This is a genomic window from Dermacoccus barathri (assembly GCF_015070805.1).
In the GTDB taxonomy this organism is placed as follows: domain Bacteria; phylum Actinomycetota; class Actinomycetes; order Actinomycetales; family Dermatophilaceae; genus Dermacoccus; species Dermacoccus abyssi.
The window spans coordinates 115,344-230,686 of record NZ_JADCTK010000002.1 but is presented as its reverse complement, the minus strand read 5'-3'; the positions used below and the strand labels follow the sequence as shown (position 1 = coordinate 230,686).

The 115,343-nt window shown below is 67.8% G+C and carries 105 protein-coding genes (2 of these 105 cut by a window edge); 42 read left to right on the top strand and 63 right to left on the bottom strand.

What is annotated here, in order from left to right:
* The 3 genes in view from IM689_RS04120 to IM689_RS04110 are tightly spaced (at most 13 nt apart) and all read right to left on the bottom strand, a layout consistent with a single transcriptional unit that may run on beyond the window.
* On the bottom strand, positions 1-62 hold the beginning of the coding sequence (locus IM689_RS04120) for a DUF5719 family protein (protein WP_193643021.1). 1,339 nt of this gene lie to the left of the window's left edge; the window shows 62 of its 1,401 coding nt (coding positions 1-62); its start codon is at positions 60-62; the stop codon falls past the left edge of the window.
* Between the two features lie 13 nt (positions 63-75).
* On the bottom strand, positions 76-3,348 hold the full coding sequence (locus tag IM689_RS04115; RefSeq protein WP_193643020.1) for a glycosyltransferase: 3,273 nt from the start codon (positions 3,346-3,348) through the stop codon (positions 76-78).
* Positions 3,349-3,352: 4 nt separating this feature from the next.
* The gene (locus IM689_RS04110) at positions 3,353-3,613 is read right to left on the bottom strand and encodes a WhiB family transcriptional regulator (protein WP_182434746.1); all 261 of its coding nucleotides are present in this window, start codon (positions 3,611-3,613) and stop codon (positions 3,353-3,355) included.
* 328 nt (positions 3,614-3,941) lie between these two features.
* On the opposite strand from IM689_RS04110, the gene IM689_RS04105 reads away from it, so the two are divergent.
* On the top strand, positions 3,942-4,784 hold the full coding sequence (locus IM689_RS04105) for a 2-phospho-L-lactate transferase CofD family protein (RefSeq protein ID WP_193643019.1): 843 nt from the start codon (positions 3,942-3,944) through the stop codon (positions 4,782-4,784).
* 61 nt (positions 4,785-4,845) lie between these two features.
* Here IM689_RS04105 and IM689_RS04100 read toward each other — a convergent pair whose 3' ends face one another.
* From IM689_RS04100 to IM689_RS04070, 7 genes are all read right to left on the bottom strand, one after another.
* On the bottom strand, positions 4,846-5,826 hold the full coding sequence (locus IM689_RS04100) for a DNA-3-methyladenine glycosylase family protein (protein ID WP_193643018.1): 981 nt from the start codon (positions 5,824-5,826) through the stop codon (positions 4,846-4,848).
* The gene (locus IM689_RS04095; RefSeq protein WP_193643017.1) at positions 5,823-6,827 is read right to left on the bottom strand and encodes a polysialyltransferase family glycosyltransferase; all 1,005 of its coding nucleotides are present in this window, start codon (positions 6,825-6,827) and stop codon (positions 5,823-5,825) included. The genes IM689_RS04100 and IM689_RS04095 overlap by 4 nt, the downstream gene beginning before the upstream one ends.
* A 1-nt stretch (position 6,828) precedes the next feature.
* Complete coding sequence (locus tag IM689_RS04090; protein ID WP_129664522.1) at positions 6,829-7,731, bottom strand: glycosyltransferase family 2 protein; 903 nt, start codon at positions 7,729-7,731, stop codon at positions 6,829-6,831.
* Positions 7,732-7,800: 69 nt separating this feature from the next.
* Positions 7,801-8,283 (bottom strand): hypothetical protein, encoded by a 483-nt coding sequence (locus IM689_RS04085; protein WP_193643016.1) that lies wholly within the window; start codon positions 8,281-8,283, stop codon positions 7,801-7,803.
* Between the two features lie 424 nt (positions 8,284-8,707).
* Positions 8,708-9,460 (bottom strand): SDR family NAD(P)-dependent oxidoreductase, encoded by a 753-nt coding sequence (locus IM689_RS04080; RefSeq protein WP_193643015.1) that lies wholly within the window; start codon positions 9,458-9,460, stop codon positions 8,708-8,710.
* The gene (locus tag IM689_RS04075; RefSeq protein WP_187034388.1) at positions 9,453-10,739 is read right to left on the bottom strand and encodes an AMP-binding protein; all 1,287 of its coding nucleotides are present in this window, start codon (positions 10,737-10,739) and stop codon (positions 9,453-9,455) included. The genes IM689_RS04080 and IM689_RS04075 overlap by 8 nt, the downstream gene beginning before the upstream one ends.
* Before the next feature lie 2 nt (positions 10,740-10,741).
* Positions 10,742-10,996, bottom strand: coding sequence for a phosphopantetheine-binding protein (locus IM689_RS04070; protein ID WP_047311887.1), 255 nt, complete (start codon positions 10,994-10,996; stop codon positions 10,742-10,744).
* A 266-nt stretch (positions 10,997-11,262) separates the two neighbouring features.
* Here IM689_RS04070 and IM689_RS04065 point away from each other — a divergent pair, with 266 nt between their 5' ends.
* The 5 genes from IM689_RS04065 to IM689_RS04045 all read left to right on the top strand — a co-directional run bounded on the left by IM689_RS04065 (position 11,263) and on the right by IM689_RS04045 (position 17,510).
* Entirely contained in the window at positions 11,263-11,757 is a 495-nt protein-coding gene (locus IM689_RS04065) for a GNAT family N-acetyltransferase (protein WP_193643014.1), read from the top strand.
* Between the two features lie 47 nt (positions 11,758-11,804).
* Positions 11,805-12,869, top strand: coding sequence for a pseudaminic acid synthase (pseI, locus tag IM689_RS04060; RefSeq protein ID WP_193643013.1), 1,065 nt, complete (start codon positions 11,805-11,807; stop codon positions 12,867-12,869).
* 2 nt (positions 12,870-12,871) lie between these two features.
* Entirely contained in the window at positions 12,872-14,668 is a 1,797-nt protein-coding gene (locus tag IM689_RS04055) for a hypothetical protein (protein WP_193643012.1), read from the top strand.
* A 104-nt stretch (positions 14,669-14,772) separates the two neighbouring features.
* On the top strand, positions 14,773-16,488 hold the full coding sequence (locus IM689_RS04050; protein WP_052947028.1) for a hypothetical protein: 1,716 nt from the start codon (positions 14,773-14,775) through the stop codon (positions 16,486-16,488).
* Complete coding sequence (locus tag IM689_RS04045; protein WP_193643011.1) at positions 16,488-17,510, top strand: hypothetical protein; 1,023 nt, start codon at positions 16,488-16,490, stop codon at positions 17,508-17,510. The genes IM689_RS04050 and IM689_RS04045 overlap by 1 nt, the downstream gene beginning before the upstream one ends.
* 103 nt (positions 17,511-17,613) lie before the next feature.
* Here the strand turns inward: IM689_RS04045 and IM689_RS04040 are convergent, their stop codons facing one another.
* From IM689_RS04040 to pseB, 3 genes are read right to left on the bottom strand one after another with little or no spacing between them, the layout of a single operon-like run.
* The gene (locus IM689_RS04040; RefSeq protein WP_047311882.1) at positions 17,614-18,504 is read right to left on the bottom strand and encodes a hypothetical protein; all 891 of its coding nucleotides are present in this window, start codon (positions 18,502-18,504) and stop codon (positions 17,614-17,616) included.
* Between the two features lies 1 nt (position 18,505).
* A complete protein-coding gene (locus tag IM689_RS04035; protein WP_187034374.1) occupies positions 18,506-19,639 on the bottom strand; it encodes a DegT/DnrJ/EryC1/StrS family aminotransferase in 1,134 nt (377 codons plus the stop codon).
* An 8-nt stretch (positions 19,640-19,647) separates the two neighbouring features.
* Entirely contained in the window at positions 19,648-20,637 is a 990-nt protein-coding gene (gene pseB / locus IM689_RS04030) for a UDP-N-acetylglucosamine 4,6-dehydratase (inverting) (protein WP_047311880.1), read from the bottom strand.
* Positions 20,638-20,809: 172 nt separating this feature from the next.
* On the opposite strand from pseB, the gene IM689_RS04025 reads away from it, so the two are divergent.
* From IM689_RS04025 to IM689_RS04015, 3 genes are read left to right on the top strand one after another with little or no spacing between them, the layout of a single operon-like run.
* Positions 20,810-21,892 carry a PseG/SpsG family protein gene (locus IM689_RS04025; protein ID WP_193643010.1) on the top strand — a complete coding sequence of 361 codons (1,083 nt, stop codon included), beginning with the start codon at positions 20,810-20,812 and terminating at the stop codon, positions 21,890-21,892.
* Positions 21,893-21,939: 47 nt separating this feature from the next.
* A complete protein-coding gene (locus IM689_RS14990; RefSeq protein WP_129664536.1) occupies positions 21,940-23,475 on the top strand; it encodes an aldo/keto reductase in 1,536 nt (511 codons plus the stop codon).
* On the top strand, positions 23,472-24,185 hold the full coding sequence (locus IM689_RS04015) for a TIGR03089 family protein (protein WP_193643009.1): 714 nt from the start codon (positions 23,472-23,474) through the stop codon (positions 24,183-24,185). Before IM689_RS14990 ends, IM689_RS04015 begins: the two co-directional genes overlap by 4 nt.
* A 78-nt stretch (positions 24,186-24,263) precedes the next feature.
* On the opposite strand, the gene IM689_RS04010 is transcribed toward IM689_RS04015, so the two are convergent.
* From IM689_RS04010 to IM689_RS04000, 3 genes are all read right to left on the bottom strand, one after another.
* The gene (locus IM689_RS04010; protein ID WP_047311878.1) at positions 24,264-25,040 is read right to left on the bottom strand and encodes an ABC transporter ATP-binding protein; all 777 of its coding nucleotides are present in this window, start codon (positions 25,038-25,040) and stop codon (positions 24,264-24,266) included.
* A gap of 1 nt (position 25,041) precedes the next feature.
* The gene (locus IM689_RS04005; protein WP_047311877.1) at positions 25,042-25,908 is read right to left on the bottom strand and encodes an ABC transporter permease; all 867 of its coding nucleotides are present in this window, start codon (positions 25,906-25,908) and stop codon (positions 25,042-25,044) included.
* A gap of 88 nt (positions 25,909-25,996) precedes the next feature.
* The gene (locus IM689_RS04000) at positions 25,997-27,037 is read right to left on the bottom strand and encodes a glycosyltransferase family 2 protein (protein ID WP_319803798.1); all 1,041 of its coding nucleotides are present in this window, start codon (positions 27,035-27,037) and stop codon (positions 25,997-25,999) included.
* 171 nt (positions 27,038-27,208) lie between these two features.
* Here IM689_RS04000 and IM689_RS14985 point away from each other — a divergent pair, with 171 nt between their 5' ends.
* Positions 27,209-28,765 (top strand): LCP family protein, encoded by a 1,557-nt coding sequence (locus IM689_RS14985; RefSeq protein ID WP_319803797.1) that lies wholly within the window; start codon positions 27,209-27,211, stop codon positions 28,763-28,765.
* Between the two features lie 146 nt (positions 28,766-28,911).
* Here the strand turns inward: IM689_RS14985 and IM689_RS03990 are convergent, their stop codons facing one another.
* From IM689_RS03990 to IM689_RS03965, 6 genes are all read right to left on the bottom strand, one after another.
* Positions 28,912-30,081 carry an acyl-CoA dehydrogenase family protein gene (locus IM689_RS03990; RefSeq protein ID WP_193643008.1) on the bottom strand — a complete coding sequence of 390 codons (1,170 nt, stop codon included), beginning with the start codon at positions 30,079-30,081 and terminating at the stop codon, positions 28,912-28,914.
* 137 nt (positions 30,082-30,218) lie between these two features.
* Complete coding sequence (gene purE, locus IM689_RS03985; RefSeq protein WP_193643007.1) at positions 30,219-30,758, bottom strand: 5-(carboxyamino)imidazole ribonucleotide mutase; 540 nt, start codon at positions 30,756-30,758, stop codon at positions 30,219-30,221.
* Positions 30,755-31,951, bottom strand: coding sequence for a 5-(carboxyamino)imidazole ribonucleotide synthase (locus IM689_RS03980; RefSeq protein WP_193643006.1), 1,197 nt, complete (start codon positions 31,949-31,951; stop codon positions 30,755-30,757). The genes purE and IM689_RS03980 overlap by 4 nt, the downstream gene beginning before the upstream one ends.
* A 38-nt stretch (positions 31,952-31,989) precedes the next feature.
* The gene (locus IM689_RS03975) at positions 31,990-32,760 is read right to left on the bottom strand and encodes a winged helix-turn-helix domain-containing protein (RefSeq protein ID WP_193643005.1); all 771 of its coding nucleotides are present in this window, start codon (positions 32,758-32,760) and stop codon (positions 31,990-31,992) included.
* 89 nt (positions 32,761-32,849) lie between these two features.
* Positions 32,850-33,851: an adenylate/guanylate cyclase domain-containing protein gene (locus IM689_RS03970; RefSeq protein ID WP_193643004.1), complete on the bottom strand. Its 1,002-nt coding sequence runs from the start codon at positions 33,849-33,851 to the stop codon at positions 32,850-32,852.
* Positions 33,851-34,663, bottom strand: coding sequence for a biotin--[acetyl-CoA-carboxylase] ligase (locus tag IM689_RS03965; protein ID WP_193643003.1), 813 nt, complete (start codon positions 34,661-34,663; stop codon positions 33,851-33,853). The genes IM689_RS03970 and IM689_RS03965 overlap by 1 nt, the downstream gene beginning before the upstream one ends.
* Positions 34,664-34,740: 77 nt before the next feature.
* On the opposite strand from IM689_RS03965, the gene IM689_RS03960 reads away from it, so the two are divergent.
* The gene (locus IM689_RS03960; RefSeq protein ID WP_227484457.1) at positions 34,741-36,369 is read left to right on the top strand and encodes an acyl-CoA carboxylase subunit beta; all 1,629 of its coding nucleotides are present in this window, start codon (positions 34,741-34,743) and stop codon (positions 36,367-36,369) included.
* Positions 36,366-36,641: an acyl-CoA carboxylase epsilon subunit gene (locus IM689_RS03955; protein WP_319803796.1), complete on the top strand. Its 276-nt coding sequence runs from the start codon at positions 36,366-36,368 to the stop codon at positions 36,639-36,641. Before IM689_RS03960 ends, IM689_RS03955 begins: the two co-directional genes overlap by 4 nt.
* An 86-nt stretch (positions 36,642-36,727) precedes the next feature.
* Here the strand turns inward: IM689_RS03955 and IM689_RS03950 are convergent, their stop codons facing one another.
* Positions 36,728-37,414 (bottom strand): MOSC domain-containing protein, encoded by a 687-nt coding sequence (locus IM689_RS03950; protein ID WP_193643002.1) that lies wholly within the window; start codon positions 37,412-37,414, stop codon positions 36,728-36,730.
* Positions 37,415-37,474: 60 nt separating this feature from the next.
* On the opposite strand from IM689_RS03950, the gene IM689_RS03945 reads away from it, so the two are divergent.
* The 5 genes from IM689_RS03945 (at position 37,475) to IM689_RS03925 (ending at position 44,712) form a co-directional block, all read left to right on the top strand.
* On the top strand, positions 37,475-39,160 hold the full coding sequence (locus IM689_RS03945) for a DUF885 domain-containing protein (protein WP_193643001.1): 1,686 nt from the start codon (positions 37,475-37,477) through the stop codon (positions 39,158-39,160).
* Between the two features lie 154 nt (positions 39,161-39,314).
* A complete protein-coding gene (locus IM689_RS03940; RefSeq protein WP_193643000.1) occupies positions 39,315-40,694 on the top strand; it encodes a carboxylate--amine ligase in 1,380 nt (459 codons plus the stop codon).
* Between the two features lie 74 nt (positions 40,695-40,768).
* Positions 40,769-42,649 carry a Na+/H+ antiporter gene (locus IM689_RS03935; protein WP_193642999.1) on the top strand — a complete coding sequence of 627 codons (1,881 nt, stop codon included), beginning with the start codon at positions 40,769-40,771 and terminating at the stop codon, positions 42,647-42,649.
* 21 nt (positions 42,650-42,670) lie between these two features.
* Positions 42,671-43,333 carry a Maf family protein gene (locus IM689_RS03930; RefSeq protein ID WP_193642998.1) on the top strand — a complete coding sequence of 221 codons (663 nt, stop codon included), beginning with the start codon at positions 42,671-42,673 and terminating at the stop codon, positions 43,331-43,333.
* A 62-nt stretch (positions 43,334-43,395) separates the two neighbouring features.
* Positions 43,396-44,712: a hypothetical protein gene (locus tag IM689_RS03925; protein ID WP_193642997.1), complete on the top strand. Its 1,317-nt coding sequence runs from the start codon at positions 43,396-43,398 to the stop codon at positions 44,710-44,712.
* 78 nt (positions 44,713-44,790) lie between these two features.
* Here the strand turns inward: IM689_RS03925 and IM689_RS03920 are convergent, their stop codons facing one another.
* From IM689_RS03920 to IM689_RS03865, 12 genes are all read right to left on the bottom strand, one after another.
* Positions 44,791-45,975, bottom strand: coding sequence for a serine/threonine-protein kinase (locus IM689_RS03920; protein WP_193642996.1), 1,185 nt, complete (start codon positions 45,973-45,975; stop codon positions 44,791-44,793).
* A 391-nt stretch (positions 45,976-46,366) separates the two neighbouring features.
* Positions 46,367-47,401, bottom strand: coding sequence for a hypothetical protein (locus tag IM689_RS03915; protein ID WP_193642995.1), 1,035 nt, complete (start codon positions 47,399-47,401; stop codon positions 46,367-46,369).
* A gap of 477 nt (positions 47,402-47,878) precedes the next feature.
* On the bottom strand, positions 47,879-48,943 hold the full coding sequence (locus IM689_RS03910; RefSeq protein WP_193642994.1) for a MinD/ParA family ATP-binding protein: 1,065 nt from the start codon (positions 48,941-48,943) through the stop codon (positions 47,879-47,881).
* 506 nt (positions 48,944-49,449) lie between these two features.
* Positions 49,450-49,941: an SMI1/KNR4 family protein gene (locus IM689_RS03905; RefSeq protein ID WP_193642993.1), complete on the bottom strand. Its 492-nt coding sequence runs from the start codon at positions 49,939-49,941 to the stop codon at positions 49,450-49,452.
* Positions 49,942-49,988: 47 nt separating this feature from the next.
* On the bottom strand, positions 49,989-50,693 hold the full coding sequence (locus tag IM689_RS03900) for a hypothetical protein (protein WP_193642992.1): 705 nt from the start codon (positions 50,691-50,693) through the stop codon (positions 49,989-49,991).
* A gap of 297 nt (positions 50,694-50,990) precedes the next feature.
* Complete coding sequence (locus tag IM689_RS03895; RefSeq protein WP_193642991.1) at positions 50,991-51,782, bottom strand: hypothetical protein; 792 nt, start codon at positions 51,780-51,782, stop codon at positions 50,991-50,993.
* Between the two features lie 62 nt (positions 51,783-51,844).
* Positions 51,845-52,084 carry a hypothetical protein gene (locus tag IM689_RS03890; RefSeq protein ID WP_193642990.1) on the bottom strand — a complete coding sequence of 80 codons (240 nt, stop codon included), beginning with the start codon at positions 52,082-52,084 and terminating at the stop codon, positions 51,845-51,847.
* A gap of 8 nt (positions 52,085-52,092) precedes the next feature.
* Positions 52,093-52,884 (bottom strand): hypothetical protein, encoded by a 792-nt coding sequence (locus IM689_RS03885; RefSeq protein WP_193642989.1) that lies wholly within the window; start codon positions 52,882-52,884, stop codon positions 52,093-52,095.
* 62 nt (positions 52,885-52,946) lie between these two features.
* The gene (locus IM689_RS03880) at positions 52,947-55,016 is read right to left on the bottom strand and encodes a hypothetical protein (protein WP_193642988.1); all 2,070 of its coding nucleotides are present in this window, start codon (positions 55,014-55,016) and stop codon (positions 52,947-52,949) included.
* Positions 55,009-55,377 (bottom strand): DUF6507 family protein, encoded by a 369-nt coding sequence (locus tag IM689_RS03875; protein ID WP_193642987.1) that lies wholly within the window; start codon positions 55,375-55,377, stop codon positions 55,009-55,011. The genes IM689_RS03880 and IM689_RS03875 overlap by 8 nt, the downstream gene beginning before the upstream one ends.
* Positions 55,378-55,473: 96 nt before the next feature.
* Positions 55,474-55,782, bottom strand: coding sequence for a pore-forming ESAT-6 family protein (locus IM689_RS03870; protein ID WP_118913403.1), 309 nt, complete (start codon positions 55,780-55,782; stop codon positions 55,474-55,476).
* A 25-nt stretch (positions 55,783-55,807) separates the two neighbouring features.
* A complete protein-coding gene (locus IM689_RS03865; protein ID WP_319803795.1) occupies positions 55,808-56,152 on the bottom strand; it encodes a hypothetical protein in 345 nt (114 codons plus the stop codon).
* A gap of 237 nt (positions 56,153-56,389) precedes the next feature.
* Between IM689_RS03865 and IM689_RS03860 the strand changes: the two genes are divergently transcribed.
* The 6 genes from IM689_RS03860 to IM689_RS03835 are packed head-to-tail and all read left to right on the top strand — an operon-like array spanning position 56,390 to position 64,445.
* Positions 56,390-56,710, top strand: a complete 321-nt coding sequence (locus tag IM689_RS03860; RefSeq protein ID WP_193642986.1) for a hypothetical protein — start codon at positions 56,390-56,392, stop codon at positions 56,708-56,710.
* Between the two features lie 2 nt (positions 56,711-56,712).
* Positions 56,713-58,050 carry an EsaB/YukD family protein gene (locus IM689_RS03855; RefSeq protein WP_193642985.1) on the top strand — a complete coding sequence of 446 codons (1,338 nt, stop codon included), beginning with the start codon at positions 56,713-56,715 and terminating at the stop codon, positions 58,048-58,050.
* A gap of 20 nt (positions 58,051-58,070) precedes the next feature.
* The gene (locus tag IM689_RS03850) at positions 58,071-58,967 is read left to right on the top strand and encodes a hypothetical protein (RefSeq protein WP_193642984.1); all 897 of its coding nucleotides are present in this window, start codon (positions 58,071-58,073) and stop codon (positions 58,965-58,967) included.
* Entirely contained in the window at positions 58,964-63,019 is a 4,056-nt protein-coding gene (gene eccCa, locus IM689_RS03845) for a type VII secretion protein EccCa (protein WP_193642983.1), read from the top strand. The genes IM689_RS03850 and eccCa overlap by 4 nt, the downstream gene beginning before the upstream one ends.
* Positions 63,012-63,440: a hypothetical protein gene (locus IM689_RS03840; RefSeq protein ID WP_193642982.1), complete on the top strand. Its 429-nt coding sequence runs from the start codon at positions 63,012-63,014 to the stop codon at positions 63,438-63,440. The genes eccCa and IM689_RS03840 overlap by 8 nt, the downstream gene beginning before the upstream one ends.
* Before the next feature lie 3 nt (positions 63,441-63,443).
* Entirely contained in the window at positions 63,444-64,445 is a 1,002-nt protein-coding gene (locus tag IM689_RS03835; RefSeq protein ID WP_227484456.1) for a DUF6177 family protein, read from the top strand.
* Between the two features lie 52 nt (positions 64,446-64,497).
* Here the strand turns inward: IM689_RS03835 and IM689_RS03830 are convergent, their stop codons facing one another.
* Entirely contained in the window at positions 64,498-65,358 is an 861-nt protein-coding gene (locus IM689_RS03830; protein ID WP_193642980.1) for an aldo/keto reductase, read from the bottom strand.
* A gap of 118 nt (positions 65,359-65,476) precedes the next feature.
* On the opposite strand from IM689_RS03830, the gene IM689_RS03825 reads away from it, so the two are divergent.
* Entirely contained in the window at positions 65,477-67,261 is a 1,785-nt protein-coding gene (locus tag IM689_RS03825) for an acetyl/propionyl/methylcrotonyl-CoA carboxylase subunit alpha (RefSeq protein ID WP_193642979.1), read from the top strand.
* A 102-nt stretch (positions 67,262-67,363) separates the two neighbouring features.
* Here IM689_RS03825 and IM689_RS03820 read toward each other — a convergent pair whose 3' ends face one another.
* Both IM689_RS03820 and IM689_RS03815 read right to left on the bottom strand, forming a co-directional pair.
* Positions 67,364-67,969: a TetR/AcrR family transcriptional regulator gene (locus tag IM689_RS03820; RefSeq protein WP_193642978.1), complete on the bottom strand. Its 606-nt coding sequence runs from the start codon at positions 67,967-67,969 to the stop codon at positions 67,364-67,366.
* Positions 67,970-67,975: 6 nt separating this feature from the next.
* A complete protein-coding gene (locus tag IM689_RS03815; RefSeq protein ID WP_193642977.1) occupies positions 67,976-69,382 on the bottom strand; it encodes an NAD(P)H-quinone dehydrogenase in 1,407 nt (468 codons plus the stop codon).
* 129 nt (positions 69,383-69,511) lie between these two features.
* Between IM689_RS03815 and IM689_RS03810 the strand changes: the two genes are divergently transcribed.
* From IM689_RS03810 to IM689_RS03775, 8 genes are all read left to right on the top strand, one after another.
* On the top strand, positions 69,512-70,369 hold the full coding sequence (locus IM689_RS03810; protein WP_193642976.1) for a purine-nucleoside phosphorylase: 858 nt from the start codon (positions 69,512-69,514) through the stop codon (positions 70,367-70,369).
* 31 nt (positions 70,370-70,400) lie between these two features.
* On the top strand, positions 70,401-72,107 hold the full coding sequence (locus IM689_RS03805) for a phospho-sugar mutase (RefSeq protein ID WP_193642975.1): 1,707 nt from the start codon (positions 70,401-70,403) through the stop codon (positions 72,105-72,107).
* Positions 72,104-72,727 carry a uridine kinase family protein gene (locus tag IM689_RS03800; RefSeq protein ID WP_193642974.1) on the top strand — a complete coding sequence of 208 codons (624 nt, stop codon included), beginning with the start codon at positions 72,104-72,106 and terminating at the stop codon, positions 72,725-72,727. Before IM689_RS03805 ends, IM689_RS03800 begins: the two co-directional genes overlap by 4 nt.
* Positions 72,728-72,799: 72 nt before the next feature.
* Positions 72,800-74,146, top strand: coding sequence for a glycerophosphoryl diester phosphodiesterase membrane domain-containing protein (locus IM689_RS14980; protein WP_193642973.1), 1,347 nt, complete (start codon positions 72,800-72,802; stop codon positions 74,144-74,146).
* A gap of 21 nt (positions 74,147-74,167) precedes the next feature.
* Complete coding sequence (locus IM689_RS03790; protein WP_193642972.1) at positions 74,168-74,818, top strand: hypothetical protein; 651 nt, start codon at positions 74,168-74,170, stop codon at positions 74,816-74,818.
* Positions 74,815-75,834, top strand: a complete 1,020-nt coding sequence (locus IM689_RS03785; RefSeq protein WP_193642971.1) for a DUF4350 domain-containing protein — start codon at positions 74,815-74,817, stop codon at positions 75,832-75,834. Before IM689_RS03790 ends, IM689_RS03785 begins: the two co-directional genes overlap by 4 nt.
* Positions 75,831-76,889, top strand: coding sequence for an AAA family ATPase (locus IM689_RS03780; protein ID WP_129664608.1), 1,059 nt, complete (start codon positions 75,831-75,833; stop codon positions 76,887-76,889). The genes IM689_RS03785 and IM689_RS03780 overlap by 4 nt, the downstream gene beginning before the upstream one ends.
* Before the next feature lie 64 nt (positions 76,890-76,953).
* Positions 76,954-78,249, top strand: a complete 1,296-nt coding sequence (locus IM689_RS03775) for a DUF58 domain-containing protein (protein WP_319803794.1) — start codon at positions 76,954-76,956, stop codon at positions 78,247-78,249.
* Between the two features lie 6 nt (positions 78,250-78,255).
* Here IM689_RS03775 and IM689_RS03770 read toward each other — a convergent pair whose 3' ends face one another.
* Complete coding sequence (locus tag IM689_RS03770; protein WP_193642970.1) at positions 78,256-79,248, bottom strand: stage II sporulation protein M; 993 nt, start codon at positions 79,246-79,248, stop codon at positions 78,256-78,258.
* A gap of 42 nt (positions 79,249-79,290) precedes the next feature.
* Here IM689_RS03770 and IM689_RS03765 point away from each other — a divergent pair, with 42 nt between their 5' ends.
* Positions 79,291-80,118, top strand: a complete 828-nt coding sequence (locus IM689_RS03765; RefSeq protein ID WP_193642969.1) for an RDD family protein — start codon at positions 79,291-79,293, stop codon at positions 80,116-80,118.
* A gap of 69 nt (positions 80,119-80,187) precedes the next feature.
* Here the strand turns inward: IM689_RS03765 and IM689_RS03760 are convergent, their stop codons facing one another.
* The 13 genes from IM689_RS03760 to IM689_RS03700 all read right to left on the bottom strand — a co-directional run bounded on the left by IM689_RS03760 (position 80,188) and on the right by IM689_RS03700 (position 93,937).
* The gene (locus IM689_RS03760) at positions 80,188-81,360 is read right to left on the bottom strand and encodes an adenosine deaminase (RefSeq protein ID WP_193642968.1); all 1,173 of its coding nucleotides are present in this window, start codon (positions 81,358-81,360) and stop codon (positions 80,188-80,190) included.
* The gene (locus IM689_RS03755) at positions 81,357-81,725 is read right to left on the bottom strand and encodes a cupin domain-containing protein (RefSeq protein ID WP_193642967.1); all 369 of its coding nucleotides are present in this window, start codon (positions 81,723-81,725) and stop codon (positions 81,357-81,359) included. The genes IM689_RS03760 and IM689_RS03755 overlap by 4 nt, the downstream gene beginning before the upstream one ends.
* A 151-nt stretch (positions 81,726-81,876) precedes the next feature.
* A complete protein-coding gene (locus IM689_RS03750; RefSeq protein ID WP_193642966.1) occupies positions 81,877-83,190 on the bottom strand; it encodes a thymidine phosphorylase in 1,314 nt (437 codons plus the stop codon).
* Positions 83,187-83,705 (bottom strand): cytidine deaminase, encoded by a 519-nt coding sequence (locus tag IM689_RS03745; protein WP_319803793.1) that lies wholly within the window; start codon positions 83,703-83,705, stop codon positions 83,187-83,189. The genes IM689_RS03750 and IM689_RS03745 overlap by 4 nt, the downstream gene beginning before the upstream one ends.
* Positions 83,702-84,949 carry an ABC transporter permease gene (locus tag IM689_RS03740; protein WP_193642965.1) on the bottom strand — a complete coding sequence of 416 codons (1,248 nt, stop codon included), beginning with the start codon at positions 84,947-84,949 and terminating at the stop codon, positions 83,702-83,704. Before IM689_RS03740 ends, IM689_RS03745 begins: the two co-directional genes overlap by 4 nt.
* Positions 84,946-86,013 (bottom strand): ABC transporter permease, encoded by a 1,068-nt coding sequence (locus IM689_RS03735; RefSeq protein ID WP_319803792.1) that lies wholly within the window; start codon positions 86,011-86,013, stop codon positions 84,946-84,948. Before IM689_RS03735 ends, IM689_RS03740 begins: the two co-directional genes overlap by 4 nt.
* 23 nt (positions 86,014-86,036) lie before the next feature.
* The gene (locus IM689_RS03730; RefSeq protein ID WP_193642963.1) at positions 86,037-87,671 is read right to left on the bottom strand and encodes an ABC transporter ATP-binding protein; all 1,635 of its coding nucleotides are present in this window, start codon (positions 87,669-87,671) and stop codon (positions 86,037-86,039) included.
* A gap of 67 nt (positions 87,672-87,738) precedes the next feature.
* Positions 87,739-88,794 (bottom strand): BMP family lipoprotein, encoded by a 1,056-nt coding sequence (locus tag IM689_RS03725; RefSeq protein ID WP_187034327.1) that lies wholly within the window; start codon positions 88,792-88,794, stop codon positions 87,739-87,741.
* A gap of 169 nt (positions 88,795-88,963) precedes the next feature.
* Positions 88,964-89,443, bottom strand: a complete 480-nt coding sequence (locus tag IM689_RS03720) for a barstar family protein (RefSeq protein WP_193642962.1) — start codon at positions 89,441-89,443, stop codon at positions 88,964-88,966.
* The gene (locus tag IM689_RS03715; protein ID WP_319803791.1) at positions 89,440-89,967 is read right to left on the bottom strand and encodes a ribonuclease domain-containing protein; all 528 of its coding nucleotides are present in this window, start codon (positions 89,965-89,967) and stop codon (positions 89,440-89,442) included. The genes IM689_RS03720 and IM689_RS03715 overlap by 4 nt, the downstream gene beginning before the upstream one ends.
* Before the next feature lie 39 nt (positions 89,968-90,006).
* Positions 90,007-91,605 carry an acyl-CoA mutase large subunit family protein gene (locus IM689_RS03710; protein WP_193642960.1) on the bottom strand — a complete coding sequence of 533 codons (1,599 nt, stop codon included), beginning with the start codon at positions 91,603-91,605 and terminating at the stop codon, positions 90,007-90,009.
* Between the two features lie 61 nt (positions 91,606-91,666).
* Complete coding sequence (locus tag IM689_RS03705) at positions 91,667-92,785, bottom strand: quinone-dependent dihydroorotate dehydrogenase (protein WP_193642959.1); 1,119 nt, start codon at positions 92,783-92,785, stop codon at positions 91,667-91,669.
* 45 nt (positions 92,786-92,830) lie between these two features.
* The gene (locus IM689_RS03700) at positions 92,831-93,937 is read right to left on the bottom strand and encodes a mannose-1-phosphate guanylyltransferase (protein WP_193642958.1); all 1,107 of its coding nucleotides are present in this window, start codon (positions 93,935-93,937) and stop codon (positions 92,831-92,833) included.
* A gap of 162 nt (positions 93,938-94,099) precedes the next feature.
* Here IM689_RS03700 and IM689_RS03695 point away from each other — a divergent pair, with 162 nt between their 5' ends.
* Entirely contained in the window at positions 94,100-95,215 is a 1,116-nt protein-coding gene (locus IM689_RS03695) for a glycosyltransferase family 4 protein (RefSeq protein ID WP_319803790.1), read from the top strand.
* On the opposite strand, the gene IM689_RS03690 is transcribed toward IM689_RS03695, so the two are convergent.
* On the bottom strand, positions 95,184-95,417 hold the full coding sequence (locus tag IM689_RS03690; RefSeq protein WP_193642956.1) for a hypothetical protein: 234 nt from the start codon (positions 95,415-95,417) through the stop codon (positions 95,184-95,186). The genes IM689_RS03695 and IM689_RS03690 overlap by 32 nt on opposite strands.
* A 209-nt stretch (positions 95,418-95,626) precedes the next feature.
* The gene (locus IM689_RS03685) at positions 95,627-96,481 is read right to left on the bottom strand and encodes an alpha-1,2-fucosyltransferase (RefSeq protein WP_193642955.1); all 855 of its coding nucleotides are present in this window, start codon (positions 96,479-96,481) and stop codon (positions 95,627-95,629) included.
* Positions 96,482-96,719: 238 nt separating this feature from the next.
* On the opposite strand from IM689_RS03685, the gene IM689_RS03680 reads away from it, so the two are divergent.
* Entirely contained in the window at positions 96,720-97,712 is a 993-nt protein-coding gene (locus tag IM689_RS03680; protein ID WP_193642954.1) for a glycosyltransferase family 4 protein, read from the top strand.
* Between the two features lie 15 nt (positions 97,713-97,727).
* Here the strand turns inward: IM689_RS03680 and IM689_RS03675 are convergent, their stop codons facing one another.
* The 6 genes from IM689_RS03675 to trpS form a co-directional block, all read right to left on the bottom strand.
* Positions 97,728-98,636 carry a glycosyltransferase family 2 protein gene (locus tag IM689_RS03675; protein ID WP_193642953.1) on the bottom strand — a complete coding sequence of 303 codons (909 nt, stop codon included), beginning with the start codon at positions 98,634-98,636 and terminating at the stop codon, positions 97,728-97,730.
* Positions 98,637-98,798: 162 nt separating this feature from the next.
* A complete protein-coding gene (locus IM689_RS03670; RefSeq protein ID WP_193642952.1) occupies positions 98,799-99,539 on the bottom strand; it encodes a succinate dehydrogenase/fumarate reductase iron-sulfur subunit in 741 nt (246 codons plus the stop codon).
* Positions 99,536-101,581, bottom strand: a complete 2,046-nt coding sequence (locus IM689_RS03665; RefSeq protein WP_193642951.1) for a fumarate reductase/succinate dehydrogenase flavoprotein subunit — start codon at positions 101,579-101,581, stop codon at positions 99,536-99,538. The genes IM689_RS03670 and IM689_RS03665 overlap by 4 nt, the downstream gene beginning before the upstream one ends.
* Positions 101,582-101,614: 33 nt before the next feature.
* On the bottom strand, positions 101,615-102,322 hold the full coding sequence (locus IM689_RS03660; RefSeq protein WP_319803789.1) for a succinate dehydrogenase cytochrome b subunit: 708 nt from the start codon (positions 102,320-102,322) through the stop codon (positions 101,615-101,617).
* A 125-nt stretch (positions 102,323-102,447) separates the two neighbouring features.
* Positions 102,448-102,969 (bottom strand): 2'-5' RNA ligase family protein, encoded by a 522-nt coding sequence (locus tag IM689_RS03655; RefSeq protein WP_193642949.1) that lies wholly within the window; start codon positions 102,967-102,969, stop codon positions 102,448-102,450.
* A gap of 12 nt (positions 102,970-102,981) precedes the next feature.
* Positions 102,982-104,025 carry a tryptophan--tRNA ligase gene (trpS, locus tag IM689_RS03650; RefSeq protein ID WP_193642948.1) on the bottom strand — a complete coding sequence of 348 codons (1,044 nt, stop codon included), beginning with the start codon at positions 104,023-104,025 and terminating at the stop codon, positions 102,982-102,984.
* A gap of 137 nt (positions 104,026-104,162) precedes the next feature.
* On the opposite strand from trpS, the gene IM689_RS03645 reads away from it, so the two are divergent.
* Positions 104,163-104,933 carry a DeoR/GlpR family DNA-binding transcription regulator gene (locus IM689_RS03645; RefSeq protein ID WP_193642947.1) on the top strand — a complete coding sequence of 257 codons (771 nt, stop codon included), beginning with the start codon at positions 104,163-104,165 and terminating at the stop codon, positions 104,931-104,933.
* 130 nt (positions 104,934-105,063) lie between these two features.
* Complete coding sequence (locus tag IM689_RS14975) at positions 105,064-106,752, top strand: polysaccharide biosynthesis tyrosine autokinase (protein WP_193642946.1); 1,689 nt, start codon at positions 105,064-105,066, stop codon at positions 106,750-106,752.
* 129 nt (positions 106,753-106,881) lie between these two features.
* Here the strand turns inward: IM689_RS14975 and IM689_RS03635 are convergent, their stop codons facing one another.
* Entirely contained in the window at positions 106,882-107,997 is a 1,116-nt protein-coding gene (locus IM689_RS03635) for a glycosyltransferase (protein WP_193642945.1), read from the bottom strand.
* On the bottom strand, positions 107,994-108,860 hold the full coding sequence (locus IM689_RS03630; RefSeq protein ID WP_193642944.1) for a prephenate dehydrogenase: 867 nt from the start codon (positions 108,858-108,860) through the stop codon (positions 107,994-107,996). Before IM689_RS03630 ends, IM689_RS03635 begins: the two co-directional genes overlap by 4 nt.
* 229 nt (positions 108,861-109,089) lie before the next feature.
* On the opposite strand from IM689_RS03630, the gene IM689_RS03625 reads away from it, so the two are divergent.
* Entirely contained in the window at positions 109,090-110,118 is a 1,029-nt protein-coding gene (locus IM689_RS03625; protein WP_193642943.1) for a hypothetical protein, read from the top strand.
* On the opposite strand, the gene IM689_RS03620 is transcribed toward IM689_RS03625, so the two are convergent.
* Positions 110,076-111,053 (bottom strand): glycosyltransferase family 2 protein, encoded by a 978-nt coding sequence (locus IM689_RS03620; protein WP_193642942.1) that lies wholly within the window; start codon positions 111,051-111,053, stop codon positions 110,076-110,078. The two genes, IM689_RS03625 and IM689_RS03620, sit on opposite strands and share 43 nt — an antisense overlap.
* A 22-nt stretch (positions 111,054-111,075) precedes the next feature.
* Here IM689_RS03620 and IM689_RS03615 point away from each other — a divergent pair, with 22 nt between their 5' ends.
* From IM689_RS03615 to IM689_RS03600, 4 genes are all read left to right on the top strand, one after another.
* Positions 111,076-111,783, top strand: a complete 708-nt coding sequence (locus IM689_RS03615) for an acylneuraminate cytidylyltransferase family protein (RefSeq protein WP_193642941.1) — start codon at positions 111,076-111,078, stop codon at positions 111,781-111,783.
* 131 nt (positions 111,784-111,914) lie between these two features.
* A complete protein-coding gene (locus IM689_RS03610; RefSeq protein ID WP_193642940.1) occupies positions 111,915-114,188 on the top strand; it encodes an N-acetylneuraminate synthase family protein in 2,274 nt (757 codons plus the stop codon).
* A 2-nt stretch (positions 114,189-114,190) separates the two neighbouring features.
* A complete protein-coding gene (locus IM689_RS03605; protein WP_193642939.1) occupies positions 114,191-115,252 on the top strand; it encodes an acyltransferase family protein in 1,062 nt (353 codons plus the stop codon).
* Positions 115,249-115,343: the 5' end (the start) of a glycosyltransferase gene (locus IM689_RS03600; protein WP_193642938.1), read on the top strand. Its footprint extends 2,014 nt past the window's final position; the window shows 95 of its 2,109 coding nt (coding positions 1-95); its start codon is at positions 115,249-115,251; its stop codon lies off the right edge, out of view. Before IM689_RS03605 ends, IM689_RS03600 begins: the two co-directional genes overlap by 4 nt.

Below are 115,343 nucleotides of genomic sequence, written 5' to 3'. Positions count from 1 at the left end.
CACACCATGCCCGCTGCTGCGGCGGCGAGCACGACCCCGCGCGCGATTCCTTGTGCGCTCATGTCCTCCCCTGCCTCACTGACGCCCGCGTGCGCGCGCGGACCCGAACGGAACGGCCAGGAACACGACGAGCCCGAGCAGCACGAGCTGGGCCACGCGCCAGGCCGGCCACGCCGTGCCGGGTTCGATGACGAGTTTGCCGCCGTCCGCGCCGACGCTGTAAGTGGGCATCTGGGTGCCGGCCACCGGCTCGAGCGCGCGTCCGTCGAGGGTCACCTCGGCCTCACGAGCGAAGTCGTTGCCGGCGCTCACGACGAGCCTGCGCTGCGCGTCACCGCCCGGCAACGTCGTCGAGACCCGCGCGTGCGGGCCGCGAACGGGGACGATGTGACGCTCTTCGCCGTCGCGCACGACGACCCGTGCGGCACGCCCGCCCCCGGCGCCGTCGATGCGGTACAGGGACGCCGTCGAGTCGGTCGCCATCGGCACGAGCCCGTCAGCGGAGTCGAGGGCAGCGAGCAGGGTGTCGGACTCCTGCGCGCGACGGTCGGCCGCGACGAAGGAGATTCCGGCGTCCCGCAGGGTCTGGGCGGCCTGGGCCCGCTCACCGGCGCCCGAGTCGACGAGCGCGGCAATGGCCTTGGTCACGGACGTCGGCGTCTGCATCGCCGGCTGGGTCGGGTCGACCGAGGGCAGGCCGGCCTCGCGGCTGCGAACGGTGAACGTCACGGCCCCCGAACGTGGCTGGAGGTCGAGCAGCATGCCGGCTCGCGCCGACTCAGCCTCGTGCATGGTGATGGCAGGAGCCGGGTTGCGCACGGCTTGGACGCCGTTCTTGCCGGCCGAGGCGTTCCACGCCGTCAGACCGATGACCCCACCCATGACGAGTGCGATCGTGACGACGCTGAGGCGCCCGAGGCGCGAGGTGGCCGAACGGGTTCCGGGTTCAGAGGAACCGTGGACGCGATCTGCGCCGATGAGCGCGAGCGCGAGCATCGACAGCGCCGCGACCTGCTCCGGGACACCCGTCCACACGTGCAGTCCGGTGGGCGCGCCAAGGGAGTGACGCGGCGCGAGCAGCGCGGCAGCGAGAGCAACGAGCGCGAGGACCACGAGTGCCCAGCGCGCGAGTTCGTGACCCCGGCCGCGCAGCGCACCCCACAGGCCGAAGAAGAGGACAGGCACCGCCAGGAGCAACGGCGTCGAGCCCGGGCCGCCCGGGTGGAACAGGAGCGCGGACAGCGGCGCGCCGCCGTCACCGTCCGTCAGGACCCCGGGGCCGCCGACGAGCTTGCTCGGGTCGGAGAAGACCTCGACGCTCCAGTGCCCGAGCAACAGCGGTACGAGCACGACCACGGCGAGCGCGCGGATCTTCGCGGCGCTCGACCCCAGCACCGCGACGACGATCAGGGCAATCGCCAGGACGGGAAGGAGGATCGGTGTGTAGGCCCCGAGCACCGTGACGGCGAGCGCAGTGGCTGCCGTGCCGGCGACGGTGGCGCCGGAGCGGCCGAGCCGCAGAATGCCCGCCAGGGCCAGCGGGAGCACGATGTGCGCGATGACGGGGCCGAGGCGCCCGCCGAGCAGCGCCGTCGTGAGCGGGGCGAGAGAGCCCCACGCGAGGGCTGCCAGAGCTCGTGGCCACGCGAGCTTCGTCGCCGCGCGCCCCGCGAGGTAGGCCGACCACCCTGCGAGTGCCGGAGCGGCCAGGAAGAGCCATGTGATGGCTGTCGCGGTCGCGGTGGAATCGGCCATACCCGGCAGGAGCGAGACGAACCAGGAACCGATGGCGATGAACGGCAGATAGGGCACCGACGAGGCGGCGTGCCCGAAACCGGGGCCCTGCCAGGCGTCGCGCCAGGCATGCCAGACACCGCCGGGCGAGGTGAAGTACGGCAGGAGTTCGCCACCCGCGAGGCCGTGACCGCCGCGAAGAGCGCCGTCACTCAAGGCGTCACGGAAGATGAACAGGCTCATGCCGAACAGCACGAGTACGGCCCATAGACCGGGGTGGCGCCCGATGCGCTTGAGCACGCCGCCGCGGGTCCGCATTTCCTCGGCCTCTTCGGACTGCGGGCCCGTCTCGGTGGAGATCGGCTGGTGCACCGGCTTCGAGCCACCAGGTGTCAGCGCGGCGACCACGGCGTCCCAGGCCGCGGCACGCCCCGCTTCGGCCGGGACGAAGAGGGACGAGAGTTGGGCGTTGCTCACGCCGGCACGTCCACGGAAGCGGCGTCGCGCGCCCATGATGCGGCCGAGTCCGAGACCTGCACTGGCCTGACCGAACTCCGACGCGGCCGAGCGCGGGCGCTTGAGCAGGAGCAGCACGACACCCAGCAGCGCAGACGAGATCGTTGCCCACGCGAGCGCGAAGGGGAAACGGAGCGTGGAGGTCCGCGCGAGGGCGACCTGACGGTGGCGGCGCAGTGTGCTGCCCGAGTGCGCGGCCGGACGATCGGGGTCACCCGAGCGGCGCGTCATGCTGCGGCGCTGGCGACGCGTCATACGCGTCCCGCGGCCCTCCATGACGCGCAGCAGGTGCGCGGAGTCGATGTCCTGGTGTGCGGTGGCCTCGGGCACGACGACGACCGCGTGGTCGGCGAGGTGGGCTCGCCAGCACAGATCGAGACCGTCACCGTCGCCGTCGAACGCGGGATCGAAGCCGCCCAGGTCGAGGTAGACGTCCTGGCGCACGAGCATGCCGGCACTCGACACGGCGAGCACGTCACGGCGCCCGTCGTGCTGGCCCTGGTCGAGTTCGCCCTCGACGGTGCGGGCGACGTGACGCCCGCTGCGCGTGACGTCGATACCGATGTTGATCAGACGGGATGGACGGTCGAGCTCGTTGATCTTGCAGCCCGCGATACCGATGCGCTCGCTTCGACCCACCGCGCGCATGAGCGCCTTCAGGGAGTCGGGCGTCGGAGCGGAGTCCTCGTGGAGCAGCCACAACCAGTGGTAGCGGTCGCTCGGGTGGGTGGGGCGTCGGCGGGCGCGGCGGCGATCGCGCAGCGCGACGACGTGGTCGCTGCCACGCGCGGGAATGGCCTGCACGGCCCGGTCGACGAGACCGGCGAAGGCTTCCTCGTGGTTCGCCTTGACGACAGTGAGGTCGACTGCGCGCAGTTCCGGGAACTCACGCGCGAGGACCTCGCGCATGTCCTGATCGGGAGTGCCGTCGACGACGACGAGGCGGTCCGCCTGTCGCGACTGGTCGAGAAATGCATCGACCGTGGCGCGAAGCCACGGTAGGTGTCCGTCCCGCGCCGCGAGGACGGCGGTGACGAAAGGATGCTCGGGTGTGCCCTCGCGGGGCTCGTGGACGCCGAGTCGAGCGCTCGCCGTCACCTGATCAGACCGCGCGCTTCTTCAGCTTGCGGCGCTCACGCTCGGAAAGGCCACCCCAGATGCCGAAGCGCTCGTCGTTCTCCAGCGCGTACTCGAGGCACTCGGAGCGAACCTCACACCCGACGCAGACACGCTTGGCCTCGCGGGTGGAGCCGCCCTTCTCGGGGAAGAACGCTTCGGGGTCGGTCTGCGCGCACAGTGCGCGCTCCTGCCACGACATTTCCTCCGTGTCGTCCAGGGCGTCGTGCAGGCTGATCAACTGCATGAATTCCTGCATGTCCGTCCTTTCGTCGTCGGTGCCATGGTCAGGCGTCGGTGCACTTCGGCCCAATACCACCCGGCGGTGACAACCCCACCGGAGCGGGACGACAACAAGGGGGACGGCGAAGCGCGACATGGCAATTACATCGATGTCATTCGAGTGAGTCAAGCCGAACGGGAATGCTCGCAACCCCCTCCCCGGGGGTGAATGGCGCCTCCACCACCTCGCCTGTCACACTGACAATATGCAACTCACGCTCCTATCTAGTGGTCCCCAGTCAGCTGCAGCACTACATGGGCTGTTCGCGCCGGGGTCGACCATCGACACGCCGATGGGTGATGTGATCTGCATCACAAATACCTCGGGGGACCTCAGTGTTGCGGGTCTGCGCTTCACCCCGGACACGGACGCCGCACTGCGCGCTTTCACGCCCTCACCCGCGCGCCCCTCCACGTCGACCGTCTCCTCCACGCTCGCAGAACTGGGCCTGGCACCCGGCGAGTGGCCGATTCTCGACGACGAGAGTGTCGCCTTCGCCGTCGCCCGCAACTACTGGCGCGCTCGAGGTGAGACCGCGGCCACGTGTGCCCAGCTCCAGAGCCCCGCAGCGGAGGCTCGCGTTATTCCCGCGACGAACGAGCCCGTCGAACTTCACGTCATCGAGGAGAACGAGGCCGGAGAGCGCAGCAGCCGCCCCGTCGCCCGTTGGCTCGGGGATGCCGACCGGGGCGAACCGCAAGCCTTCGGAGTCGCCGGGCTCGAACAGTCGACGCCCTCCCCCGGCGTGCTCGACGCGCTGCGCAGCAGCGACGTCGTCGTGCTCACCCCGATGTCACCCGTGCTCGACGGGCCGGGGCTGCTCGGGGTGCCCGGCGTGCGCGACGCCCTGCGCGGCACAGCGGCCCGCGTCGTCGTCATGAGTCCGGTCGGCCTGCCGACGAGCCGCGACGGTGACGCCGAGCGCAGCGCCTGGTCGCAGGCGGGCCTCGAGATGACGTCGGCGCAGGTGGCCAAGCTCTACGCGGACTTCGCCGACGTGCTTCTCATCGACGAGGACGAGGCTCAGGGCAGCTACCCCGGGCGTCTCAATGTGACGCGTGCGCCGCTCGCGCGAGCGCTGGTCGGCGACGTCGAAGCTGCGCGCGAGGTACGCACCACGGTTCTCGGAGCCTGATCGATCGGCGACCTGCTCCCACCCGACGCCGGGGACACCCGTGCAGGCCTCTCGCTGCGCCTCAGCGCCACGCGCGCTGGGGCAGGTGTGAGGGCAACGTCATACGGGCACCATGACGTTCGCGCCGCGGAGCGGCCGCGAGGATGAGGCGCTCGGCTCGATAGCGGTGTCCGCGGTAGGGCTCGAGAAGGCCGGCCATACCCACGTCGTCGATGTCACGCCCGAGCAGCGCGTGCCCGATCTCCTTGGCCACGTGGTAGTCGGCGAAGGTGGGGGCGTCGGGGTCGCCCCACGCGCTCTGTGCAACTTTTGCCGCCGTCCAGACACCGATTCCGGGCACGAGGCGCAGCCTTGCGTGGGCCTCCGCAATCGGCAGCTCGCTCGTCTGCTCGAGACGGTCCGCGTGCTCGAGGGCACGCATGACGGTGCGTGACTGCGGCGGCTCGACACCGGCTTGCAGCCATTCCCAGGACGGGATACGTCGCCACTGTGCAGCAGAGGGTGCGGCCATGAGGCGAGCGACGGCCGGTGTCTGAGGGCCCGCCGCCCGCAGCGCCTCCGGGTCGAACGTGACAGGGGTGCCGTACATGCGCACGAGGTGGCGGAAGCCTGCGAAGGCCTGACGACCGGTGACCTTCTGCTCGAGGATGCTCGGGACGAGCGAGGTGATGACGAGGCCCGTGCGCGGGATGCGCCAATCGGCGAGCTGACGCACGCGAAGGGCGACCTTCACGGGCTCGTGATGGGCAGCGAAGCCGTCGAGGCTGTCCGCCTCACCGAGGATGGTGGGCAAACGGCCCGCGAACCACGCCGCGCCCGCTCCGTATGCCCGCAGGATGACGCGCTCGCCCCCCTCCGCGGGCTCGACCTGCCACCAGGTGGCCGTCGGTCCTGCCGGCGTGTGCACGCCCCACCACACGGCGTTGGGACGCACGACCATCGTCGGATCGCCCGATCCCCGGCGAAGAGCGCCGAGGATCGAAGCCACCGGAACGCTGCGTCCGGGCTCCCACTGTTCGACGAGGTCGGGCCGGGTACTCACGCGAGTCGCGCTGCCACGTCGACCGGACGGACGGGTCGGCCGAGGAACGCCGCGAAGATCTGCCGTTGAGCCTCGGAGACATCGGTGTCGAGGAAGGTGAGAGAGGGTTCGCTCACCCAGACGACGTTGGCGCCGAACATCGCACTGAGGTTGATGAGGGCTGTGGTGGGGCCTCCGAGGACGGCGTCGGCGCCGACGACGAGCGGATCGAGCTCGGCGGTGCCGCGCGAGCGCATGACCTCGAACTCGTCGTAGCGGCGCACGTCCTCAGCAGGGTGCGCGCGAACCAGTGGTTCGAGTCCCGCGTCCGCGCAACTCGCGACCAGGCCGCGGACGTAGTCGACGTACCGCTTCTCGTCGATGAGCCCCAGATCGACGAAGGGCTGAGTGAGGATGACGGCGCTGCGACGCACCGATCGGGAGGCACCTTCGGTGTGGGCGCGGAACTCCGCACGCACGGCCTCGGTGACCTCCCAGCCGTGGGAGGTGCGCCGATACGCGGGCCACCGCTCGGACGTCAACGCCTTGCCCGTCGCGGCGATGAGACAGGCCTTGAGCGTGGCCGTGACAGGCGCGGCGCCCTGCCGGCGGATGGCGTCACGGCGAGTCGTCCACGAACCGTAGGTGCCGATGCCTTCGTCGGTGACGACGACGTGGATGGGGCGCACGCCGTTCGCGCGACGAAGCGCGACGAGAGCCTTCAGGCCGGGCGTTCCCACGCTGACGTAGAGGGCCCGCGCGCCCTCGGCGAAACGCCATCCCGCCATGCCTTCCTCGAGCGAGAGGCGTGGGTCGTCCGGCAGCAGAGCTCGCGCGTCCTCGACACCGACCGCGGGCGCGGTGAGGAACGCGGCTGCCGGGACGAACGAGACGCGCAGGCGGCCGGCGTCCGAAAGATCCTGCAGGACGCGGCGAAGGTAGGAGGCGATGTAGAGCACGTGCGAGCGACTCTTGGCCCCGGTGACGACGGCGTGGACGTGGTCGTTGTGGGTTTCGCTCATGTCAGATCACCGGGGGCCGGCCGAGGCGGGTGAGCTTCGCGACCGTGCGCCACGACATGACGTGCCGCTCCCCCGCGTCGGTGCGCAGGCCCTCGGCAAGGCCGGCGAACCAGACCTTGAGTGCGGCCTTGTCCTTGACGCGAAGCAGGGTGATGGCCGCCCAGTTACCGATGTACAGCGGCACGAGGGGCGCCGGTAGGTTGCGCTTGGCCACCCACACGCGGTTTCGCGCGTTCATCCGGTAATAGACGGCGTGCCGTGCCGGAGAGGTGGCCGGGTGGTTCACAGTGATGCTGGGTACGTACTGGATGACCCAGCCCGCATCGATGAGTCGCCAGGCGAGGTCGATGCCTTCGTGACCGTAGAAGAAGTGCCCCGGCCAGCCGCCGACCTGATCGAATGCGGTGCGGCGCGAGAGGTGGATGCCTTCGAGGAACCAGGTGGCCGGGCCGGGCTTTCCGTTGTTCTTGACGTTGAGGCGCGGAATCCAGCGGCGTGGCGTCGGCTTTCCCGTGGGGTCCTGCCCGAGCGGGCCGATGACGGCGTTGTCGGCCCGCTTCTCCATCTCGGCCACCATGTCGGCGAGGACGTGGTCAGTGGGGAGGATGGCGTCGTCGTCGTAGAAGAACAGGTAGTCGCCGCGGGCTGCCCGCGCACCGACGTTTCGGCCTTCGGGGATGCCGAGGTTCTCCGGCGAGTGGATGGTGCGCACGTTCGCCGGGAACGGCCACGGGTTCTCGGCCGGGTTCCAGCCGTTGCCGAGCAGCACGATGTCGAGTTCGACTCCGCGCTGCTGGTTCAGGGACGAGATGGCCCGTTCGAGATCGTCGGGGCGGTTACCCATCGTCATGAGGACGACGCCGACGCGAGGCGGGGTGGCACCCGTCTGCGGCTCCTGCGCCATGCCTTCTCCTTCGTCGTCCGTTGCCGCGCCTTCGACTGCACTGCTCGATTTTTTGGAATGCGTCCAAGGCTAGACGGTGCCACCGACAGCCGGAGAACGCTCCTCGCTCGTGTCGGCCCGCTGAGCGTGTGCGGTGACGGCAAAGGTCACGATGACGTCGCCGAACCGCTCAGTGCTCCAGTCGGTCTCGCCGACATCGCGCAGTGCGCCGACGCGTTCGGGCACGGTGAGTCCGTGGCGGCTGAGCCAGGTGATGATGGGCAGGTCGGCGAGTTTGGCGAGAGCCTCTGCGCGGGTCCAGCGTTCGGCGAAGGTGTCGGGGTCGTCGACGCCGTAGCGCCGCACGAGAGTTGAACGCACGGGCCGTGGGATTTCGGCGTCGAGGACGAAGGTGCCGTGGCTGCGCAGCGCGGAGGGAACGTGCCACGCGAGCCCGGTGCCGTCTGACAGGTAGCTGCGCGCCGCGAGGGGGTGCTCGTGAGGCGAGACCCCGGACGACCGTTCGAGCCGCCCGTCCCGCACCGCGGCGGCCAGCAGATCAGCAGCGTTCACCGTGCCGTTCCTTCCCAACAGCGAGCCTCAACACAGCGTCTCAGATGAGTACCCTCGATCGTCGAGACAGGCCGGTACCCACGACGCAGACCAACCGTGCTCGCGGCGGCTCCCCCGCCACGCGAACGAGCCGCGCCCTCTTGTCCCAACGCAACAACGCTGGAAGTGGACGCCGCGAGACCGAAACGCGGCATGTCCCCGGCTGAGCTTGCGAAGCCGTGGGACATGCCGCGTGAAGGTCGAGCGCCCGCAGCTGTGTCGCACCGAGCGACGGGCTTGACGTCGCGAGCTTGCTCGTGGCGTCAAGCCCGTCGCCGGAAGATGCAGCAAGGGAAATCGCCGTGTCGCACCGAGCGAGGGGTTTCTGGGCGCCAGCTCGCTCGCGCCCAGAAACCCCTCGCCAGAAGACGCGGCTAGGGACAGATCAGATGCTCCCGCCACCGTCGATCGTCAGCACCATGCCGTTGATGTTGGTGTCTTCGAAGAGCAGCATGCGCAGGGTGGGCGTGATGTTCTCCGGTTCGACGAGCTGGCCGGTGGGCGTGCGTCGGGTGATGGTGGAGAGCTGTTCGGTGCCGAGCACGGAGCTCATTTCGGAGGCGAAGAAGCCGGGCGCGATCGAGTTGACGAGGAAGCGTCCGTGCATTTCGCGAGCGAGGGAGCGGGTGGCGGCGTCGAGGCCGCCCTTGGTGGCGGAGTAGGCGACGAGGCCGGCGTAGCCGCGCTGGGCACAGACGCTGGTGACGTTGACGATGCGCCCCTTGCCGACCTTGGCCATGGCGTGGCGCATGAAGGCGCGCGTCACGAGCAGCGTGGAGGTGAGGTTCGTCGAGATGATGTCTTCGATGCGCTCGGGCGTCGTGTGGAGGTGGAGCGAGTCCTGTCCGATGGCGGCGTTGTTGACGAGCGCGTCGATGGGGCCGAGCACCTTGGAGGCGTCCTTGATGAACGTGGTGACGGCCTTGGGGTCGGTGATGTCGACGGAGCCGACGTAGACGCGCTCGGGCTGCTCGTCCATGAGCTTCTGCAGCTCAGGGGTGACGGTGCGCGCGAACGCGGCCACCTTGGCGCCCTGGGAGAGCACGTCTTCGACGAAGGCGAGGCCGAGGCCGCGCGAGCCGCCCGAGATGAGGACGCACGTGGCGGCCGGGATCGGCGTCTTGGTGGTTTCAGACATCGCTCTTCAAGCTCTCCTTGATCGGGATTTCACTGAGGTATCGGATGCGGCGGGGTACCGCGTATTCAGGGAGTCGTTCGCCGCACCATGCCTGCAGATCGGCTTGGGTGGGTGCGTCGTCGGAGGCCTTGTCGAGGCCGTCACGCAGGACGACGTCGGCTGCGACGACGTTGCCGACGAGGGGCGCCTTGCGGCCGCGGACGGCGGCCCAGGCGACGTCGGGGTGGGCCAGGAGCGCGGCGCGCACCTTGCCGGCGGAGGCCTTGGACCCGCCGACGTTGATCTCGTCGCTCGCGGCCCGGCCGGTGATGACGACGCGGCCGCCCGAGATATCGACGTTGTCGCCGGTGCGGATGACGGCGTCCATGCCCTCGGCGGCCTTGGGCGAGGCGATGAGCAACTCACCGTCCTCCACGGACAGGCGCGGACGACCGGGCACGTCACGTTCGAGCCAGGCTTCGGGGAAGCCGGCCAGGCCGTCGTGGACGGCGATGGCGGCGCCCGCTTCGGAGCTCGCGTAGATCCACGAGATGCGGGCGTTCGGGAACACCTCACGCAGGCGGTCGAGGATGGCCTGGTCGACGGGTTCGCCGCCGAGGGTGACCTGCTCGAGTTTCAGCTGCGCGAGCACGTCGCCGCTGCGCCACAGGGCCTGACGCCAGAACGTCGGCGTACCCGAGGCGGCGGTGACGCCGGCGGCGAGCGCCTGGTCCGGCCATTCGGCGAGCTGCGCGGGGTCGACGAAGACGATGTCCTGGCCCGGCAGCGCGATCGAGAGGGTGACGACCTGCCACCACGCGTAGGCGCCCGGCGTGTAGGGGCACAGCCAGGTGCGCGCGGGCTGGTCGCCGGCGACGGTCGTGAGGGAGGCAAGGGTGTGCGCCACCTGCTTGGGGCGCCCGGTCGAACCGGACGTCAGCAGCCAGACGCGACCGTCCTCGGCGTCGCGCTCGTTGATGGCGGGAGCGACGTCCACGCCCCCCGCGCCGTCGCGCACGAGGGACAGACCGAACTCGCGGAAGCCCTCGGCCTGCTCGTCGTCGATGCGTGCCGCGGTGGCGATGAGGGTCTCGCGGTTCGCCTCCGTGGCGGCGAGCCACGCGGCCTGCGCTGCGCCGCGGTGGCCGCTCACGAGGAACGCTGCGGCGAGAGGTGCCGAGAGCGTGTCGTTGCTCGCACCGAAGCTCGACTCGGCGAGCTCGGCCCACGTGCCGTCGAAGTCTCCGACGACGACACGGTTGTTCGCGCCCGCAGGAGCGCCGTTGGCCTGTGACGCCAAGATCAGGAGGCCTTCTGCAGTTCGTCGATGAAGTCGAGCACGTCGCCGACGGTCTCGATGGAGCGCAGGCCGGGCGCGTCGAAGTTGAGCTCGGTGTCGAGCTCGTCCTCGACCTGCAGGGCGAGTTCGGAGAAGTCGAGCGAGCGGAAGCCGATGGCGTCGAGACGAGCCGAGTCGTCGGACGGCAGCTCCTTGCCCTGCGCGGTGAGAACCTCACCCATCATCGTGCGGACCTGCTCGCGGCTGAGCGTGCTCATGGACTCTCCTTCATCGTGCGAAATGACCCGCGCCTTCGGTGGGGCGACCGCCGTCGACGCAGACACGTGTGCTGACGACAGTCTAGGGCTTCGCCTCACCTGCGAGATCGCGCGACGCACGAAGGGTGCGCTGCGGTGCGCCCACACGCTCTTCGTCGCGGTGACGCGCGGGAACGCGTCAGCGTCGCGTGGGCACACCTGCGGCCGGTATCGTGGTGAGTCGGGCCCTGACGGTCCGAGTCACCGAGTTGAGAACGGGAGTTCGCATGCTTCGCCCCGCCACGGACGCCGACCAGGAAAACGTGCGCACCTGGCGCAATCACGACGAGGTACGCGCCGTCTCTCTCGCCCAGCACGTCATCTCGCCCGACGAGCATGCGGCGTGGTGGGCGAACACGAAGGACAACCCGAGCCGACGCGTGCTCATGTACGAGCGCGGCGGAGTGCCCGCCGGTGTCGTCACGTTCTTCGACTACGACGCCGAGGCGAAGACCTCCTGGTGGGGTTACTACCTCGACAACGACGGCCTCACGGAACGAGGCGAGCTGCTGCCTGCGTGGATCCAGATCCAACGTGAGGCGGTCAAGTACGCTGACGCGCAGCTCGATATCGACACCTTGGACGCCGAGGTGCTCGAGGTGAACGAGGGCGTTCGTCGCTTCAACAAGCGCAACGGTTTCGTCGAGATGGAGACCGAGACGCGCGAGATCGGCGGCAAGCCGACGCAGGTCATCCACGTGCGCCGCGAGCGCACGTCCTGACGCAGAGCGTCACCCAGCCAATCGCAAACGAGCGAGGAGCCCCCAGCATGAGCCAGAACCCGCACGAGAACATCCGCATCGGTGACGTCGAGGTCGGCCCGAACGCCGAGCCGTACATCATCGCCGAGATGTCGGGCAACCACGACGGCAGCCTCGAGAAGGCCCTCGACATCGTGCGCATGGCCGCTGAGCAGGGCGCCCACGCCATCAAGCTGCAGACGTACACGGCCGACACGATCACGATCGACGTCAAGACCGACGACTTCAAGATCTCCTCCGGTCACGAACTGTGGGCCGACCGCTACCTGTACGACCTGTACGAGGAGGCGCACACGCCGTGGGAGTGGCACGAGCCGATCTTCGCGCTCGCCAAGGAGCTCGGCATCCATGCCTTCTCCTCCCCCTTCGACCCGACCGCGGTCGACTTCCTCGAGCAGTTCGACGTGCCCGCGTACAAGATCGCGAGCAGTGAGATCGTCGACCTCCCCCTCATCCGGCACGCGGCGAGCAAGGGCAAGCCGATCATCATCTCCACGGGTATGGCCTCGCTCGGCGAGATCAACGCCGCGGTCGAGGCGGCCCGCGGCGTCGGCAACGACAAGATCGTCGTGCTGGCGTGCACCGCGAACTACCCGGCCGACCCGAGCGAGTCCAATCTGCGTGGCATTCCCGTCATGCGGGACGCGCTCGGCACCCTCATCGGTTACTCCGACCACACGATGGGCATCGGCGCCGCCGTCGCCTCCGTCGCCCTTGGCGCGGTCCTCGTCGAGAAGCACGTGACGCTCTCGCGCGAGGGCGGCGGCGTCGACTCCGCATTCTCTTCCGAGCCGGAGGAGCTGAACCAGCTCGTGTCCCAGTCCAAGGTCGCTTGGCAGTGCCTCGGCGAACCGCGCATCGGCGCACGCGCCCAGGAGAAGGAGGGGTTGCGCTTCCGCCGCAGCCTCTACGTCGTCGAGGACGTCAGGGCCGGCGATGTCGTCACGGCCGAGAACGTCCGCTCCATCCGTCCCGCCAACGGCCTGGCGCCCGACACGTTCTCCACCCTCGAGGGCCGCACCTTCACCCGTGACGCGGCGAAGGGCACGCCCATGTCGTGGGAGCTGGTCTGAGCATGACGGACCCGCAGACCGTGCGTCAGGTCGAGCCCGTCAGCGGCTTCACGCTGACCGGCGGCGAGATGCTCGACCACAGCGATCGGGCGGCTGCCCGCGCGGACCATGCGGGGCTGGAACTCGCCCGCCGCGCGGTGGAGGCCGCCGAGGGTCCGGTGCTGCTCATCGGCCCGACCGCGAGTCTCCTCCTCGAGGACCTGTCCCCGGAGCGCGAGGTCTCGGTCCTCGTGCGCGGCACGGTCGATGCTCGCTCCCTCCAGCACTCGCGCGACCTGCACGAGGGCCTCTCGGTTCACTGCGGAAGCCTCGACAGGTTCGACACGAGCGACCATGCAGTCGTCGTCGCACTCGATCCCCTGCGCATGCTCGTCACGCCTGACTCGCGTCCGTTGAGCTGCCGGGAGAGCCTGGCGCTCATGGCCGGCTTCACCGCGGAATCCGGGGTGCTCGTCGCGGAGGTCTCCAATTCCCTCGGCATCAACGACCTGCAGACTGCTCCGTCCGTCCTCGCGCGGGACAACTTCGACCATCTGGCCGGCGAAGCCGCCGGCGGACTGTTCCGCCACGAACTCGCGGGAGCACTCGACCACGCGGACCTGAACCTGGCGCGCTGCTTCGCCGCCGTGCCCAGTGCCACCCACCCCGTCGTCCTCGTGCGCGACGACTCACTCGCAGACGAGGAACTCGTCCAGTTCGCGAAGACGTTCACCTCCGCCGTGGCGGTCGACCCGGGCCCCGGACCGCGCACACTGAGCGACCCGACGATGCTCACCGAGCGCATGTTCGATGCGCGTCTGGCGGCCGAACTGGCACCGGCGTGGATCGTCATGTGGACCCACGGCGACGCCGATGACCTGCAGGTTCCTCGCGCCGTTGCCGTGGAGCCCGAAGCCGCAGCGGGTTGGCGCGCCCGGGTGGTCGTCGACGACGACGACCGGCACGCGCTGGGCGGTCTCGTCGCCTCGGGCGTCGTCGAACGCGACCTCTCGCGCGCCTACGCCGGTGAGCGTGGCGCCCTGGTCGAGACGATGTTGACGGACGCCTGCCGTGTCCGGGATCTCACCGGTGTGCGCCACGTCGTCGCCGCATACGGCGCCTGGCTCATGAGCCTGCCCGCCCCGGAGGCGATCGTCGCAACCGTCGACAACACGGTCTGTCGCACGGACGGTGACTCGGTCACGTTCGGCCTGTTCGACCCGAGTTGGACGGTGAGCGTCGAGACCACGAGCGAGGCAGCCCTCGCCCGCAACCTCTTGCGCTTCGCGCAGCGTCTGCTCCGTCGTTCGTTCGCCCACCCCTGGGTGGCCGACGCAGGCGCGGACCAGATCACCGACTCGCTGTGCGCCATGGTGGGCGTCGACTGGACGAGCACCCGAGAATCGTCGGTCGCGCTCGAGGAACGCCTTCAGGCCTCGTTGGGATCGGCCGCCGACAACGGCTTCGCTTGCCTCACCACCCCCGGCGCGCAGGAGATGGACGCCCAGGATCCGCGCTCGGCGAGTTGGCGCGAAACCGTCCGTGCCAACGCGGAACTTCGCGAGGAACTCGCCGTCAACCGCGAGCGCATCGACTGGCTGGAGCGGCATCTCGAGTGGCGCGATCGACAGTTCGCCGGCCTCGAGAAGCGGATGAACACGGTGACTGCCACGACGGCCTACAAGGTCACCGACGCGTTGGGTGCTCCGAAGCGCAAGGCCGTCAAGAGCGCCCGCGCGCTCGTCATGGATCAGCTGCCTCCCGGATTCAAGGACAAGGCGGAGAAGGCAGTTCGACGCATGCTGAACGACGCAACCTGAGTTGTTAACCTACGTGTGCTGTGGGCCCGGTCGGGACCCTCGGCTCCGAAGCACGACCCGGCCACGCCCGAAGCACGCCCACTGATCGACGAAGGAAACTGCCCATGGCTCGCGCCAAGCCGGTGGAGAAGGTCCACCAATCGTACGGTTCGCACTTCGACGCCATGTGCGTCACGGCCGGGCGGTTTTGGCCACGGTGCGTGCTGCCCTCGGGCGAGGAAGTCATCTTCGTCGACCTGCTCATGCAGGACGTCCGTGTGGCGCTTCGTAACCTCACGCTGGCCAACGGGATCCGTCGCATGCACCCTGCGCGCATCGTCGCTCTCGTCGGGCCGGACCCGGACTGGCGCGACACGATCTGGCAGTACTACGACACCGATCAGCTGTCGAAGATGGCGACGGCCTGGGGCGCGGTCGACGTCATCGACGTCGGGCAGATGATCGCCGACACCCTGCAGGGTGTGAACACCTTCGAGGTGGCCGGGCACACGATCACCCTGCCGGAGACCACCGACATCCCGCAGCAGGAGTACGACGACATCGTCGCCGCCACGGCCGTTCGCATCATGCGTGTGCCCGAGGTCGACGAGCAGGTCGCGAGCGAACCGACGTACAAGCGACTCGTCGAGCGCTCCAAGCACTACGCGCGCATCTACGACGCCTTGTTCTCCCAGATCCCGACGGCTGCCTTCGTCACGAGCCACATCGACTACGCGCAGTGGGGGCTCGCGGTCGAGGCCGGTATGCGCCTCGACGTTCCCGTCATCCACGTCCAGAGCACCGGCTCCCTCAAGGCCTACGCCCTCTTCCCCGACCAGATCGAGGGCGAGGGCACCTACCGCATGCAGATGACCCGCCTCATCGCCGAGTACTTCGAGGAGTGCGTCTGGAAGCACCGTGACGCGCTACGACGCTCGGCAGAGCTGTCGACGTGGCGTTCCAAGGTCAACCTGGGTCGCCCCTCCTGGTGGCGTGGCGGCGGATCGGTCTCGCAGCTGGAGTTCCGTACCCGCGCAGAGCGTGACAGCGTGCGCACCTTCGCGGCTCGCCGCTTCGGTTGGGACCCGGCCAAGCCGATCATCACCGTCTTCGACCACGCCGTCAGCGACGCCGTGCGCTCGAACAAGGAGATCTTCGACAACCTCGGGCACTGGTTCCGCGAGACGGTGGAGTTCGCAGCCGAGAACCCCGACGTGAACTGGCTCTTCGTCGACCACCCGGCTCAGGCGTTCTACGACAGCACGCAGATGTTCGAGAAGCTGGCCGAGAAGTACGGCCACCTCGACCACATGGTCTTCACGCCCAGCATGGACCTGTCGAAGAACGTCATCTGGAGCCTCGTCGACTACGCCGTCACCGTGCGCGGCTCGGTCTCCAACGAGTACCCCGCCTACGGCATCCCGGCCCTCCAGGCCGGTTGGTCGGAGTGGAGCCACTGCGGTATCAGCCGTCGTGCCGACACGCAGGAGGAGTACTGGCAGTACCTTCGCGAGGCGATGGACGGTCTCAACCGCGGTGACCGCATGATCACCGAGGAGCAGATCGAGCGAGCCCGGCTGTGGCTCGTCTACTACCGCGCCCTCTCGGACGTCGCCAGCCCGCTCGTGCCCCACTGGGAGTCCAGCCAGGCGGCCCGCCTGTACATGGGCGTCAACCTCGCGATGTCGCACATCGAGGCGGACGGCGACAACGTCCTCATCGCAACCCGCCGCATGTGGGATCGCCACGAGCCGTTCCTCACGCGCGCCGAGTTGCACGCCCCGACCGAAGAGCTTCCGGCCATCCTCGGCCTGGTGTCCGATCTTGAGGAGAGCCACTGATGGCAGAGCGCAATCCCGGAATGACGACGACGTTCGACGACGTCGTCACCCCGCTGACCCTGCCGGTGGACCTCACCGGTGGCGCCGTACCCGAGGCCATGGTGATGGACGGCATCGTGCGCGGCCAGGCCATCGTCGGGCGCACGCGTTCGAACGACACGATGCTGGGCCTCAAGTTCGACAACGGCGGCCGCCCGGTGCGCGTCGACCTCGAGTTGTCCGCCGACGAGGCCACCGAGAAGTGGTGGCGCGTGCGCGTGCCCGAGGAGCACCGTGAGGCCGACCTCACGCTGCCGCGTCTCGTCAGCATCCGCGCAGGTCAGAAGGCCCGACTCGTGGGTGCCGCCCTCGTGACGCAGCTCGCCGAGGACTCCCCCGGCCTCACCCGTGTCGCCGTCTCGTTCGACCTGGACGCGGACGAGATCGACCCCGAGGGACTGCTCATGATCGAGGTGCTCGGCGTCTCGCTCGGGCGCGACGACCTGCTCGACGTGCGCCCGGCCCTCGGCCTTCGTTACGACGCCGTCCGCGTCACCGAGCGCGGCGCCGACGAGCCCCGACTTCCGGCTCAAGTCTCCGGTGGCCACACGATCAAGGCGCGCACCCGTCACGGCTGGATGAGCGTCGTGCCTGGCGAAGGCGTGACGAGCGTCGAACTCGAAGCCGTCGATGCCCCGCTCCAGTTGGCAGCACTGACCAAGAAGAACCGGTACACCCGTGTCGGCGCCAAGGCAATGCGCAAGGGCACGCGCATCGCGCGTTCGCAGGCCCGTCAGGCCGTTTCGAGCGTCGTCAACACGTCGTTCTCGGTGCCGGACGGCGCCGTGGAAGTGCTCGACCTCCAGGGCCGCCCAGTGACCGAGGGCGTCTCCGTCACGCGCGGCCTCGCAGGGCGTCTCGTCGTGACGCTCGCGGAGTCCGTCACCGAACCGGTTCTCGTGCACATCGACACCAAGCCGCAGGGTCGCCGCTCGGCCGGTTTCCTCGGCGCCACCGAGTGGGCCATCGTCGGCGTCCACTGACGCACCTGACGGCAACGCCTAAACGGGCCGGGCACCGCACACCTCGAGGGGTGACGGTGCCCGGCCCGTTTCGTCGGCCGGATCTCGCCCGGGCTATCCGGATTCAGGAGTCGACGGTGACCGCCGACTCGGGCAGCGGTGTGACGAGGCCGCCGTCGTCGCGCAACGGCTGACGCTGCCAACCGAAGGCCTCACGGACCTCGGCGGGGTTGAGCAACGCGTCCTGACCGAGTTCCTCGGCGGCGAGCTGGCGCCCCAACTCGAGAGGCACGAAGGGCTGGTAGAGCTCGGGCAGAAGACGGTGCGGTTTCTGCGACCCGCCGAGGATGGCGTGGTCGTTCATGATCTCCATCGGGTCACCGTAGATGCCGATCTGGGCACCGGCGGAGGCGCCGTAGAACAACGCGCTCGAAGCCCGATTGCTCACGACCCGGCGATGACGGCGGATCTCCGCGAGCTGCTTGCGCAGGAAGTTCACGTCGGTGTTCTTCCACATGTATCCGCGCTCACCGTGCGTGATCACGCGTGCGCCGAGGCTCTCGTAGATACGGCGCACCCGCGCGTCGCGGTACTCGTTGATGTAGAGACTCACGGTGATAGGAACGTCGCCCTCCACCTCGCGGATCTCACGCATGTACTCCTCGTGCGAGCCGACGATCTGCTGCCCCTCCCAGCCGTGGAAGGGGTAGACGATCGTTCCCTCGCGCTCGGGGTCGGTGGCCTCCCACCCGCGCTGGTCGTGCTGTTCGAGCAGGTACGCCCAAGGTGCCCCCACGACGACGTACGGGTGCAGCCCCAGAGCCCAACCACGACGCGCCACGGTGTTCGACCACACGAGCTTGGGGTAGCCGGCGACGAACGTCGTACCCACCGCGAAACCGTCGTGGATGTTCCAGCCGTGCTGCAGGAAGCCCCAGATGCGAGGCACGCCCTGCACCCCGGCGTACTCGGCCATGATGTGGGCATGGCCGTAGAAGTGGTTGGCGTGGTGCATCTCAGGCCCCGACGAAGCCCCGAATGAGCTCGATGACGCGATCGACGTCGTCGTCCGTGAGGTCGGGGAACATCGGCAGGCTGATCTCCTGCTCGTAGTAGGCCTCCGCCTTGGGGCACATGCCACGCCGGTAGCCCAGATCGGCGAAGTAGGGCTGCCAGTAGACGGGGATGTAGTTCACCTGCACACCGATACCCTGCTCGCGCAGGTGCTCGAACAGCTCACGGCGGCGTCCGTCGGTGATGCGCAGCGGGTACAGGTGCCACACCGGGTCAGCGCCCGCCCGGTGACCGGGCAGCGTGAGCTGCTCGATGCCCGCAAGGCCCTCGTTGTACCGATCGGTGATCTCCTGGCGGCGCGTCTTGAACTGTCCCAGACGCGTGAGCTGGCTCGAACCGAGCGCGGCCTGCAGGTCGTTGAGGCGGTAGTTCAGCCCCAGCTCGGGCATCTCGTACCACCAGGCGCCCTCGTCCTTGCTTCGCAGCTGCTCGGGCTCGCGGACCATGCCGATGCCCTTGAAGCGGCGAGCGCGCTCCACGACGTCGGCGTCCTTGGCCACGACGGCACCGCCCTCACCCGTGGTGAGGTTCTTCGTCGGGAAGAAGCTGAACGTCGTGATGTCCGCGAGCGAACCCACCGGCGTGCCGTCGAGCGAACCGCCGACGGAGTGCGCCGCGTCCTCGAGGAGGTAGGCACCGGCCTTCTTCGCCACGGCGGAAAGGCCCTCGGCGTCGATGGGGTGGCCGCCGTAGTCGACTCCCGCGACGACCTTGGTCGCGCCCGTGATCTCCGCAGCCACAGCGTCGGGGTCGAGGTTTCCCGTGTCCTCGCAGATGTCGGCGAAGACGATCTTGGCGCCGAGAATCGAGGCCGTCGTCGCGGTGGCGAGGAAGGTCAGCGGCGTCGTGATGACCTCGTCGCCGGGGCCCACCTGCGCGGCCGCGTAGGCGACGTGCAACGCCGCCGTGCCCGAGGTGACCGAAACGGCCTGATTCGGGCTGCCCGCGAGCTGCGCGATCTCCTCCTCGAAGCGCGTGACGTAGGGACCCGTGGTCAGCCAGTCACCGGTGAGGACCTCCTCGACGACCTTGACGTCGTCGGCGCTGATGGACTGTCGGCCGTACGGTAGAACCATCGAGCGCCTCAGATACCCGACGAGAGGATCTGCTGGAGCTCCTCGATCGTGTACCACTGGTCGTTGTCACCCGAGGAGTAGTGGAAGCCGTCCTCGACCGGAACGCCGTCGGCAGGGGCCTCGTAGCCCCACGTCGCGAAGTCGGGCTGCAGGACGAAGTACTTGCCGTCGTGAACGATGACCGCTCGGCGGCCTTCCTCCGGCGAGATCATCTCCTCGTGGAGCTTCTCACCGGGGCGCAGACCCACGTCGTGCATCTTGGCACCGGGGGCGATGGCCTGGGCCAGGTCGGTGACCTTCATCGACGGAATACGCGGCACGAGCAGTTCGCCGCCCTGCATCAGCTCGAAGGTGTCGAGCACCATCTGGCAGGCGTCGTCCAGCGTGATGAAGAAGCGGGTGCAGCGCAGGTCCGTGATCGGCAGCGATTCGCCGGCCTCGTGCATCGCCTTGAACTTTGGGATGATCGAACCGCGCGAGCCCATGACGTTGCCGTAGCGCACGACGGCGAAGCGCGTCGGGTAGGCGGCGGCGTAGTGGTTGCCGAGGATGAACAGCTTGTCGGCGGTCAGTTTCGTCGCACCGTAGAGGTTGATCGGGCTGGAGGCCTTGTCCGTCGACAGGGCGACGACCTTCTGGACGCCGGCGTCGATCGAGGCCTCGATGACGTTCTGGGAGCCGATGACGTTCGTCTTGACGAATTCGTACGGGTTGTACTCGGCCGTGTCGACCTGCTTGAGAGCGGCCGCGTGAACGACGTAGTCGATGCCGTGCATGGCACGACGCAGACGGTCGAGGTCACGGATGTCACCGATGAACCAGCGAAGACGCGGGTCGTCCTTGAAGAGAGCGCGGCACTCCCACTGCTTCAGCTCGTCACGCGAGTAGATGACGACGCGCTTCGGGTTGTGCTCGGCGAGGAGCTTCGAGATGAAGGCCTTACCGAAAGAACCGGTACCACCGGTAACGAGGATGGACGATCCTTCAAGAATGCTCACTCGGGGCTCCCATTGCGTTGTTCGTGCATCGGGCGGCTGACGTTCGGCACGTCGGCGAAACTCTGCCCGATTCTTGACATTCCCCGCAAGGCTAGCACCAGCGCGCGAGGCCCCAGGGACTCGACACGTCGCGGCGGGTCACCTCCCGTGGCGCTCGTGCCACCATGGCGTCATGACGACGCAGCCCTCCCCCACCGGCGCCGATCGGGCAACCTCGGCCATCGTCCTTCGCACCGATGCCACGGCGTCCATCGGAGTGGGTCACGCCATGCGGTTGCTCGCACTGGCGCAGGAGTTCATCGCTCGTGGCCGATCCGTCCACCTCGCGGGCGAACTGGCCCTGGATTGGGTCGAACGTTCCTACCGTGACGCCGGAGTGACGTTGCACACGCGGCCCGACGACCCGGCGGCCCTGGGGGATCTCGCCGACCGGCTCGCCGCGTCCTTCGTCGTCATCGACGGGTACGACTTCGGCCCTTCGTGGGGCGCTCATCTCAGGCGGCACGGGCTGCCCGTCACGGCCATGGTCGACGGTCGCTTCGGCGCCGATCAGGACGCCGACCTGTACGTCGACCAGAATCCCGGGGCCACTCCGAGGAAGGTCGAGGCGGGGCGGCATGCCCTGGCCGGCGCGCCCTACACGCTCTTTCGCGACGACGTCCTCGCCCTGCGCAAGGAGGTCGCCGGGCGGGCACGGCCCGGAGCACGGGAGCGACTCAGCGTCCTCGCCGTGTTCGGCGGAAGCGACCCCATGGGCGCCGCTCCGGTCGTCGCTCCGATCGTCCTGCAGGCGGCTGCCGCCGCCGGAGTCGGGATGGATCTCACCGTCGTCACGCCCGACGACGCCTGGGCCGCGCCGTTGCGGGACGACCTGCCCGTCGACGTCACGTTGACGACAACGGGCCCCGTCACCGATCTGGCGGCCCGTGCTGCGCGCAGCGATCTCGTCGTCACCGCCAGCGGCTCGTCCGTGTGGGAACTCCTGTGTCTGGGGGTGCCCACGGCGGTCGTGTGTGTCATCGACAACCAACGGCTCGGTTACGACATGGTGATCGAAGCCGACCTCGCGCTCGGCGTGGGCCACCTCGACGAACTGCACGCGGTGGGCACGAGCCGTGAGGACGCGACACGCCGACTGGCGAGTGCTCTCGGCGACCCCCGTGCCCGCGAGGCCCGCGCGCAGCGGGGGCGGGAGTTGCTCGACGGTGACGGCCGCCGCCGCGTCGCTGACGCCATCGAGGCGCTTCGTCGCTAGGGTGAGAGCGCACGTGCTCTCGTCCCTGCTTTCTCCCGGAGGTCCCCGTGACCCGCACCCGTGTCGTCGTCCAGTCCCGGCTCAACTCGAGTCGTCTGCCGGGCAAGGCCCTCATGACGATCGGTGGCATGCCGCTCATCGAGCTCGTGGCCCGGCGCGCGTCACGTGACGGGCACGAGGTCATCGTCGCGACGAGCGAGGAGCAGTACGACACGCGCATCTTCGATCACCTGCACCGCGTCGGCATCCCCGCCATGAGGGGCTCCCTCGACGACGTGCTCGGACGCTTCGTCGCCGCGACGCGCGACCTCGACGACGACGACCGCGTCGTTCGTCTCACCGGTGACAACCCGGTCGGCGACTCGAGCCTCATCGACGAACTCATCGAGGCGATGGACGCCGGCGGCTTCGAATACGGCCGCAACGACGTCTCCCGTATGCCGGAGGGCCTCGGCTGTGAGGTCTTCCGAGTTCGCGACCTGCGTCGCGCAGCGGCCGAGACCGACACGCCCTACGACCGCGAACACGTCACGCCCTGGCTTCGGCGGAACGTCAGCACGCTCGACTACGTCCCCGAGGACAACCCCGGAGACCCCGAGCGCTTCCGCTGCACCGTCGACGTCCTGTCGGACTACGACCGCGTCTGCCGCCTCTTCGCCGACAAGACCGATCCGGTGAGCGTGCCCTGGATCGACCTCATCAACGAGATCGGCGGCAGCGCGTTCACCGCGGGCCCCAGCGTGCCGCGGCGTGACCGGAGCGAACTCGACCAGTCCGTCATGATCCTCGGCGGCCAGGCGTTCGCCGGGCCCCTCGCACCCTCCTCGACGGAGATCCGCGCGATGCTGGCCACCGCCGTCAACCGCGGCGTCAACCACGTGGAGGTGGGACGCGGCGACCACAACGCGGAGGAGATTCTGCACAAGTGCGGTGAACCGCAGCTGACGCAGCGTCTGCACTTCATCTCGCGGCTGCGCGAGATCCGTACGAACGACCCGCGTCTGGCCGCGACAACGGTCGAGGCCCAGCTCGAGCGTTCGTTCGCCGAGCTCGGCCGCCGTAAGGCGTCTGCGGTGCTCATGGCGAACGTCGACGAGGCGCACAGCGCGGACGGCACGGGCTGGCACCGCCTTCGCGACTACCGCGAGTCCGGCGAGGTGGGCCGTATCGGCGTCAACGTCGAATCCCTCGACGAGTTGCGCCGTGCTCTGGAGCTGACCGACATCGGTTACGTTCAATTCCCCCTCGGCGTCGCCGACCGCGCCCTGAGCGGCGCACGCGAGCTCCTCACGGACCGCGACGTCGTCGTCACCACCCACGCGACCTTCGCGGGCGGCACGGTCTTCGAGCCCACCGAGCTCAACCGACAGCTGGTCCTCCTGGCCCACGAGCTGGGACGCGCGAACGTCGCGGATCTGTGCGTCGCCTACAGCCTGGGCCACCCCTTCGTCGACTCGATCGCCGTCGGCACCCGAAGCAACCAGCAGATGATCGACGACCTCGCCTACTGCCTCAACGCGCCGTTGACGCCCGACGAGGTCGACCTCGTCGACGAGCGTCTCGCCTCGGTGCTCACGTCGTGACGACGACACCCTGGCAGGTCCTCGAGGCCATGACGCGCAGCGACGCGACGGCGCCGCGTCTCACGTTCTACGACCGAAGCGACGAGCCGACCCGCGGCGAGCGAATCGAGCTCTCTGCGAAAGTGCTGACGAACTGGGTGAGCAAGGCGGCGAACCTCCTCACCGAGGAGTTCGACGTGGAAGCCGACACGAGAGTCGGCATCAACCTCCCCGCCGCCCACTGGCGCACGGCGTACTGGTGTCTCGCGGCTTGGTCATTGGGTGCCTGTGTCGAGTTCTCCGACAGCGACGCCGGAACCTTCGCCGACGAGGACGGGCTCGATGTCCTTGTGACGAGCGTTCCCTCGCCGGACTTCGGTGGCGACCAGGTGGTCGTCACCCTGGCGATGCTGGCACGGGGCGCTGCCGTGGAGGTACCGGCCGGGGCACTCGACGAGGCCCGCGAGCTGAGCACCTACGCCGACCTGTTCGTCCCGTTCGACGAGCCTGCCGGAAGCACCGTCGCGTGGGTCGCCGGAGACGAGAGGGTCACCTTCCGTGACCTCGTGACACCCGACGGAACCGGCGAACGGCGTTTCCTCGCCGGCGCCGATCCCACACAGATGCTGCGCTGCTGGGTGGGTGGTGGCAGCGTCGTCATCGTCCGCGGCGACGCTGACCCGGTCGAACTCGACACCCTGCTGGCCCAGGAGGGCGTCCAGCGCCACTGAGGACGAACAAACGCCGCCGCCCCTTCCTGGTCTTCATGAGGGGGCGGCGGCGTTCGGCCTTCTGGGGGCTCGCAGGCCTCAGGAGATGCCTGCGTCGAGATCCTTGTTGTAGTGCGCGAGCACGTCCTTCATCGGACCGTCGTCGACCAGCGTGCCGCCGGACAGATAGAGCCCTCGGGTGCAGAAACGCTTGAGGTCGCCCTCGGAGTGACTCACGAGGAACATGCTCCGCCCCTCGGCGAGCAGCTCCTCCATCCGCGTGTAGCACTGTTCTCGGAAGGCTCGGTCACCGACGGCGAGCACCTCGTCGACGAGGATGATCGGCTCGTCGAGCTGAGTGATGACGGAGAAGCCCAGCCTCACCTGCATGCCGGAGCTGAAGTGTCGGAAGGGCAGGTCGAGCCCCCGCGTGACCTGCGGACCGGCGAACTTCACGATCTCGTCGAAGCGTTCGTCGACCGTTTCCTTCTTCATGCCGTGCAGGCCGGCCATGAGGTAGATGTTCTCGCGTGCCGAAAGTTCTCCGATGAACCCGCCGGTGAGCTCGATCATCGGGGCGACACCCTCGGTGACCTTCGCGTAGCCCTCGTCCGGCAGGAGCGTTCCCGCGATCATCTTGAGCAGGGTGGACTTGCCGCCACCGTTCGCTCCGACGAGACCGACCGCCTCGGCCCTGCCCACGTCGAACGAGACGTTGCGCAGGGCCCAGAAGGTCTCCTTCGCGTACGTGGTCTGTCGGCGGTAGACGAGTTCGCGCAACGACAGGTTGCGCTTGCGACCCTTGAGGAACTCGATGCCGAGGTCGTGGACCTGGATGACCGGCTCGCCCTCGGGGGTGTTCCACTCCAGTGCCATGTCAGATCTCCTTGAGGATCGCCGGTTCGAGCTTGCGGAACACCCAGGAGCCGAATGCGAGCCACGCCAGCGAGACGATGAGGGCATAGATCCAGGCGTGCCAGTCCGGGCCGTACTGACTGATGAACCCGGCGCGGTACATGTCGGTGATGCCCGTGAGCGGGTTGAGCTGAATGAGGAACTTGGCCCAGGTCCACTCCGCCGGCAGCTTCGCCTCGAGGAAGTGCAGCGAGTAGACGATCGGGGTGACGTAGAACAGCACGCGCAGGCCGATGCGCGTAATGCGGGCGAAGTCGTCGACGAGCGCGGTCACGGGCGCCATGACGAGGCCGATACCCGTGAGCAGGATGAACTGGACGATGAGGGCAGGGATCCAGAACACGAGTTCCCAACTCAGGCTCACCTCCCCCCGGAGCATGTAGAAGACCAGGAAGCCCAACAGGATCGGCAGGGAGAGCAGATGCTCGATGCCCTTCGAGATGACGACGCGCATGACCCACAGCTCGCGGGGCAGGTTGGTCGAGCGCACGAGGAGGCGTTCGGCGTAGAGCGCGCGCGAACTCTCGTTGATCACGTTGCTGAACCAGTTGTAGGCGAGCAGACCCGCGACGAGGAACAGCACGATCGGAACACCGTCGGTGCTCGCCCACTTCTGGTCGGACGACGAGGACAGACCGGGCTTGCCGTGGCCGCCGTAGATGAAGCCGAAGACGAACGCGTAGACGAGCGCCATGGCCAGCGGATCGATGAGCGTCCACAGATAGCCGAGCACGGAACGCGCGTACCGCACGCGAAGATCACGTCGGACGAGCGTGTCGAGCGTGGCTCGATGCGCCCAGATCCGCGCAAGACGGTTGTGTGAGTTCATGGTTTCCTTCGTGCTCCTGCGTTCGCCCGCGAACCTCGCCGCGCGCTACGCGGCACCTCAGCCTAGCGAGCACATCCTGGGAGTTCCGTCAGGCTCGCGGCGCTTCGCCTGGTTCGGCCGGTTCGAGCTCGACGTTCGAGGTGATGAACCCAGTGCCCCAGGCCATGTGCATCGTGGCGAGGACGAGAGGCATCCGGACGATGACCTGCGGCGAACGTCCCGAGGCCGCACGGACACCGCCTGCTGTGACCAGGGCCGCGTAACCGAGCGGCGCAGCGAGCGCGGGCCGCCACTTCAGACCGATCAGGCTGCCCGCCACGACACCCGCGACGGCGACCGGCGGGGCGAGATAGCGCAGGTTGATCGAACCCTTGTGTTGACGAGCCACGACCCGCCGCCAGGTGCCGTATTCGAAGTACTGCTTGGCGAGCGCCTTGAGCGTGGCGCGCGGGCGGTAGGTGACGCGCAGGTCGGGGGTGAACCACACCGTTCCGCCGCCCTTGCGGATCCGAAAGTTGAGTTCCCAGTCCTGGGCGCGGGTGTAGCGCGGGTCGTACATGCCGACCTTCTCGATCCACTCCCGCGCGAAGTTGCCGAGGTAGACGCTCTCGACGGGGCCGGCCTCCCCGCCCTGCTTGAACTTCACTCCACCGACGCCGATCTTGGACTTCATGGCGCACTCGACGGCCTCCTCGAAGGGCGTCGTGCCCTCGGCGTCCATGATGCCGCCGACGTTGGCCGCGCCGGTCTCGCGCAGAAGACGCTCGACGGTGGCGAAGTACCCCGGCGAGAGGATGCCGTGCCCGTCCACGCGGACCAGGACGTCGTGGTGGGTTGCGGTCAGGGCAGCGTTGAGTCCGTCGGGGGTTCGTCCGGTCGGGTTCTCGACGAGAGTGATGCGTTCGTCACCTTCGGCGAGCGCACGGGCCACGTCCCAGGTGCGGTCGGTGCAGGGGCCGATGGCGAGCACGACCTCGACGGGGCCGTCGTAGCGTTGGGCCAGGATAGCGGTGACGGCTTCCTCGAGGTGCTTCTCCTCGTTGAGGATCGGCATGAACACCGAGATTCCGCGGCGCATGCTCGGGTCGATCGGCGGCGTCGGGGCGCTCGTCACGGGCTCGCTCGTCACGGTGATGATCGCTCCTGAAGTCGTGGGCTCGTGAACGTCGCCCCAGCCTACCCGCGCGCAGAAGACACCTCACGCGCCTCACGCCGACGCCCCTTCCATGACGCTCGTGCTAACACGCCGCGCGAATGCGATGTCAGCCCAATCCCGGAAGCGACCCCCTACCCTCGGAGGGTGCCTCACCCGAATGACCCCCGCCGCCCGTCCGGCACGCCGCGTCCCGAGGAGCGTGGCGCCGGGCCGTCCGGAGTGCCCGCGGACGATGACGCGTTCGTCATCGACACCCGCCGCTCCAAGGGAAACCGCCGGGCCCTGCCCCAGCGTCCCCGCCGCCCCGACGAGGGCAGCGCGCAGGCCATTCCGGTTCGAGGCATGGGGGACGGTTCCCGCCAGGGCGAGCGTCGTCCGCAAGGTGAGGTCCCTCCGGACGCACCGCGCGACGGACGGACGTCGCGTCCGCGCCAGGGCGCGCCGCAAGGCGGGCGTCCTCAGCGCCCGCAGGACAGGGCGCGATCCGCGGCTGCTGCGCCGCGTGACGACAGCACACGCGTCATGCCCACCTCGGGACGGCCCGAGAGGCCCGTCCGGGGCCGCTCCACGGACGCGGCCTACGCGTCCGCCGGCGCCGCGGGTGGGTACGGCGCTGACGCCGGGCGTGACGGTTTCGACGCCCACGACGGCAACGGCGGGCATCCGCCCCGCGGCCCGCGCCCCGGTGACCGGTTCGACGGTGACGGCTCAGGGCAGCCCCCGCGGCGCCCGCGTCGTCGGGGGAAGAAGGTTCTCGCCGGTGTCCTGGCCCTGCTCATCCTCTGGGTCGGCGCTCTCGTCTGGGCCGGCAACTCGGCCTGGAGCAAGGTGAAGAAGCTCGACGCCGTCCCCGCGCAGCATCTCGCGGAAGAGGGCAAGGGCAAGAACATCCTGCTCGTCGGTTCCGACGCCCGCACGGGCCTGACGCCGGAGCAGCGCAAGAAGCTCGGCACCGGCACCGCCGAGGGCAAGCGCACGGACTCGATCATGGTGTTGCACATGGGCGGCGACAAGCCGACCCTCATGTCGATCCCCCGGGACAGCTACGTCGACATCCCCGGCTACGGCAAGAACAAGATCAACGCGGCGTTCTCCTTCGGTGACGCGCCCCTGCTCGTCAAGACGATCGAGCAGAACACGGGCATCCACATCGACAACTACATGGAGATCGGCTTCGGCGGCTTCGCGTCGGTCGTCGACACCGTCGGTGGCGTCAACATCTGCGTCAAGAACGACATGGACGACCCGAAGGCACACATCAACCTCAAGAAGGGCTGCCAGGACATGGACGGCGCGACGGCGCTCGGTTACGTCCGAGCCCGTTACTCCGACCCCGAGGGCGACATCGGGCGCGCGAAGCGTCAGCGTCAGTTCCTCGGGGCCCTCATGGGCAAGGTTTCCTCGCCCGCGAACATCCTCGTGCCGTGGCGCCTCAAGGGTCTCGGAGAGTCCAGTGCGCAGGGGCTCGCCGTCGACAAGGACATGGGGATGATCACGGCTGCCCGCGTCATGCTGACGCTCAAGAAGCTCTCCGGTGACGGCGGTAACTCGGTGGTCGTGCCCATCAGCAACAACGCGCTGCCGACCGCCGTCGGCGAGGCTGTCGAGTGGGATCAGCAAAAGTCCCAGGAGCTGTTCAAGGCGATCCGCGAGAACGGCGACACATCGAAGTTCGTCGTCAAGACGCCCGCGGCCAACTGATCCACAACCGGCGGCCAACTGATCCACAACCGGTCGGCGACGAGCTGCCCGAGCGCACTCACCACAGCTGACGTCCCGGCCTGGCCCCTGGACACGACGAAGGGCCCCGGCATGATGCCGGGGCCCTTCGTCGTGTGCCTCGAACCTCAGTAGCCCTTGAGCACCTGACGCCCCATGACGAGGCGCTGGATCTGGTTGGTGCCTTCGTAGATCTGGGTGATCTTGGCGTCGCGCATCATGCGCTCGACCGGGAAGTCGCGCACGTAGCCGGCGCCGCCGAGCAACTGGACGGCGTCGGTCGTGACCTCCATCGCGATGTCGGAGGCATAGCACTTGGCTGCCGCCCCGAAGAACGTGAGGTCCTTGTCCTCGCGCTCGGACTTGGCAGCGGCCACGTAGACCATCTGACGCGCCGTCTCCACCTTCATCGCCATGTCGGCGAGCATGAACTGGATCGCCTGGTTGTCGGCGATGGCCTTGCCGAACTGCTTGCGCTCCTTGACGTAGCCGACGGCGAAGTCGAGTGCGCCCTGGGCGATACCGACAGCCTGGGCCCCGATCGTGACGCGCGTGTGGTCGAGCGTGCGCAGGGCGATCTTGAGGCCCTCACCCTCCGCGCCGATGAGGCGGTCAGCGGGAATACGGCAGTTGTCGAAGTGGAGCTCACGCGTGGGCGAACCCTTGATGCCGAGCTTGCGCTCCTTCTCGCCGAAGTCGAAGCCCTCGTCACCCTTCTCGACGACGAACGCCGAGATGTTGCGGCCGCGCTCGCCGTCGGGGTCGGTGACGGCGAGAACCGTGTAGAACTCCGACTCGCCGGCGTTCGTGATCCACGACTTCTGACCCGTGAGGACGTAGCTGTCGCCGTCCTTCTTGGCCTTGGTACGCATGGACGCGGTGTCCGAGCCGGCCTCGCGCTCGGACAGGCCGTAGGAGAACATCGCCTCGCCGGCGCCGAGCTTCGGCAGGTACTTCTTCTTGATCTCCTCGCCGCCGCCGAGGATGACGGGCAGTGAGCCGAGCTTGTTCACGGCGGGGATGAGCGAGGAGCTCGCGCACACGCGCGCCACTTCCTCGATGACGATGCACGTACCGAGCGCGTCGATGCCGGCGCCGCCGTACTCCTCGGGGACGTGCGGGGCGGCCAGACCGGCCTCGACGAGGGCGTCGAGGGCCTCGCTCGGGAAACGGGATTCCTCGTCGACGTCGGCGGCGTGCGGAGCGATCTTGTTCTCGCACACCGGGCGGATCGCCTCACGAAGAGCCTCGTGCTCCTCGGAGATCGTGTACAGGTCGAAGTCAGGGTTACCAGCCATAGCCGCATGCTACGCGTCGGTACGCCGTCGAGGTGGGCCCGGCCGGAAGTTACCGCGGCGAAGGGAGCGGACTCGGGTTCTCGAGGCGAATTCTCGAGCCGGGCGGCGCTTGCCCTGCTGCCGGCGTCCTTTGAGCGTCAGCCCTGACGGCGGGCGACGTCCTCGCGCAGCGCCTCGCCCTTGGCGTGGGCCTCGTCGCGCAGGCTGACCTGGAAACGCTCCATCGCCTCCGCGAGGCGCGTTGCTTCCTCCCCGTCGCCGGAGGCGAGGATGCGTACGGCGAGCAGGCCGGCGTTGCGGGCGCCGCCGATCGACACGGTCGCCACGGGCACGCCGCCGGGCATCTGGACGATGGACAGCAGTGAATCCATGCCGTCGAGGTACTTCAGCGGCACCGGAACACCGATGACGGGCAGCGTCGTGACCGACGCCAGCATGCCCGGAAGGTGCGCCGCTCCCCCGGCTCCCGCGATGACGACCTTGAGCCCGCGCTTCGCGGCGTTCGCGCCGTACTCCACCATCTCGTGGGCCATGCGGTGCGCCGAGACGACGTCGGCCTCGTAGGCGATGCCGAATTCGTTGAGGACGTCGGCGGCGGCCGACATCGTCGGCCAGTCCGAGTTGCTGCCCATGACGAGCCCGACGACGGGCTGCTTCGTGTCGATGTCGTTGCTCATTCCGTCACCACTCCCTCGAGGTAGTCGCATGCGTGACGGGCGCGCCCGCGCAGACCGACGAGATCGGTGCCGCTGACGTTGACGTGCCCGATCTTGCGGCCGGGGCGCACGCCCTTGCCGTACAGGTGGATCTTGAGTGCGGGGTCGCGCGCCATGAGGTGCTTGTACGTGGGGTACAGCTCCTCGTAGGAACCGCCGAGAACGTTGCCCATGACGGTCCACGGAGCCCGCGCGGTGACGTCGCCGAGCGGCAGGTCGAGTACGGCGCGCAGGTGCTGTTCGAACTGACCGGTGACGGCACCGTCCATCGACCAGTGGCCCGAGTTGTGCGGACGCATCGCCAGCTCGTTGACGACGAAATCGCTCTGACCCGAACCGTTCTCGGCGACACGTTCGAAGAGTTCGACGGCCATGACACCGGTGACGTCGAGCTCCCGGGCGATCGTCACCGCGGCTTCGGCGATGCGGCTGGCGAGTGCGTCGTCGAGGTTCGGTGCGGGGGCCAGCACCTCGGTGCAGATGCCGTCGGTCTGCACGGTCTCGACGACGGGCCAAACCGCCACCTGGCCGCTGGAGCTGCGACCGATCATGACCGACAGTTCGCGGGTGAAGTCGACGGCCTCCTCGACGAGCAGCGGAGCGCCTTCGGCCTTGGCGAACCAATCCGCGGCGTCCTCGGCCGCTTTCACGACGCGAACGCCCTTGCCGTCGTAGCCGCCCGTCGGCGTCTTGAGCACGACCGGCCAGCCGTGCTCGTCACCGAAGGCTGCCAGCTCGTCGACGTCGACGACCGCGCGCCAAGCCGGGCACGGCACGCCGAGACCTTCGAGCCGCTCACGCATCGCGAGCTTGTCCTGGGCGAAGCGCAGGGCGCTGGGCTTGGGGTGCATCGGCACACCGTCCGCCTCGAGGGCCGAGAGGACGTCGGCCGGCACGTGTTCGTGATCGAACGTGACGACGTCGCAGCCCCGGGCCCACTCGCGCACGGCCTCGGGGTCGGTGTAGTCGCCGACCGGCGAGTGCGGCACGACGAGGGCTGCGGCCGCGTCCTCGGACTCGGCGAAGATCGAGAGCGTCAGGGCCAGCTCGACCGCCGGAGCGGTGCACATGCGGGCCAACTGGCCCGCTCCGATGATGCCGACGACGGGGAATCCGCCGGGCGCGGTGGGGGCTTGGGTCGTGGAGCGCGTCACGGCCCCAAGGGTACGTGGCGGCTCGCAGGAATCAGCCTTCAGCCCGTCACGGACCACACCGTCGCGCCACCGCCGTGGTCGGCGTCGGCATCGCCGGGCGCCAGGACGAAGCCCGCGCCCCTAACGGTCTCGATGCGCCAGGCCTCACCACACACGTGCGGCAACTTGCGGCGTAGGTTGGCCACGTGCATGTCGATGGCCTTCGGCGTACCGCTCCAGTGCCCGGTCCACAGCGCCGCCCCGATGTCGTCGCGCAGGACCACGCCGTCGGACGCTGTCAGCATCTCGAGGACCATGGCCTCCTTGGCGGTGAGCTCGACGCGGCCGCGGCCTCCTACGGCCTCCCGACGCCGCACGTCGACCCACGGGCGCGCGGAGGCGGTGAGCGCTTCGCCACGCTCACGCGTGACCCGGCGTACCCGCGCGGCAACGCGTGCCCCGAGTTCGGCTGGGTCACCGTCGAGCAGGACGACGTCGTCGGCTCCCGCGAGCAGGAGTTGTGCAACGACACCGGAGCGTTGCGCCGTAGCGTCACCGAACGCGACGGCGGCGACGAAGGCCGTCTCCGGGTGCCGCTCGGCGAGACGGCAGAGAGCCTCGAGGACGTCGGCATCGAGGGGCTCACCGGCACGGCCTGCGGCGAAGAGCACACACGCGGGAGCACTGCGATGCGTGGGCGCCACGTGGTCGGAGCGGATGTCGACGAGCGAACCGGCGACCGTCCGAACCGACAGGTCGGCGGCCTGATGGAGCCGTAACAGCGTCGTATCGTCGCCAAATCCGCCGCGCGCGAGGAGAACATCGGTCATGTCGACCGAGAATATGGACCTTTCCGGCGCAGCGGGGTGAAAGAAACCGGTTGATTTCTCAACAACCAAGCGGCCTGTTCACCTATATGCTACAAGAGTACCCACGTCGGCGACGTTCCGATCCCTGCGAGGTCGAGTGCCTCGTGCGCCCGAAGCGTCGACTGGGGGTCGTGACGCAACGCGTCCGCCGTCGTTTCGTCGATGAGAATCTGCCCGGCCTCCGCGGCGTTGGTCAGGCGGGCGGCTCGGTTCACCGTCGTGCCGTAAATGTCGCCGAGGCGCGCGAGCACGCGCCCGGTCGACAGCCCGACGCGCATGCGTGGGATGACGTCGTCGGTTTCCGAGGCCTCCTTGAGTGCCCGAGCGATGCGGGACGCGCCTGCCGGATCCTGGTGGGAGAAGAGCACCTCGTCGCCGACCATCTTGACGACGGCGCCGGAGTGCTCGCTCACGATGTCGGAGGCCATGGCCTCGAACCGCGTCACGAGGGCCGCGAGGTCGCTCTCGCTCAGGCTGCGCGCCAAGCGGGTGAAGGACACGAGGTCCGCGAACCCGACGGTGCGCACGACGCCGAGGTGACTCTCGGGCTGCGCGTCGGCCAGCAGTCGCGACAGCGCCACCGAGAGGTTGCGCCGCCACACGTAGTTCATGATCGGTTCGAGGTCGTCGGCGAGGTCGGCCATCGTGCGCGCGGTCGCCTTGGCCAGCTCCTTGCCCTCCGGTGGGGCGTCCTGACGCTGGGAGATCATGTCGGCGACGAGCTGCGTCTGCCACATCGCGAGGCGATCGGTCGTGCGGCCGAGGGCCCGCGCCAGGCCGAGCAGCGTGTCGACATCGAGGTCATGCGTCGCCGTCAGGGACATCGCGGCGCGCAAGGCGCGAAGGTCGGTGTCGCTGAAGGCCACGTCACCCTCGCGGGAGTTGACGAAGCCGAGCGCGCGCCAGACGCGGCGTGTCTCCTCGGGGTCGACGCCCGCGTGTTCGGAGAGTTCACGACGTCGGTAACGACGCGAGCTCCCCATGAGGATGCGCTCGATACCGTCGATGAACGTCGAGTCATCGGCGGTGAACTGGTGGGGGATCTCGCTCATCACTGGCCCGTTCTCAGATCGTCGCTGCGGTGCAGCCGCGCATGGACGATGTCGGCCACCGAGTACGCCATCCTATTTGGCGAGTCGGCCTGCTCGCCGAGCGGCACGGCTTCAAGCTGGCCCTCGTCGTCGATGCCGGTGGCGCACCGGCGATGCACCGCCCCGTCGGGGGTGTGGATGTCGACGTCGGCACCGATGGTGAGGCAGTGATCCCGCATCCGCTTCCGCAGCGCGGCGACTTCGTGGCCGGAAGCCCTCCCCCACGTCACAGCCGACGCCATGACGTGGGCGGCCACGGCCGCGATGACGGCTTCGCGCCCGATGTCGTACCCGGCACAGCGCAGCGACGTGGCCGTCTCGACGGGCAATTCCTCACGCTCCTGGCTGACGTTGAGTCCGACGCCCGCGACGACGAGCGGCGTACCGTCCGCCGAACGCGTCATCTGACACAGGGTGCCGCCGACTTTGCGCCAGGTGCCGTCGGGGTCGCGCACGAGCAGGTCGTTGGGCCACTTCGTTCCGACGCGCCCGACGCCCTTGTCCCCCAGGAGGTCGACGAGGGCCTCGCGAACGGCGTCACCCACGAACAACGGAGCCCACCCCCAGGTGGCGACGTCGGCCGGGAGCGGCAGCGTCATCGACATCGTGACGGCGGAACCCGCCGGCGCCTGCCACGAACGGGTCAGACGGCCCCGGCCGGAGGTCTGCAGATGGGCCGCGACGAGGGCCCAGGGCTGGGGCTTCCCCATGGCTCGGGCGTTCGTCGAGTCGACCTCGTCGAGCAACTCGCCGGCCCACCCCGCGCGACTCAAATTCCGCGCCAGGCGGGGTGAAAAGCCTACTGACAAGTTCACTTCCGAGGTCACGACCCCAGGTTAGGGTGTGGCCCATGACCTTGGAAGACGTGCCCCCGGACACCTCGATGGACCTGCACACCACGGCCGGTCGTCTGCAGGACCTGGCCAACCGAACGGAAGAGGCGGTTCACGCCGGTTCGGCTCGCGCCGTGGAGAAGCAGCACGCCAAGGGAAAGCTCACCGCGCGTGAGCGCGTGGAGCGGCTGCTCGACGAGGGATCGTTCGTCGAACTCGACGCCCTCGCCCGTCACCGCTCGACGCAGTTCGGTCAGGACAAGTCGCGCCCCTACGGTGACGGCGTCGTCACCGGGTACGGCACCGTCGACGGCCGTACGGTCTGCGTCTTCAGCCAGGACTTCACAGTCTTCGGCGGCTCCCTCGGCGAGGTCTTCGGCGAGAAGATCTGCAAGGTGATGGACCTCGCGATGAAGCTGGGTGCGCCCGTCATCGGCATCAACGACTCCGGCGGCGCACGCATCCAGGAGGGCGTCGTCGCGCTCGGCATGTACGCCGAGATCTTCCGGCGCAACGTCCACGCCAGCGGCGTCATCCCGCAGATCTCGCTCGTCATGGGCCCGTGCGCCGGCGGCGCGGTGTACTCCCCCGCCATCACCGACTTCACCGTCATGGTCGACCAGACCTCACACATGTTCATCACCGGCCCGGACGTCATCAAGACGGTCACCGGTGAGGACGTCGGCTTCGAGGAGCTCGGCGGCGCGCACACCCACAACTCGCGCTCGGGTGTCTCGCACTACATGGCCACCGACGAGGACGACGCCATCGAGTACGTGAAGTCGATGCTGTCCTACCTGCCGAGCAACAACATGGACGCGGCGCCCACGTTCGACGCCGAGGCCGACCTCGAGATCAACGACGACGACCGCGCGATGGACACGCTCGTGCCCGACTCGGCCAACCTCGCGTACGACATGAACGACGTCATCGCGCACATCGTCGACGACGCCGGTGACGGCCCCGACTTCCTCGAGGTGCAGCCGCTGTTCGCGCCGAACATCATCTGCGGCCTCGCCCGCGTCGAGGGCCACAGCGTCGGTATCGTCGCGAACCAGCCGGCCCAACTCGCCGGCACGCTCGACATCAACGCGAGCGAGAAGGCCGCGCGCTTCATCCGCTTCTGCGACTCGTTCAACATCCCGATCGTCACGCTCGTCGACGTGCCCGGCTTCCTGCCCGGCACGGACCAGGAGTGGGGCGGCATCATCCGTCGCGGCGCGAAGCTGCTCTACGCCTACGCGGAGGCGACGGTGCCGCTCGTCACCGTCATCACGCGCAAGGCGTACGGCGGTGCGTACGACGTCATGGGGTCCAAGCACCTCGGTGCCGACATCAACCTCGCGTGGCCCACGGCTCAGATCGCCGTCATGGGCGCCCAGGGCGCGGCGAACATCCTGTACCGCAAGGAGCTGGCGAAGGTCGCGGAGAAGGGTTCGAGCGAGGACGTCGAGGCACGCCGCGCCGAGCTCATCACCGAGTACGAGGACACCCTGGCCAACCCCTACATCTCGGCCGACCGCGGGTACGTCGATGCCGTCATCCCGCCGCACGAGACGCGCGTCCAGGTGACGAGGGCGCTCCGCGCCCTGCGCCACAAGCGCGAGGAGCTGCCGCCCAAGAAGCACGGGAACATCCCGCTGTGAGTGCCGAGAACACCGAACCCAGGCCGGGCACCGACGACGCTCCTGCCTCCGAAACCCCGGACGCAACCCTTGCTGCCGAGCCGACGATCCGCGTCGTCTCGGGTGCACCGACGGATGAGGAGTTGGCCGCCGTGGTCGCTGTGCTCACCGCTCGCGCCGCGGCTGCAGCAGCCTCCGTCGAACCACCCCGCGGGGTCGCCTACTGGGGCCGCCCGGCGCACGTGCGTCACGGCCGTCCGCGCAGTTGGGCCGAATCGACGCTGCCGCGCTGAGCGCACGTCAGCAGAGTCAAGGGGGCTGTCACCGAGACCGGTGGCAGCCCCCTTGGCGTCGGCCCGGACAAGCGTCGAGCGGTCCGTCACTTGCGCAGGCGGGCCTCGTAGTCACGCTGATAGACGCTCGGAAGAACACCGGCTTCGACGACCCGCGCAAGGACGTCTCGCCCACCGGTGGTGCGGGCGCTGAACACGTCGGCCACCGTGATGCCGTGGGCAGGCCGGTACACCTCGACGATGTCGTCGCCGGCGCTGATGCGCCCGGGTTCGACGACGCGCGCGTACGTCCCCGCCCGCCCGTGCTGGGTGAAGCGCCTGAGCCACCCCGGAACGTCCATGGCCCAGGCGAACGTGCGGCACGGAATACGCGGCAGGCTCGCCTCGAGCACTGCGGTGCCGACGCGCCAGCGCGTGCCCACGAGGGCCCCGTCGAGGTCGATGCCCGAGGTGGTGACGTTCTCACCGAAGGAGGCGTTCGGTAGGGAGCGGCCGAGTTCGCGCTCCCAGTGGTCGAGTTCCTCACGTGCGACGAGATAGACGGCCTTGTCGCTGCCTCCGTGATGCTTCTCGTCGCCGACGAAATCGCCCGCGACACCACTGCGCCCGCCGCTCTCGCGCGGGCCGGGGTCGCTCACCTCGAGGTACCCGACGGGCTGTTTGTGGATGCCCGTCCGGTGCTGCTTCGGATCCCAATCCTCCGGGCGCCCCACGTTCACCGAGAGCACGTTCGGCCCCGCCGCTGAGGTTTCACGCACCCCGTCATCAGCCATGGCGCGAGACTACCGAAGGCGATCGGGCTCAAGGTCGAACCTCTCGCCTACAGTCGTGGCATGAACACCTCCGCGTCCCCTCGCGTCATGACCCGTGTCGACGAACTGGCCGACTCGTACTTCGACTCCGCGGTGGAGCTCTCTCCCATCGAAGCCACCAGCTTGGGCGTTCCGGGCCAGGACGAAATGCTCGACGACTTCTCCCCCGAGGGCTATGAGCGCATCAGCGAACTGCGTCGCAGGACGCTGTCCGCGCTGCGCACGGTCACGGCCGAGGACGACGTCGACGAGGTCACGATTGCCGCCATGACGGAGCGGCTCGAGCTCGCGGAGGAGATCCACGAGGCCGGGTACGACCTGGCCGACCTCAACGTCACCGCCTCGCCCCTGCAGAACGTTCGCGACGTGTTCGACCTCATGCCCACCGACAGTGACGAGGACTGGGCCGTCATCGCCACGCGCATGCGCGCGGTGCCGGAGGCCCTCACCGGGTGGCTGCAGTCGCTGCGCGTCGCAGCGGACGCCGGCAACCGCCCCGCGCGCCGTCAGGTGGAGCGCTGCATCGAGCAGTGCGCTGACCACATCAGCCCCGAGGGCTACTTCCACGCGCTGACACAGCAGGCCGTCGACGGAACCGAGGACGAGGCACTCGCCGACGAGCTGCGTCACGCCATCGACGAGGCCGCCCGGGCTTATGAGGAGACGGCCGAGAAGCTGCGCGAGGAGGTGCTTGTTGACGCTCGGGAGGCCGACGCCGTCGGCGCCGAGCGATACGCGCTGCACAGCCGGCAGTTCCTCGGTGCGCGCATCGACCTCGAAGAGACCTACCGCTGGGGCCAGGAGGAACTGGCGCGCATCACGGCGGAGATGAAGGAGGTCGCAGAGCGCGTCGCCCCGGGGGCCGGCGTCAAGGGCGCCATGGCGGCGCTCGACGAGAGTGCCGCCTACACGCTGCACGGTACCGACGCGCTGCAGGAGTGGATGCAGCAGAAGGCCGACGAGGCCGTCACCGCCCTCGCCGACACCCACTTCGACGTGCCGGATCCGGTGCGCCGCATCGAATGCATGATCGCACCGACGAACTCGGGCGGCATCTACTACACGGGTCCGAGTGTGGACTTCTCGCGCCCCGGCCGCATGTGGTGGGCCGTACCGCGAGACGTCGAGAAGTTCGGCACGTGGCGCGAACTGACGACGGTCTACCACGAGGGCGTACCCGGCCATCACCTGCAGATCGGGCAGACGATGTACCGCTCGGGGCTGCTCAACCGCTGGCGGCGCCTTGGCGCCTGGACGTCCGGGCACGGCGAGGGCTGGGCGCTGTACGCCGAACGTCTCATGGCCGAGCTCGGCTACCTCGACGACGACGGCAACCGTCTCGGCATGCTCGACGGGCAGTCGTTGCGCGCGGCCCGCGTCGTGCTCGACATCGGTGTGCACTGCGGTTTCGAGGCGCCGGCCGAGGTCGGCGGCGGCGAGTGGACCTACGACAAGGCATGGAGTTTCCTCAGTGCCCACGCGGACATGGCCGAGGGCTTCCTGCGCTTCGAACTGGACCGTTACCTCGGTTGGCCGGGGCAGGCGCCGTCGTACAAGGTCGGCGAGCGCCTGTGGTTCGACCTGCGCGAGAAGACCCGCGAACGCGAGGGAGCCGACTTCGACCTCAGGGCCTTCCACCGTCGCGCGCTCGACGTCGGAAGTGTCGGCCTCGATGTCCTGCGCGATGCGCTCCTGCCCTCTGCCTGAGGCTCGTTCGCACGGCTGCGTCAACCGTCGCCCGGAGCTCAGCACGCCCGCGCGTCCTCGATACCAAGCGGAGCGCCGCGGGTAAACTGAACCGGATCTCGAGAAGCGCCGGTCAATCGGCTTCCCTCACCATTCGGCCAAGGAGGACGACTGCATGTCGCCTGCACCCACGTCCGGTTCGACCTCGTCGACGTCGCCCGCCTCCCTCGTGAAGGGTGGTCTGCGTTCGGCGATGTCGATGGCAGAGCGTGTGACTTCGACGGCTGCGGCGAAGGTCGCCCCGGCGCGCGGACGCACCCCGGGTGAAGGTGGCACACCGCCCGTCCTGCCGGTGGTGCTCGACTTCACGCTCTCGGGGTACGCGCTGGCGCGGGCCTTCCACGAGCGTTACGACCTGACGAGTGTCGCCATCGTGCCGCTCCACACCCCGGCTGTCGGTGACTCGAGCCTCTTCCACGAGGTGCGGGTGCTCGGTCACGAGGCTCTGACGAACCATCAGCTCGTCATGGACGAGCTCGTTCGTGTGGCCGCAGCGCACCCGAACCTCACCGTCATCCCGTTGACGAACAACGACAGCTACGTGCAGATGCTCTCCGCCCAGCGCGACTCGCTCGGCGCGAACGTCGTCGTCCCGCACGAGTCCCCGGAGATGCTCGTGCGCATCTCGGACAAGAACCACTTCAACGCTGTCTGCGCCGAGGCCGGCGTCCTCACCCCCGGCACGGCTGTGCTCGACTTCGGTGCGGGGCGTCCCAGCGCAGCAGAGGTGACGTTCCCGTTCCCGATCATCGTCAAGCCTGCTGACTCCGCGCTGCACAACAAGCTGACGATGCAGGGCAAGCGCAAGCTCTACGAGATCGACGACTTCGCGGCCCTCGAGGACCTCATCGACCGGCTTCACGCCGCCGGCTTCAGCGGCGAGATGTTGGCGCAGGACCGCATCCCCGGTGACGACATCCTCTCCGTCACGATCTACCGCGCACGCAACGGTGAGGTGACGCTCGCGCGCACCTCCAAGGTGCTCCTGCAGGATCCGCGTCCGGCGTACCTCGGAATCCCGGACGTCCAGGTCGTGCAGGACATGCCCGACGTCGTCGACGCCTCCGTCCGCATCCTCGAGACGGCCGACTACTACGGCTTCGCGAACCTCGACGCCATCCGTGATCCACGGGACGGCTCGGTCAAGTTCTTCGAGGTCAACCCGCGCTACGGACGCAACTGCTACTACGCCACGGGATCGGGCGCGAACATCGCCGAGCAGCTCGTGACCGATCTCGTCGAGGGCCGACCGATGGCGGCACCTGCACTCGAGAACGAACTCGTCTACACCGTGCTTCCGCCGCGTGCTCTGCAGCGCCTGCTGCCCGAGGGCAGCGACCGCAGCCTCGTCGAGCGTCTCGTCAAGGCCGGCCACTGGGCCGACCCGCTCAAGTACGGCGGCGAGCGCAACCCGAAGCACAAAGCGTATGCACACGCCGCGGCCTGGCACCACGCACGTGCTTACCGCGGTGCACCGCGCGTCATCGGCGGCTGACCGCCCGCACCGGCGCGTGACTCCCCCGCCGGACACCGGCGGGACGGGTCGCGTCCAGCCGTCATAATGACCGGGTGCATGTCGCCCTCCCCATCGTCCTCCTCGTCGCCACGACGATTCTCGGAAGCCTCGTGGCGCGGCGGGTCGGGCTCTCCGGTCCCCTCCTGCTGACGGCAGTCGGGGTTGCGCTCTCCTACGCCCCCGGTGTGGGCGAGGTCCACCTCGACTCCGAGGTCGTTCTCCTCGGTTTCCTGCCGCCGCTGCTGTATGCGACGGCGTTGCGCATCTCGCTCGTCGATCTGCGGCGCGACGTTTACCAGATCATCCAGCTGTCGGTGCTGCTCGTGCTCTTCACCGCGATCGTCGTCGGGCTCGTCTCCTGGTGGCTCATGCCCATCGGTTTCGCCGCGGCACTGGCCCTGGGCGGTGTCGTCGCTCCCCCGGACGCCGTCGCGGCCACCGCCGTCGCGCGTCGCATCGGGTTGCCACGCAGGCTCGTCGCCGTCCTCGAGGGTGAGTCCCTCTTCAACGACGCGACGGCCCTCGTCACCGTGTCCACGGCCACGCTCGCGCTGCAGCAGTCCGTCACGCCGCTGAGCGTCGGGATCGACTTCCTCGTCGCGACGGTGGGCGGCATCGCGATCGGCGTCGTCGCGTTCCTCGTCATGGCGTTCATCCAAAAGCACGTCAAGGACACCCCGACGAGCGTCGCGCTGAGCTTCATCTCTCCGTGGGTGGCCTTCCTGCCCGCCGAGGAGATCCACAGCTCGGGCGTCATCGCCGTCGTCGTCATGGCCGTCCTGCTGGGCTACAAGGCGCCCTACATCCAGACGCCGCAGGCTCGCGTCTCGGAGCGGATGAACTGGGATTCGGTTCAGTTCATCCTCGAGAACATGGTCTTCCTGCTCATCGGTCTGCAGGCGGCGACGATCATCACCGACGTCATCGAGTCCGACATCGGCCTGGCCCGTACGAGCGCCTACGCGCTCACCGTCCTTGCGACGGTCATGTTCATCCGGCCGGTCTTCATCATCTTCGCGGCGTGGCTGGGCCGCGTGGCGCGATGGGATTCGCGCCCCCTCTCTCTCCGTGAGGGTGCGGTCGCCGGTTGGGCCGGAATGCGCGGCGTCGTGACGCTCGCCGCCGCGTTCCTGCTCCCCGAGGGTGCCACCCCGCATCGCGAGACGCTCATTTTCATCGCGCTCACCGTGACGATCGGCACCCTCGTCCTCCAGGGCTTCACGCTCGGCACGGTGGCGAAGGCCATGAAGCTGCACGCCCCCGATCCGCGCGAGGACGCCCTCGCGGCGGCCCAGGTCGTCCAGGCCTCCATCGACGCCGGTGAGGTGGCGATGCGCAAGGCACTCGAGGATCCACGACTCGCCGACACCCCTGAGCCGATCGTGAAGTCGCTCGAGAAGCAAGGCATGCGCCGCGCCAACCTCATGTGGGAGCGCCTGGGCAGCAGCGATGTTCTCGGCCCGACGCAGCAGTACCGCGAGATCCGTCAGCAGATGCTCGCCGCGGAGCGCAACAAGGTGCTCGAGATGCGCGACCACGGCCTCGTCGACCACGAGGTGATCGACAACATCCTGTACCAGCTCGACATCGAGGAGTCAATGATTCTCACGGCGGACGATCGCGACGCAGCTCTCGGCGAGGCCAAGCCCCTCCTTACCCCGGAGGCCCGCCGTGGCGGGTGCGAGCACCTCGTCGAGGCCGACAACTCCTGCGCTGCCCCGCAGTCCCACGAGGGCTGTCAGGCCTGCCTCGAGGAGGGCATGGCCTGGCTGCACCTGCGCATGTGTACCGCGTGCGGGTTCGTCGGTTGCTGTGATTCCTCCCCCGGAGCACACGCGAGCGCCCACTACCGCGAGACGGGCCACCCCGTGATGCGCTCGTTCGAACCTGGCGAGGAGTGGCGCTGGTGCTTCGTCGACAACCTGCCCGGCTGAGCGCCCGATAGCCTTGGCCGCATGACCCAACTCGTCCTCGCTTCGCAGTCGCCCGCCCGTCTCGCCACCCTGAGGTCGGCCGGTGTCGAGCCGTACGTCCTCGTCTCCGAGGTGGACGAGGACGCTGCCCTCGCCGCGGCACGCGAGGCTCACGGTGAGTTGGCGCCCGAGGACGTCGCCCTTCTGCTCGCCAACGCGAAAGCTCAGGCGGTGGCCTCCCGGCTGGCCGCCGACGAGGTGCCGGACGACGCCCCCGAGGACGCCCTCGTGCTGGGTTGTGACTCCGTGCTCGAGTTCGACGGGCAAACGCTCGGCAAGCCCCTCGACGCGGACGACGCCGCGGCCCGCTGGCGCGCGATGCGCGGTAGGAGCGCAACCCTCTACACCGGGCACTGGGTCATCGACGACCGAGCCGACGGCACGGGCGCCACGTTCGGGGCGGTCTCCGGCACCGAGGTGCACTTCGCGGAGATCACCGACGCGGAGATCGAGGCGTACGTCGCGACAGGTGAGCCGCTGTTCGTCGCCGGCGCCTTCACTATCGACGGCCTCGCCGGCCCGTACATCGAACGCATCGAGGGCGACCCGCACACCGTCGTCGGCATCGGTCTGCCGCTGCTTCGTGAGATGTTCGCCGAGATCGGCGTCGAGTGGCACACCCTGTGGAACCGACCGCGCGGCTGAAACGTCCCAGGACGGCCCGCCGGTTTGGCACACTGTCACCACCACATTCGGGGAGGACGAGGATGACGACATCACGCGCGAGGAAGGCGCTCGCAGCGACCGCCGTCACCGTCGGGCTCGCCACGACGAGCGCCGCACCGGCGTGGAGCGCGCCGAAGCTGGCCGACGGCAACGGCTTTGCCACTGGCGGCAAGAGCATCGACCTGCGAGTGGCCTCCGGCGACGGCACTCCCCTCGACCCGGGCATGTACCAGACGACGTTGCCCGTCGACGAGACCTCGCGTTACGCGGCCATTTCCCGCGGCGAGGGCGAGCGGCTTGAGATCGGCGTGCTCGGCTCGGCCACCTGGAAGAACAACGCGTGGAGCGTTTCCGACGGTTCGCAGGGCCTCGAGATCAAGCTAACGACGCCGGACGGCGAGACGACCTGCGCCACGTCCACCGACTCCCTTTCCACCACGGGCGCCCCGGGCCTGCTCAAGACGAACGTCGCCGTTGACCCCAAGGCGTCGAAGCGCATCACGGACTCGGGCGATTCGGCCGACGCGTGTCGCAAGGCCACGTCCTACCGGCTCGAGGTGAAGCGCACCAACAGCGGCGACAACTCCACCCCGATGCCGGTGCAGATCGCGGTCGTTCGCACCCCGAAGGTGAACGGCGAGGTCAAGACACCGAGCGGTGACGTCGAGGCCCTCTCCACCCAGCCCCTCGACGCCTCGCAGGCGATGGAACCGGGCGCCGGTTTCGCGAACGCCACGACGCTGCCCAGTTCGGAAGGCGGGTACACGGTCGAGGCGCAGCCGGGACGCCGCATGTTCTTCCGCGTCCACCTCAGCTGGGGGCAGCGCATGTCCGTCGGCTGGGAAGTGCCGAAGAACGGCAGCGGCTACAACCCGACGCAGGACATGAACCTCGATCTGCAGGTCTACAACCCCGCGCTCAACGAGGTGACGGTCTCGGGCTCCGGTTCGAACACCGGGTACCTGTTCAAGTCGACCTCCTCGGGCACCGACCCGAAGCAGCTCGGCGCCTACACGGCTCCCATCGACTACGGCAACGCCGACCGCGAGACGGGCGGCGACGACAGCGTGCAGTGGCAGGCGATGCCGGGCTGGTACTACGTGGCACTCGACGTCACGCCGTCGTCGTCCTCGGACAAGCTGGACGAGTCGAAGACGATTCCGTCGGTCATTTCGGTGCGCGTGCAGGGCAACGCCAACGAGGGCCCCGCCATGGACGTCGCACAGCCGGCCCCTGCCACCCTGAGCACCGAGGGCACCTCGGGTTCGAACCCGCTGCTCTGGGGTGGAGCGCTCGTGCTCGGCCTGGGCGCGGTGGCCGGGTTGGCTTTCGTTCTGTGGCGCCGCGATAACTCCTGACCGCCACGCTTCCCACATGAAAGCAGCGCCCGATCCGGTTTCGGCTCGGGCGCTGCGTCGTACGCCAGGGGCGGGTGATCAGTCCGCCTTCTGCCATATGTAGCTGCCGTCGTCCTGATAGGTGCAGGTGAGCTGCTTGCCGCTCGACGTCGTGGCCACGGACCCGGCATCGCTGAAGTAGCAGGTGCCCCCGGTGCTGGCGTGGTTGGCGTCGTACGCGCCGTCGCCGGCACCCCAGGGCTGCCAGAGCGCGAAGCCGGCGACGAGGGCGGCGAGCAGGCAGGCGGGCGCCGCCATCCACGTCTTGACCTTGCGGCGCTGCGGCACCGGCGCGCCGTCGATGAGCGTTTGCGGCGCGGCGGAGGAGTCAGTGAAGCCATCGAGGGCGCGGGCGGCGGCTCCGGCGTGGAGCTGGACGAAGTCGCCCGAGGACTCCATCGGGGGCAGACGGTCGGGGATGTTGCGGGCGGCCGCGTCGTGCCAGGCGTTCTCGGGGAGCAGGAGCCAGGACATGGCGTCGCGAGCGTTGGCGGGACGCCTGCTGGCGACGGGGTCGGCCAGTGCGACGAGGACGTTCCACAGCGAGTCCGGCACGTCGGCGGGGCGCGGCGGAAGGTCGTCGCGTCGGGTGCGCGTGGTGTTGCCCGGGCGCACGCCGGTGAGCATGTGGATGCCCATCATGCCGGCGGAGTACAGATCCTGGCGGGGGTCGGGATCGTCGCCCTTGGCCTGCTCGGGCGACATGTAGCCCGGCGTTCCGAGAACCATCTCGTTGCTCGTGAGGCGCGGTGCGTCGACGCTGACGGCGATGCCGAAGTCGGTGATCCAGGCCGAGGGCACGCCCATTCCGGTGGCTTCGAGCAGGATGTTGGCCGGCTTGATGTCGCGGTGGACGATGCCGGCGCTGTGGCAGGCGTCGAGGCCGTCGAGCATTTGGCGCATGAGTTCGGCGACGAGCGGGTACGGCAGCGCGCCGTGATCCTTGATGAGGTCGGAGATGGAGCCGCCGTCGATGAGGGGCATCGTGAAGATGACACGCCCGTCCTCACCGGCCCAGCCGAGCGGCGTGACGACGTGGCTGTGCTCGATGCGCATGCCCTGCTCGCGCATGAAGCGCAGGAGAGAGCCTGCGTCCGACTGGCGCAGCAGTTTGGCGGCGACGAGACGACGCGACTTGTGGTCGTGGACGCGCCAGACGGACCCCATGCCGCCTTCGCCGATCTGGTCGACCAGCTCATACCGGCCCGCGAACATCTCACCCATGCCTGCTCCTCCCCTGCGTCGAGTCAAGGATACGGATCACGGGCGCGGGCGTGCAGCGCAGCTGTGATTCTCCTTGCGGTCTCGACCTACGACGTCGTCGCTCGCGGCGGGGTTCCTTCGAGCGATGCTGCGGTGTGGCACAGATGCTGCTCACGTCGAGCCGTGCTTGTTCACCACCAAACGTCAGCTGACGAACCGATCGGTGCCGGACCGCCCCTCGCGTCTGTCAATTACGTCGAGGTGGCTTGGTGCACGCGACGACCGAGTTGCCCTTCGCCGCATGGGGACATCTCCAACGCCGGGTCCGTCCCAGCTCTCGTGAACCCATCGATGGACTCGGGAGCGGGAAACTAGTCTGCGCCATCAGTCGGCCGACGCACGCATCGACCCGTCACACAGCGCGGTTCAGCGAATACAACGTCGGCGTTCCGTATGCAGCGGACGTGGCGAACGCCTGATCGCCGTACCCGGCCACAACGATGACGGTCTCGTTGGACCGGTGTGTCGGCTTCCCCGACACGAGCTCGCCCGATCTGTCACAGGCGAGGATGTATGAACCATCGTCACCCCACGCGAAGCCGTCCGAGATGGCGACAGGCGTCCACTTGGCTGCGATGACGGATGCCTTGCCCGAGGTGAGATCAACACGGCGGTTTCCCACAGTGGCCCAAGTCTGGTCAGGCGCAATCCGAGCCGTACCGAGGTATGCCTCCCAGCGCGGCTCCGACGGCGTCGTCCAGCGGGGCTTGAGCGTCTTGAGGTCGTACGCCCGCAGCGCTACGTTCCGCCAAGTGTTCCACGCCAGAATGAGCACTTCGTCCGTGACAGCGACCACCCCGCCGGGCGTGGCGTCCTTGGGGCCCTGCAACTTGACGGGCTCGGGCTCTGGCTTCCCGGACTCGAGCTTCCATGCCTGCGCCCCGGAATCGACCACCAACATGCGGTCACCGATTGTGCCGAAGCACGATGCCTTGTCCGGGATGTCGAACGGAGCCAGGCCTTTCTTCGTCAACCCGTAGAACCGCCGTCCGCCGGTGCCGATCCAGGCACCCAACAAGCCGAAACCGACACTCGCGTCCTCCGTGGTGAAGGCGTGATCCGCGAAGGAAACACCGGTTCGAAGCTCCCAGCCGAGAAGGCGCTTCGGCGTCGCCACGAAGACGATGAGCTTGCCGTCCCGGTTCAGGATGAACGGGCCGTCCGTGACGATCTCGCCTACTTCGAGCGTTTTGCTCCACCGTCTGCGGCCATCGCGCGCACCTGCCACCACGACCTCGACGGCTCCGGTGCCCGGAGGCTGGGTGAGCACGGCGAACATGCCGTCACGCACATCGACCTGCGGCTTCGGATCGGCGACATCTTCGACCGACCAAACTGCCTGCTCCAGCCATCCCGCAGGTGCGTTCTGCCCGTTAGGAAGTATCACCGAGCGAGAGGGTGTCGACGAGGCTGGTTCCGGGGGCCGCTCGTCATCGCCTGCAGTGGCGAGAGCCCACCCGCCGCCCGCCAGTGCAAGCGCACCGATCGCGCTGCCGCCGACGAGCAGGGCGCGCCGCGAAGGTGCCACGTCATCGCGCTTGAACCGATTGCTCCAGCCACGCCCGCCCGGCTGCCGCGGCTCGGTGCTCCACGCACTCAGGGCTGTCGGGGGTGCCGACACCGGGTCAGAGTCCAGGTTCGGCTCCTCCGCCGGAGTCACTGCACCGTCCGCACCCACGTTCACCCACACATCCGTGCCCGCTCCGTCGCGCAGGTGCGCCAACACCGGCCCCTCGATTCGAGCTCGGTCCTGCGCGTGAGCCACGAGGGCCGCGGCTGGATCCGCGCCGGGAGGAAGCTCAAGCGGTGTTCCGTCAACGAGGGCTCGCCCGCCCTCGACGACCAGGTCGAGACGCGTCACAGGTCAATCCTCGAGGCCACGGGCAATTGCTGCACCAACGGCGAGCCACGCGCGTTGCGTGCGCGGAGCCAGGTCGTCCCACCTCAACCATTCGCGCGCCATCGCCGGGTCGTGCGGGATGGTCAGCACCTCACGGGCCATGCCCTCGAACCGCGGGGCAACCTGCTCGGGTGCTGGGTCGTTCGTCGAGGCGTGCGACACGACGATGACCGCGTTTCGCGCCAGTTCGGCTCCGTGCCCGCCGGCGGCCGTGAGCGCCTCGAGCAGCAGCTTCGCTGATTCGCAGTGCTTCGGCGTGGTGGCAGTCGGCACGACGAGCGCGTCGCTGTGATGGATCATGCGCAGCCAGTTCGGTGCCGACTCGTCGTTGCCGGAGTCGAACACGACAACCCGATAAAAACGACGAAGCAACTCCTGGATCGCATCAAACTCAGCGTCGTCGAGCGCCTGGTCGCGCGCCAGCTTCTGCGGGCGGGACTGCAGAACGTCGTAACGGTCCGTCGTCTGGTGGTGGGTGAAGCGCGCCATGTCAGCCGCGCGCTCCGACCCGTCAAAGGTGGGTAGCGCGGCGATGAGGTCTTCCTTCGTGGCACCGTGCGCGGCGTTCTCCGTCTGCCAGCCGGCGGCACCGCGGAAGGTGTTGTTGTCGTCGACCAACACCATGCCGCCCCCGAGGCGAGCAAACATCGCAGCAAGGTACAGCGATGTCGGCGTCTTGCCTGAGCCGCCCTTACCGTTGGCGACGGCAATGCCCTTGGGTCGGGTCCACACCTTCGAGACGGCGATCTTGTCCGCTTCCTCGGCCTGCTGTGCCTGGCTCGGGCCACCAATGCCGAACTGGGCGAGCACGCCCGCGAATCCGCCGACGGGGGCTGGGGTGGGCGTCTCGGTGCGGTGCTTCTCGATGAACGTGTGCTCAAAGGGCTGGTGTGCCTCAGGCGCGCGCGGCTCTGGCGGAGCGAACACAGGTGTCGCTTGAGATACGTCGGACGCCTTCGCGGCCGGCTGCGGGCCTGGCAGGGGGCGGACTTCGGCGTTGGCCGCCCACGCCGAGCGCAGGGACGTCACGATGTCGCCACCGCCCTTCCAGCCAGTGGCCGCCGGCGCGTCATCATCCGCCGGTTCTGGTGCTCTTGGCGTACTCGCGCCCTCGGCCGAGTGGAGACTCTGCATAGTGCCGGCGGCTGGCTCTGCTCGGGAAGGCTCGATGGCAGATTCGATCCCGCGCGAGTTGGCAGGTTCGCCCGTGTCCGCGGACCCTGCGTCGGACGCGGTCGGTTCGACGCGGCCTGCGCTCACTTCACCATCCGTGATGACGAGGGGAAACACTCCCTGATCGTTGCGTACTTCGATGTGCACGCTCTCGCCGGGTTTCGATTCAGCACTCGCCATCTCCTTGGCGGCTCGCACGGCGATGGTGTGCGGGTTGGCTCCCGCGGGAACATCGATGGAGCGGCCATCGAGGGCAACCTCGTTACCGAAGACGGTTAGGTGGTGCGACGCCATGGTGCAGTTCTCCAGTGTGGTGACGGCATCGCCACGAAGCACGGGCGATGCGCAGGTGGGGGTCGCCGTCAGTGTGCGGCGCGCTCGGCTGCCCAGGCTGCGAGCGTAGGGTGAGTGACAGCGTTCGTGCCATCCGGGTCGTAGTGGATGACCTGACCGTGTGAGCCGTTCGGGCCGGGGTTGCAGTCGAGCAGGTCGAACGCTCCGGTCCCGTAGTCGTAGAACGGCACCCACCCCTTGACGAAGTCACCGTCCTTGACGCGTCCGGTGCCGGGTTCGATGTTGCGCTCGCTCGGGGCGAGGTTGCCCTCCTCGACGACGTCTTCCCACAACTCGAGGAGTTCTTCGGCTGCCTCCACGGACTCCTCGATCGAGCAGAATTCACGATCGTCGGTGCCGTCGTGCCACTCCAGAACCCTTCGGTACGCGCTCGGAACCTCGATTCCGAGGGATGCCTCCAGGCTCTCGAGCTCATCCGGATCGGCAGCATCGTTCCAGACGAGTTCCTCGCGCGTCGCGATCCGCTCAAGGTTGGCCAGGAGCTGCTGGTCGTCGATCATGCTGGTATCTCCTCGTCGACGTGATGTGTGGGCATGGGGAGCGCCGGTCACCCGAGGCGGATCGGCGTTCCGGGAGGCGTGTCTTTCACTTGGTTGTACACCTGGGCGTTGAAGCTCCAGTAGACGTCCATGTCGTTGACCTCCATGTTGGCGATGGTTTCTTCGCCTCCGAGGAACGCAGGAACCTTCAGGCCGATGCAGTCGGTGAATCGCAGGCCGAAGATCTGCAGGGCTGCGAAGGCTTCTTGCATCACTGCTTCTTCAAGGAATTCGACGGCCCCGGGGTCGTCGAGGAGGAAAGCGACGGTACCGGCGTAGTCGGTGAGGGGGCTCGCTTCATTGAACGCACTGTCCGCCCGCAGCGCCATGTCTTCGCCGTCGAGCTGCACCCGGCAGAAGTGACGGCCGCGCCAGTCGAAGGCGAAGGGGGTGAGCTCACTCGCGCGATCGCCGAAGAATTCGTACAGGTTCTGCTGCGCGAGTTCGGCAGATGCCGCGTTGTGGAAGCGGAGCAACCCGTTGTTGAACGTCGCTCCAGCAACGTTGCGTTCGGAGAGAACCCCGTCGAGGAGAGTCGCCTCGTAAGGTCGCGTGTCGGCGTCGGTGGCCGTGAGTGTCAACGACATGAGAACCTCTCGTGTTGCGGGCAGTTGGGTCGGCCGGGCGAACTCGGAACGCCGCTGGGCCGGAAAGCCGACACTAGCAGGGTGGCACCCACACGCCGGGACAGATTCGCCGCCCGACCGGACCAAGGAAGCAAACGGATCTTTCCCGCGCTGAGTCGGCCACTCGTCGCACGAGCGTTCACCTCCACCTCGAATGCCGTTCGCTGAACGGGTCCTCTCCCCCGCCCTCGGTACTCTCTTCTCCTGAAGAAGGGGATTGGACATTTCGCCGCCCCTGATCACGCGACTGCGCACCAACGCTACGATTCACCGAACGCTCCAACCACTGCATATTCGACTCCGCATCATCCAAGCCGCCCACCTGCACATCACGCGGGCGATCAAGAGCGAACGCACACAACACCCCAGCACTCATGGGCCACCTCAGAGATTGCGCTGACGCTCCTGCTCCAACCACGCCTCATGCCGCGCCGACCCATACGGGCCCGCAGGCACACTCGCACCCGAAACCTCCGCAGGAGGCAACTTCCCCACCGCACGACGACGAGCCAAACTCGTACGCTCCATCCGCCGATACGGCAACAAACCCTTGAACCCATCCGGCAAATCCACGCGCTCATCCACCTCAAAAACCGGCAACGCCGAACTCAACCCCAACACCCGCCGCAACAACCCCGCATCAGCCACCAACTCATCCTCAAAATCCTGAGCCGACAACCCCAAATCGTTATACGCAGGCCAAAAACGATACGCAGCCATCTTTGCCATGTCCTGCAACAAATACCTCATGCTCGTTACCTGATCGCTCGACCAATACGAATCCCTGGTCGCATCAGAGCCAGCAATGAAGTACTGAGTCACCGGAAAGCTAAGAATCTCAGACGTCAGCTCCAGCCCCAGATCATCCGCATCGCACGGATCAAAAAACAACCGCTCCCAACCCGGCAAGCTCAACACCTGAGCACACCAATGAAGCGCGCCGCGCTCCATCCCGCGCGCCACCAGACCATCCTTGCCCTGATCCTCGGTCGCCTGGGCACGCATCAACGCGACAGCAACGTCGCGCTGCCCCATCACCGTCGCCAACATCGCCACATTGCGGCACCCCTCAGCGAAACCGGCCTCGGTCGCCAACTCAGAACGAATCTCCGGACCCAAATACTCATTCGCCAGCCGTGAAATGCTCCGATCCCACAACGACAGGGCCTCATCCACACACGCTAACGTCGCCGGGGGAACCTGGCTGTACTCCTCCCACTTGATCCCGCGAAACCAACTCACCGCGCCGCCCCCGCCACAAACTCAGTGACCTGCGTACCCGTACCAGGCACGTCGAATCCTTCGCTCTTGACGAAAGGATTCACAACTCGCCGCCCCTGATTACGCAACCGCGCACCAACACTACGATTCACCGAACGCTCCAACCACTGCACATTCGACTCCGCATCATCCAAACCGCCAACCTGCACATCACGCGGGCGATCGAGAGCGAACGCACACAACACCCCATCACTCATGGGCCACCTCAGAGATTGCGCTGACGCTCCTGCTCCAACCACGCCTCATGCCGCGCCGACCCATACGGGCCCGCAGGCACACTCGCACCCGAAACCTCCGCAGGAGGCAACTTCCCCACCGCACGACGACGAGCCAAACTCGTACGCTCCATCCGCCGATACGGCAACAAACCCTTGAACCCATCCGGCAAATCCACGCGCTCATCCACCTCAAAAACCGGCAACGCCGAACTCAACCCCAACACCCGCCGCAACAACCCCGCATCAGCCACCAACTCATCCTCAAAATCCTGAGCCGACAACCCCAAATCGTTATACGCAGGCCAAAAACGATACGCAGCCATCTTTGCCATGTCCTGCAACAAATACCTCATGCTCGTTACCTGATCGCTCGACCAATACGAATCCCTGGTCGCATCAGAGCCAGCAATGAAGTACTGAGTCACCGGAAAGCTAAGAATCTCAGACGTCAGCTCCAGCCCCAGATCATCCGCATCGCACGGATCAAAAAACAACCGCTCCCAACCCGGCAAGCTCAACACCTGAGCACACCAATGAAGCGCGCCCCTGCTCAACCCGCGCGCATGAATGCCAGGAATGCCTTCCTCATAGGTCGCCCGAGCGCGCATCAACGCGACAGCAACTTCCCGCTGCCCCATCACCGTCGCCAACATCGCCACGTTGCGGCACCCCTCAAAGAAACCGGCCTCGGTCGCCAACTCAGAACGAATCTCCGGACCCAAATACTCATTCGCGAGTGCTGAAATGCTCCGATCCCACAACGACAGGGCCTCATCCACACACGCCAACGTCGCCGGGGGAACCTGGCTGTACTCCTCCCACTTGATACCGCGAAACCAACTCACCGCGCCGCCCCCGCCACAAACTCAGTGACCTGCGTACCCGTACCCGGCACGTCGTATCTTTCGCTCTTGACGAAAGGATTCACAACTCGCCGCCCCTGATTACGCAACTGCGCACCAACACTACGATTCACCGAACGCTCCAACCACTGCATATTCGACTCCGCATCATCCAAGCCGCCCACCTGCAAATCACGCGTGTGATCGAGATCGTACTTACGCAACTCCTCGCGAATGATGCCCTCGTACTGGCTCTTACTGAGTGAACCAACACGACTGCTTTCAGCCCTCACAGCCGCAGCCTCGATTTTCGCGTGGACATCGGCCGGAACCTTCATGCGCTCGAATTCCCTCGGCATCGATCCCCCCGAAACACGCTGCGCGTACGCCCTATCCGCAAAGTCTGACATCACCCGCGCACGGGTGGACGTGCGGGGCGCCTTCTCCTTGACATAGGTGACATCACCCTTCTTGTCGATTGCGTCGTTGAGACCGTCCACCTTCTTGGTGAACTCCGCCCTCTGCCCCTCGCTCCACTTGTCACGAGGGCGGAGAAGAACCTCGCCCTCCTTCGGCACATAGCTCGGATCGGCTGCGGCCGGCAGGTGTCCATTGCCGCTACCGGAACCACCACCCGGCGGACGCGTCGTCGCCACTTGCTCTTGACGCGTCTTGAGAAGGGTCGCGAAGTCACGCTCCGGGCCGAAGCCGGGGATGCCACCCGGAGCGCCCCGGCGCACCGCCGCGGTACCGTTCTGGTTGCTCACAGCGTGAGCGGTTGATGACTTACGCTCCCACGGTTCCACAACCGCGTCGCCCGCCGCTCGAACATAGGGGGACACCTGGTTGTTGAATCTCGTGATCGTGGCGCGAGCGCGATCGACATGCGGCACCACGCGATCCATCACTGGGTTGGTGACGCGATAACCCGCCTGACGCGTTGCGTGACCCACATCATCGATCTTGAACGCAACCGTGTTCATCGTCTTGGTCACCGCGTCCGTTGACGTCTTGACGACGCGTTCAGAGGCTCCCAACTTCGTGGCAACCTGACCGGCTCGGCCGACGACCCTGCTGGCCCTACCGGCGACAACCACTGCTCGGCCACCACCCACGCCCGGGATGAGTGTCTGCAGAACATCACCAGTCAGCATGCCCGCCGCCTTGGCCGGGTTGCGCTTCCACTCCTCGACGTTCAGCAGAGCGGTGCCAACCTGCTTGAGCCGCGTCCGCGACTCCTTCGCCCGCTCCGGCATGAGCACAGTGGCCACTGGGCTCGTCGCCACGGCTACGTCGAGGGCAAGGGTGCCGACCCCCTTCCACGTGCTCGAGAACGTTTTCCAGTCAAACGGATTCAGCATGGCCTTCAGGCCCGTCACCGTTCCCTTGACGCTCTCCCACAACCCCGACCCGAACGACTTCACACCGTCCCACACGTCGCGGTACCACGGTTTGTCCCACTCGGCCACCTTCGCCCAGGGCAGGTCACCGGCACCTGCCGCCGAGTCGAGCACTTCCTTCGTGTAGCCGTAATGCTGCTCACCGTTCGGCGCTTCAGCGCCGTCAGCTCCCTGCTGGCGGTAGCGCACACCTCCGTAGATCGCAGCGATCGCGTTCTGACACGTGATCTCGGCCGCCGTATGGTCAGCGGCCAACTGGTTCATACGCCCGACAAGGGCCTGCTGCGCCTTGACCTTGTCCTCGTCCTTCTTCCACTCGTCATCGCCCTCGATGGACTTGTCGAAGTTGGCGATGTCGGTCAACAGCGTCGTCTTGCGCGCCTGCAGCGTGCGCTCCGTCTTCGCGTACGCCTCCAGCGCCTTGGCAACGGTCTCGGCATCTGTCTTGACCGAGTCACCATCGGTGATGCCGGGCTTGAGCGCAGCCGTCAGAGTCGCGGTGTCAGGCGATTTGAAATGCGCCGCAAGCTTCTGCCACTCCTTGTGGATCGTCGTGGCCGTCGTCGAAATCTTCGCACCCTGGGTGCGAATCTCCTTCGCCTGTGTCTCGAGCCCTGCCGCATTCGCCAGGACCGGCAGCTTGCCCGGATAGAGGCCTGAATCAGTCACTGCCGTTTCCCTTCGCAGCAGGTGCCTGGGCGGGTGTGCCCTTCGGTACGTTGTCTCCCGCCCCGTCGGTCTTGTCGAGCGACACAATCGAGGAATGTGCCATCTCGTCGTCGCCCGACGCGATGTAGCCCAAGGCTTCGGCCAAGCCGCTTCGGGCGTTGTTCGTCAGCGTGCTGATCGACTGAACGTCCGTGTTGTAGGCGTGCGCTACATAGCCGTTGATCGCGGTGGCGACAAGGGTTGACTTCGAATCCGTCGCGGCAGCCTGCGTGGCTTTGCCCATCGCTTTGTTCGCCGCGTCGTAATCCTTCATGTCCGTCGCGACGTTGTTGGACACGACATTGCACTGGCTGACATCCACGTCATAACTCACGGTGTTCCCTCCCTGCCGCACGACCACGACTGAGACGCGTGGGGCGGAGCATCTCCGCACCGAGCCCCACGCGTCTGCGCCGCATCACCCGATGTTCGAAATGGCCGTTCGCGTCTTCGACTGCGTCGTCGTGGCCGTCTGGTCGTTGGTCGACAGCGTCGACTTCACGAGGGCAATGATGCCCTTGACCTCCGTCGAGGCGTTCTTCCAGCGAGTCTCGACGTGCTGGTACTCGTCAGAGGCGCCGTCCATCTGGAAGTCGGACATCGCCGTGGAGACCTGACGGTCACGCTCGCTCATCAGCGTCTCCAAGCGCGCAACGATGCTCTGGATGTCGCCCTGAACATTCGACGACGCGTCGGTGTCGAAAGAAATACGGTCAGAAGTTGCCATGCGTTGTCAGTCCTCTCTCGTCCGGTCAGCGGTTGGCGCTGAAGCGCGCACCATCGAAGTTGGCGTTGCCCTCGCTGCGCGACCAGTCATCTGCCGCGTCCTGGTCACCGGTCTGCGTGGCGGTGTTCATCTCGCTCTGGCCCTGGTTGATGGCCGACAGCGAACTGCTCAGGTCGTTCGTGATCTCGTCGACGCGCTGCTTGAAGGAATCGAACTTGGCACGCCCGGCACCGTTGAACTTGCCCTCCATCGGACTCGCAGCGTCGACCAACTGGCGCACGAGGCGGACCAGTTCGTCGGAAGAACCTCCCGTCGATTTCGTCAGCGTTCCCAGAGCGTCACTACCCATGTCGAACTTCATGTTTGCCATCCCTCCTCGAACTTGCGTTCCCACTCACGCGGACGGAAACGCCTCTCGGTGACTATACAAACCGATCCATAGGGGCGAAATCAATCGGATGGATACACAGTCCACCTTCTGGCGGGCGCAGGCGGGAATGGTTGAAATATCAACTCAAAACGCGAGCGACCGCAATTGGTCGCCACCCCGAGAGGTCGCCTACGATGCGCGAGTCAGAGGCGTCGTCGTCGCGGGGAAGGATCGGGTGTGCGCAAGTTCGACCAGCAGATCGTCGAATCGGTCAACCTGCGTCGTGGTCGCCTGCGTAACGCTTTCTTCTTCGGGCCGGAGCGTTGGCGCCGACAAGCCCAAGACCACGTCAAGCCACTCGTGTTCGGCGTCATCGCCGCCGCCGTGCTCTGCGCGGGCTGCGTCGCCACGTCCTTCGTCGCAAACCTTCTCGACAAGCAGGCTCAGCAGGAACGTCAGCGCAACGCGCCCGTCGTGACGAATTCGCACGCGCCCTCACCGGCATCATCGATGACGAGCCGTGCCGGTACGACTTCGACCTCAGGAAGCACCAGGTAGCCATGGCCCCCACTCTCACCCGCGTCACCGTCTCCGGGGTCGGCAAGAACGCCGAGCTGCTCCTGCCCAGCGATCAGCCCATCGCGACGATCCTGCCGCGCCTGAGCGAAATCGTCGGCGACCCGCGCCGAGGTAGCGACGAAGCGACGCGCACGGTACTCAACCGAATGGGCGGGCCCGCCCTGTCGGAGCGCTCGACTCTGGCCGACGAGAACATCGCCGACGGCGCATGGCTCTACCTGACCAGCACGCAGGACGCGCTACCGGAGCCCATCGTTTTCGATGTGGCCGATGTCGTCGAGGACGAGCTTCCCCCGTTGGACACCGAGAACCGGTGGAGCGCTCCCGGACTCGTGAGCGCCGCGCTGGGCGCGTCATGCTTCGTCATTGCGTTGTGGCTGCTCTCCACCTGGCGCCCTGAGTTCCTCGGTCGTGGCGCGGCCGTCCTCGTCGTCGTCTGCCTGCTGGGTGCCGCCGCACTGTCCCGGCGCTTCACCGTGCACAGCATGGCCCTGTGCACCACAGCCCTCGTCGCCACTGGCCTTTACGCACACTCAGTTCGGCCCGATGCTCCGCACACAATCATTATTGCGGCTGCGGTGATCGGCGGCGTCCAACTGGCGCGCGAAATCCATCGCCGTTCCTATCGCGGGGCGGTAGTGCTCATCTCGACGATCGTCCTCGTCGCCGTGACGTGGGCGGGAGCCTGGCGTCTGCCGGTGGATCATCGCACCGGCGCGGCGTGCGTCGGCGTCGCATGCGCCTTCCTCCTCGGCCTCGCGCCACGCATCGCGGTAGCGCTCGCCGGCTTGAACGCACTCGACGATGCGAGGAGCAACGGCGCGACGCTGCGGCGCGACGTGGTCGTCACCGTTCTCGCCACTGCGCACCGCGCGCTCGCCTCATCGCTCCTGTGGTTCGCCGGCTCGAGCGTCGTCGCGGCTGCCGTCGTCACGCGAGGGGTGAACGCGACCTGGCGTTGGGACCTGCCGCTCATCGCAGCCTGGGGCATCCTGCTGCTCCTGCGATCACGCCACTTCCCGCTCGGCATCGAACGACTCCCCCTCGCGTTGACCGGCGTCGTGATTCTCACCCTCGTCGGTGCGGCACTCGCCGACCATCTCGAGCGATCGACGATAGACGGGATCGTCATCGCCCTGCTCGTCCTCGCCGGTCTCATCAGCCTCGCAGGCCCCCACCTGCAAGCGCCGGCTCACGTCACTGCTCGTGGCCGACTTCTGGCCGATCGCATCGAAGCGGGGGTCGCCCTCCTCGTCGTGCCGATGCTCGTCGGACACTTCGGCGTCTACTCCGCTCTCACCCAGACCTTTCAGAAGTGACCCGTCCCGAGGGAGAAGGTATGCCCGCACGCCGCTCCGACCGTCACGCCACGCCCCTCGAACACCCCGTCGGGCCCCGCCTGCGGGCCGCCCTCGCCGCCACCGGCAGGTTGATCGGACGCGACTCCTTTCCCCAGACGCTCGTTGCGGCAGCCGCCGACATCCAGCATCCCATCGCCACCGGCCGACGCATCGTCGTGTGTTCACCCTCAGAGGGCAGCGGGGCGTCCACCGTCGGGATGGGCCTGACGCTCGGCGTACACACGCTGCGCGACGACCTGGTCGCCACCATCGATCTCGCGGAGTCGCCCGGAGGCCCACGTGGAGACGACGACAGACCGGCGCTCACCCCCGCCACCGCCTTAGGGGCACTCGCCGTCAACGAGCCGGCAACGCGCGACGACTTTCGTCGCACCATGCGCCTTCAGCCGCACGACGACGTCGTCATCATGCGCAAACCTCCTGGCGAAGCCGACCTCAACGGTGCCGCCGTCCACGCCCTCGTGGCCGGGTGCACCCGGCACTGCGGTGTCACCGTCGTCGTCACCCCGCCCGGGCTGGAAGATGCGCGAACGGTTGAAGCTCTCGCGAGTGCTCACGCCGCCGTCGTCGTCACCGATCGGCACGCAAACAAGGAAGGGGTTGCCCGGTCTTTCGTTTCGCTGTTGAGGCACCTCCACCCGAACCTGCCTTTCGTCGAGGTGATGAACGAACCGGCGAGGTTGCGCCGACGCGAGCGCAGAGAGCTCGGGAGAGACGCGTGCGCACTGCGGCACGCGCCGACTCTCTCGCACGGGCAGCCCACCTCGTTCGCCTCATTGCGTGAACGCGAGACGGCAGAGATCCTCACGCTGACCGCCCGAGCCATGAGGTTGTCTCGCGCCGGACGCATCGCCGTCGAAGGAGGCTCCGCATGACGTACGACGTCGTCCACCGCCCCGCACGCTCCACTCAGCCACTTGCTCTCGGTGAAAAGCACGAACTCGAACGCGCACCCGTCATCGACCAAGAGGGAAGCAAAACCAACCTGCTGACGCTCGTGCCCCTCCTGGGCGCCGCGACATCCATGACCGTGATGATGCTGTTCCGCGGATCACCGTTCGCCGCCGTCGGGGCGCTCATGATGATCGTCACGGTGCTCGCGAGTGTCGTCCTACTGTTCACCCAGCGTGGCAAAGCCCGCCGCGAGCGCGAGCACAAGCGCGACGCCTATCTCGAATACCTCGACGACAACCGTCGCCACTACCGCGAGGACGACGAGCGACTCAAGCGTGAAGCGCGAGTCAACGCTCCCGCATTCGACGCCCTGCCCACCCTGATCAGCGACCCCGCGCGCCTGTGGGAGCGCCGTCGCACGCACAGCGACTTCCTGACGCTGCGCCTCGGCACCGGCGAGCGCCGCGTCCGCACGATTGAGATGCGCAAGCAGGAGTCCGGAATCGAACGCCCCGACTTCTTCCTCGATTCAGAAGCGCGCAGCGTTGCACAACGTTACGAAACGTGCCCCGGATTACCCTGCGAATTCGACTTCGACTCACGGGGCGAAATCACGGTGCTCGGGCCGCCCGACCTGGCGCAATCTGTCGTACGGGAGTTGATCTGCCGCACTGCCGCTGCGCACTCCCCGGAGGATGTGCATCTGGCCGTTGTGGTGCCGCCCTCCAAGCGCGATGCCTGGGAATGGGTCTGGCTTCTGCCCCACGTGGCAGACCAAGAACGCCCGACAGCCCTCGGCCCGACGCGCCGCGTGTACTCGTCGACGGAGACACTCGCGGCCGATCTGCGCCGCGACCTCAACAAACGGTCCCGTCGGGTGGCCGAGGCGCGCAAGAACACCCGGGACGTCTCGATCGGCATGCTGCTGCCCCGCCTCGTCGTCATCGACCTCACGGGTGAGGGGCCGGCGACGGCGCTCGCCTCCCCGGACTCCAGCCTGAGCGCCGCCCAACTCGGCGTCACCTGCGTCCGCCTGATCGACGAGCGCACCCACGAGCCGGATGAAGTCGCCGCCCGATTCACCGTCAGTGAGAGCGTTGACGGCGACGCGTCCGGTTTCCAGGTGACCTACGAAAAGGTGGGCCACGCGGACACGACTCGCGGCAAGCAGGACTTGCGCGCTGAGTGGGTCGACGTGGCGCAAGCCGAGGCCGTGGCTCGAATGCTTGCTCCACTGCGACTTTCGCCTGATTCACTCGAGCACAACGACGTGGCCGACGCCGCCCGATACACCGAGATGCTCTCGCTCACCGAGTTCACCGCAGACGAGATCCGCGAGAACTGGCAACCGCGCTCTGATCAGGACTTCCTGCGCATACCGCTCGGCCCGGACTCCGAGGGAAAGCCCGTGCTGCTCGATCTCAAGGAATCCGCTCAACTCGGCATGGGACCGCACGGTCTGTGTGTCGGCGCCACAGGTTCGGGCAAGTCGGAGCTCTTGCGTACCATCGTTATCGCGCTCCTGACGACCCACGCCCCGGAGCGGCTCAACATGGTGCTCGTCGACTTCAAGGGGGGTGCCACGTTCGCCCCCTTCGAAGGAGCCCCGCACGTCAACGGCATCATCACCAACCTCGCTGAAGACCCGTCGCTCATCGACCGGGTGCACGACTCGCTGGCTGGCGAGATCCGTCGTCGCCAGGAAGTGCTCAAAGCCGCCGGCAACATCGCCAACATCACTGACTACGAACTACATCGACGCGAGGCGCAGGAGCGCGGCGAGACGTGGACTCCGCTTCCCCACCTGCTCGTCATCATCGACGAGTTCGGCGAGTTGCTCACCGCGCAGCCCGACTTCATCGACCTGTTCCTGTCCATCGGGCGCATCGGACGCTCGATTGGCGTCCACCTCATGCTCTCGAGCCAGCGCATCGAATCCGGCAAACTGCGTGGCTTGGAAACCTACCTGTCATATCGACTCGGCCTTCGCACCCTTTCCGAGGCGGAGTCACGCACCGTGCTCGACACCCCGGATGCGTTCAACCTCCCGGCTATTCCAGGGTACGGCTACCTCAAGGTCGACACGTCTGTCTACGAACGGTTCAAGGCCGGATTCGTGTCGGGTCCGTTCACCGCAGCTCAGACAACGGCTGACGCAGGCACGCCAACCCCACGAGAGGCGCCTGTGCTCCGTGCGCCCTTCTACGTGGAGGAGCAACGATCCGTCGTCCAGGCTCTCGCTGCCGAAGAGAACCACGACGAGCCCGAAGAGGCCACGGCATCCGAACGCACAACTGGAACGACGGTGCTCAGTCACCTCGTTGATGTGTTGCGCGAGTTCCCTCGAGCGACCCAGGAAATCTGGCTTCCGCCGCTGAGGAATCGCATGGCCCTCGATGACGTCACCGGCGCGCTCCAGATGACGAGTGTTGGAGCCGTCGCACCCATTGGGGGAGGCCTTTCCATACCCGTGGGGATGCTCGACGACCCATCGCGTCAGTGGCAGGACGTATGGTTCGTCGACCTCAAGCGCGCAGGGGGCAACATGGCCGTGATGGGTGGACCTCAGACGGGGAAGACAACGGCGTTACGGACGCTGACACTGGCCGCGGCACTCACACACTCCCCGAGCGAGCTCGCGTTCTACGGCATCGACCTCAAAGGCAGCGCACTGCTTTCCCTCGAGCAACTACCCCACGTCGGTGGCGTCGGGGTGCGGACGGTCCGCGAGAACGTTCGCCGAACCGTCGAAGAGGTGCACGCCATGCTGGTGCATCGAGAGAGTGTCTTCCAGCAGTACGGCATCGACTCCGTGGAGTCGATGCGGGCCATGCACCGCGACGGGCGTCTGGCCGAGCTTCCCTCTGCCGACATCGTCCTGCTCATCGACGGGTACGGACAACTGGCCGACGAGTTCGAGGAGATCGAACCCCTCGTCCACGAGTTGCTCGCACGCGGATCGGGGTACGGCGTTCATGTCATCGCGACCGCGACCCGTTCGAACGAGATCCGCATCTCCCAACAGTCGTTCTTCGGAAACCGGATCGAATTCCGCCTCACCGAGCCAGCCGAATCTGCCTTCGGGAAGAAGCGGGGTGAGTCTCTGCCTGCCAACCGCGCCGGACGGGCGCTACAGAACGACGAACTCATCGGCCACTTCGCCCTGCCCCGGTTCGACGGCATGAGCGACACAGAGGGAATGAGCGAGGCCTTCACCGCCATCGCGGATCAGCTCGCCCAACAGCACTCTGACTCTCCTGTGGCGCCCGTTCGCGTCCTGCCCCCTCAGCTGGCATTCGAGAAAATGCAGCCGGCACCACGCGACGGAGTGCTCGCTCTGGGCCTGCGCGAGCATGACTTCGCGACGCAGTACGTCAACCTCTTTGGCCGGGATCGGCACCTGCTCGTCATGGGCGACTCTCAAAGTGGCAAGACGAACCTGCTGCGCAGCATTTGTCGTCAGCTCGTTGCCGAGGCTTCACCGGATGACTTGGTTATCGCGCTGTTCGATCCTCGCCAGGAATTGGACGGTGCGGTTCCGGAGGATTTCCTCGGCGGGCATGCCAAGAGCCCCATGTTGGCACGGAACCTCGCGGCGGCCATCGGCAAGGAACTGACGACCCGTGTGCCGTCGGACCCCACGGCCAGCGGCCCGGTTCAGACCCCGACGCCGCGGATCGTGCTCGTCATCGATGATTACGACGTCCTGACAGCAGGTGGATCCTCGCCACTTGCTGAACTCGCTCCCTACGCCTCCATGGCGCGCGAGGTCGGTCTGCACGTCATCATGACGCGCAAGGTGGCCGGAGCCTCTCGCGGGATGTACGAGGGATTCACCGCAGCCGTGCGCGAATCGGGTGCAGCAACCCTCCTCATGGACGGCGACCGTACCGAGGGGGCTCTCGTGGGCGGCATCCGGCCTCGCCACTTCCCGCCCGGTCGGGGCATGTACATCCAGGGCGGACGTGCTCCCCACGTCATCCAGGTCGCCTACGACGCCGAGCTCGACACATCGGAGGAAGACTTTGAGTAATCGCTTCACGGTCATCACGCTCAATGCACCCGACCCTGCACAGATTGCGTGGGCCATTGCCGAGGTCGACCCGCAGTTCGTTCTCGCTGTCGACCTCGGATCCGAGCGGTGGGAGGTCTACGACGAGGAACAGTCCCACCTGCTGTTCACGATCGACGAGCCCTACCTCGTGCAAGTGCCGGGTGAGATCGAGCGACTCTTCGGCTCGAACGTGGGCCTCGATCTCAGCGCCCTGCCCGAAGAACCTGCAACCTACTGGCAGGACATCAACGTCACAGCTCCAGGCCCTGGGGAGAGCGCGGCGGCACAATTCGCCGAGCTGGCAGCACACCTAGGGCTCGGCACCGCGGTCGACCACCAACCCGTGCCCGTTCACCTCGGCGCCCCCGATGCCGTACTGCGCCCCGAGTGGAGGATCTGAACCATGGGCTTTGCCAGACGAGTCAGTGGGCACACGACTGTGCTGTATTCCGAGGCGCCCGTCGTCGGTCACACGCAATGGGTGTCCAAAGCGATCAGCGAAGCGAAGGCAGCCGGCGGCGGCCTGGTGCTCCTCACGCCGGACACAACGAAACTCACGCGGCCTATGGCACACCTGTGCGATGTACTCGGTGTCATGTGGGTCGTCGACGACGGACGCGGCGCCCTCTACGTCGGAACGACCGGCCAGCGTGTCCATGAACGGGACGGCCACTACTTCGCGGAGGACGCCCTGCACGAGCAGTACTCGCGTCAGGGCTCGGCGCAGGACATCGGTGGTGTCCGGGTGCAAGCAGAGACGCTCATGCCGAGGCGCACGAACATCCGGGTCGGAGGGCTCGCAGAAGCCGTTTGTCGAGCACTGAGCGGAGCGCAGCCGCTCGGCTGGGGTGTGCAGGAGCCGGTCACCCAACGCTGGTCGGTTCCCGATATTTCGTCCCGGTACGGGCGCGCGAACGCAGACGGCCACTTCCTCCACTTCGTCGGCCCGCGCCCCGAGGGTGAACGCGGCCAAGTGAACGGCTCCCTCGAAATCCAGAAACCCCGGGACGGCATTGTGGAGCACATCGAGGCGTCGGTCGCCCTGCCAGCGCCGTGGTCGGACGACGAGCGGTTGGATTTCGCGCGTTCGCTGCATGCGATGCAGGTCCGCTGGGCTCGCGTTTACCACGTCGTGGGAACGAACCCTGCTCTCGTGCCGCCGTTGTTCCTCGGGCTACCTGTGCCGAGTGTGCTCATCTTCGGCGCAGAGGCCCTCGCCGGCCGCGATGCACACGAATACGGTGAACTGGCGCTCATGCACGGAGCCCTTCGCTACGAGGTGATGAGGGGTGGGTCCGCCCCATCCCTCACCGTCCTCCTCCGGGACGAACCGCGGGAGGGAGTCCCCGCCCCAGCCGTCATCATGGAGGCGATGTACCGCGCCTTGATGCCCGAAGTCGGCTGATGGGTTCACCCCCACGTGCCGCCGCGAGCAGGTGCTCGCGGCGGCCACAACGTCAGTTGAAGTCGTTCGGGTGGGGGCCGATGCGACCGTCGGAACTGTCGAGGTCACTGATGGCGAACAGGTCGTCCTCGGTGAGCTCGAAGTCGAACACGTCGAAGTTCTCGGCGATGCGGCTCGGCGTCACCGACTTGGGAATGACGACGTTGCCGATCTGCAGGTGCCAACGAATGATGACCTGTGCGACCGTCTTGCCGAGTCGCTCCGCGATGCCGTCGAGCACCGGGTTGGTGAGGATGTCGCCGCCCTGACCGAGCGGGCTCCACGCCTCGACCGCGATGCCGTTGGCAGAGCAGAAGTCGCGCACGGCCTTCTGCTGGAACTTCGGGTGCAGCTCCACCTGGTTGATCGCCGGGAACTCGCCCGTCTCGTCCTTGAGGCGCTGCAGGTGCTCGGGCTCGAAGTTACACACTCCGACGGCGCGCACGCGCCCGGCGTCACGCAGTTCGAGCATCGCCTTGAACGTCTCGACGTAGGTGTCCTTCTCCGGAGTGGGCCAGTGGATGAGGTACAGATCGAGCGGTTCGACGGCGTCCTTGCCGCCCAGGCGCTCGATCGAGGCGTCGAACGCCTTCTTCGTCGCCTCGTAGCCCTGATCCTCGTTCCACACCTTCGTCGTGAGGAAGATGTCGTGGCGCGGCACGTCCGCACTCGCGATAGCGGCGCCGGTACCGGCCTCGTTCTCGTACACCTTCGCGGTGTCGATGCTGCGGTAACCGACCTTGATCGCCTCGCGCACGGCGTCGGCGGCCTGGTCGTCCTCGACCTGCCAGACACCGAAACCGAGCTGCGGCATCTCGACCGTTTCGGAGCCTGCTGAGAGGGAGACGGTGGGCACATTCGTGTTTTCAGCCATGTTCGCGCCAACCCCGAGAACCGCCTTGCTATTCCACATCGGAGGCATCGATTCGCAACGAAAATTTCTACCGTTGGGTAGCCACGTCGGGCGTTGGGCCGCCCGATATGGTCTCCCCATGGGTTCTGTCACCAAGGTTCTGATCGCCAACCGCGGCGAGATCGCCGTCCGCATCGCACGCGCCGCCAAGGACGACGGAATCACCTCCGTCGCCGTCTACGCCGAGCCCGACCGTGACGCTCTGCACGTCAAGGTCGCCGACGAGGCGTACTCCCTCGGCGGCTCCACCCCCGGTGACTCCTACCTCGTCGTCGACAAGATCCTCGAGGTCGCCAAGACCTCCGGCGCCGACTCCGTCCACCCCGGCTACGGCTTCCTCGCCGAGAACGCGAGTTTCGCCCAGGCGGTCATCGCCGCGGGCCTGACGTGGATCGGTCCGTCCCCCGAAGCCATCGACGGCCTCGGCGACAAGGTCAAGGCCCGCCACATCGCCACCAAGGCCGGCGCCCCGCTCGTGCCCGGCACCAAGGACCCGGTGGCCGACGCCGACGAAGTCGTGGCCTTCGCGAAGGAACACGGCCTGCCCGTCGCCATCAAGGCCGCCTACGGCGGTGGCGGCCGCGGCCTCAAGGTGGCCCGCAGCATCGAGGAGATCCCCCACCTCTACGACTCGGCCGTCCGAGAAGCCGTGAGCGCGTTCGGGCGCGGCGAGTGCTTCGTCGAGCGGTTCCTCGACAACCCCCGCCACGTCGAGACTCAGTGCCTCGCCGACAGCCACGGCAATGTCGTGGTCGTCTCCACCCGTGACTGCTCGCTGCAGCGCCGCAACCAGAAGCTCGTCGAGGAGGCCCCCGCCCCCTTCGTCACGGACGAACAGCACGCGGAACTGCTGCGCGCCTCGAAGGCGATTCTCACGGAGGCCGGGTACACCGGCGCGGGTACGTGCGAGTACCTCATCGGCACCGACGGCGTCATCAGCTTCCTCGAGGTGAACACGCGCCTGCAGGTGGAGCACCCCGTCTCGGAGGAGGTCACCGGCATCGACCTCGTGCGCGAGCAGTTCCGCATCGCCCGCGGCGAGGAACTCGGCTACGACGACCCCACGCCGCACGCGCACTCGATCGAGTTCCGCCTCAACGGTGAGGACGCCGGCCGCGGCTTCCTCCCCGCACCGGGCACCGTCGAGACCTTCAAGGCTCCCAGCGGCCCCGGCGTTCGCGTCGACTCCGGCGTCGTCTCCGGTGACGTCATCGGTGGAGCCTTCGACTCGATGCTGGCCAAGATCATCGTCACCGGCCGCACCCGCAAGGAAGCTCTCGAACGTTCCCGCCGCGCGCTTGCCGAGACGGTCATCGAGGGCATGCCGACGGTGCTCCCCTTCCACCAGGTCGTCGTCGAGGATCCTGCGTTCGCACCGGAGTTCACCGACTCCCCGGACGACGCGTTCAGCGTTCACACGCGCTGGATCGAAACAGAGTTCGACAACCAGATCGCCCCGTTCGACGGCTCCCCGGAGGCTGCGGCCGAGCAGGCGGCGCGCCAGAACGTCGTCGTCGAGGTCGGCGGTAAGCGCCTCGAGGTCTCGCTGCCGGGTGACCTCGCCGTCGCGCCGGCCGGAGGCAAGGGCAAGTCGGCGGGCCGCCGTACGTCCCGCAAGAGCGGCGGCGGCTCCGCCGCCAGTGGCGACTCGCTCACCGCTCCGATGCAGGGCACCGTGGTCAAGGTCAGCGTCGAGGACGGTGCCACCGTCTCTGCCGGTGACACGATCGTCGTCGTCGAGGCGATGAAGATGGAACAGCCCATCACCGCTCACAAGGACGGGGTGGTCACCGGCCTCAAGACCGCTGTCGGCGAGACCGTCACCGCGGGCAGCGTCATCGCGGAGATCAAGGACGCCGAGTAAGCATCTTGAACGTGTGTTGGCCCGGGCCATTACGGCTCGGGCCTTCACACATTCAAGGGAGAAAACGTTCACTACAGACGCGCACGCGCCTGCGTGTGCGGATCAGTCCTGCGGGGCCGTTCCCTGGAGCACCGTACGCAGCGTGGCGTCGATGTAGGCGCCACGTTCCTCGGTGGGCACGGCGAGCGCCGACAGCACGATGCCCTCGATGCTGGCCACGGCGGTCTCGGCGCGCAGGCGGGCGTTGTCCGTCGTCGTACGGCTGACGATGCCTTCGACGATCGTGACGAGCTCACCGCGCCACTCCCCCACGGCCGGAACGAGTTCCGGTGACCGCAGGGACTCGAGCGACAGCTCGAGGATGGCGATCATGAGCGCGCCACCGTCGTCCGTCACCCATCGTTCGAGCAGCGCGGTGGCGAACGGCGCGGTGATCATCGGGTCGCCGGACACGTCTGGGAGCGAATCGCCGAGCGCACGCACCTCGTCGGCCAGGCGCGCCCCGACGTGGCCCGTCAGCCCCGCGAGCAGCGCGGCGCGGGTGCGGAAACTCACCGAGCACGTGCCCTCGGGAAACCCGGCCTGACGATCGACGGCGCGGTGCGTGAGCCCACGCAGACCCGACGTGGCGAGCACCGCCGTCGCAGCGTCGAGCAATGCCTCACGCCGTGGCTGGGGCTCGCTCGTGGCGGCGTTCGTCGAGGTCATGTGGGATCAGATGATGTCGCTGCTGTGCAGGCGACGTGCGGCCTCCGCGATCGAGCCCGTCATCGACGGGTACACCGAGAACGTGTTGGCGACCTGGTCGACCGTCAGGCGGTTCTGCACCGCCATACCGATCGGGTAGATGAGTTCCGAGGCCTGCGGTGCGACGACGACGCCGCCGACGATCGTGTTCGACCCCGGCACCGCGAACAGCTTGACGAAGCCGTCCGTGATGTTGCGCATCTTCGCGCGAGGGTTCGTCGACAGCGGCAGCGTGACCGTGCGCGCCTCGATCTTGCCCTCCTCGATGTCCGTCTGGCTGTAACCGACGGTGGCGATCTCGGGGTCGGTGAAGATGTTGGCCGTGACACCGCGCAGGTTGAGCGGCTGCACCGCGTCACCGAGCGCGTGGTGCATGGCGACGCGGCCCTGCATGGCGGCGACGGACGCGAGCGGGTACACGCCCGTGCAGTCACCTGCGGCGTAGATGGCCTGGGCCGTCGTGCGCGAGACGCGGTCGGTGACGATGTGACCCGACTCGGTGAGGTCGACGCCCGCGGCCTCGAGGCCGATGCCCTTCGTCTGCGGGATCGAACCGACGGCGAGGATGGCGTGGCTGCCCTCGACCTTGCGCCCGTCCTCGAGCGTGACGATGACCTTCTCGCCCTCGCGCGTTGCGGCCATGGCACGGCTGCGGTTGAGAACCGTCATGCCGCGGCGGCGGAAGACGTTCTCGATGACGGTGGCGGCGTCGGCGTCCTGACCGGGCAGCACGCGGTCACGCGACGACACGAGCGTGACGTCCGAACCGAGGCCCAGGTAGGCGTGCGCCAACTCGGCACCCGTGACACCGGAACCGACGACGATGAGTTTCTCGGGCACCTCGGTGAGGTTGTAGATGTGCTGCCACGTGAGGATGCGCTCACCGTCCGGCTTGGCCGAATCCATGATGCGCGGGCTCGTACCCGTGGCGAGCAGGATGACGTCAGCGCGGATGTCCTCGGTCTCGCCGTTGTCGAGCTCGGCCTCCACCCAGCCGTGGCCCTTGATGCGGCCGATACCGCGGCGAATGCGCACACCCACACTCTCGAGCTGTGCCTGGATGTCGCGCGACTGGGCCTTTGCGAGCTTCATGATGCGCTCGTTGACCTGCCCCAGGTTGGCGTGCGCGTGCTGGTCCTCCTGCGACGCGTCGAACCCGACACCCAGACGGCCGGCCGCCTCGAAGCGCGACAGGAAGTCGGACGTGGCGATGAGGGTCTTGGAGGGGACGCAGTCGGTGAGCACCGCAGCACCACCGAGACCGTCACGATCGATGACGGTGACCTGGGCACCGAGCTGAGCGGCGACGAGCGCGGACTCATAACCGCCCGGGCCACCACCGATGACGACGACAGACTTCTTCCGAGAGCTCACAGACCTATCAAATCACTTGACGTCAAGATAAATCGAATCCCCGATGAGGACTCTCACGACCCATTCTCGCAGACTCCGGCCACCGCGTTCGGTTCCCGGTCGTCGGTGGGGAGCACTACCCTGAACGACGTGAACGCGCAGAACGAGCAGAACGAGCAGACGAGCCTCTCCCCCCTTGCCGACCCTTCCGTCGACCCCTTCGAGGTCGCGCGTGACGCTGCCCGCGTCATCCGCGAACGCACGGGCGTCGAGAAGCACGACGTCGCCCTCGTGCTGGGCTCCGGATGGGGCCAGACGGCCGATCTCATCGGTGAGGTCAAGGCCACGGTCGACAACACGGACGTTCCCGGTTTCGGGGCCGCCGCCGTGGCCGGCCACTCCGGTCAGATGCGCTCCATCGAGATCGAGGGCAGTGGCAAGCGTGCTCTCGTCTTCGGTACGCGCACCCACTACTACGAGGGCAAGGGCGTGCGCGCCGTCGTCCACGGCATGCGCACGGCTGCGGCGGCCGGCTGCGACACGGTCGTCCTGACGAACGGTTGCGGCGGACTGCGCCCCGAGTGGGCGCCGGGCACGCCGGTGCTCATCAGCGACCACATCAACCTCACGGCCACGTCACCGCTCGAGGGCGCCACCTTCGTCGACCTCACCGACCTCTACTCCTCGCGCCTGCGTGACGTCGCCCGCGGCGTCGACGCCGACCTCGACGAGGGTGTGTACGCCCAGTTCCCCGGGCCGCACTACGAGACGCCCGCCGAGGTGCGCATGGCCAAGACGCTCGGCGCCGATCTCGTCGGCATGTCGACGACGCTCGAAGCCATCGCCGCGCGTCACGCGGGCCTCGAGGTGCTCGGCATCTCCCTCGTGACGAACGCCGCCGCCGGCATCAGCGAGAACCCCCTGAGCCACGAGGAAGTCATCGAGGCCGGTCAGGCCGCCGCGGCGCGTTGCGGCCAGCTGCTCTCCGGCATCGTCCGCGCACTCTGATCCCCTCGACCCGCCCGAAAGGCACCACGCGATGAGTCTCGAGAACCTGCTCGCCTCGGCCCGATCCTGGATCGCCGACGACCCCGACGCCGCCACCCGCGCGGAGCTCGAGGCCGTCGTCGCGCGCGCCGAAGGTGGCGACGACGTGGCGGCCGCCGACCTGGCCGACCGCTTCGCCGCGTTCCTCGAGTTCGGCACGGCGGGCCTGCGTGGCGCCCTCGGTGCGGGGCCGAACCGCATGAACCGCGTCGTCGTGCTGCGCGCCGCGGCCGGGCTCACGCGGTACCTGCAGGATTCGCTGGCACGCCGTGACGTCACCGTCGTCATCGGCTTCGACGCCCGCCACAACAGCGACGTCTTCGCCGCGGACACGGCCGCTGTCGTCACGGCCGCGGGTGGGCGAGCGCTCATTCTGCCCCGTCCGTTGCCGACGCCCGTTCTGGCCTTCGCGATCCGACACCTCGGCGCCGACGCCGGCGTCATGGTGACGGCCAGCCACAACCCGCCGCAGGACAACGGGTACAAGGTCTATCTCGGCGACGGCAGCCAGATCGTGCCGCCCTCCGACGTCGAGATCGCCGCGGCGATCGACACCTTCCCCACGGCCGCGTCGGTCGCTCGCGCCGAGGACGGCTGGGAGACGCTCACCGATGAACTGGCCGCCGACTACGTCGCGGCGTGCGCGGCGGCGGTCGGCGCGCCCGCCGCCGACCTCTCGATCGTGCACACCGCCCTGCACGGCGTCGGTTCGGCCACGCTTCTCGAGGCCTTCGAGGCGGCCGCCTACGCCCGCCCGCGCCCGGTCGCCTCGCAGGAGCAGCCCGACCCGGAGTTCCCGACCGTCGCCTTCCCCAACCCGGAGGAGCCGGGCGCCATCGACGCGGCGCTTGAGCTCGCTCGCGAGACCTCCCCGGACCTCGTCATCGCCAGCGACCCGGACGCCGACCGGTGCGCCGTCGCCGTGCCCGACCCCAAGGCGGCCACCGACGCCGACCCGCAGGGTTGGCGCATGCTGCGCGGCGATGAGGTCGGCGCGCTGCTCGGCCACCGTGCTCTCGGCCTCATCACGACCGGAGCCGCCACTGGTGCTGATGGCGGACCGGGCGTCGTCGCGAACAGCATCGTCAGCTCGCGGCTGCTCGGCGCGATGGCCCGGGCCGCCGGCGTTCCGCACGAGGAGACCCTCACGGGCTTCAAGTGGATCGCGCGCGTTCGCGACATCGCCTACGGCTACGAGGAGGCGCTCGGCTACTGCACCGCTCCGGCGGTGGCCCGCGACAAGGACGGCATCAGCGCGGCCCTCGCGGTCGCGGAGCTCGCCGCCGGTCTCAAGGCTGACGGCCGCACCCTCGTCGACCTGCTCGACGACCTGGCTCGCGAGCACGGCGTGCACACGAGCGACTCGTTCAGCATCCGTGTGAGCGACCTCGCCCTCATGCCCGCGCTCATGGGGCGCCTGCGCGAGCAGCCCGCAACGCAGGTCGGCAACGTCGTCGTCGCAGCCTTCCACGACCTCGCGAAGGGCGACGGAGGCCTGCCGCCCACGGACGGTCTGCGCTACCTCCTGGCCGACGGCACCCGCGTCATCGTGCGCCCCAGCGGCACCGAACCCAAGGTCAAGGTCTACCTGGAGGCCATCGCTCACGTCGACGGCGACGACCTCGCCGGCGCCCGCACTCAGGCTGCCGAACGCCTGGCGGCCACGCGCGCGGCGATGGAAGCTCTCACGGCGCTGTGACGCAGGCTCGATCGTCCTCTCCCCTCGCCCGCGTCGTCGTCGTGTCGGGGCCTTCGGGCAGCGGCAAGTCGCGCTTGGCCCGGCACCTGGCGGCCACGCACGGGTGGGCCTTCGTCAACCTCGACGACTTCTACAAGGACCACGACGCTCGCGACCTACCCCGCTTCGCGAACGGCGAGATCGATTGGGACCACCCGGGCACGTGGAACGAAGAGGCTGCTGCCGTAGCGCTCGACACGCTGTGCCGCGAGGGCACCGTGAACGCACCGACGTACTCGATCTCGCACAGCCGCGCCGAGGGCACCCACCCCGTGCACCTCGACGGTGCGCGTTTCGTCGTCGCCGAGGGCATCTTCGCCCCGCACGTCATCGCCGGCCTGCGTGAGCGCGGGCTCCTCGAACAGGCCTGGTGCCTGCGTCGTAACCGCTACGTGACGGCGGCTCGACGTTTCGCTCGTGACCTTTCCGAACGACGCAAGCCGCCGGGCGTCCTCGTGCGCCGTGGATGGCGGCTGTGCCGTGACGAGCCCTCCATCGTCGCCGCTCACATGAACCTGGGTGCCGAACCCGTCTCGTTCCGTCAGGCGGTGCGACGGGCGTCTGCGCTCCAAAACGGCTGAACTCCGTTGCCCGCCGGTGTCCGTCCAGGCCGATAGGGTGATCGCGCACGATCAACTGGGAGGAACATCACCGTGAGCAACTGGGGTCAGCAGCCGCCACCCGGCCCGTACGACGGGCAGGTGCCGGGCGAAGGCGCGGGCCAGTACGGCAGCCAGGACAATCGCACACCGTGGGGCGGGCAGAACGGCCCGGCGAACCCTGGTTGGCAGGGTGCGCCCCAGCAGCAGCCTTACGGGCAGGGCGCCTACGGCCAGGGCGGTTATAGCCAGGGTGGTTACGGCGCGCCTCAGAATCCCTACGGTCAGCCCGGGTACGGGCCCGGCCAGGGCGGCTTCGTTCCCCCCGGCCCCGCCTTCGTCCCGCAGGCGGCCAAGCCCGGCGTCATGTCGCTGCGTCCTCAGAACGTCGGCGACATCTTCGACGCCGCCTTCCAAACCATTCGCGGTAACCCCGGCGGGTCCGTGGGCACGGTCCTCGTCGGCGCGCTCCTCGCTGCCATCCTCTCGGCTGCGTTCGTCATCACGGGTGCGATGAACAGCTCGAGCGCCGACGGCACTCCGGACACGGCGGCGCTGGTCGTCATCGGTCTCGCTGCGCCGATCGCCGGGCTCGCCGCCATGGCGTCAGCCGCCGGTCTCGTCCACGTGTTCGCCCAGGCCGTCATGGGCCGCCGCGCCACCGTCAGCGCATCGCTGCGTGTGGGAGTGCGGCGCATGTGGTCGATGCTCGGCGTGGGCTTGCTCATGGTTCTCATCATGGTGGCCGTCATGGTGCCCCTGATCCTGGCGATCGTCCTCGCTGCATCGCAGGACAACGGCGGCCCCATCTTCCTGACCGTCCTCGTCGGCATCGCAACCATCTGCGCCGTGGTGTGGGTGGGCATTCGCCTCTGCTTCGCCGGGCACATCGTGGTCATGGAGAAGGCTGGCCCCACCACGGCACTGCGGCGGTCATGGCAGCTGACGAAGGGCCGCTTCTGGCGCACTCTCGGCATCACCATCCTCGCGCAGCTCATCGTCTCGGCGATCAGTTGGGTGGTGCAGTTCATTGTGTCCCTGATCATGCTCATCTTCCTCGGCGTGAGCCTCGCGGGTGCCTCCAACGGAGGGGAGGTGTCCGATGCGAGCGTCGGCGCCGCGATCGCGGCTGGTGTGCTCGCCGTCGTCTTCACCCTTCTGTCCTATGCCCTCATCTACCCGTTCACGACGAACGTCACGGGAGCCCTGTACGTCGACGCGCGCATGCGCGACGAAGGCCTGGCGAACCAGCTGATGCAGCTGCCGTCGAACGCCATGGCCGCCAAGGTGAAGCTCACCGACGGGGCGCTCGACTTCCCCTTGCCGGGAGCCGGCGCCCCGGGTGGATTCGGCCAGGCGCCGTACGGCGCTCCCGGTACGGGTCCGATCGACTACCGCTGACCTTTCGCGCGGACGTGCACGATGGCCGACTCGCCTCCCCTCACCCCTGACAGCCCGACGGCGCGCCGCTGGCTGTCCGAGGAGTTGGCGAAGCCGGAGTATCAGGACAACCCGTCGCTGATCGAACGCCTCATGAAATGGCTGTCCGAGCACTTCGGTGGCGGCGTCGGTGTCGGTGGTGTCTCGATCCCCGCGTGGCTGATCGCCGTCGCCCTCCTCGCCGTCCTCGTCACGCTCTTCGTCGTGTCGTGGCGTCGGCATCGCCCCAGTGCGCGCGTCGAGAAGGACGCGAGGCGCAAGCGTTCGGCCACCGTCTTCGACGCGGCCCGCCTCGACGCAGGCGACTACCTCGCCCGGGCCCGCGAACTGCGCGGGCGTGACGACGCTGCGGCGCTGCTCGCTGCCTACCGTGCGCTCGTCGTGCGGGCCGAGGACGGCGGCATGCTCCTTCTCGACGACGCGACGACGGTCGGGGACGTCACGCACGTCCTGCGCGACGCGCTGCGCCGTCGGGACGTGCAGGAGCCGTCGTTCGGGGTGCCCGAGGCAAGCCACGCATTCGAGTCGGTGCGCTACGGCCACCACACGCCGACGACCGCGCAGGTCGACGACGTCCTCGCTCTCGAGGCTCTCGTACGCGAAGCCCCCAGTCCGAGCGGAGCCGCGCGATGAAGCGCCGGCCCAACGGGTTGATCGTTGGTGTGCTCACGCTGAGCGTCCTTCTCCTCGTCCTCCTCGTCATGACGGCGCGCCCGCACACGAACACCCCGCTCGACCCGGACAACCCCTCGCCTCACGGAGCTCAGGCCGTTGCGCGCGTCCTGGAGCAGCACGGGGTTGCCGTCGACCGAGCCGGAAACCTCGACGAGCTGCGTCGTGGCAACACCGGCGACGAGACGACGGTGTTGCTGACCGACGAGTTCCTCATTCCGCACGACGAGCGGCAGGACTTCCTCGCGTCGGCCCGCACGGCCGGCACCCTCGTCGTCGTCGACCCCAGCGACAGCCTGCGGGAGTCGCTGTTCGACCAGGAGGCCGACGAGTCGGAGAACGGGCCCGTCTACGCCGCCTCGGCCGGGGACGGCAAGAAGATCGTCGCGATCAACGACCCCACGCTGCTGACGAACGCGTCCGTCGACGACGGTGACAACGCCCGCCAGGCTCTGACCAGCCTCGGTGAGCGCCGGCGCATGGTGTGGATCTCGACGTGGAACGGCGCAACCGGCGAGCAGACCGGCCTCGACTGGCCCGCCTGGAAGACGCCGCTCACGTGGGCGATCGGGCTGTCGGTGCTCTTCCTCGTCGTCCTGCGCGGGCGACGCTTCGGCCTGCTCGCGCTCGAGCCCATGCCGGTGACGGTCAAGGCCGTCGAATCGACACGGGCCCTTGCCTCCCTCTACCGCCGCTCGTCAGCACGGGATTCGGCCGCGAGCGCCCTGCGCGACGGCACCGCCTCCCGCGTCGGAGCCGGCCTCGGCCTGGCTCAGGGACGCCGCTCCCCCGACCTCGTCGCGGACGCCCTGCGAGCTCGCGGAGGCACCACCACGGAGGGCGACGACGGCGCAAAGACCCCGAACGTCCCTCACGACCTGGCGGAGCGGCTCACCGGGCCGCCGCCCGAGAACGACAAGGCCCTCGTCGAGCTCGCCCGAGAACTCGACCGCCTCGAGAAGGAGATCCTGCGATGAGCGAAGCACCCCGTCCCAGCCACGACGAGGCCCGTCACGTGCTGCCGCGTTCGCACGACGATCAGAGTCAGCGCTCGACGAGCCCGTCGTCCGACCTCCCGTCGGCGCAGGAGGCCCGGGCCGCGCTCGACGAGGTGCGCCGTGAGGTGGCCAAGGCCGTCGTCGGGCAGGACGCCGCGGTGTCGGCGCTGCTCGTGGCGCTCCTGGCGCGGGGGCACGTACTGCTCGAGGGCGTGCCCGGTGTCGCGAAAACGCTCCTCGTGCGTTCGCTCGCCGAGGCGCTGTCGGTCGACTCCAAGCGTGTGCAGTTCACGCCCGACCTCATGCCGGGCGACATCACCGGCTCGATGCTCTACGACGCGGGGACGTCGGCCTTCGAGTTCCGCGAGGGCCCGGTCTTCACCAACCTCCTGCTCGCCGACGAGATCAACCGCACGCCTCCCAAGACGCAGGCCGCGCTGCTCGAGGCGATGGCGGAGCGTCAGGTCTCGGTCGACGGGCGGACGTACGCGCTGCCGACGCCGTTCCTCGTCGCGGCAACCCAGAACCCCGTCGAGTTCGAGGGCACCTACACGCTGCCCGAGGCCCAGCTCGACCGCTTCCTCATGCGCATCACGCTGCCCGTGCCGGAGCGCGACGCCGAGATCGAGATCGTCCGCCGTCATGCACAGGGCTTCGACCCGCGGCGCATGCAGTCGGCCGACCTGCGTGCCGTGGCAACCCCCGCTCACCTCGAAGCCGCGTCGCGCGCCGTCGAGTCGGTCCGCGTCGACTCCGACGTGGCTGCGTACATCGTCGACCTGGCCCGGGCCACGCGCGGCTCTGCCGCAGTCCAGCTCGGCGTGAGCCCACGCGGTTCCACCGCCCTCATGGCCGTCTCGCGGGCCTGGGCGTGGCTGAGCGGCCGCGACTTCGTCACCCCGGACGACGTGCGCAGCCTCGCGCAGGTGACGCTCGCCCACCGCATCGTGCTGCGCTCCGAGGCCGAGATGGACGGCCTCGACGCCGCGCAGGTGCTCGACCAGGCCGTGAGGTCGGTGGCCGTCCCGCGCTGACGCCCGGCAAGCCCTGACACCCCGACGTCCCACTGACCACAACGACCCTCATGAGGAGGTAGCCGTGTACTTGAGATGGCCCGCAGTCGCCGCGATGGCCGCGGCCTGCCTCGTCGTGTTCGTCGTGCCCTCGACGCAACTCGTCCTCGTGTGGTTCGTCGTCGTGGCGCTCGTCGTCGGCCTCGACGTCCTCCTGGCGCCGCGGCCCTCGTCGTTGCAGTTCGAGCGCCGCCAGCCCGACGGCGTTCGTCTCGGCGAGGAAACCGTCTCGCACCTCGTCGTGACGAACCCGACGTCGCGTACGTTCCGGGGCGCCGTTCGTGACGTCTGGTCGCCCGGAGCCGGCGCTCAGGACGACCGTGGCGAGTTGAACCTCGCCCCCGGCGCGAGCGTCGACCACGTCGTTCACCTGCTCCCCACGCGGCGCGGAATGCGCCCGAACGACGCCATCACGGTGCGCTCGGCCGGTCCGCTCCGGTTGGCCGGTCGCCAGACACGCCTCGACGAACCGGGCCTGGTACGCGTTCTGCCCGCCTTCGGTTCGCGCGCCCACCTGCCGAGTCGCCTCGTGCAGCTTCGCGAGATCGAGGGACGCTCGCTGGTGCGCGCTCCCGGCAGCGGCAGCGAGTTCGACTCGCTGCGCGACTACGTTCGCGGCGACGACGTGCGCAGCATCGACTGGAGGGCCACGGCACGGCGCCGCGCTCCCGTCGTCCGGACGTGGCGGCCCGAACGCGATCGCCGCGTCTCGATCCTGCTCGACACCGGGCGGCTCAGCGCAGGGCGCCTCGCCGACACCACACGCCTCGACGCCGGCATGGAGGCCTGCCTCCTCCTGGCCGCTCTGGCCGGTCACGCCGGCGACAACGTCGAATGGACGGCAGGCGACCGTGCTGTTCTCGCGCACGTCCCGCCGACGAGCGGTCGCAATGAGGCGGTGCGGCGCATGATGCTCGCCATGGCTCCGCTCGAGTCACGCCTCGTCGAACCCGACTGGTCACGCCTCGTACAGGAAGCCACCGCCGACATGCGCCGCGGCTCGATGCTCGTTATCGTCACGCCGTTCGAACCCGCCGCCATCGAGGAATCCCTCGTTCCGCTGCTTCCGGCGCTGGCCCGCGAGACCCGGGTCGTCATCGCCTCCGTGGCGGATCCGGAGGTGGGCGCCATCGCGGCGAAGCGCGACAACGTGCGCGACGTCTACGGAGCCGCGGCCGCCGAACGACTCCGGCACCGCACGACGACGATGCGCGCGGCGTTGGAACGTCACGGCATCTCGGTGCTGCACGAACCACCCGAGCGCCTCGCGCCGGCCCTCGCCGACCACTACCTCGTCCTCAAGCGCGAGGGCCGCCTGTAGCGCCGGTCAGCCGGCGACGAGTTCGTCCTCACGCAGGCGGGCGTCGACGTCACCCGTCACACCGGCCGCCACCGCGCGGCGACCGAGGATGACGACGTACGCGATGAAAGAACACCACGCCGTGAAGCCGATGAGCAGGCGCACCGGCGTGGGCAGCCCGGACGGCGTGACGAAGGCCTCGATGAAGCCGCACAGCGCCAGAACGGCGACGAGGCCCATGGCCGCAGTGAACGCCGTGCGCATCTCCGCCGCGAACGCGTCGGCGCGCGAGCGGGGGCCCGGTTCGATCCACGACCAGAAGCCGCGCAGACCGATGCCGGCGGCGACGAAGATCGACGTCAGTTCGAGCATGCCGTGGGGCAGGATGAGGCCGAAGAACAGCGAGAGCCGGTCGTCGGAGGCCATGAGGCCAGCGGAGACGCCCGTGTTGACGATGTTCGACCACAGCAGGAGCGGAATGGGAAAACCGAGGGCGCCGAGGGTGATGCACAGGGCCGCGACCCACGCGTTGTTCGTCCAGACCCGGAACGCGAAGTCTTGGGCCGCGTAGGAGGAGTAGTAGTCCTCGAAGTCGTGCCGCGTCAGCTGCGAGATCTCCTCCGGGCTGAGGACGCTCGAGACGAACCCGGGGTGCGTCGCCGTCCACCAGGCCACGAGCGCCGTCAGCACGACGAAGGCGACGCCGACGCCGGCCCACCAGCGCCAGGCGCGGTAGCAGATGGCCGGAAACGTCTCGAGGAAGAAGCGGGCGAATGCTCCCGGATCGGCCCGGAAGTCGCGCGAGGACTTCACCCGGGCACGGGCGATGATCGTCGAGAGGTACTGCGTGAGAACGGGATCGGCCGACGTGGACTGCACGAGCGAGAGGTGTGACGCCGCGCGCTGGTAGAGGTCGAGCATCTCCTCGGCCTCGGTGCCAGTCAGGCGCCGTTTGCGCCCGAGTTCGTCGAGACGGGCCCACTCCTCGCGGTGCGCTGCGACAACGGCTTCCACATCCACGCTCGTACTCTACGCACCGGCTGCGGCCAGTAACCTGTTCGCGTGGCACACGTCGACGATCGGGAACTGCGCCCGCTGCGGGATCTCACCGGCCCGGCGCAGATCACCGGTGAGGCGGTCGCTCTCGACCTGCCCCCGGCCGGCGTCGGCATGCGCATTCTCGGCGTGATCATCGACCTCATCGTGTGGGCGGTGACCTTCTTCTGCCTCAACTGGGCCGCGCTGAAGCTGGCCGGCACCGCCTCGGATGCGGTCCGAGCAGGGTGGAGCATCGTCGTCCTCGTGACGTCCTTCGTGCTCCTGCCGACGGTGGTCGAGACCCTCACGCTCGGGCGGAGCCTCGGAAAACTCATTCTCGGCATGCGGGTCGTGCGCACCGACGGCGGCGCCATCTCGTTCCGTCACGCTCTCGTCCGCAGCTTCGTGGGCTTCGTCGAGATCATCGGCACCGCAGGCATGGTCGCTCTCGTCACGGCCACGCTGACGAGCCGCGCGAGGCGACTCGGCGACCTCGCGGCCGGTACCTACGTCGTGCGTGAGACCCGAGGACTCACGCTACCGCCGCCCACCCAGATGCCGAGGCAACTCGCGGCGTGGGCTGACTCCCCCGCCGTCGTCAGCCCGCTACCGCAGGACCTCGCGGCACGGATGGCCCTCCTCGTGCGCCAACAGCACGTCATGCGTACCCCGGCGTTCAACGCCGTTGTGACGCAGACGCTGCGCGAGGTCCTCCCGCATGTGACGCCGCCTCCCCCGCCGGGCCACGACCCCTTCGCCGTTCTCGTCGGCATCAGCGTCCTGCGTCGCGACGCCGACGCCCGCCGCATCGAACGCGACGCGCGCATCAGGCGCTCCGTCCTCGGACGCTGACCCGTCCGAAACGCGAACGACGGCCCGCTTCCCCTTGAGGGGAAACGGGCCGTCGTGTTCGTGCGTTCGTCAGCCCTGGCCGCGTGCCACGGCGTAGGCCGGCTTGATCACGGTCATGATGATGTCGAGTCGCTCGTCGAAGCCCACAAACGCGGACTTCATCGCGTTGACGGTGACCTTCTCGAGGTCGGCCAGTGTCCAGCCCGCCTCGCGGACGAGGCCCGTCATCTCCTTCGTCATCGACGTGTCGCTCATGAGGCGGTTGTCGGTGCTCAGTGCGACGCGGAAGCCCAGCGCGAGCAACAGGGAGATCGGGTGCGAACGCAACGAGAAAGCAGCGCCCGTCTGGAGGTTCGACAGTGGGCAGACCTCCAGCGCGATGCGGCGGTCACGCACGAACGCGGCGAGGCGGCCGAGGCGAACATCGGCCTCCCCCGCGCGCACGCGGGCCGGGAGCGCGGCACGCGCCGGTTCGTCGAGTTCGCCGTACTCCACGCCGTCGACGGTGATGTCGTCGGTGATGCGCACGCCGTGGCCGAGCCGCTCGGCGCCGCAGTACTGAATGGCCTCCCAGATGCTCGGCAGACCGAACGCCTCACCGGCGTGAATCGTGAAGTGGGCGTTCTCGCGGCGCAGGTACTCGAACGCGTCGAGGTGGCGTGTGGGAGGGAAGCCGGCTTCGGCGCCGGCGATGTCGAAGCCGACGACGCCCTTGTCGCGGTAGGCGACGGCCAGTTCGGCAATCTCGACGCTCTTGGCCGCGTGACGCATCGCGGTGAGCAGGGCGCGCATCACGATCGGGCGTCCCTGGCTCTCGGACTCGCGGGCGCCGGCCTCGAAGCCGGCCAGCACTGCGTCGACGACCTCGTCGAGACCGAGTCCCTGTTCGATGTGCAGTTCGGGCGCGAAGCGCACCTCGGCGTAGACGACGCCGTCGTTCGCGTGGTCGAGGGCGCACTCTCTGGCTACGCGCTCGATGGCCTCGCGTGTCTGCATGACGCCGACGGTGTGCGCGAACGTCTCGAGGTAGCGCTCGAGCGAACCGGAGTCCGCGCTGTCGCGGAACCACGCGGCGAGCGACGCCTCGTCGGCGGCGGGCAGGGCGTCGTAATCGGTCTCACGGGCGAGTTCGAGCACCGTGGCCGGGCGCACGCCGCCGTCGAGGTGGTCGTGGAGAACGACCTTCGGCAGCCGCGCGATGACGTCCTCGCTCAGGGTGCTCTTCGTGGTCTCGTCGCTCATTCCTTCGTTCCTTCGTCCTCGCGGCCAACCGTTTCGGGCGTGAACGCCGGCAGGCAGACGGCAACGTACTCGGCACCGTCGGGGCCGACGGTGTAGCGCACGCGCTCCCCCGCGCGAGTGACGACGCTCTGGCCGGCCTCGACCTCGAGCGTGCCGCCGTCGTGCTCGACGCGCACCTGACCAGCGAGCACGAGCGTCACCTCGTCGAACTGGGGCGTCTGCGCCGGCTCGTCCCACCCGGCAGGCGCCTTCATGTGGGCCACGGAGACCGCGCGCTCGCCGGTGGACGCGACGCCCACGTGTTCGTCGATGATCTTGCCGCCGGGTACGGGAATGCGCACCGGCGTGGTGAGGAGTTCAGGCATGCGGTCAGCCTAGTGCTCCGCGGCGGTCCCACTTGCCACGCGACGCCACCGTGGAGACGGGCGAAGCGGCGTCCCCCTGAGTGGCTGCGTTTACTGCGGTTGGTGACGGTGCACCGTCACCAACCGCAACCAACGTAGCCGGCGAGCATCGTCAGCTGATGCGCTCCAGCACGATGTCGCGCGGCGTGAAGTCACCGCTGTTCGCCGAGATCTCGTAGCCGCCCTCGAGCGCAGCGACGGCGCGGTCGAAGCGCTCCGGGGTGTCGGTGTGGAGCGTGAGCAGCGGCTGGCCCGCCGTGACGTGGTCGCCCGGCTTCGCGTGCATCTCGATACCGGCGCCCGCCTGCACCGGGTCTTCCTTGCGCGCACGCCCGGCGCCGAGGCGCCACGCGCCGACGCCGACGGCGAGGGCGTCGAGCTTCGTCAGCACACCGGACGACGGCGCGGTGATGACGTGCGTTTCCTTCGCGGTGGGCAGCGTCGCCTCGGGGTCACCGCCCTGGGCGCCGAGCATCGCGCGCCACTTCGTCATGGCCCGGCCGTCGGTGAGCGCCTTGCGCACCGCGTCCTCGTCCTGTGGGCGACCGGCCGCCGCGAGCATCTCGACAGCGAGCGCCACGGTGAGGTCGACGACATCCTTGGGGCCGCCACCGGCGAGCACCTCGACCGACTCGCGCACCTCCAGGGCGTTGCCTGCGGTGAGGCCGAGCGGCGTCGACATGTCGGTGAGCAGCGCGACGGTGTTGACGCCCGCGTCCGTGCCGAGGTCCACCATGGTGCGCGCAAGCTCGCGCGCGTTCTCCTCGTTCTTCATGAAGGCGCCGGAACCGACCTTGACGTCGAGCACGAGCGCACCTGTGCCCTCGGCGATCTTCTTGCTCATGATCGAGCTGGCGATGAGCGGGATCGCCTCCACCGTGCCGGTGACGTCGCGCAGCGCGTAGAGCTTCTTGTCGGCCGGCGCGAGGCCGTCACCGGCTGCGCAGACGACGGCGCCGACGCGCTCGAGCTGACGCATCATCTCGGCGTTCGTCAGGGAGGCCCGCCACCCGGCGATGGACTCCATCTTGTCGAGCGTGCCGCCGGTGTGGCCGAGGCCGCGGCCCGAGAGCTGCGGGACGGCGACGTCGAAGACCGCGACGAGCGGCGCCAGCGGCAACGTGATCTTGTCACCGACGCCGCCGGTGGAGTGCTTGTCGGCCGTCGGCACGGACAGCGACGAGAAGTCCATGCGCTCACCGGAGGCGATCATCGCCTTCGTCCAGCGGGCGATCTCCTCGCGCGACATGCCGTTGAGCAGGATCGCCATCGCCATGGCGGCCATCTGCTCGTCGGCGACCGCACCACGCGTGTAGGCGTCGATCATCCAGTCGATCTCGTCGTGCGAGAGGGTTCCGGAGTCACGCTTGGTGCGGATGAGGTCGACGGCGTCGAACGCTTCGTGCGTGGAGTTCGCGGGGGTCATGAATCACCTTTCAGGGTCGCTGCTGCGGTGGCGACGGCACCCAGGTTGGGGGCGCCGAACGCGTGGGGAAGGAGGTCGGTGAGCGGCAGCGGCGGCCCACCGTCCATCTCGATGAGCATGTCGGGGCTCGCGTGCTCGAAGAGCAGCTGACGGCATCGGCCGCACGGCGTGATGGGCGTGCCGTTGCCGTCGACGCACGAGAGGGCGACGAGCAGTTCGCGCTCCGCTTCGTGGTCGAGCACCGGGCCGTCACCGCGGGACTCGCCCGTGCCGTAGAGCGACGAGACGAGGCCGCACTCGGCGCACAGGACGACGCCGTAGGCGGCATTCTCGACGTTGCAGCCGGTGAGGACGCGTCCGCGCGTCGTGAGCGCGGCCACGCCGACCGGGAACCGGGAGTACGGCACGTACGCCCTGGCGCAGACGGCGACGGCCTCGCCGCGCAGGAGCTCCCAATCCACCGAGGGACGGGGGCTCTGCCCGGTCGAGGCCGTCGCGGAAGCGTTGTCGCTCACCCTGCTTCGCCCTTGCGGTAGATGGCGCCGTCAGCAGCCGGCATCCGCAGGTGTTGGCTGGCGAACGCCATGACGAGGAGTGTGACGACGTACGGCGCTGTGGCCGTGAGGTTCGGATCGATCGTGTTCGATCCGAAGTACCACATGAGCACGAGCACACCGGCGACGGCGAGGATGACGGCGTGAAGCACGCGCTTCTTGACCGCCATCCACACGGCACCGACGAGGACGCCCGCACCCACGAGGAGCAGCAGCGCGTGCACCTGGTCGCCACCGCGCAGCTGGAGCGCCTGGGTGTAACCGAAGAGCAGTGCGCCGAGGGCGGTACCGATCGGCATCCAGTTACCGAAGATCATCGCGGCCAGACCGATGTAGCCGCGGCCACCCGTCTGGCCCTGCTGGAACCCATCGGAGGCGACCATCGCGAGGAAGCCACCACCGAGACCGGCGAGACCACCGGAGACGACGACGGCGATCGTCTTGTAGAGGTACACGTTGACGCCGAGGGTCTCGGACGCCTGCGGGGCCTCACCACAGCTGCGCAGACGCAGACCGAACGAGGTCTTCCACAGGACGAAGATCGTGCCGATGACGAGGCCGATGGCGAGCAGCGTGAGCAGCGAGACGTCCTTCGTCAGACCGGCGAGGATGCCGGCGACATCGGAGACGAGGAACCAGTGGTTCTTCTCGATGTCGACGAGAGCGCTCGACCCGGGAAGGGTGACGCTCGCGACGTCGGGCAGGCTCGGGCTCTGCGTGGGGCCACCACCGGGCAGTTCGGAGAAGAAGCGCTCGGCGAGGAACTTCGTCAGGCCCGCACCGAGCAGGTTGATGGCCACACCGGAGACGATGTGGTCGACGCCGAAGAACACGGTGGCGATGGCGTGGAGCAGGCCGAAGAGCATGCCGCCGAGGATGCCGCCGAGCACGCCGGCCCACGGGCCGTAGTGGTAGGCCGCGAAGGCAGCGCTCCACGAGCCCATGATCATCATGCCCTCGAGACCGATGTTGACCACACCGGCCCGCTCGGACCACAGACCACCGAGACCGGCGAGGGCCAGCGGCACAGCGGCCACGAGGGCCGCAGAGATGGCGTTCGAGGAGTCGATGTCGTTGACGCCGGTGGCGACGCGAAGGATCGACAGGCCGAGAACGACGGCGACGAGCGCGAGCGGAAGGAGCGCCTTGCGCGGCAGCCCGAGCGTCCGCTTCGGCTGGGTTGCGGTAGCAGCGACGGTGCTCATGCGGTGGCTCCTGCGGTCTTGCCTGCGGCGAGTTCGGCGGCGACACGTCGAGCCTCGATGCGCTTGTCCCAACGACGCACGAGTTCGTACGCGATGACGACGGCGAGCACCATGACGCCCTGGATGATGTTGACGAGCGAGGCGTTGACGCCCGCGTTGATCTGCAGTGCGTTCGACTGACCGTTGAGGTAGGCCCACAGCAGCGCGCCGAAGCCGATACCGATCGGGTGGTTACGGCCGATGAGCGCGACGGCGATGCCGGCGAAGCCGAGGCCCGTCTGGCTGTTGGAGCCGTAGTTGAAGTCCTGACCGAACAGCTGCGGCATACCCACGAGGCCCGCAACGGCGCCCGAGAGCAGCATCGCGGTGATCGTCATCTTCTTGACACTCACACCGGAGGCGACGGCGGCCGACTCGGACGAGCCCGTCGCGCGCAGGTCGAAGCCGAAGCGCGTGTGGTTGATGACGTACCAGTAGGCGATGCCGACGAGCACGGCGAGGATCGTCAGACCGAAGATCTGGCCCGTGGCGGTCTGCGCGAGCGCTGGAACGTGCGAGCTCTCCGGGATGTTCTTCGTGTTCGTCGCGTTCGAGCCCTCCTGCTTGTCGGCGACCTTGAACAGCAGCCAGGAGACGACGCCGGTGGCGATCGAGTTGAGCATGATCGAGCTGATGACCTCGGAGACGCCGCGCGTCACCTTGAGCACCGCGATGATGCCGGCCCAGGCGGCACCGACGAGCATCGCGAGCACAAGGGCACCGATGACGTTGAGGAAGCCGGGCAGCCAGCCCTGGCCGGCGAAGAGCGCGGCCGCGAAGGCAGCGACGCGGTACTGGCCGTCGACGCCGATGTTGAACAGGTTCATCCGGAAGCCGATGGCCACGGCGATACCGGAGAGGTAGAGGACGGCGGCGTCGTTGACGATGGCCTCGGCGACGCCCTGCATCGGCGTCGACAGGAAAACCTGCCAGACCGGCCCGACGGCGTTGCCGAGGGCGAGCAGGACGATCGAGGTCAGAACGACCGCGATCGCGATGGCGAGCAACGGCGCAGCGACAGCCACGCCACTCCTTCGGAGCGTGGAGTTCATCGTGCAGCTTCCTCCTGCGCATCGACGGTGGTGGCGTTCTCGGGGGTGTTGACGCCCGTCATGGCGGCACCGAGCTGCTCGGCGGTGACGGTCTTCGGGTCGAACTCACCCGAGAGCTTGCCGCGCAGGATGACGCGGATCGTGTCGGACAGACCGATGAGCTCGTCGAGGTCGGCCGAGATGAGGAGCACGGCGAGACCCTCACGGCGGGAGTCCTTGATGTGGTCCCAGATCGCCGACTGGGCGCCGACGTCGACACCACGGGTGGGGTGGGCGGCGACGAGCACGCGCGGGGCGTGCGACATCTCGCGGCCGAAGATGAGCTTCTGCTGGTTACCACCCGAGAGCGAACCGGCGGTGACGTCGATGCTCGGCGTACGCACGTCGTAGGCCTCGACGATGCGCTGCGTGTCGTCCTTCGCGGCCTTGGGCGTGAGACGCCAGCCCTTGCTCGCCGGCTCCTGACGCTGGTGGCCGAGCATGCGGTTCTCCCACAGCGGCGCGCCGAGAAGCAGGGCGTGACGGTGACGGTCCTCGGGGATGTAGCCGATGCCGTTCTCACGGATGCGACGCGTGGGCCACGCCGTGATGTCGTCGTTCTCGACGACGACGGTGCCGGCGTCCGCGCGGCGCATGCCGAGGATCGTCTCGACGAGCTCGGCCTGGCCGTTGCCCTCGACACCTGCAATACCGAGCACCTCACCGGCGTGGATCGTGAGGTCGAGGTCGGACAGCAGCGCGGGGCCACCGGCCGGATCGGCGAGCGTGACGTCGGTGATCTGCATGACGACGCGGTCGGTGACCGTCGACTCCTGCGTCTCGGGCGTCGGCAGCTGCGAACCGACCATGAGCTCGGCGAGCTGTTTGCTCGTCACCGACGAGCTCTTGACGCGGTCGATCGTCGTACCGCGGCGGATGACGGTGATGTCGTCGGCGACGCCGCGCACCTCGTCGAGCTTGTGCGAGATGAACAGGACGGTGAGGCCCTCGGACTTCATCTCCTTGAGGTTGCCGAAGAGTTCGTCGACCTCCTGCGGCACGAGCACGGCCGTGGGCTCGTCGAGGATGAGGATCTTGGCGCCGCGGTAGAGAACCTTGAGGATCTCCACGCGCTGTCGGGCGCCGACGCCCAGGTCGGCGACCATCATCTCGGGGCGCACGCCGAGGCCGTAGGCGTCGGAGATGCGCTTGATCTCGTCACGGGCCTTGGAGCCGATGCCGTGCAGCTTCTCGGCGCCGAGGACGACGTTCTCAAGCACCGTGAGGTTGTCGGCCAGCATGAAGTGCTGGAACACCATGCCGACGCCGGCCTTGATGGCGTCCTTCGGCGAGGAGAAGGAGACCTCGTCGCCGTTGATGCGGATCGTGCCCTCGTCCGGCTTCTGCACGCCGTAGAGGATCTTCATGAGCGTCGACTTACCGGCACCGTTCTCGCCGACGATGGCGTGGATCGTGCCGCGCTCGACCTGCAGGTGCAGGTCCTTGTTGGCGACGACGCCGGGGAATCGCTTCGTGATGCCGTCGAGGTCGACGGCGAGGGCCCCGCTCGGGGGCGCCGTCACATCGGCGACGGCGATGCCGCTCACGCCGGTGGGCGCGTCGGGGGTGTCGGTGGTGTCGATGACGCACACTCCTGGTCAAACCGTCAAGGTCCGGCACGCAGGATACCCGCATGCCGGACCTTGAGCCGGTGTGTAATTACTTGGACGGGGTCGGGGAAACCTTGACCTTGCCGTCGACGATCTCCTTCTTGGCGTCGTCGACAGCCTTCTTCGCCTCGGCCGACAGGTGGTTGCCCGTCGTGGCCAGCGAGACGCCGTCCTCCTTGAGGCCGAACTCCTTGTTGCCGCCGGAGAACTTGTCGTCCTTGACGGAGTTGACGAAGTCCTCGACCGTGCCGGAGCAGTTCTTCATGGCGGAGGTGAGCACCGAGCCGGCGACGGACTTGTCGGCCGTCAGGGCCTGGTCGGAGTCGACACCGATGGCCCACTTGCCCGCGGAGTGCGCGGCCTGGATGACGCCGTCACCCGACTTGCCGGCAGCGGCGTAGACGACGTCGGCGCCCTTCTGGAACATCGAGTTGGCCGAGGCCTTGCCCTTGTCCGGAGCAGCGAAGCCGCTGAAGTCACCGGCCGGCGTGAGGTACGTCTTGTCGATCTTGATCTTCGGGTTGGCGTGCTTGGCGCCCGCGAAGTAACCGGCTTCGAACTTCTGGATCAGCGGAACGTTGACGCCACCGACGAAGCCGATGTGGCCCGTCTTGCTCATCTTCGCGGCGGCGACGCCGGCGAGGTAGGACGCCTCGTGCTCCTTGAAGGTGATCTGCTCGACGTTCGTGCCCTTGGAGTCGGGCGACGCGTCGTCGATGATGGCGAACTTCACGTTCGGGTACTTCTTGGCGACGGTGCCGATGGACTTGGCGTAGACGAAGCCGACCGCGACGATCGCCTTGTTGCCCGACGCAGCGAGCTGGCTGAGACGGTTCTCGCGAGCCTGGTCGTTCTCACCCTCGCCGGCCTCGGCGGTCGTGATCTTGAGGTTCGGGATCTTCTTCTTCGCCGCTTCCATACCCGCGTACGAGGCGTCGTTGAAGGAGTGGTCACCACGACCGCCCACGTCGAAGGCGATGGCGGCCTTGAACTCGGAACCCGAGGAACCGTTGCCGGAACCGCCGGCGGACTTGTCGTTCGAACCACAGGCGGCGAGGCCGGCCGTCATGGCGACGGCGGCAGCGATGGAAACAACCCGCTTCACGGGGCACTCCTTGGGTTAAGCGGCGCGAGGGCCGTCGAGCAGATCGGGCGTCGCAGTCACGACTGCCAACCCACCAAGCGTACCCGCGAGTCACAGGGACAATAAGGGCGGACGACGAGTGGTGACCTAACCGTTATCCACCGCCCGGATTCCTTCGTGTGATAAGTGCTCAGCGACGCACCGGAAGAGGTGGGTCGGCCACGATGAGCAGCGGTGCGGAAGCGTGCGGAACTCCGTCGTGCGACCCCTCCCCCGCAATCGGCCGCCCGGCCTCGAGGTCGTCGCGATGGATGGCAGCGCCCACGCGCTCGTCGAGAACCTCGACGAGCGGCTCGACGAGCGGTTCGGGAATGCGCCACAACCCGCGCAGGCGCAGGACGACGCCGGGCGCTTCGGGGGCCAGATCCGCGAGGCAGTCTGCGAGCGCGTCCCAGTTGTGCCCGAAGTGGTCGGGAAGGCCGAGCTGTTGGGCGAGGGTGCGCATCAGCCCCTTCTTGTCGACGACGCCGTTCAACGTCACCTCGGCGAACGCCCACCCGGAGTCGGCGCAGATCGTTCGCAGTTCGTCGGCCGTCGGGCCCACGAGACCGCGCGGCACCCAGCCGCCACGCCCCGCCGTCACGAGGTCTCGCACCGCTGCGGTGGTCATCGCACGACCCTCCTGAACGTCTCGTAATGATCGTCCGTGTAATACATCGTGCCGTCCTTGCCCGTGACGATCCTGCGCGCCCCGCGGTCGGACGAGCCCGGGGTGCTCACCGTGTACTCGTGATACCAGCCGGGCGCCTGGCGCGGAAGGATCCGTTCGCGATTGCCGAAGACGACGCCGTCACGGCGGTAGGGGTAGGGCCCACCGTCGTCGATGAGCGCCACCGTCTCTCGAGCCTGACGCGGCAGTTGCGACAGACGCACGGTGGCGAGGCCGTCCTCCCCACCCCTCGCCTGCGACGACGAGGGTGAAGAGTTCGAGCCGTCCGACCCGCCCGAGGCGGAAGTGTCGCTGCCGTAGCTCTGCGCTGTGAACGGCGAGGGCGCGGGCCCGGACGATCGGCCGTCATCGGAGCCGCGCGAGAGCAACGCGATGGCGGCAATGAGGGCAAGCAGCAGCAACGCGATAGTCGCGATGCGCTGACCGAGCCCTGCCTGTGGCAGTTTCGGGCGACTCAGCGCCACCATCTCCTCGTGTCGTCGAACGAGCGGATCAGCACCGGCTCAGAACACATCCTGCGGGACGTACTTGCCCCAGACCTCGCGCAGAGCGTCGCTGACCTCGCCACCGGTGGCGCCGGCGGCGTGGGCGTCACGCATGGGCCACAGGACGTTGTCGTTGCCCTGCGCGGCCTTCTGCATCTTCTCGAGGGTTGCGTCGACGACGCTCTGGTCACGGTTCTTGCGCAGCTGCGCAAGCCGCTCGCACTGCTCGGCCTCGATGGCCGGGTCGACGCGAAGGGGCTCGTAGGGCTCCTCCTCGTCGAGCTGGTAGCGGTTGACGCCGACGACGACGCGCTCGCCGTGGTCGATCTGCAGCGCCACGTCGTACGCGCTCTTCTCGATCTCGGTCTTCTGGAAACCCTCTTCGATGGCCTTGACGGCGCCGCCCTTGTCCTCGACGGCCTGGATGAGCGCGAGCGCCTCCTCCTCGAGGTCGTTCGTCATCGACTCGACGACGTAACTGCCGGCGAAGGGGTCGACGGTCTTCGTCACGTCGGTCTCGAACGCAAGGATCTGCTGGGTGCGCAGCGCGAGGCGGGCCGCCTTGGCCGTGGGCAGTGCGATGGCCTCGTCGTAGGAGTTGGTGTGCAGGCTCTGCGTACCGCCGAGCACGGCGCCGAGGCCCTGCAGCGCGACGCGCACGAGGTTGACCTCCGGCTGCTGCGCGGTGAGCTGCACGCCTGCCGTTTGGGTGTGGAAGCGCAGCATCTGCGACTTCGGGTTCTTCGAACCGAACTCCTCGCGCATGATGCGCGCCCACAGGCGCCTGGCCGCGCGGAACTTGGCGACCTCCTCGAGCAGCGTCGTGCGGGCGACGAAGAAGAACGACAGGCGCGGGGCGAAGTCGTCGACATCGAGGCCGGCCGCGAGCGCGGCGCGCACGTACTCCTTGGCGTTGGCCAGGGTGAAGGCGATCTCCTGCGCGGGCGTCGCTCCCGCCTCGGCCATGTGGTAGCCCGAGATGGAGATCGTGTTCCAGCGCGGAATCTCCTTGTGGCAGTACTCGAAGATGTTCGAGATGAGGCGCAGGGATTCGGCCGGCGGGTAGATGTACGTGCCGCGCGCGATGTACTCCTTGAGCACGTCGTTCTGGATCGTTCCGGTGAGCTTGGCTCCCGGGATGCCCTGACGTTCCGCGGCGAGCTGGTACATGAGCAGCAGGCTCGAGGCGGGCGCGTTGATCGTCATCGAGGTGGAGACCTCGTCGAGCGGCAGGCCGTCGAAGAGAACGAGCATGTCGTCGAGCGAGTCGATGGCGACGCCGACCTTGCCGACCTCACCGTGCGCGAGAGCGGCGTCCGAGTCGTAGCCCATCTGGGTCGGCAGGTCGAAGGCGACGGAGAGGCCGCCGGTGCCGTTGGCGACGAGCTCGTGGTAGCGCTGGTTGCTCTCCCGGGCGGTGCCGAAGCCGGCGTACTGGCGCATCGTCCAGGGGCGACCGGTGTACATCGAGGGGTACACGCCGCGGGTGAACGGGTACTCCCCCGGATTGCCGAGTCGTTCGTCGGCGTTGAACCCCGAAAGATCGTTCGCCGTGTACACGGGCTTGAGCCCGAGCCCCGACTCCGTCATCCGACTGCGATCCGTTGCGCCACTCATAGCCGCACCTTATCCGGCGGACCGGGCGCGAGGGGCCGAAGCGATTGGCCCTGTGGAAGGTTCAGCCGCGGCGGGCTCGCGTGCGCAGGGCTTCGTTGAGATCGCGGACGAGGCCCGGCCCCTTGTAGATGAAGCCGCTGTAGACCTGGAGCAGGTCGGCACCGGAGTCCATGAGCGCGAGACCGTCGTCGGCGGACATGATGCCGCCGACCCCGATGATGGGCAGCTGAGTGCGGCTTGCGAGGAACCCGACGACCTCGCGGGCGCGACGCGTCAGCGGGGCACCCGAGAGACCGCCGGCCTCGGACGCAAGGGTGAGGTCGGCGCGGGCGAGGCCGTCACGCGCGAGCGTCGTGTTCGTCGCGATGAGGCCGGAGACACCCGAGCCGTGGGCCACCTCGAGGACGTCCTCGAGGGCGTCCTCGGTGAGGTCGGGGGCGATCTTGACGAAGACGGGCGTCGGATGCGCGCCGCGTTCGGCCGCGAGGTTGCGCTCGCGCGCCGTGATCGACTGGAGCAGTTCGAGAAGCGGCGCCTTGTCCTGCAGGGTCCGCAGGCCGGGCGTGTTGGGGCTGGAGACGTTGACGGCGAAGTAGTCAGCCAGGCCGCTGAGACGCCCGAGCGACGTGAGGTAGTCGCGTGTGGCTTCCTCGACGGGCGTCGTCTTCGTCTTGCCGAGGCTGACGCCGACGGGAATGGAGAGGTTGCCGCTCGACCGTGCGCGACACAGTGTGGCCGCGAGCGCCTGGGAGCCGTCGTTGTTGAACCCCATGCGGTTGATGAGGCCGTGGCTGGCCTTGAGGCGGAACAGGCGCGGCTGCGGGTTACCCGGTTGCGCCTCGGCGGTAACGGTGCCGACCTCGACGTGTCCGAAGCCCAACGCGCCCCATGAGGTGACGGCGACGCCGTCCTTGTCGACGCCGGCAGCGAGGCCGACGCGGCCCGGGAATCGGATTCCCGCGATCGTCACGGCGTCGTCCGGTGCGCCGAGGGCTGCTCCGACGACGTCGGCGATGAGCCCGGCGGCGGGCAGCGAACCGAACTGCGCCATCGCCTGGAGGGTCGCGTGGTGCGCGGCCTCGGCGTCTCCCCCGCCGATGCGGAACAGGGCCGGGCGCATGGCGCGCTCGTAGCCGTGGGTGAGGGTCGCTCGGCGGACGGCGTCGAGATCGAAGTTCATACGTTCATTGTCCCCGAACGGCCGCGTGTGGCTGCACTCGGTGGATCAGGTGAGGTCTTCGCGGCCCGTCAGTTTGAGCTGTTCGACGACCTGCTTGACGTCCTGCGCACGCTCCCGGGTGGTGACGAGCACGGCGTCGACCGTGTCGACGACGACGATGTCCTCAAGGCCCATGGCGACAACGGTGCGTCCGGAGCGGGGCGCCACGACGCCCGTCGCGTCCTGCATGACGACGAGTTCGCTCTCACCGAGCACCTTGACGCCGGGAGCGTCGGCCGATTCGACGAGGAGCGATGCGAGCGAGGCGAAGTCGCCCACGTCGTCCCAGGAGAAATCTCCCGGCACGGTGGCGACGCGACCGTCGACGGCGGCGGGCTCGGCGATGGCGTTGTCGATGGCGATCTTCGTCAGGCGCGGCCACAGCTCGGCGAGACGGAAGGGGTTGGCGGCGATGATCCGCAGGTACTGGGCCAGGCGGGGCTGGTAATCCTCGATCATCTGCATGAGCGTTGCGGCCTTGACGACGAACATGCCGGCGTTCCAGGAGTACTCGCCGACGGCGACGTAGGCCTGCGCGGTGGGGCCGTCGGGCTTCTCGACGAAGGCCTTGACGATCGTCGCGTCGGCGGCGCCTTCGATGCGCAGGTTGGCGCCCGCCCGGATGTAGCCGAATCCGGTGGACGGGTAGGTGGGCTTGATGGCGACCGTGACGAGGTAGTCGTGGCGCGCCACCTCCACGGCTTGGCGCACGGTGGCCTCGAAGATGTCGGTGCCGCCGACGACCTGGTCCGCGGCGAACGAGCCGAGAATCGCGTCGGGGTCGCGCTGGGCGAGGATGGCCGCGGCGAGCCCGATGGCGGGCATCGATTCGCGCGGGCTGGGCTCGACGAGCAGGTCGTCGTCACCGAGTTCGCTGAGTTGCTCGCGCACGGCCTCGGCGTGCGCCGCACCGGTCACGATGAGCAGATTGTCGCCGCACAGCGGCTTGAGGCGGTCGACCGTGCCCTGGAGGAGCGAGCGACCCGAGCCCGTGAGGTCGTGCAGGAACTTGGGCGAGTTGGCCCGCGAGAGGGGCCACAGGCGCGTGCCGGAGCCCCCGGCAGGAATGACGCCCCAGAAACCTGGAATCGGACCGTGCTGCGCTTCGTGCATGGGCCTAACGGTAATGGACTCGGCATAGAACCCCGCTTCAGGCCTACCGATGAGCTCAGGCGGGTTCACGTGCCGATCACCTTCCGGTGCGCTCATCGTTCATCCCTCCGCCAAGCACGCGCCATGTCACAGGGCTGTCATGAGCATGTGCGCATCGCCATCGTGACCGAGTCGTTCCTTCCCACCCTCAACGGCGTCACCACGAGTATCTGCCGGGTGCTCGACTGCCTCGCTGCTCAGGGTGGCCACGAGGTGCTCGTCGTGTGCCCCGGCCCTGCGCCGTCGAACTATCTCGGGTTCGCCGTGAAGACGGTGCCGAGCGTCACCGTCCGCGCGTTCCGCGTGGGCTTGCCGACGAAGCAACTCGAGCAGGTCCTGCTGCAGTTCGCACCTGATGTCGTTCACGCCGCCTCGCCGTTCGGGCTCGGCGCCCGCGCGCTCGCCGCTGCACGCAACCTCGCGATCCCGAGTGTGGCGATCTACCAGACGGACATGCCGAGCTACGTCGCCCAGCACGGTGGCGTGCTGGGCGACTTCGCGCACCGCACGTCGTGGCGCTGGGTGCGTCACCTCCACTCGTTGGCGGATCTGACGCTCGCGCCGAGCAGCGCAGCCACTGCCGAGTTGGCAGAACACGGCGTACCGCGCGTTGCCCTGTGGGGTCGCGGGGTCGACACGACGCAGTTCGACGCCACGCTCAAGACCGACCCCCAGGTGCTCGCCCTGCGTGAACGCCTCGCGCCCAACGGCGAGGTGATCGTGGGTTACGTGGGTCGACTCGCGCCGGAGAAGGAACTGCACCGCCTCGAGGAGATCGCCGACCTTCCTGGCATCAGCATCGCGATCGTCGGCGAGGGCCCGGATCGTGACGACCTCGAGCGCCTCCTGCCGAACGCACACTTCCTCGGCCGCCAGGAGGGTGCGACGTTGGCGCGCAGCTACGCGAGCTTCGACGTCTTCGTCCACACCGGCACGAAGGAAACCTTCGGTCAGACGCTGCAGGAGGCGATGGCGAGCGGGCTGCCCGTCGTGGCGCCAGCGGCCGGCGGGCCGCTCGACATCGTCAAGCCCGGCGTGACCGGCCTGCTCTTCGACCCGAGCACGCCCGGCGCGCTGCGCCGCAGCGTCGGCTCGCTCGTCGCCGACGAGGCGATGCGCGAGCGCATGGGCGCCTCCGCGGTCCGCAAGGTCGCCGACCGCTCGTGGGCCGGCACGACGAACAAGCTGCTCGACTACTACGACCACGTCACCCGCCCCGCATGGGCCCGCGCGGCCTGACCTCGCGCCGAGTTTCCGCGGCCCCACCACCGACGCCGAAGGGCGCGACGAGACGTGTCGCCTCGCGCGCCCTTCGGCAGTCATGGAGTCGGGCGTCCGGCTCGCCGTCCTCGAACAGGATGCCTGCGAAGATGACGGCCGAGTTCTCGGGCGTCAACAGGTCGTCGGCGTGCGGGTCACGAATCTGCTTGTCGCTGGCCATGGGTTCCTCCTTGGCTGTCGGCTTTCGCGGTAGCGAAGGCGCTGAATCGGGCGGATCGAGCCGGCCCACGGGGCGGGCCCGACGCCGAAAGCAACGTATCGAGGTCCGCGGCGAGAATGCATCGGCACACCAACTGTCACCACCCCGAACGACCTACGGGCAGAGAGAGCGCCAACCCGCTCGCCGATCACCGGCCGCTCGGGCGCGAATCACACGCCGGTAGGCACGGCAGCTGTTGCGGGCACACCCCACCCGCCGGGGATGTCCTCCACGAGGTGCCAGTGGGGCCGGTGATGGTAGGAACGGCCGCCGTTCGTGACACGGCTGAACAGCCAGGGCGTCACGACTTCTCGACCAGGATTCAGAGCGTCACCGAGGTAGCCGCCCCAGTAAGAGAACGTCGAGTTCGTGATGAGCAGACGGGGAGCGTGAACGATCGCGCGCAGGTCCTGCTGGACGTCACCACCGCCGGCCGTGGTGGGGGCGATGTCCGCCAAGGCACTCAGGTGCGTGGAGCACCAGTCGACATCGTCCGACACGAAGACGAAGCGATCAGGGGCACCGAAGCGCTCGATGGATTCCGTCACCGCCTGCAGGACGTAGCTCCTCGTGTCCATACCGAACTCTCGGCGATGAGCTTCGACCGAGAAGTAGTCACCGCGCCGCACGTTGACGACGAAGTCCCTCGCAGACAGACCCCGCGGCCGGGCGTCGAGACCCGATCCGGGCATCAGGTGGTCGCGGATGTAGGGGGCCAGTGCATCGTCGTCGAAGTGCGGAGGTTGGGTCTTCGGTGCGGGCCACCAGGGCGTCACGCGCTGGTCCGTGAACCGCACGTCCTTCTCACCGATGAAGTACGCATCGCGTAATGCAGGGAAGAGATCGAGCACGGGACGACGCGATTCGTGCAGGAGTACGTGCCGGTCCTCCCCCGCAGCCGGCCCCTTGGACGCCCACAGCCCGACGAACAGCAGGTTTCCCAGATTCATCCAGTCCGGCACCCAGGCCACGGGGCGCCCCCTCCGAACGGTCTTGAGCGCTTTGGCCCGGATGCGGTCTCGCATGTGGCAATCCCCACAATCATGTCGGCGACGTCCTGACCGCGCTGCCATCTTGGACGTAATACCCAAATACGTTACGGCGCAAGAAGATACGTTAGACGAAACACTCGATCACCTAAAGTTGACCGGCGCGCACTAGCCCGCTTCGTCCTTCACGCCGCCGCTCGCCAGACGAACTAGACTGGTCGGCCTGCACCCCAGCCTCTCACACCCAGTGGAGCACCGACCGTTTGGAGCCCCGATGCACTTCGACTCCCGATGGAAAGGGGCCTTCGGAATCGGCCGGTACGCCCATGAAACGAGATCTCGGTTCGCCCAGCCGGTCGAGGACATGAGCGCACCGGGGGACCCCGTCAGCGCTACCGGAATCGCGGCCTGGGAAGCGCGGACCGCGTGCTCCGGCCTGCGACGCAGAGACGAGTTCCTGCTGTCACCGAGCTTCACCCCGTCCGTTTCCTGGCGGGGGCCTCAGGCTGTGACCGTTCACGACCTCATTCACCTGGACATCGCCGAAGAATCCAGCAGCGCCAAGAGGGCGTACTACGAGTACATCGTGAAGCCGACTGTGCGCCGCAACGCTGTCACCTTCACCGTTTCGCACTTCTCCAAGGAGCGGCTCGTGGAGTGGAGCGGTGTTGACCCTGAACGCGTAGTGGTGACCGGGAACGCCGTCGCGGACGCCTTCAGCAGGAAGGGTCCGACACACTCAGCCGGGCACCCCTACGTCCTCTACGTGCGCAACTCGAAGCCCCACAAGAATTCGCCCCGGCTTGTCGAGGCCCTCGCACGTATGCAAGAGCGGGACGTTCACCTGTACCTCAGCGGGGAGGCCGACGAAGCCACGGTGCGCGCAGCCGTCGCGTTCGGCGTCACTGATCGTGTGCTGTTCACCGGACGTCTCCAGGACGAGGAACTGGCGTCCTACTACCGTGGCGCTCTAGTGGCGGTCTTGCCGTCCCTCTACGAGGGGTTCGGGATTCCTGCCATCGAAGCGATGGCCTGTGGCACCGCGGTGGTGGCGTCGGAGACTACCTCGCTCCCCGAGGTAGTGGGCGACGCGGGGCTCCTCGTTGACCCGTTGGACCCCGAAGCAATTGCTGCCGCCCTCGACAAGGTGGTCCGCGACAAGAGCCTTCACCACCGCTTGGTGAGCGCTGGCCTCGAACGGTCGAAGAAGTTCTCCTGGGACGACATCACCCGGCGAATCGAGACTGCTCTCGCGCAGGCTCGGTAGTTACCCGACGTCCCACTAGGACGGCCGATTGTCTGATGGGTCGAGCAAACGTGGTTGCGGCACCTCGCCGTCGCGCACCCATGCCACATGGGCCGCAACGCGCCCCACGCGATTGACCAGTTCCCGAACCACTGCGCGTGGCGCCGGCAGCTCGCCTCGTCGTGCCAGAGCGATGTGCTCAGGGACGAACAGTGCGAGCTCACGCATCAGATTCCGCAACGGCAGACGCTCCGCGAAGTCTTCTGGGAATCGGTACCAGACGAGGAGTTCAGCCATGGCCGACCGATACATCTTCCGCAGCTGATCCCGCGCGTTTTCCGTCTCGCGGAAGTACAGGAGCATCCCCGGCGCCGAACCTACGCACGCGCCGCTTCTCGTGGCACGGTAGCTGAATTCGATGTCGTCCATTCCGTACGCGGGTAGCGCTTCGTCGAAACCTCCGCATCCGAAGTACGTACGGCGTGTGACACCGAAGTTGCACCCTCGGATGGCCAGGCCCAGCTGACTCGGATAGGTGCCCGTAGCACTGACGAATGCTGAATCTTCCCTGAAGGGGTCATCCAAGCGACGGGTCGGACCTCCCACCAGATCGAACGACTGCAGACCGTCGAAGGCGCCTTGGAGCCAGTTCGGGCCGACAACATCGTCGCAGTCGCAGAAGGCGATCAGCCGACCGCGGCTGGCGATGACTCCGAGGTTACGCGCGCCGGGAAGCCCGCGCCGCGCTCCGGAGTCAACCACCCTTAGCGGAGCGGGGAAACCCTCGGTGCGCGCTTCGACCAGCGAACGAGTGCGGTCCGTGGAGCCGTTGTCCGACACCACGACTTCCCACGCGAAATCGACTACCTGCTGCGCCAGAGCGTCCAACTGCGCCTCGATCGTTGCGGCACCGTTGTAGACGCACATGACGACAGTGAGTTCCACGGGAACCTCGTGCGAACTGTGGGGCACAGTTTCCTCCAAGATCAGTCCTCAGCCCTACATCGAGGCACGTGAGCGCTATTTGCCTTCGTCGGCGCCACAGGGAAAGAAGTCGGCCCTGCGCCCACCGATGTGGGCGCAGGGCCGAGCATTCCTACGACTAGGTCAGTGGCGAACCTTGGCCGAACGGAAGTCCTTGTTCAGCTGGCTGATGACGTCGAGGGGAATCTCCTTCGGGCACGCCGCGGCGCACTCGCCGATGTTCGTGCAACCGCCGAAGCCCTCGTGGTCGTGCTGGTTGACCATCGACACGACGCGGGCGTCGCGCTCGGGCTGCCCCTGCGGCAACTCGCCCAGGTGCGTGATCTTGGCACCCATGAAGAGCATTCCCGAGGCGTTCGGGCAGGCCGCGACGCACGCGCCACAGCCGATGCACTTCGCGGTGTCGAACGCACGGTCCGCCTGCGGCTTCGGGACGGGCACCGAGTGCGCCTCGGGGGCAGCACCGGTGTTGACCGAGATGTAGCCACCGGCCTGGATGATGCGGTCGAAGGCGCCGCGGTCGACGACGAGGTCACGCACGACCGGGAACGCGTCGGCGCGCCACGGCTCGATGGTGATTTCCTCGCCATCGCTGAACGAGCGCATGTGCAGCTGGCACGTCGTGGTGACCTCGGGGCCGTGGGCCATACCCGAGATCATCATTCCGCACATGCCACAGATGCCTTCGCGGCAGTCGGAGTCGAACGCGATCGGCTCCGTGCCCTCGGCCTGCAGCTGCTCGTTAAGCACGTCGAGCATCTCGAGGAACGACATGTCCTCGCTGATGTCCGAAACCTTGTAGGTCTCGAAACGCCCGGCGGTAGCTGCGTTGTCCTGACGCCAGATCTTGAGAGTGAGGTTCACTTGTAGCTCCGCTGCTTCAGTTCGATGAACTTGTAGACGAGGTCTTCCTTGTGCAGCACGGGGTGCTGGGGGGCTCCGTCGGAGTCGTCCCCGTCCATACCCGCGTACTCCCAGGCCGCGACGTAGGCGAACTCGTCGTCGTGACGCAGTGCCTCTCCGTCCTCGGTCTGGCTCTCGGCGCGGAAGTGACCACCACAGGATTCGCGGCGGTGTAGCGCGTCGATGCACATGAGTTCGCCCAGCTCGAGGAAGTCGGCCACGCGGCCGGCCTTCTCGAGCGACTGGTTGAGGGTGTCGGCCGTGCCGAGCACCTTGACGTTGCTCCAGAACTCCTTCTTGAGGTCGCGGATGAGGCCGATGGCCTTCGTCAGGCCCTCCTCCGTGCGCTCCATGCCGCAGTACTCCCACATGATGCGACCGAGCTCCTTGTGGAAGCTGTCGACCGTGCGCTCACCGTTGATGGAGAGGAACTTCTGGATGCGGTCCTCGACGGCGCGACGGGCCTCGAGCACGGCCGGGTCGTCGTCCGTGATCGGCTCGAACGGGCCGTCGGCGAGGTAGTTGCGGATCGTGTTCGGCAGGACGAAGTAGCCGTCCGCGAGGCACTGCATAAGCGAGCTCGCACCGAGACGGTTGGCACCGTGGTCGGAGAAGTTCGCCTCACCCGTGCAGTACAGGCCGGTGATCGACGTCTGCAGGTCGTAGTCGACCCACAGGCCACCCATCGTGTAGTGCACGGCCGGGTAGATACGCATCGGCGTCTTGTACGGGTCCTCACCCGTGATCCGCGCGTACATGTCGAACAGGTTGCCGTACTTCTCCTTGACGGCGGCCTCGCCCATGCGCTCCATGGCAGCCGTGAAGTCGAGGTACACACCGCGTCGCATCTGACGCTTGTTGCCGTGCTCGTCGACCTCGTCGACGAGCGGGCCGACGCCGCGGCCCTCGTCGCACATGTTCTTGGCCTGGCGCGAGGCGATGTCACGCGGCACGAGGTTTCCGAAGGCCGGGTAGATGCGCTCGAGGTAGTAGTCGCGCACGTCCTCGGGGATGTCGCGCGGGTCCTTGTCGCAGTCGGCTTCGTTCTTCGGCACCCAGATGCGACCGTCGTTACGCAGCGACTCCGACATCAGCGTCAGCTTCGACTGGTGGTCGCCGGAGACGGGGATGCAGGTGGGGTGGATCTGCGTGTAGCACGGGTTGCCGAAGTAGGCGCCCTTGCGGTGCGCCCGCCACGGGGCCGTGATGTTGCAGCCCATCGCGTTCGTCGACAGGAAGAAGACGTTGCCGTAGCCGCCCGTGGCGAGCACGACGACGTCGGCCAGGTGCGTCTCGATCTCACCGGTGACCATGTCGCGGGCGATGATGCCGCGCGCACGACCGTCCTTGATGACGACCTCGAGCATCTCGTGGCGCTTGTACTCCTTGACCGTGCCCTTGGCGACCTGACGCTCCATGGCCTGGTAGGCGCCGATGAGGAGCTGCTGGCCCGTCTGGCCGGCCGCGTAGAACGTACGGGCCACCTGCACCCCACCGAACGAACGGTTGTCGAGCAGACCGCCGTACTCGCGAGCGAAGGGCACGCCCTGCGCGACGCACTGGTCGATGATGTTCGTGCTCACCTCGGCGAGGCGGTAGACGTTGGTCTCGCGGCTGCGGTAGTCGCCACCCTTGACCGTGTCGTAGAAGAGGCGGTACGTGGAGTCACCGTCGTCGTTGTAGTTCTTCGCGGCGTTGATGCCACCCTGCGCGGCGATGGAGTGCGCGCGACGGGCCGAGTCCTGGTAGAAGAACGTCTTGATGTTGTAGCCGGCCTCACCCATCGTGGCGGCGGCCGACGCGCCGGCGAGGCCGGTGCCGACGATGATGACGTTCAGCTTGCGGCGGTTGGCCGGGTTGACGAGCTTGTTCGAGAACTTGTGCTGCGTCCACATCTGCGCGATGTCGACGTCGGGGGCCTTCGTGTCGCGAAGCGGCGCGCCTTCGGTGAAGAAGCCGGCTGCGTCGTTGCGCTTGGCCGAAGTGGTGGTCTGCTCATCCATGGGAGTACTCATGTTTCTCGTGTCTCTCCTAGCTCAGATGATGCCGAAGAGGATGGCAAGCGGCGGAATCAGGAAGCCGATGACGACGATCGCCGCAACGGCGTGGGACGCGAGCTTCGCGTTCTTGCGAGCCGACGGGGTGCCCGTGAGGCCCAGCGTCTGCGAGGCGCTCCAGATGCCGTGCATGAGGTGCATGCCGAGGGCCACCATCGCGAGGACGTAGATGAGGGCGACCCACCACAGCTGGAAGCTGTCGTGCACGAGTCGGTAGGGGTTCTCGGTCGTACCACCGTCGAAGTTCACCTTGGGGAGGGTGAACTGGATGAGGTGGAAGACCACGAACAGCAGGAGGAAGAGCCCGCCCCAGCGCATCGTCGGCGCGGAGATGCCCTCGATGCCGCCCACGCCGGACTTCTTCACGGCGTACCGCTGCGAACGGGCCTTGCCCGAGCGCTGCCAGAGCTTGACAGCCGAGTACACGTGCGCGACGAGCGCGAGCACGAGGAGCACCTCGGCGAGGATGAGTGCGCCACGGTGCGGGAGCATCGGCTCACCGATCGTGCGCAGGTGATGGGCATATTCGTTGAACGCGCTCTCGCCCACGAGGAGCTTGAGGTTGCCGTACATATGCCCGAGGACGAAGAGCACAAAGAAGAGTCCCGAACCCGCCATGAGGGTCTTCAGGAAGATGGTGCTCCCAGCCTTGCCGGTCCGCTTCGCGGGGAGAGTATTCGTTGCCACGCAGGGCACTTTACGCCCCTGAAACACGCCGGGGACGGCCGGGGTTCCCACCGCAAGCAAATTGTGACCCATTCCACTGACCGGTGAGTGAGCCACGAAGAGGCTGAGAGAGCCCTGGGAGTGGATCAGCCCTCGAGGGCGAACCGCTCCACCGGGGCCCACACGCCGTCCTCGTCCTGCAGGTAGAGGTGGAAAGCGTCAACGACGAAGCTCGCTTCGAAGTGCTTGTTCTCCTCGAACGCCCGGTCCAGGGCGTCCTCGTCGAGGTGGTGGGCGATCGTGACGTGCGGGTGATAGCGGAACTCGAGCGGACGCTCGACAGGGCCGCTGCGCACTGCGGCTTCGAGCAGCTCGCAACTGCTGACGCCCTGCGCGAGTTGGACGAAGACCACCGGGGAAACGGGCCGGAACGTGCCCGTGCCACGAAGGATCATCTCGAACGGCTCGGTGCGCGCAGCCACGTCACGCAGGTGGGCCGAGAGCGCCTCGAGGGTCGTTTCGCCATGCTCCCCCAGGTCCGTCGGGGGCATGAGCGTGACGTGCGGCGGGACTGCGTCGGCCTGCGGGTCGCCAACGTCCCGGCGCATCTGCTGCAGCGCCGAGAAGTACGGCTCCGGGACGGCGATCGAGACGCCGACGGTCTTCACGGGCGTCGCTCCTCAGCGGGCCGCCGGGACGAGCCCGACTGCGTCGTACGCCCTGGCGAGCGTGGCCGAGGCAACCTCACGTGCGCGCTCGGCGCCCTGCGCGAGCACACGGTCGAGCTCCGCGCGGTCATCCATGTACGTGAGGTAACGCTCGCGGAACGGGCCCTGCACCGACGTGACCACGTCGGCGACCTCACCCTTGAGTGCACCGTACTTGTTCTCACCGGCGAAGCGCTCGACGAGGACGTCGATGCTCTCACCCGAGAGCGCCGAGTGGATGCGCAGGAGGTTGGCGATGCCCGGCTTGTTCTCCGGGTCGAACGCGACGTTGTTGTCGAGGTCGGTCACCGCGGACTTGATCTTCTTGAGGTTGACCTTGGGCTCGTCGAGCATGCTGATCGACGCCTTGGGGTCCTCGTCCGACTTGCTCATCTTCTTCGTCGGATCCTGCAGCGACATCACCTTGGCCGTGCCCTCGGGGATGTACGGCTCCGGCACGACGAAGGTCTCACCGAAGCGCGAGTTGAAGCGCTGCGCCAGGTTGCGCGTGAGCTCGAGGTGCTGACGCTGGTCCTCCCCCACCGGCACGGCCAGCGCGTCGTAGAGCAGGATGTCGGCGGCCATGAGCACGGGGTAGGTGAACAGGCCGACGCTCGTGTTGTCCTGGCCGCGCTTGCCTGCCTTGTCCTTGAACTGCGTCATGCGCCCGGCTTCGCCGAAGCCGGTGATGCAGTTGAGCACCCAGGCGAGCTCTGCGTGCTCACGCACGTGGCTCTGGACGAAGACGGCGGAACGTTCGGGTTCGATGCCGCCGGCGAGGTACTGCGCCGCCGTCGCGTAGGTACGCTCACGCAGCTGCGCCGGATCGGGGTTCACCGTGAGGGCGTGAAGGTCGACGACACAGAAGTACGGCGTGTAGTTCTGCTGCAACGTCACCCAGTTGACCTGCGCCCCGAGGTAGTTACCGAGGTGCAGCGAATCTGACGTGGGCTGCATTCCGGACAGGATGTGCGGGCGCTCCTGGCCCGCCACGAGGGGCGAGGTGTTGTCGGACATACCGACATTCTGACACTCGCCCTGTGCACTGTCGCACCCGAGCGGCCTCGGAGGCGATGTGGAGCCCTCACCCCTGGGCGTTCGACTATGTTGGGATCTGTTGGGTCACACCGGGTCCAGTGGCACGAGGAGGTCGCATGCTGGCACGTCAACGCCAGGAAGCCATCCTGCGAGGTATCGAGGACGACGGCGGCGTCCGCGTGAGCGAACTCGTCGAGAAGCTGGGCGTCTCCGACATGACGGTGCGCCGCGACATCGAGTTCCTCGCCGGCAAGGGCCTCGTCCTCAAGGTGCACGGCGGCGCCACCGCGATCGGTGACCACAGCATCGACGAACCGGGCTTCTCCGTGAAGTCGGCGATGAACCCCGTTCAGAAGTCCGAGATCGCCCGCACTGCGGCGAGCCTCATCGGGCACGGTCAGACCGTTGCGGTGAGCGCGGGAACCACCGCCTACGCCGTCGCCGTCGAGCTGCGCCCGGTCAAGCGGCTCACCGTCGTGACGAACTCGCCTCGGGTCGCCGAGCTCCTCTACGACCCCTCGCGTGAGGACCAGACCGTCGTTCTCACCGGCGGTGTGCGTACTCCCTCTGATGCTCTCGCCGGCCCCGTGGCCAACCGAGTGCTGGCGGACATGCACGTCGACACCCTCATCCTCGGCATCCACGGCATCGATCTCGACGCCGGCCTCACCACCCCGAACCTCCTCGAAGCCGAGACGAACCGCCTGCTCATCGCGGCGGCCAAGCGCATCATCGTCGTGGCCGACCACTCGAAGTGGGGCGTGATCGGCCTGTGCACCGTCGGTTCGCTCGACCAGGTGGACGTCCTCGTCACGGACGCCGAGTTGGACGTCGAGGCTCGTCGTCTCGTGAGCGACAAGGTCGGGCAACTCATCGTCGCCCAGTGATCCGCTACGTGGCGCCGCACTTCGTGCGGCTGGACGGCGGCCTCAGCGGCGGTTCAACCCGTTTATCCTGAGCGGGTATGTATGACTCTTCACCTCGCCGGCGGCAGCGCCCGCGGCACCAGGAGCTCGTGTGACTGCCCTTGATCTCGTGCGCATCATGCGCGCCAATGTCAAACTGCTCGTTCTCGCTGCCTTGATCGGCACGCTGCTCGCTGCGGGTTACACCCTGACGCGCCCGACGCTCTATTCCGCCAGCTCAACAGCACAGGTCATCGCGGGAAACTCGATCGACGCCAATTCCGCCGTGCTGTCGCAGCAGCTGTCGACGGGCCGCGCCGGCTACTACGCACAGCTCGCGAGCAGTTCGGGTGTGGCGAACCGCATCGCCGAGGAGTCGAAGGGAAGCCTGCGTGCCGGCGAGTTCTCGGTCGTCGGTGTCTCCGGCGAGGGATCCGCCACCCTCACCCTGACCGCGTCCGCAGCAACGCCTGCGAAGGCACAGCGCGCGGCCGACCTGGCCCGCACAGCGCTCGCCGACGAGGCCAAGTACCTCGAGACGGTCGGCACGGAGGCCAAGACATCGGTCTACCGCGTCTTCCCCCTGACGGCCGCTGCTCGCCCGTCTGCACCGTCGTCACCGAACTGGATGCGCAACCTCATGGCAGGCGCTGCCATCGGTCTGCTTGCCGGGATCGTCCTCGTCGTTCTGCGTAAGCAACTCGACTCGCGCATCCGCCACACGAGCGAGGTCGAAAAGCTCACGGGCTCCGGTGTGCTCGGCGTCATCCCGAAGGCGCCGACGCTCCAGTCGAGGCGTCGTGGTGGGCTCGGTGAACTCGGTACGACGGCCGAGGCATTCCGCATGCTGCGCACGAACCTGCGGTACATCTCCACCGAACGGCCACCGCGCTCACTCGTCATCACATCGGCGATGCAGAGCGAAGGTAAATCGACGGTCGCGGCCAACCTGGCACGTGTGCTCTCCGCAGCCGGCCAGAGCGTGGTGCTCGTCGACACCGACCTTCGTCGTCCCACCGTCCACGAGACGTTCGACCTCGAGAACCTGGTCGGTCTCACCGAAGTGCTCACCGGCCAGGCGCCGCTCGCATCGGCGATCCAGCAGGGCGACCACAAGAACCTCGCCGTGATCACCTCCGGCCGCGTGCCCCCGAACCCCTCGGAACTGCTCGGTTCGCGCCGTATGAGCGCGGTCATCGAAGCCCTGGGCGAGGAGTACTTCGTCGTGCTCGATGCTCCCCCGCTACTACCCGTCACCGACGCCGGCCTCCTCGCCGTCGCCGCCGACGGTGCCGCCGTCGTGTACCAGCACGGCCGCACGCACCGCGAGCAGGTCGGACTGTGCGCCAAGATTCTCGAGCAGGTCGGCGCGCACTACTACGGCTCCATCCTCAACATGACCCCGCCCAAGCAGATGGGCAGCACGATCTACGGCTACGGCGCCGGCAACTACGGCGGCGCCACTTACGGTTACGGCTACGGCAGCAGCGAGGATCCATCGGCGGCCACGGCGCCCACCCCGTCCCCCGAGGTTCGCGACCTGACTCTGACGGAGGGACGATCGTCCGCGGATCTGCCGGGCAAGGAGGACGCTGCACGTCTGAGGCAGCCTGCCCCTCAGGCCCCGACGCCACCTGAACCCGCGACTGCGGTTCGCGCTCCGAGCGCCCCTTCCCGAGCGGGAGCCTCCGAGGCGTCCGGGCCGAATGTCGCTCCGCATGGTCGGGAGTCCGGGGAGGCACCCAGCCCCCAGGGGCCCCGCACCCGCCGCGCCCGACGTCGAGCGGATCTCGGCGAGTGACCAGTTCTGCGCCGAGCGTCATCATGAATTGAGGGAGCGGACACCGAACCGGTGTCCGCTCCTTCAGTTTCAGGGCCCCTGTTGTCGGCCCCACCGTGCCGGCTCGGGATGTTGGTCTCAGCTCGTGCCTTACCCGCGTTCGTTCATCATCTCGTCGATGACGGCGTCGAGCTTCGCGTGGAAGTGCGCCTCACCGAAGCCGGCCGCATGGTCGATGATCTCGTCGGCGTCCCAATCGTGGGCCTCGATCTCGTCGAGCGCTCTGGCGATGTCGGCCGCACGCGCTTCGTCGAAGAACACCCCGGATCGTCCTTCGACGACGCTGTCGAGGTAGCCGCCGGCGCGGAGCGCCGCGACGGGCTTACCGAAGACCCCGGCTTCGAGGGGCGTGAGCCCGAAGTCCTCGAAGGACGGCGCGATAACCGCGCGCGCGTGCCGGTAGGCCCAGCGCAGCTGACGGTCTCCCACGTTGGAGACGATGCGGACGTTGCCGGGGGCCTGCGCCTGCAACTGCGCGTCGAGCGGCCCGGCGCCGACGATGAGGAGTTTGTGGTCACGTTCGCGTACGGCCTCGATGGCCTGGTCGACGTTCTTGTAGGGCATGAGGCGCGAGACAACCAGGTAATACCCGTCGGCCACCCACTCCTCGATGTCAGGAAGCGGCTCCAGCAGCCCGTCCGGGCTCACGCCGAAGGGCGGGAAGACCACCTCGGCGTCGAAGCCGTAGGCATTCTTGATTCGCTCCGCGATGACCGTCGAGTTCGCCAGGTACCGATCAGCGCCGGCAGCGGCGCGCTTGTCCCACCGCAACAGCGCCGGGGTGAGAGCCGCCAGGATCCACCCGATGAGGGAGCGATGGGCGTCGGCACCGAGGTAGTCGTCGCTGCGGTAGAGCCAACGGGCCGGCGAATGGCAGTAGACCAGCTTCTGCCCCGTGTTCCGGAAGCCGTGCGCCCAACCGCTCGAGGAGGCCACGAGGACGTCCGCGTCGACGCGGACGCGACTCGATGCCCACGCGAGCAACGGCAGCGCCGCGCGGTGGTGAGTGCGCAGGAACCGGATGCGGTTCAGGGGCGACGTGACGATCGTGACGTCACGAAACTCCGGATACGTCGTCTCGGCGTTGTAGAGCGTCGTGTAGAGGACCGCGTCGGGAAACATCCGTGTGAGAGCGAGCACGACCCGTTCGGCTCCCCCGCGCTGAGTGATGTAGTCGTGTGCGATCGCAATGCGCGGCGTGCTCATGCAGTCTCCAGTGCAGCGGCAACAGCGGCCGCAGGCTCGGTTCCGGGCTGCGGCCAGCCCTTCGTCGGTGGTTCCCCCCACGGCGCAAGATCGTATCGGGCCCAGAAGTCACGAACCCACGGCGGGGGATTGGGATGCGTGACCCAGGCCGGGAGTCCGCGCGTCGCTGCCTCGAGGGTTCCTGTCGAGAAGATCGAGACCACCGGGCGGCGCATGTCGAGCAGCGGACGGCCGCTCGTCTCGAACGTCACGCCACGCTGGCGCATGAGCCGGTGCAGCCCCCTCGAGACGAGATCCGCCTCGTTGGGGTGTGGGCGGTAGTCACTGGGAACGTCACGGGCAAAGCGCAGATAGCTCGTGAGCGCTTCACGCCGCCCGAGCTCGGTGCCGTGAAGCTGCCCGAGCACGACAGGACGCTCGTCGATGGCTTCGAGCTTGGTCTCGGCGGCAGCCGACCAGAGCAGCTGGGATCCGACGACCTGAACGTCGACATCGGGACGCCCCTGGGCCCAGACGTCGGCGTCTGCGTCCGACCACGCGAGGACGCGAGCGCCTTCGGAGGCCGGCGGAGACCACGGGGTGAGCAGCCCGTGCTGGACGAGGAAAAACGGGATGTCCCGCTCTGCCGCCCACGGCGCGATTGTTTCACTCAGCGGGAGATAGGCGCCCAGCGACAGGACGGAGCGCAGGGTTTCGGGAAGCACAGAGACGGAATCGAACGGCACACTTTCACCGGCGAACGTCTCAGGCAGCGTGAACTCGGGAGGTGCCAGGACAGCAGTGGTGGCTGGATCGAGGAATCGCAGCGGCTCCAGAATGGCCGCGTCACAACTGGGACTCGACTTGTCGAGCACGACGAGCACGCGCGCGCCTCCGGGGACACGCAGACGAGCAGGAGCAGAGTTGGACGGTCGAACAGTAGCCCTGAGGTGACGGAGTCCCGCTTCGGCCCGGCGCTGGGAATCGGACCACCTGCGCCAAGCGTGCAAATCGTTGTGCAGCAAGGTCACCGACTCATGTTAAGCCCGCGGCGGTGAGCCCCCACCATGCCGCGGAAAGTTGCGACACGGACCGCATCGTCATACTGATGACGTGACTTCCCTGCGCTCCAGACCCGCTTCCCTCCACGGAGCACGCGCGCTCGTCCTCTCCCCCCATCTCGACGACGCACTGCTCAGCGCAACGGCATTCGTCCTCACCGATCCCAGTGACGCCTGGACGGTCTTCGCCGGACGCCCGCACCCGCCGCGCACCACGAGCTGGGACGAGATCTGCGGCTTCGCCGACTCCGACGAGACCCTGACGGCGCGCGTTGCCGAGGACACCGCTGCGTTCGCCGACACCCCGGCGCGCGTCCGACGACTCGACGCTTTGGAGGGGCCGTACGTCGAGCGTGACGTGCGCGTCGAGCAACTCCGCGACGTGCGGGCCGAAATCCAGCGGTGGCTCGACGAGAACGGCGCGAACACCCTCGTTCTGGCTCCGGCAGGCGCCGGGATCGAGGTCCCGGACGCCCCGTGGGCTCCCTTGCAGCGTCGACTGGCCGGTCTTCGCGCGACATCGTCGGCAGGAAGCACGCCGCCCCCGGAGGAGGCCACAGCGGACGAACCGGTCGTTGACACCGGCACTTCGGAGGGGCCGAAGATTCACTCTCATGGTTCTGCCATCGCGGGTCGGATCAAGCGGGCCGTTCGGGGCGGAGTTCGCGTTCCCCTCGCACTGGCGCGCCGGGCACTCCACGCCGAGCATGTGGGCCGCCGCCGACGCGCCGCCAAGGGCGGGCGCCTCGCGGCGAATCCGGATCATCTGGCGTTGCGCGACCTCGTCCTCGACCTCGCCGACGAGCGCCCCGACATGACCGTCGTGCTCTACGAAGAGCTGCCCTACCTGTGGCACGGTTCGGCGGATGCCGCCGTCGCCCGGATTTGCGCGGCTCGCGGCATGGAGGCAGCCGGGTGGAGTGAACAGATCGACACGGACCTGAAGTTCACCCACCTTCGCCACTACACGTCGCAGATGCCTGTCATGGACACGGCCGGGCGCCTGCTCGCGGCACGGCATCTGCCGACCCGCGAGCGCTACTGGCTGCTCACACCTTCGTCGAGCCCGACGCCGAGCTGAGGGACCACCGGGCGACGTAGGAGCCGGTAGGTGACCATGCCGGCTCCCTGCCCGAGGCGCAGGCCGACACGCGACGCAACAGCACGACGCGTGTCGGAATCGGCCCGCGTCACGAGCGCTTTGACAGCAACCAGCGGCACCTTGGCCAGATCCACGAACCATTTCGGATCGTGGAGGTGTGGCGAGACAGCCCACAGGTCGTGGCGGGCGCACAGTGCGATGTGCATGCGCCCCGCTTCGAAGGAACGTCTGAATGCCGCACCGTCGGACGAACGAAGGCGCTCGGCCAGAGCCATCCCCGGGTGACGCGCAATCGTCCGACCGCCTCGCACAAGGCGCAGTGCGAGGTCGTTGTCCTCCGCACCGGGGAAGAACGTCTGGTCGAAGCCGCCGAGTTCGAGGAACACCTCGCGACGCACGGCACTCGCGCCACCCATGAGAATCGGGTAGTCATGATCGGCCGCATCGCGGACGACCGAGCCTCCCGCGATGCCGTCGAGGAGGCGCCAGAGGTGCTCGCGTCCGTTGTCGAACTCGGTGGCCGCGACCGGGCGCACTTCACCGTCCACGACCTCGACGTTCCGTAGTGCGTCGGCGGCCGAGCTGATGAAGCGCGGACCGACGCAGTCATCCGCGTCGACGAACACGATCATGCTCGAGGTGGTCGACGCGACGCCGACGTTGCGCGCGTACGACGTTCCCTGCGCGCGGGGAGCGTCGACGAGGCGCACGTCGAGGCCCCGGGCTCGCCACTCCTCCACGATCGACACCGGCGTGCGGCTCGAGCGGTTGTCGACGACGACGACCTCGAAGCGCGGCGCCTCCTCTTGCGCGAGCAGCGCCTCGAGCTGCAACGGAAGGCTCGCGTGCGCCTCGTGGAAAGCGATGACGACCGAAACGTCGGCGCGTGCTGCGTTCTCGGTCGGGTCGGCCATGCGCCCAACTTATCCTTGGCAAATGCCTCAGTTCACCCCCGCCGTCATCCCCGCTCGCGGAGGGTCGAAGGGCGTCCTGCGCAAGAACGTCAAGCCGCTTCAAGGCAAGCCGCTCATCGTCTGGACGATCGAGCAGGCCCTCGCGACGCCCGGTGTCGTGCCCTACGTGTCCACCGAGGATGACGAGATCGCTGCGGTCTCACGGGCGGCGGGGGCGCGCATCATCGAGCGTCCCGAAGAGCTGGCACAGGACGACACCGCCTCCGAGCCCGTCATCGAGCACGCCATCGACGTCGTGACGCGCGAAGAGGGGCGCAAGCCGGAGCAGGTGATGTTCCTCCAGGCCACCTCTCCCCTGCGTCTGGCCGGGACATTGGAGCGCTGCCTGGCGGAGTTCGCGGCCTCAGGCGCCGACTCGATGGTGGGCGTCGTTCCGGCGGAGATCTTCCTGTGGAGCGGCGCGCCGGCAGTGCGGGCGCATTATCCGTACGAGGCTCGCCCCCGGCGTCAGGACATCACGCCGGAGCAGATGCGGTACCGCGAAACGGGCTCGCTCTATCTCACACGGACAGAGATCTACGAGCGCCACCACAACCGTCTCGGCGGTCGCATCGAGTTGTTCGTCATGGATCCGCTCGAAGGTATAGACATCGATGCCGAGGAGGACTTCGTCGTCGCCGAGCAGCTCCTCCGCCGCGCAGCGGAAGAACGAAGCGTTCCCGAACTCTGAACGGCGCGAAGCCGATTCGGCTCCCCGCCGTCGTGGTCATGCAGCGCTAGGACGCTCGGTAGAATGGGTCTCGGCATGCTCGCGGATCAATGTCGCGCATCGCGCGCAGGAAACCCGACGCTTGGAGAAGTATGACGACCATCGACCGCCTCACCGGGCCCTTCGTGGTGGCGGGCCAGGAAACCATCCTGGCGTCGCTCAACAAGATCGGCGAGAACAAGGCGGGCATCGTCTTCTGTGTCGACAGCCGAGGCGTCCTCATCGGCTCCTTCTCCGACGGTGACTTCCGCCGGTGGGTGACACAGGCCTCCCCCATCGACCTTCAGCGTCCTGTGTCGGACGCCATGAACCCCGACTGCGTCAAGGTCGCCTACGGTTCCGAAGCCGATCACATCGCTGCGGCCTTCCGGCCGGGCGTCGAGATCGTTCCCCTGGTCGACGAGCGCGGTCATGTCATTGCGGTGGCGCGCGAGGACGCCGGCCCGATGCGTATCGGGCGGCACGTCGTGGGCGAGGGTCACCCTTCGCTCGTCATCGCCGAGATCGGCAACAACCACCAGGGCGACGTGGACCTGGCGAAGCGACTCGTCGACCTCGCCAAGGAATCCGGTGCCGACGCGGTGAAGTTCCAACTGCGTGACCTCGCCACGCTGTATCGCCAGGGAGACGTCGCCTCCAGCGCCGGCGAGGATCTCGGCCCGCAGTACACGATGAACCTGCTGGCCAAGTACTCCCTCACGCCCGAGCAGATGATCGAGGTGCTCGATCACTGCAAGAGCGTCGACATCGATGCGTTCTGCACGCCTTGGGACGAGCCGTCGCTCGAGGTGCTCGCCGACTACGGTCTGCCGGCACTCAAGATCGCGAGCGCCGACCTCACGAACCACACCTTGCTCCGCGCCTGCGCGGCGAAGCATCTGCCTTTGCTGGTGTCCACAGGCATGTCGACCGAGGACGAGATCGCCGCGAGCGTCTCAGTGCTGCAGCGCGCGGGCGCGCAGTTCGTGCTCCTACAGTGCCAGTCGACCTACCCGGCGCCGTACAAGGACGTCCACCTGCGCTACATGGATCGCCTCGCCGAACTCGGCGAGTGCCCGGTCGGGTACTCGGGTCACGAGCGCGGCATCCACGTGCCGATCGCGGCGGTGGCGCGCGGCGCCCACGTCATCGAGAAGCACTTCACGATCGACAAGACGCTCGAGGGCAACGACCACCAGGTCTCGCTGCTGCCTGAGGAGTTCGCCGACATGGTGGCGCGCATACGCGAGGTGGAGCTCGCGCTCGGTAACGGCGAGACGCGCGCCGTCTCGACGGGCGAGCTGATGAACCGCGCGAACCTCGCGAAGTCGCTCGTCGCCACGCGCCCGCTGTCGGCCGGCGAACAGATCACGCGGGACGCCGTGAGCATCAAGGCGCCGGGGCGCGGATTGCAGCCCAACCGCCTCGAGGAGCTCGTCGGGCGCACCCTGCGTCGCCCGATCGAGGACGGCGACTTCTTCTACGCCACGGATCTGACGGACGCCGTCGCCGAGGGGCGGGCGTACTCGTTCAACCGCCCGTGGGGCCTGCCTGTGCGCTACCACGACGCGCGCAAGCTGCTCGGCACTGGCGAGCGCGCGACGAACCCGGACTTCCTCGAGTTCCACCTGTCCTACCGCGACGTCGAGATGGACGATCAGGCGATCGGCGAGCTGTTCGGCTCGAAGTTCACGGGCATGTTCCACACCGTCCACTGCCCCGACCTCTATGCCGGCGACTTCATCATCGACCTCGCGAGCAGCGACGATCAGGTCTGGGAGCGCTCGATCCACGAGGTGCAGAAGGTCGTCGGCATCACCCGGGATCTCGGCCGCTGGTTCGACGGCACGGACGAGCCGGTCGTCATCTGCACGATGGGCGGCTTCACGCGGGACGCCTTCGACGCTCCCGAGGCACGCACGGCGAAGTACGAACGCATCGCGCAGGCGTTGGAGCGCATCGACGACGAGGGGGTGCGCCTGACGGCGCAGACGCTTCCGCCGTACCCGTGGCTCATGGGTGGCCAGCAGCACCACAACCTGTTCATGGATGTCGACGACACCGTGTGGTTCTGCGAGCAGTTCGGCCGTTGCCTGACGTTCGACCTGTCGCACTCGAAGCTCGCGGCGAACTTCACGCGCACGCCGTTCAGCGAGTACGTCGAGAAGCTCGCACCGCTGACGGAGCACCTGCACATCGTCGACGCCGAGGGCGTCGACGGCGAAGGCCCGCAGATCGGCGACGGCGAGATCGACTGGCCCACCACCGCGCAGCAGCTCGACCGCCTCGCGCCGGGAGTGCCGTTCATCCCCGAGATCTGGCAGGGACATGTCAACAACGGTGAAGGGTTCTGGACGGCTCTCGAGCGCCTGGAGACGTGGTTCTGAGCATGAGCACCGTTTCAGCCACGATCACAGCGCCTCGTGGCAGGTTCCGAGAACTCGACGGCCTCCGAGGGATTGCCGTCCTCCTCGTGGTGATCACGCACTACACAATGGTATTTGACGTGGTTTTCCCGAACCATGAGTCCTCCCCCGTACAGTTTTCAGCCGGAAGTCTTGGAGTTCAGCTGTTTTTCATGATCAGCGGGTACGTCATCTTCATGACCGCGGAAAGGCGCCGCTCACCGAAGAGTTTCGCGCTGGCACGCGCGGTGCGCCTATACCCGACCTACTGGGCCGCCCTTGCCATCACGGTCCCGCTTAGCTACCTATACCTTCCCCCTAGGCCATCCGCCCTTCAAATTGTTGCAAACTTCTCCATGCTTCAAAACTTTCTTCTGGTACGCGACATTGATGGTGCTTACTGGTCACTGGCCCGAGAGATTGTGTTCTACGTTCTCATTGCCCTCCTTCTCTGGGCTGGCGCAGGGCGCATAACTTCAGCGATAACATCATGGTTTGTAGGCGTGTGGACTCTCGCGGGACTCTGCATTGTCGCGATTGAAGCACGTGCGGGGTCGCACTTGGCTTTGCAGGCTGATCACGCCACTGCCGCGGAATACGCTGGCCTCTTTGGACTTGGAATGCTCATGTACGAGAGGCGAGTCGGGCGACGGCACTCGTGGACACTCATCATCATAGCCGCAGTCGGCGCAGTTGCCTGCACATTCCTCAAGACGCAACCAGCAGACGCACTAGCCCTCGCCGGTTTGATCGGCCTTTTCGTCGTAACTACGTCACGGGAAGCCTCCCGTTGGCTGACCTTCCGCCCCCTCCAGTTCGTTGGGATCGTCAGCTACCCCCTCTATCTAGTTCATCAGAACGTTGGGTACATCGTGATGGACGCCATCATTCCCGAGGTTGGTCGAGTGCCCGCCATGTTCCTAACTTTCCTCGCTCTACTGGTCCTTGCGTGGGTAATTCACGAACTCATCGAGAAGCGGCTCTCGCATCGACTTAGCCTGTGTTGGGATCGTCGCCAGTTCCAAAAACCTCGAGTTCTTTCATGACTCGCCCTCTGACGCTGTGGCTCGCTCCCGTCTCCAACCTGGCCGGGGTGGCCCGGCACATCATCGACGTTGCCCGCGTTGGCCTGCCGGG

Coding starts and splice junctions, on each gene's coding strand:
- IM689_RS04110 (WP_182434746.1), bottom strand. CDS start 3,613: ATGCAGTTGATCAGCCTGCACGACGCCCTGGACGACACGGAGGAAATG.
- IM689_RS04105 (WP_193643019.1), top strand. CDS start 3,942: ATGGGTGATGTGATCTGCATCACAAATACCTCGGGGGACCTCAGTGTT.
- IM689_RS04095 (WP_193643017.1), bottom strand. CDS start 6,827: ATGAGCGAAACCCACAACGACCACGTCCACGCCGTCGTCACCGGGGCC.
- IM689_RS04090 (WP_129664522.1), bottom strand. CDS start 7,731: ATGGCGCAGGAGCCGCAGACGGGTGCCACCCCGCCTCGCGTCGGCGTC.
- IM689_RS04080 (WP_193643015.1), bottom strand. CDS start 9,460: ATGTCTGAAACCACCAAGACGCCGATCCCGGCCGCCACGTGCGTCCTC.
- IM689_RS04070 (WP_047311887.1), bottom strand. CDS start 10,996: ATGAGCACGCTCAGCCGCGAGCAGGTCCGCACGATGATGGGTGAGGTT.
- IM689_RS04065 (WP_193643014.1), top strand. CDS start 11,263: ATGCTTCGCCCCGCCACGGACGCCGACCAGGAAAACGTGCGCACCTGG.
- pseI (WP_193643013.1), top strand. CDS start 11,805: ATGAGCCAGAACCCGCACGAGAACATCCGCATCGGTGACGTCGAGGTC.
- IM689_RS04055 (WP_193643012.1), top strand. CDS start 12,872: ATGACGGACCCGCAGACCGTGCGTCAGGTCGAGCCCGTCAGCGGCTTC.
- IM689_RS04050 (WP_052947028.1), top strand. CDS start 14,773: ATGGCTCGCGCCAAGCCGGTGGAGAAGGTCCACCAATCGTACGGTTCG.
- IM689_RS04045 (WP_193643011.1), top strand. CDS start 16,488: ATGGCAGAGCGCAATCCCGGAATGACGACGACGTTCGACGACGTCGTC.
- IM689_RS04040 (WP_047311882.1), bottom strand. CDS start 18,504: ATGCACCACGCCAACCACTTCTACGGCCATGCCCACATCATGGCCGAG.
- IM689_RS04035 (WP_187034374.1), bottom strand. CDS start 19,639: ATGGTTCTACCGTACGGCCGACAGTCCATCAGCGCCGACGACGTCAAG.
- IM689_RS04025 (WP_193643010.1), top strand. CDS start 20,810: ATGACGACGCAGCCCTCCCCCACCGGCGCCGATCGGGCAACCTCGGCC.
- IM689_RS04010 (WP_047311878.1), bottom strand. CDS start 25,040: ATGGCACTGGAGTGGAACACCCCCGAGGGCGAGCCGGTCATCCAGGTC.
- IM689_RS04005 (WP_047311877.1), bottom strand. CDS start 25,908: ATGAACTCACACAACCGTCTTGCGCGGATCTGGGCGCATCGAGCCACG.
- IM689_RS03990 (WP_193643008.1), bottom strand. CDS start 30,081: ATGGCTGGTAACCCTGACTTCGACCTGTACACGATCTCCGAGGAGCAC.
- purE (WP_193643007.1), bottom strand. CDS start 30,758: ATGAGCAACGACATCGACACGAAGCAGCCCGTCGTCGGGCTCGTCATG.
- IM689_RS03975 (WP_193643005.1), bottom strand. CDS start 32,760: ATGACCGATGTTCTCCTCGCGCGCGGCGGATTTGGCGACGATACGACG.
- IM689_RS03970 (WP_193643004.1), bottom strand. CDS start 33,851: ATGAGCGAGATCCCCCACCAGTTCACCGCCGATGACTCGACGTTCATC.
- IM689_RS03960 (WP_227484457.1), top strand. CDS start 34,741: ATGACCTTGGAAGACGTGCCCCCGGACACCTCGATGGACCTGCACACC.
- IM689_RS03950 (WP_193643002.1), bottom strand. CDS start 37,414: ATGGCTGATGACGGGGTGCGTGAAACCTCAGCGGCGGGGCCGAACGTG.
- IM689_RS03945 (WP_193643001.1), top strand. CDS start 37,475: ATGAACACCTCCGCGTCCCCTCGCGTCATGACCCGTGTCGACGAACTG.
- IM689_RS03940 (WP_193643000.1), top strand. CDS start 39,315: ATGTCGCCTGCACCCACGTCCGGTTCGACCTCGTCGACGTCGCCCGCC.
- IM689_RS03930 (WP_193642998.1), top strand. CDS start 42,671: ATGACCCAACTCGTCCTCGCTTCGCAGTCGCCCGCCCGTCTCGCCACC.
- IM689_RS03925 (WP_193642997.1), top strand. CDS start 43,396: ATGACGACATCACGCGCGAGGAAGGCGCTCGCAGCGACCGCCGTCACC.
- IM689_RS03920 (WP_193642996.1), bottom strand. CDS start 45,975: ATGGGTGAGATGTTCGCGGGCCGGTATGAGCTGGTCGACCAGATCGGC.
- IM689_RS03905 (WP_193642993.1), bottom strand. CDS start 49,941: ATGATCGACGACCAGCAGCTCCTGGCCAACCTTGAGCGGATCGCGACG.
- IM689_RS03890 (WP_193642990.1), bottom strand. CDS start 52,084: ATGAGTGATGGGGTGTTGTGTGCGTTCGCTCTCGATCGCCCGCGTGAT.
- IM689_RS03870 (WP_118913403.1), bottom strand. CDS start 55,782: ATGGCAACTTCTGACCGTATTTCTTTCGACACCGACGCGTCGTCGAAT.
- IM689_RS03865 (WP_319803795.1), bottom strand. CDS start 56,152: ATGGCAAACATGAAGTTCGACATGGGTAGTGACGCTCTGGGAACGCTG.
- IM689_RS03855 (WP_193642985.1), top strand. CDS start 56,713: ATGGCCCCCACTCTCACCCGCGTCACCGTCTCCGGGGTCGGCAAGAAC.
- IM689_RS03850 (WP_193642984.1), top strand. CDS start 58,071: ATGCCCGCACGCCGCTCCGACCGTCACGCCACGCCCCTCGAACACCCC.
- eccCa (WP_193642983.1), top strand. CDS start 58,964: ATGACGTACGACGTCGTCCACCGCCCCGCACGCTCCACTCAGCCACTT.
- IM689_RS03835 (WP_227484456.1), top strand. CDS start 63,444: ATGGGCTTTGCCAGACGAGTCAGTGGGCACACGACTGTGCTGTATTCC.
- IM689_RS03830 (WP_193642980.1), bottom strand. CDS start 65,358: ATGGCTGAAAACACGAATGTGCCCACCGTCTCCCTCTCAGCAGGCTCC.
- IM689_RS03825 (WP_193642979.1), top strand. CDS start 65,477: ATGGGTTCTGTCACCAAGGTTCTGATCGCCAACCGCGGCGAGATCGCC.
- IM689_RS03820 (WP_193642978.1), bottom strand. CDS start 67,969: ATGACCTCGACGAACGCCGCCACGAGCGAGCCCCAGCCACGGCGTGAG.
- IM689_RS03805 (WP_193642975.1), top strand. CDS start 70,401: ATGAGTCTCGAGAACCTGCTCGCCTCGGCCCGATCCTGGATCGCCGAC.
- IM689_RS03790 (WP_193642972.1), top strand. CDS start 74,168: ATGGCCGACTCGCCTCCCCTCACCCCTGACAGCCCGACGGCGCGCCGC.
- IM689_RS03785 (WP_193642971.1), top strand. CDS start 74,815: ATGAAGCGCCGGCCCAACGGGTTGATCGTTGGTGTGCTCACGCTGAGC.
- IM689_RS03780 (WP_129664608.1), top strand. CDS start 75,831: ATGAGCGAAGCACCCCGTCCCAGCCACGACGAGGCCCGTCACGTGCTG.
- IM689_RS03760 (WP_193642968.1), bottom strand. CDS start 81,360: ATGAGCGACGAGACCACGAAGAGCACCCTGAGCGAGGACGTCATCGCG.
- IM689_RS03755 (WP_193642967.1), bottom strand. CDS start 81,725: ATGCCTGAACTCCTCACCACGCCGGTGCGCATTCCCGTACCCGGCGGC.
- IM689_RS03750 (WP_193642966.1), bottom strand. CDS start 83,190: ATGACCCCCGCGAACTCCACGCACGAAGCGTTCGACGCCGTCGACCTC.
- IM689_RS03740 (WP_193642965.1), bottom strand. CDS start 84,949: ATGAGCACCGTCGCTGCTACCGCAACCCAGCCGAAGCGGACGCTCGGG.
- IM689_RS03720 (WP_193642962.1), bottom strand. CDS start 89,443: ATGACCACCGCAGCGGTGCGAGACCTCGTGACGGCGGGGCGTGGCGGC.
- IM689_RS03710 (WP_193642960.1), bottom strand. CDS start 91,605: ATGAGTGGCGCAACGGATCGCAGTCGGATGACGGAGTCGGGGCTCGGG.
- IM689_RS03705 (WP_193642959.1), bottom strand. CDS start 92,785: ATGAACTTCGATCTCGACGCCGTCCGCCGAGCGACCCTCACCCACGGC.
- IM689_RS03700 (WP_193642958.1), bottom strand. CDS start 93,937: ATGCACGAAGCGCAGCACGGTCCGATTCCAGGTTTCTGGGGCGTCATT.
- IM689_RS03690 (WP_193642956.1), bottom strand. CDS start 95,417: ATGGCCAGCGACAAGCAGATTCGTGACCCGCACGCCGACGACCTGTTG.
- IM689_RS03685 (WP_193642955.1), bottom strand. CDS start 96,481: ATGCGAGACCGCATCCGGGCCAAAGCGCTCAAGACCGTTCGGAGGGGG.
- IM689_RS03680 (WP_193642954.1), top strand. CDS start 96,720: ATGCACTTCGACTCCCGATGGAAAGGGGCCTTCGGAATCGGCCGGTAC.
- IM689_RS03665 (WP_193642951.1), bottom strand. CDS start 101,581: ATGGATGAGCAGACCACCACTTCGGCCAAGCGCAACGACGCAGCCGGC.
- trpS (WP_193642948.1), bottom strand. CDS start 104,025: ATGTCCGACAACACCTCGCCCCTCGTGGCGGGCCAGGAGCGCCCGCAC.
- IM689_RS03645 (WP_193642947.1), top strand. CDS start 104,163: ATGCTGGCACGTCAACGCCAGGAAGCCATCCTGCGAGGTATCGAGGAC.
- IM689_RS03635 (WP_193642945.1), bottom strand. CDS start 107,997: ATGAGCACGCCGCGCATTGCGATCGCACACGACTACATCACTCAGCGC.
- IM689_RS03620 (WP_193642942.1), bottom strand. CDS start 111,053: ATGGCCGACCCGACCGAGAACGCAGCACGCGCCGACGTTTCGGTCGTC.
- IM689_RS03615 (WP_193642941.1), top strand. CDS start 111,076: ATGCCTCAGTTCACCCCCGCCGTCATCCCCGCTCGCGGAGGGTCGAAG.
- IM689_RS03610 (WP_193642940.1), top strand. CDS start 111,915: ATGACGACCATCGACCGCCTCACCGGGCCCTTCGTGGTGGCGGGCCAG.
- IM689_RS03605 (WP_193642939.1), top strand. CDS start 114,191: ATGAGCACCGTTTCAGCCACGATCACAGCGCCTCGTGGCAGGTTCCGA.